Consider the following 82,441-nt stretch of genomic DNA (forward strand, 5'->3'; position numbering starts at 1 on the left):
GTTCTTCGCCAGCTTGCGTTCTGGAAGCGTGATGCCGGAGTTGCCCAGGAAGGCGCGCTTGCCGATGCGGGAGTCGCCCACCAGCAGCCAACCACCGCCGAGCTCGTAGCTGCCGACCATGGTGTCGTCAGCCAAGAAGGACTCGTCCTTGACGTGCAAGAACTTCGGAATACCGATCGCGGTGGAGACTTCGCTGTCGTGACCAATTTGGGCGCCCAGTGCACGCAGCCAAAGAGGAGTCAGCATGGAGGCGTAGATGAAGAACAGGTCATGACGAGCAGCGTCCATCAGACGAATTGTCGCCCAGGACTGCCAACCCACGCGCGAACGCACCGGGAACACTCCCGGCTTCAGGCCGATGCTGAACAGGCGCACGAGAATCAGCGTCAGCAGGGCATACACCGCTACACCGACGAAGGTGGCGGGAATAGCCCACAGCACGGCGCTTCCCAGCGTTGGCCAGAGATTCGAGGTGGCTAGCTCGGTGGTGCCGTCGATAAGCCCCGTGCCCCAACCGATGACAGCAGCCATCGCGACCGCAGCGGACAGCGGCACCAGTGTCAGCAAGACAGCGGTGAGACCGTAGATAGCCACCCAGTGGCGGCGAGCCGGCGGAACTTCCTCCGGGAAGCGGTGCTTGGACCGACCGACCTTGCGAGCCGGGGAACCCGACCAGCGCGCGCCAGCCTTGACCTTCTTCTCACCGGTGACGGTGGAACCCGCCTCGATGTGAGCGTCATTGCCAATACGCGCGCCGGGCAGCAGCGTTGAACGGGCACCGATGCGGGCGTGCTTGCCAATAGTGACCTCGCCGACGTGGACGACATCGCCATCGACCCAGTATCCGGACAGGTCTACCTCCGGCTCGATCGAGCAGTAATCATCCAGTTTGACCAGGCCCGTCACCGGCGGCAGCGCGTGCAGATTCACGCCCTTACCAATGCGGGCGCCCAGCATGCGGGCGTACCACAGCACGAACGGAGCACCCGCTACTGAGTGGGCACCGGAGCTCTCTGCCAGACGTTCGGCCGCCCATAGTCGCAGATGTACCGAACCGCCACGCGGGTAATCACCCGGGGTGATGTTGCGCGTGAGCAGGCGTGTCGTCGCCGCGTTGATGGGCATGACCCCCAGCGGGGTCAGGAACAACACGGCCAGTACGGCCACCAACCAGCCTGGTAGTGTCAGCGGCCCGCCGATAACCCAGTTGATAATCGCAAGCCACGTTACCCAGCGCATGCCACGTGCCCACTGCAATGGCACCATGAGGCCCACCTGGGCCCAACGGGTCTTACGGGAGACAGGCGTCGGCTCGGGCACCTTTTCCAGATGAGCGGTGGGGTCGCTGGTGTCGTCGGCAAGCATGTCGTCGCTGATGAAACCGCGCGCGACCAGCTCTTCAGCGAGATTGCCCAGGCGCGGGTGGTCGTAGAGATCGCGCACGGCGACCTGCGGGGCGCGCTGGCGAATGCGCGCAATGACGCTCGCCGCCGCCAAGGACGTGCCGCCCAGGGCGAAGAAGTCCGAGTCCGCGCCGGGCGCAGGTACGGACAGCACGTCCGCCCAGATGTCGGACAGCCACTTCTCTACAGGGCTCAGCTTGTCGACGTCGCCCTCACCCGCACGTGCAGGCAGTGGCCACGGCAACGCCGCCTTGTCGACCTTGCCGGAGGTGCGAACCGTCAGCTCATCCATGATGTGCAGGCGTGGCACCATCGCGGCTGGCATGGCATCGCGGAGAGTATCCATGCACTTGTCGTAGTCCATGGCTGCGGCGTCGCCACCGGCGCCGACGTAGCCGACCAGGATGGAGTCGCCAGCACCGGTCTTCTGCACCACGACAGTCGCCTGAGTAGCGCCAGGGAGGGCAGCCAGGTGCGCCTCGACCTCGCCGAGCTCAATTCGCCGACCGCCGATTTTCACCTGATCGTCGACGCGGCCGGTGAAGTACAGTCCGTCTTCGTCCATGATGACGTGGTCGCCGGTGCGGTACGCACGCTCCCAACCGAGGGCTGGCAGCGGTGCGTACTTCTCGGCGTCCTTCTCCGGGTCCAGGTAGCGTGCGAGTCCCACGCCGCCGATGACCAGCTCGCCCTTGGTGCCCGGTGGGACGGGGTTGCCCTCTTCGTCGATGACGGTGAGGTCCCAGCCGTCCAGAGGAAAACCGATGGTCACGGGCTTGCCGGGCCTCAGCTCGATGCCGGAGGCCACGACGGTGGCCTCGGTGGGGCCGTAGGTGTTCCACATTTCGCGCTCTGGGGTGGACAGGCGCTCGACCAGCTCTTGCGGGCAGGCCTCGCCGCCAACGATGAGCAGGCGCACGCTGTCGAGCGCCTCGGCGGGCCACAGGCCGGCCAGCGTCGGAACTGTGGAAACAGCGGTGATGTGGCGGGAAATCAGCCATGGGCCCAGGTCCACGCCGGAGCGCACCAGCGAACGCGGAGCCGGCACCAGGCAGGCACCATTTCGCCAGGCCAGCCACATTTCCTCACAGGAGGCGTCGAAGGCGACGGATAAGCCGGCGAGAACGCGGTCATCCGGGCCGAGCGGTCCTTCCGGGTGGTTGGCCAAGAACCAGCGGGCCTCCGCATCGACAAAAGCGGCGGCGCTGCGGTGGGTGACCGCCACGCCCTTGGGCTTGCCGGTGGAGCCAGAGGTGAAAATAATCCAGCAGTCATCGTCAGGAGTGGGCTCCTGCGAGATGATCTCGCGTGCGCTCGGCGGCGTCGGTTCCGTCTCTTCCTCGTCGGAGTCGGCGTCGGAGTCCAGCGGGCGGGGGCGATTACGTGCCGTGGAGCCAGCCAAATGCAGGCCTTCAGCATCGAAGTAACCGGCGATACCGGCCTCGCCGAAGACCATTTCTGCACGCTCGTCGGGGTCATCCGCGTCCACCGGAACGTAGGCGGCACCGGCGGCCATGATGGACAAAATTGCCAGGTAGAGCTCGCGGCTTCCCGACGGCATCCGCACACCAATGCGGTCGCCGCGACGGATGCCCTGTTCGTACAGCCACGTAGCTGTGGAATCAATCTCGTTGATCAACTCCGCATACGTGACGACAACCTCGCCGTCATCGATGGCCTCAGCCTCGGGGAACCTTCGCGCGGTCGCCCGGACAATGTCAATGAGTGTGCGCTCAAGCGGCTGTTCCGTAGCGCGTAGGAACTTCGCTTCAGTGGTTGTCACTTGAGAGCCCCCTTCTTATTCTTCTTCTTGCGCTTTTTCTTCTTCGACTTCTTACGTTTAGGACGCGGGGCATCGCTTGACGACGTCGCCTGCGTCTTATTCTCCGCCATGTCCTTGGTGTCTGTCTCAGTGGCCGTGACCTCTGGGATAGCGGCCTCGGGGTTCTTCGCGCCGGCATCGGTTTCGGGGCTTGCAGCGGAGTCGTCGGCAAGCGATGCAAGCAGCGCGCGTACCTCGGGTGCGCATTCGGCGACGGCGGCGCGCTCGGCTCTGCGGAGTGAGCGTCGCAGAGATGCGCGGGTAGTGTTGCCCGTTTCTGTCAGTGCGATGAGCTGGCGGCGACGATCCTTGGAGTCTCGGGTGCGCTCGACTAGATTTGCCGACTCCAGAGAGTCAATCAGGCGAACCATGTCCGAGCGGTCCATGCCGAGCAGCGCGCTCAGCTCGGTTTGAGCCATGTCGCCGCCATCGGCGATGGCCTCCAGAACCCAATAACCGCGGATGGAAATCGACTCAATCTGAGTGCGGCCAAGAGCCGCGTTGACGCTGGCACGGACAGCCGCATCGAGCTGTGCCAGGCACCAGGACGCGGATTTGCGCAGGGCGGCCGGTGCGACGGCGGGTTCGCTTGCGGAGCCGGGCTTGCACTTGGACTTAGCGCTGGCCTTGTTTTTGGCTTTCGCTCCCTTGCGAGCCTTCTTCGCCTTGGTGCCGCTCTGTGCGTCGACAGCAGACACCTTCGCGTCTACGTCGGCTGCCACACCACCGCTGGTGTCGGCTGAGTCCGCCGAGGAAAGTACGGATGAATCAGACATACTTCCCATACTAGACAATCTGGGGAACCGTCAATAATGGGACATGGCCAACTAATAATGTCCCTGTTTGCCTGCGGATTGTTAGAAGGTCTGTGCTTTGGGGTGGGTAGATAAAAGAAAAACTGCCCTGCGGGTAGGCAGGGCAGTTGTAGTTGGTTTAGTTGGCCTTCTCCATTGGGCGGCCGAAGTGCTCCCAGTCGATCATGCCGCCGGTGATGACGATGGTGTCGATACCGTTCTTCTCCAACCAGGAAGAAACCTGAGCGGCACGTCCACCGGAGCGGCACATCAGGTAAATGTCGGAATCCAAATCCAGCTCGCCGTAGCGGGACGGAATCTCTTCCATGGGGATGTGAACGGCGCCGGTGGCGTGGCCGTCATCCCACTCCATCTGTGAGCGGACGTCAATGATCTGTGCGTCTTCGGGTACTTCGGATACGTTTACGGTTTCCATAGTGCGCACTATACGCAATCTGGCCTTATCGCCGGAAGCACAAAGGCCGCCGGAGGAAAACTCCGACGGCCGTAGCGCTGAATCACGGGAACTGCGTCAAAGGTGCGAGCCCCAGAAAGGGAGATTGGCTAGCGCAATTCTTACTTGTGGCTCTTACTTGTGGCGCTCGATAGCCTCAGCCAGGATGCGCTCAGCCTCAGCCTTGTCGCCCCAGCCCGAACCGGAAACTTCCTTGCCCGGCTCCAGGTCCTTGTAGTGGACGAAGAAGTGCTCAATCTCGTCCTTGGTGAACTGGGAAACATCGTCGATGTCCTGGTAGTGGTCGAAGCGGACATCATCCAGGACGCACAGCAGCTTGTCGTCGCCGCCGGCCTCGTCGGTCATCTTGAAAACGCCGAGCGGACGAGCCTTGACAATAACGCCCGGGAAAACCGGCTCCGGCAGGATCACGAGAGCGTCCAACGGGTCGCCATCCTCGCCGAGGGTTTCATCGATGAAGCCGTAGTCGGCCGGGTAGGCCATTGGGGTGAACAGGTAGCGGTCGAGGTAGACCTTGCCGGTCTCGTGGTCGACTTCGTACTTGTTGCGCTGACCCTTCGGGATCTCAATAGTGACCTCAACGCTCACGGCGATGACTCCTTATAATCGGTGTACACTTCTCTGACGGCTATCTTATGCGAAACCCGCTCAAAACCGTTTATTTGTGCACCTTAAGTGAGGTTTTGTTTTCAGGAAGAAGGTGTTTGTGACCGTGGGTAGTACCGACTCTGACAGCTCCAAAACCGCCGCTAAGGGCACGCAAAAATCGCCCAGTTCCGTAAAATCCGGCAAATCCAAGAAGTCGCGCGGACTGAAAATCGGCGGTGCCATCGCCGGTGTTCTCGTTATCGCAGCGGGCAGCGGCGTAGCGGTTGTCGTCAATAACAATCGTCAGATTGTTGTCGATGCACCGCCCGCGGTCAGTCATGTCTCTGCTCCTGTGACGGCGGCGCAGTCTTCGCTTGACGACGGCGCTCTGGCCCAAAAAGTCAGCGCCATCATGGACGCTGCTGCGGCCGATCCAGCCTTCGGTGAGCTGCATGGAATTGTTAGCGATGCTACTACCGGCCAGAAACTGTGGGGGATCAATGACACCGCGGTGGCCATGCCGGCGTCCAGCATGAAGATTCTCACTGCGGCTGCCGCACTGTTGGACTTAGGTGAAGATCATCGGGTTTCCACCCGCGTCTCCCGGGTTACGGGGACTAACGACATCGTTTTGCACGGCGGGGGTGACCCCACCTTAAGCAAGGACGGGGAAGGGTTCTTCCAGGACTCGGCTTCAATCGCTGAGTTGGCGAAAAAGATTTCCGTGGTCATTCCGGAGGGGGTCGGCAAGGTTTATCTCGACAACTCTCTATTCACCGAGAGTTTCCACGAGACCTGGGAGCGTGCGGGGCTGGAGGACGGCTACATCGCACCGGTGGAGTCGGTGATGATGGACGCCGGTCGTATCGATCCGACGAATGAAGAATCGCAGCGCAGCGCCACGCCCGCCGCGGATGCCGCTGATGCACTGGCCAAGGCGCTTGGTGCGGAAAACGGAGGCAGCCTGAGGGATGCGGCCAAGGATGGTCAGTCACTGCCTCTGGATCCAGACCCCGTCGCGCTCGTGCAGTCGGCACCGCTGGTTACCCGTGTGCACGAGATGATGAACTATAGCGACAACGTGCTTGCCGAGTCCATTGCCCGTGAGGTGGCTATCTCTCGCGGTCTGCCGCCGACCTTTGAGGGGGCCGCACGTGCCGTGCGTGACACTCTCTCGGAGCACGGTTTTCCTCTCGATCGCGCGGTGCTGTCGGACTCCAGCGGCCTGAGCACGGATAACCGTATTTCTCCGCAGCATCTCTCCGAGGTGCTTAATTCGGCCGCGGGTCCGGTGGAATCGGCCGAGCAGGGGGGACTGGCGGAGTCGCAGGAGTCGTCGGAAAGCACTGCGTTGCGGTTGCGCCCACTGTTGGACAGCCTGCCGGTGGCGGCAGTGTCCGGCACTCTGGCGACGCGCTTTGCTGGTCAGTCCGGGGCGGGCATCGTCCGTGCGAAGACAGGCACGCTGAATAAAGCCTCGGCGTTGGCGGGATATGTGGTGACGAAGTCGGGGCAGGTGCTGACGTTCGCACTGATTTCCAACGAGGCGAGCCTGTTGCCGGCAAGAGCTGCGTCCGATAAGGCAGCGAGCGCCCTTGCGGATATCTAAACTGAGATTCATTTGCCACTGAAAATAATTTGAGGAGATGAATCCGCAATGGCCTCTCACACTTCCGCGATTAGGAATTTGCCAACCGTTCGCGAGATTGCCGCACAGGTCCGCGAGGGAAAGCTAAGCCCCGTGGACAGCGTGCAGCGCAGTCTCGACGCTATCGCCAGACTGGATGGAGGGATTCATGCCTTCCGCGAAGTGTGGGCGGATAGGGCTCTGCAGGCTGCGCGGGAACTCGAGCAAAGCGAGAAACTCTCGGAGTTGCCGCTTGCAGGTGTGCCATTTGCGCTGAAGGAAAACACCGCTCTAGAGAACCCGTTTGTCCAGCAGTTGACTAGCGCCGGTGCAATCGCGGTGGGAACTACGGTGAATCCGCAGTTCTGTACGTGGGGGACGACGACGCTGCCGGGGCTGGCAGTCGATAATCCGATTCTGCCGGGGCACACTCCGGGTGGGTCCTCCGGTGGATCCGCAGCGGCTGTCGCCGCTGGGATGGTTCCGTTTGCGCAGGGCAACGACGGCATGGGGTCACTTCGTATCCCTGCAGCGTGCTGCGGGCTTTCGACTCTGAAGGCGACCCCGGGAACAATGCCGGGGCGCGTGGGCGGCAATGACTGGTACGGAATGTCTGTCCAAGGGGTGCTCACAGTCAATAACGATGACTTGCGCCTGATCACCAAGATCCTCACAAATGGCATGGTGGATGCGGAGGACCCGGCGAAGACCCTGCCTGAAAACTTCGCAGTCAGCGTGGACACCACTGCGCCCGTATTCGGTTTGAAGGCTGCACCGGAGTACGTCGATGCGGCACAACAGGCGGCGAGAGTATTCGCGGACAAGGGCTTTGCCGTCTCGGAAAAGAACATGCCGTACCCGCTGAACCCACTGCCGATGCTCGCGCGCTGGACTGCGGGGGTGGCGGATCAGCTTCGCGACGAGCCGCGCCCTGATCACCTGGAGTGGCGCAATCGAGTCCACGCCGGCATTGGTCGCTTGCTGCGTTTCACAATCAATGGCCGCCAAGTGGCACGCGATGGCGCTCGCATCGAGCGTGAGCTACCGGGTGACACCATCTTGATTACCCCGGCTCTGGCCAAGAACCCACCGCGAATCCGCGCGTGGCATCGCATGCCCTGGATTGTGAACCTGCTGTCCAATCTGCGTTTCACTCCCTACGTCTCGACGTGGAATTACCTGGGATTCCCGGCTGGCATCGTTGTGGAACCGACCTCTGGGTTGCCGGTGCAACTGATTGCGCGCCCGACCCAGGAGCGAATTCTGCTTACCGCGATGGAAACCATCGCAAGTGGTGGGCGCGTTGGCTAGACCTTTTTGGCCGGACCGCAGCCCTCATTTCCTCATCATTCGGCACGCTGTCCGCGCGATAGTGCAGCAGGTGGGGCAGGAATTGGGCAGCGGTGTCGTCATTGGGCTTTCCGGTGGTGCGGATTCGCTGGCCCTGACCGCCGGGGCCTGTGCGGAAGCTCTCGGGCCCAAGGGTGCGCTGGCCGGCCGCAAAGTCCACGCCGTCGTAGTTGATCATCAGCTTCAGCAGGGCTCTGCAGAAGTTGCCGAGCGCGCCGCCCACATTGCTCGGGGGATGGGGGCTACGGCCGAGGTTATCGCGGTCGATATCAACAACAATTCCGACCGTGGTCCCGAATATGAGGCGCGTTTGGCACGACACGCAGTGCTACGGGAGGTCGCCCAATCTCGAGGTGCGGCGCTGATGCTCGCTCACACCTTGGACGACCAGGCGGAAACAGTTTTGCTGCGGCTGGCCAGGGGAGGCGGTCCGCAGGCGCTGTCCGCCATCCGCGACAACCTCACGTGGTCTGACGGGACTCGGATTCTGCGCCCGCTGCTCGGTGTGCGACGCTCAGATACTCAGCTCTGCTGCGAAGAGCTGGGCTTGAAGGTGTGGCACGACCCGCACAACCATGACGACCATTACGCCCGCGTCCGGGTTCGAAAGACGATTTTGCCGCTGCTGGAGCAGGAGCTGGGTCCGGGAGTTGCGGAAAATCTCGCTAAGACTGCGGCGATTGCAGCAGTCGACAATGACTTTTTGGACGCTCACGCCGAGTCGGCTCTGCATGCGCTGCTGGGGGAGGAAGTGGCGTCGGCAAGCGGGAGCCTGTCTGTGCGAGGGGTGGCTGAGCTTGACGACGCCATCGCGGTGCGCGTCCTCGCGCGTTGGTTGAGGCAGGCGGGTGCGGAGCCCAGTAGTAAACAAATCGACATGGTGATGGCGCTCGTGCACCGCTATCACGGACAGGGCGAAGTGCCGGTGACCCGAGGTCGCGATGGTGCCGACAGAAATGCCAGGTTGGTCGTTGAGCGAAAAGATGGCACTCTACAATTGGTAATGAATCGTCCCGCGGTGCCTTAAGAAGGGTGCCGCAATCCAACTTCCGGCGGCTGAGAACAATCGGTTGCCATAACCCTGAACTTGCACTGGGGCAGTTACGCTCCATCGACACGCCGCCATAGAAGTGCGGAAAGGAAATGCGATGCATGATGTGAAGGATTTCAACGTCCCCGCAAACCCCTACGGCGATGAGGTAGAGGCAGTTCTCATTGGCGAAGAGGAGCTGCATGCTCGCATTGACGAGATGGCGCATCGTGTGAATGAGAAGTACAAGGATGCCGACAGCGATCTGATTCTGGTCGCAGTGCTGAAGGGCGCGGTGTTCTTCCTGACTGACTTCGCCCGTCAGCTCAGCATTCCCAGCCAGATGGAGTTCATGGCGGTTTCCAGTTACGGAAACTCCACCTCGTCGTCAGGCGTGGTGCGTATTTTGAAGGACCTGGATCGCGATATTGAGGGACGCGATGTCGTGATTGTCGAGGACATCATTGACTCCGGCCTGACCCTGTCCTGGTTGATGAAGAACCTGCGCAACCGTAATCCGCGCTCCCTGGAGGTCATTACGCTGCTGCGTAAGCCGGAGGCTGTGCGCACCAGCCTGGATGTTGCGGATGTTGGCTTCGACATTCCGAACGAGTTCGTCATCGGTTACGGCCTGGATTACGCCGAGCGCTACCGCGATTTGCCGTACGTCGGCACGCTTCACCCGCGCGTTTACCAGGGCTAGGTCTGTCTTCGGCGCTTATTGCACAGTGCCGATGCTTGACGACGGGCATTGCGCGCTTACCCTCCCGCAGTTCTAGCTGTCTTCTAGCTGTGAAAAGTAGGAGTTGGAAACTTTTTTCGGTTGCGATGCGTTATGCCTACTGTGGGGTCAGGTGCCATGAGCCCTGGCCCCACGTTGTGTCATTGATGTGTCTTCGAGAAGAACTCGTTGATGCGTACAATTAATAAAAGCAACTAATAGATGTAGAGAGCGAAAAGCGAACCCACTGTATGGACAAGAAAAAGGTGTTCCGGTTTGCCACCGTTGCCGGCATCATCCTGATTATCCTCTTTGCTATTACTCAGCTGGCGGATGATTCCCGGGAATACCGCGAGGTGGATACGTCCGTTGCCCTGACCCAGTTGGATAAGGGCAATGTCACGGAAGCTCAGATCGACGATCGCGAACAGCGAATTCGCCTCACCCTGAAGAAGGGCGTGGAGGTCGAGGGCACTGAGGACGTCACGAAGGTGATGACCAAGTACCCAGCGCGTGCGACCGACCAAGTCTTTGACAAGGTCACCGCCGCCGAGGGCATGGAGAAGTTCGATACCAAGGTCACGCAGGATTCCTTCCTGATGTCCACCTTGGGCTTCCTGCTGCCGATGGTGATCTTCTTCTTCGTCATCATGTACTTCTTCAGCCGCATGCAAGGCGGCAAGAACGGCATGTTCGGCTTTGGTGGCAACCGCGCCAAGCTGCTGAACAAGGAGACCCCGACCAACACGTTCGAGGATGTTGCTGGTGCCGATGAGGCCGTCCAGGAGCTCGACGAGATTAGGGATTTCCTGCAGCACCCAGCTCGCTACGAGGAGCTCGGCGCGAAGATTCCGCGTGGTGTTTTGCTCTACGGTCCTCCCGGTACCGGTAAGACCTTGCTGGCCCGCGCCGTCGCTGGTGAGGCAGGAGTGCCTTTCTACACCATCTCGGGTTCGGACTTCGTTGAAATGTTCGTCGGTGTCGGTGCCTCTCGTGTCCGTGACCTGTTTAATCAGGCCAAGGAAAACAGCCCGTGCATTATCTTCATCGACGAGATCGACGCCGTCGGCCGCCAGCGTGGTGCCGGCATGGGCGGTGGTCATGATGAGCGTGAGCAAACCCTGAACCAGCTGCTGGTGGAGATGGATGGTTTTGGTGATCGTCAGGGTGTGATCATCATGGCTGCGACCAACCGTCCGGATATTCTCGACCCGGCGCTGCTGCGTCCGGGCCGTTTTGACCGACAGATTCCGGTGGGCGCACCAGACCTGAAGGGCCGCGAGGCAATTCTGAAGGTCCACGCCCGGAACAAGCCGCTTGGACCGGATGCGGATCTGACGTCGCTGGCGAAGCGCACCGCCGGTATGAGCGGTGCTGATCTGCAGAACGTGCTGAATGAAGCTGCGCTGCTGACCGCTCGCGTCAACGGCAACATCATTACTGCGGATGCGCTGGAAGAGGCAGTCGACCGAGTTATCGGCGGTCCGCGCCGTACCTCCAAGGTGATTTCCGAGCAGGAGAAGAAGGTCACCGCCTACCACGAGGGTGGCCACACCCTGGCTGCGTGGGCGCTGAAGGACATTGAGCGTGTTTACAAGGTCACCATCTTGGCTCGCGGTCGCACTGGTGGACATGCGCTGACCGTCCCCGAGGACGACAAGGGCATGTATAACCTGCCAGAGCTCTTTGCCCGTCTGGTCTTCGCCATGGGTGGTCGCGCTGCCGAGGAGCTGGTTTTCGGACTGCCGACTACCGGTGCTTCTGCCGATATTGAGCAGGCCACCAAGATTGCTCGCGCCATGGTGACCGAGTACGGCATGTCGCCGGAGCTCGGCCCGGTGAAGTACGGGGAGGAGCAGGGCGACCCGTTCGTTGGCCGCGGTGGCAGCGGCTCTCTGGACTACTCTCCGGAGGTGGCAGCAACCATTGATCAGCAGGTTCGTTTGCTGATCAATAAGGCTCATGACGAGGCCTACGCCATCTTGAAGGAAAACCGCGACACTCTCGATGTTCTGGCTGAGAAACTGCTGGAGAAGGAGACTCTGCGTCGTCCGGATCTGGAAGTTATCTTCACCGATGTCGTTCCCCGTGAGCGCCTGAACTTCTTCGATAGCGACACTAAGCACCCGGCCGATGGCCTCGAGCCGGTGAAGACACCGGTGGAGTTGGCAATCGAGCGCGGCGAGGAACCGCCGAAGCGTGTCAACATCTTCGCGCCGGTGCGCCGCCGCGAACCAGAGAACCAGGACGCGGGCAACAACGGCAATGGTCAGGGGCCGGCAGGCTCCGCTGGTGCCGGTAATGCTAGTGTCCCGGGTCTGCCGGGCGCCCAGCAGGACCGACCGAATGTTCCGGTTTACGGTGGCACCCCACCGCCGGCTGGTTGGACCGCTCCAGGTTGGCCGCCGAAGGATACCGGCAGCACGCACGGTTCGGCTCCCGCACCGGCACCGGCGCCTGCGCCGACTCCTCGCCCGGAGGGGCAGAACCAGCCGGGTTCGCAGGAAGGCCAGGGCAACGCGCGTGGCCAGCACCCGGGCACTGCTAACTACCCGGCAGGTGCGCCGGACTTCGGCTCGAAGGCAACCGGTACTGGTAGCAGCGGTGGCAACGGCCCCGCGAATATCCCTGCCCCTCCGAAGATGCCGTGGGACAGGCAGGGCGGACGTCACCGCCAGGACAACTCTGGCAGCGATGCCACCCCGACTACGGTGATGCCGTCGGCAGGACAACAGCAGGAGCTGCGCGGATTCCGCCTGCCGGATAACGAGCAGCCGGAACACACAGAACGTCCGGAAAACCCGAAGAACGCCGACAACTCCGATGACAAGGGGGCACAGATGCACGATTCGGATAAGGACGGCGTCGTCAAGCGAAACGAAGACAACAGCGCCTGGCAGGACAAGCCGGACACCAACGAGGAGCGATAAGTACACATCATGGAGCGCGAATTCGATCAGGGGCGGGCCGAGGCTGCGGTTCGTGAACTGTTGATTGCCGTCGGTGAGGATCCCGACAGGGAAGGCCTGAAGGAGACACCGGCGCGAGTGGCGCGAGCCTACCGTGAGGTTTTCGCGGGCCTGTTTGAAGATCCGTCTGAGGTGCTGGCAAAGACCTTCAACGAGGATCATCAAGAACTCGTTTTGGTGAAGGACATCCCGATTTACTCCACCTGTGAGCACCATTTGGTGCCGTTCTTCGGCGTTGCCCACATTGGTTACATCCCGGGCAAGGACGGTCGTGTGACGGGCCTGTCCAAGCTCGCTCGTCTGGTCGATGGCTATGCGAAGCGCCCGCAGGTGCAGGAGCGTCTGACCAGTCAGGTTGCGGATGCCTTGGTGGAGCGGCTGGATCCGGCCTCGGCGATCGTCGTCATTGAAGCGGAGCATCTCTGCATGGCCATGCGCGGTATCCGCAAACCGGGTGCGCGCACGGTGACCTCAGCCGTCCGCGGTGGCTTCAAGACGGATGCCCGTTCGCGCGCAGAGGCAATGGCGCTCATCCGCAAGAGCTAACGCAACAGTTAAATGGTCGATTGGAAAGGCTGGACAACAAGGTGACTGAATCCCCCTTGCAAGCGCAGGCAGGACAGCCGGCGGAGATGGGTATCGAGAATCAGCTCTGCAAAGTGATGGGCATTGTCAACGTCACCGAGGACAGCTTTTCCGATGGCGGCCTGTACAAGACCTTCGACGCGGCGATTGCCCATGCGCACGAGCTGCTCGCTGAAGGCGCACATATTCTCGACATCGGTGGCGAGTCCACTCGTCCCGGCGCACACCGCGTTTCCGAGGATGAGGAAATTGCCCGGGTCGTGCCGGTGGTCCGTGAGCTCGCGGCAGACGGGCACCTGATCAGCGTCGATACTATGCGCGCAAGTGTCGCAGAGGCAGCAATCGCCAGGGGCGCGGTGTTCATCAACGATGTCTCCGGCGGTCTCGCAGACCCCAACATGTACGCAGTCTGCGCCGATGCCGATGTGCCCATCTGCCTGATGCACTGGAAGACCGATCGCTTCGGCTCCGCTTCTGGACGCGCCGAAACTCACCCGGACGGCATTGTCGCCGATGTCCGTGAGCACCTGCTTCAGCTTGTCGACGGTGCCATGGGCGCCGGCATCGCCGAGGAAAATATTGTCCTCGACCCAGGCCTGGGCTTTGCCAAGAACGCCGATGACAATTGGGCGCTCCTCCACGGCCTGCCGGAGCTTATTGACCTCGGTTTCCCCGTGTTGGTCGGTGCTTCCCGCAAGCGTTTCGCCGCCGCCGTCGGCAGTGAGGCACGCGCACCAAAGCAGGCTGATGCTGCGACTACCGCAATTTCCGCGCTGTCCGCAGCGGCGGGCGCATGGGCGGTTCGAGTTCACAATGTGGCCGACAACCTCGACGCAGTGCGGGTGGCGCAGGCATGGAACCTTGGCCGCTCACTGACCGGTTACACCGCGGCCGGCGACTATCCGGAAGGTGGCTCTAACCGCGCTGCACAGCACGATGAGTCTCCTGCTGAATCGCCAGCCGAAGCGGCTCTGGAAGGAGACGAGTAGAAACAGTGGCTGATCGAATTGAACTCAAAGGTCTGAAAGCCCGCGGCTACCACGGCTGTCTCGACTTCGAGCGCCGCGATGGCCAGGACTTCATCTGTGATGTCACCCTGTGGTTGGATTTCTCCGGTGCCGCTGCCAGCGACGAGCTGGACGACACCGTCAACTACGCCGACATCGCAGCCACAGCGCACGGAATTTTGACCGGCACTCCGCGCAACCTCATCGAAACCGTCGCGACCGAGATTGCCGAAGCAGTGCTTGCCGACGACGATGGCCGCGCCGAACGCGGATTGTCCCCACTGTTACATGCGGTGGAAGTAACCATTCACAAACCGCATGCGCCCATTCCGCTCGACTTTGATGACGCTGCGGTAACAGCCCGCCGTTCGCGGAAGAACCGGTTAGCATGATTCGCGCCGTTCTTTCTATCGGCGCGAACATGGACCGCGCGCGAGAAAACCTAACTGGTGTGCAGGCCTTCTTCGCCGATGAATTGGTCGCAGCCTCAAAAATTTATGCCACCCCACCTTGGGGTGGGGTAGAGCAGGGTGACTTCCTCAATGCCGTGCTCATTGTCGATACGTCCCGGACACCAATGGAGCTGCTGGAAGCTGGTTGGAAACTGGAAAATGACGCTGGTCGAGTGCGCGAAATTCACTGGGGACCACGGGCGCTCGACGTGGACATTGTGCAGGTCACTGACAAGGACACCGGCGAGGAGATCATCTCTGACGATTCGACTCTGACCCTGCCGCATCCGTGGGCAACCGAGCGTGCCTTTGTACTGGTGCCGTGGCTCGATGCCGACCCGGATGCCGAATTGGGGGGAGTTCGGGTCGCAGCACTCGTCGATAAGCTGGCACCTGAAGACGTAAACGCAGTGCGTCTAGCAGACAGCGCGGATGGAGAAGAGGCCTAGAGATGAAACCGACCTCACCGATTACGTTGGCTGCATCTGCGCTGGTTCTCGCGCTGGCGTCATGGATGATCGTGGCACAGTTTTTCGGTGCGCTCGGGCCACGAAGTTGGTGGGACCTGGGGTTTCCCTGGTTGCTCACAGCTGTCTGTGTGGCGGCAGCGCGGTGGATTAAGTCGGTGCTGAAAGAGGGGAAGGTCGGGCAGGATCGCAGCCAGGTGCAGCCGTTAACGTTGTCGCGATGGCTGGTGGTCGGTACGGCATCCGCATGGTTGGGGGCGATTCTCGGAGGTTTGTACGCCGGTGGCGTGCTGTGGGCTTTGCCGAAGTGGACGGAGCTTGCGGCTGCACAGGCCGACGGACCGATCATGATTGTCGGCACAGTATCCGGCATTTTGCTCGCTGCGGCGGGGCTGTGGCTGGAAAAAGTTTGCCAATTGCCAACTGATGGCGAAAATTCTTCGCCTCCTAGCGGGGAAATGGGAACTAACTCGGTAGGGTGGGAGTTATGACTGACCTCTCCAACGCCGGTAATGACCCGAAGCGCTCGGGTGATGCCGCATATTTTCAGGGCGACGCGGCAGCTACTTCGTCGGATATGGCCGAGTCTCCGTCTCCGTCGCCTTCTTCAGCCTTCGAAAGCTACTCCGCTGGGGCTAACTCCGGGGCTGATGCGGCATATGCAGATGAGCAGAGCAATGATGTGACGAAATTCAGTTCTACCGATGGTATGACGGAGAAAACCGCCGTCATTCTCATGGTTGTGCTGCTGGTGCTCGCGGTGATTGCCAGTATCGTCATGCTCTTTGCCACCTCTGCCGGGTGGATGAAGGTTGCCGTGCTGCTGGCGTTGTGGTCGGCAGTTATCGGGGCTGTGCTGGTGACTCGATACCGCAAGACCATTGCGCTGGAGCGCAAGCGGTTGGAGACAATCGAGGAGCTGCACAAGGTGGAGCTTGACCGCGAGCTGGCTACTCACCGTGAGCAGGAACTGATTCTCGAGCAGAACTACCTGGACTCGCTTGAGGGCAACAACGATGACAACATTGCGGCGCTGCGCGCTGAGGTCTTTGCACTGCGCGCCCAGCTTGCTGAGTTCATGGGGGAGGATTTCGACGACGAGCAGGTTGCTCTTCGCGCCCAGGCCGAGCGTCTGCGTGAGCTCGACTCGCCACAGCAAGCCTCGCCGATGAAGGATCCGACCGGTCACGACCGGCCGACACCACGCGCGACTTCCCACCGTGCTGAGATGACCGCTAACGGCACTGTCGGCGCTCATACCCAGCACGGCGGCACGGGCTCCGCATCCTCCGCTTCGCCGGTTGAAGATGCCGAGGCCACCGACATGCGCCGTACATTCTCGCCGTCTGGTCAGCCGGTTGACGTCCACGAAGTCGCCGATTCCAAGGATGACGAAACCGTTTCCAAGGAGAAGTTCTCCACTAACTCTTTCCGCGCCATCAACTGGCAGGAAACCCCGGCCGAGGACGCTGCAGAGGATGATTCTCAGGGCGGTGCTCACGAGGCACACGGTGCACGGCACCCATTCGCTGCGCCGGAATCGGACGACGCCTCGGACTCTCCGACTCGCCAGCTGCAGGCCATTCGCGATGAGGACCTCGCAGAAGAGCCAGCTCAGAAACCGGCTCAGGCTCCTGAGCAGGAGCCTGCAAGCCACGGTCGGCGCCGTGCTGAGGACAATAAGGGCAGCCTGACGGTTGCCGAGCTGATGGCGCAGATGCGCAAGAAGAGGGAGCAGCGCGCGGACGAAGAGGCCTAGTCGCTTACCGAGTGTGCGCGGCCTACTCACCGCACATAGCTGGTTTGGTCTAACCTAGTCAGTCATGACGCAAAGCCAGCATGATTCCCATCCCCATCGGACAACCGCTCCGCGGTTGGCGGTGGGGATTATTTCTGCCGGAAAAGTCGGGGTCGCGCTCGGCCAGGCGTTAGAGCGCTGTGGGCATCGTGTCACTCACGTGGTCGCGCGCTCACCAGAATCTGTCACACGAGCGCATCTACGTCTCCCGAACGCACAGGTTAGTAGCATTGCCGACACAGCTTCCACCTGCGAGCTCATCGTCATCGCCGTGCCGGATCGCGCCATCGCAGAGGTCGCCGAGGACGTCGCCCGCCATGTCGGCCCCGGACGCATCGTCATGCATACTTCTGGTTCCCTCGGGCGTGCCGTGCTCGATCCGGTCGCACTCACCGGCGCGCTGACCATCGCCGCCCATCCCGCAATGACATTCGCAGGGCTTGACGACGACTCCGAGCTCCTGACCGGCTGCCCATGGGGCATCACGGTTGGGGATGAGCTCGCGAAAACAGTCAGTGAACTGCTCATTGGTGAACTCGGCGGTCGTCCGGTGTTCATCAACGAACGTCACCGCGGTCTCTATCACGCGGCTATGGCCCATGGCTCAAACGGTCTGGGCGCAGTTGTGGTCGATGCAGTAGAAATGCTGGCAACCACTATCGGCGGAGACACCGCAGCCGAAGACACCGACCTAGCTGAGCTGCGTCGAGGCCAGGCCGCCGAGCTGCTCCGCCCACTGCTGGAAGCTTCATTGGACAATGCCTTGAGGTGGGGTTCCCGGGGGCTGACTGGCCCGGTGACGCGGGACGACCTTGGGACCGTCGTCAAGCACGAACGTGAAATTGAAGCGGTGGCACCGGAAATGGGAACCGCCTACCTGGCCCTTGCCGAGCGCATCGCCGAGCTGCGCGGCGCCAACGAGGTTTTGCGGTACCTACGCCGATGAGCTGAGCGGACTGGCTGTTCTGGTCATCCGGGATGTGGCGTAAGGTATTGCCGTCGGGCGAAAAGTTTGGTCCGGTAGATCTGAACGCGGAGGAAACATGACGGGTTATACCGCCGGAGAGACAACTGTTCACAAGACTATTGCGGGAATCGCGCAGGTCACCCGTGCGTTGCGGAAGACCGGGCGGCCGGTGGTGCTCGTACCTACGATGGGTGCGCTACACCAGGGGCACCTTGAACTAGTACAGGCCGCGAAGACGCTGCCGCGCGCTGTTGTGGTGGTGTCGATTTTCGTCAATCCTCTGCAGTTCGGTGAGGGGGAGGACTTTGACGCCTACCCGCGGACTCTGGAGGAAGACGTTGAGAAGCTCCGCGCTGTCGGTGCTGAGCTGGTCTTTGCGCCGAACGCGAAGGAGATGTACCCCAACGGTTTCCGCACGACGGTGCAGCCGGGGCCGCTGGCTTCGGAGCTCGAAGGTGCTACTCGCCCGGGGCACTTTGCCGGTGCGTTGACGGTGGTCAACAAGCTTTTCAACATCACCAACTGCACTGATGCCGTTTTTGGTGAGAAGGACTACCAGCAGCTGTGCCTGATGCAGCAGATGGTCACTGACCTGAATATGCCGGTGCAGTTGCACGGTGTACCGGTGATTCGCGAGGCCGACGGGTTGGCTATGAGCTCCCGCAACCGCTATCTGTCCGAGGAGCAGCGCAATCTCGCAGTAACCCTGTCCGCTGCGCTGACTGCCGGTGCTTTTGTCGCGGACCGTGGTGCGGATGCTGTGCTGGAAACCGCGCGTGGTGTGCTCGCCAGCCAGCCTGAAGTCGAGTTGGATTACTTGGAGCTGCGTGACGCTGCGCTCGCCCCGCTTTCCGACGAGGCGTTGCGCGGCGACGGCCAGGAGACTGAAGCTCGCCTGCTGGTTGCTGCGAAGGTCGGCACTACTCGTCTCATTGATAATGTTGGCTTGATTCTTGGTGCGCCGCGCCCGGATTCGGCAAACGGTTTCGGTCAGCTCGGGCAGAAGGACGCCGAAATTGCGTCAGCGGCCCTGTCGGCTGCGGGTCTGGACGGCGAGCTGACTGAGCAAGAGGCCGCTGAGTTGGCTGAGCTGCAGGAAAAGGTCCGCGCTGCTCGAGATGCCCGCCTGAAAGATGAGTCCAGCAAAGAAAACCTGAAGAACGCCGGCTTTGGCGTTGAGCAGGACAGCGAGTAGGACGGCTTTTCGAAGTAGTTTTTCGTGGCTGGGAAGTTGTCGTATTATAGTGTGCCGACTAACAACCTGCCACGCTAAGGGGTGCCGCGGTAGGCAAGCATCCAGGGGACGAATCCAGGAAGGGACCTACCTTTTTCATGTTTCGCACTATGTTGAAGTCCAAGATTCACCGTGCCACGGTGACTCAGGCTGATCTTCACTACGTTGGATCGTGCACGATTGACGCTGATTTGATGGAAGCGGCCGACCTGCTTGAAGGCGAGGCCGTCGACATTGTCGATATCAATAATGGCAACCGGCTTACCACTTACTGCATTACCGGAGAGCGCGGCTCGGGCATCATTTCCATCAATGGTGCCGCCGCTCGTCTGATTTCGCCGGGTGACCTGGTTATTATCATCGGCTACGGCATGATGGATGACGCTGAGGCGCGTACTTACAAGCCGAATGTCATCTTCGTCGATGAAGACAACAAGATTCTGGAAAGTGGCAATGATCCGGCGGATGTTCCGGAGGGGTCTGATTTGAAGAATCCGCGCAGTCCTGAGAACCAGGGCTAGTCCACGCAGCCCGCAGAGCTGGGTTTCGACTGCGTGGGTGGAGAGAAAGGTCGAGCCGGAAAACCACGACACCAGGGTGTTTACTTTGCGTTAAATTGTAAGCCATTAGACCGTCAGCTAAAGCTCATTGGCGAGTTGATCTTTAGAAACCGAAAGGTAACGCAACGTCCTTAGCTTCTTAGAGGATCTAAAAGTTTTAGTTTTCCATTTCCTCACCTAGTCGAAGCTATACAAAGGCGGTCTCCCCGTGGTTCGTATTGGCAAGAATCTGCTGACAAATCCTTTTGCTACCTCTCGCAGCTCTCTGACCTGCACTTACAAGTGTGGTAATGCCTGTGCTGACGATGCTCCGAACGAGTTCTCGGACAACCAGTACTTCGGTGATGTTGCGAAGGAGGCGTTCTCCCAGCGCGCGTTCTCCCGTCGCGCGGCACTGAAGGTCACTGGTGCTAGTGCTCTTGCGGTCGGCGGTGGCGCCGTGCTGGCCGCTTGCTCCTCTGATGATTCGGGCAGCGCCGCAGGTGGCTCCGACGCCTCCGGTACCGCTGCTGCCGGTGACGGTAGCAAGGGCGAATCGCCGGAGGGTATGCGTTTCGACGCCGTCAAGCCGAACACGGAAGACGCAGTCGTTATCCCGGACGGCTACGAGCAGAATGTTCTGATTCGCTGGGGCGACCCAATCCACGAGGGTGGCCCGGAGTTCGACTTTGACAAGCAGACTCCGGAAAACCAGCTGAAGCAGTTCGGCTTCAACAATGACTTCGCTGGCCTGATTAAGGCTGAAGACGGCACACTGCTGTACGTCTGCTCGCACGAGTACACCACCGAGCCGATGATGTTCCGTGCCTACAAGAAAGAAGATGCCACTAAGGAGCAGGTCGACATCGGACTGGCTGCCCACGGCCAGACCATCCTTGCTGTGGAAGAGGATGACAAGGGATTCCTGAAGCCGATTCTGAGCGACAAGCATAACCGTCGTATCACCGGCTTCACCGAATTCACAGTCGACGGCCCGGCTGCTGGTCACGATCTGCTGAAGACCAAGGCTGACCCGACCGGTATGAAGGTCGAGGGAACTTTGAACAACTGCTCCGGTGGTGTTACTCCGTGGGGTACCTACCTGTCCGGTGAGGAGAACGTTGACCAGTACTTCGGCAACGTTGGCAAGCTCAAGGACGAGGACGCAGTTAAGAAGCTCAAGCGCTACTCGGTCAAGAATGAAGAGCTGTCCGACCGCGCGTGGGAGAAGTACTACGACCGCTTCGATGTCTCCAAGGAGCCGAATGAGCCGAACCGCTTCTTCTGGCTGGTAGAGATTGACCCATCTGACCCGAACTCCACCCCGGTCAAGCACACCGCAGTGGGCCGTTTCAAGCATGAAGCCGGTCAGATTTACGTCACCGACGACGGCACGGTCGTGTGCTACTCCGGCGACGACGAGCGTTTCGAGTACATCTACAAGTTCGTCTCCTCCCGCAAGATTAAGGAGGGGGACCTCAAGCACAACATGGGCATTCTGTCCGAGGGCACTCTCTACGTCGGTAAGTTCAACGGTAATTCCGAGTCCGAGATTGACGGCTCCGGTGAGCTGCCGAAGGACGGCCGTTTCGACGGTGACATTGAGTGGCTTCCGCTGATGACCGCCAAGGCAGACGGCAAGCACGAGTCCCACGTTGATGGCATGACCGCCGAAGAGGTCTGCATCTACACCCGCATCGCCGGTGACAAGGTCGGTGCGACCCGTATGGACCGCCCGGAGGATATCGAGCCGTCTCCGAAGACCGGTAAGGTCTACGCGGCGCTGACCAACAACAAGTACCGCGGTAAGGCGGGCGCGAAGGACGACAAGGGCAAGGAACGCAAGGATGGTGCAGGGCGCCCGCTTGCCGACGCCGTCGAGGTCGCACCAATCACCGAGAACAAGAATGGCCTTGTTCTGGAGATGGAAGATGACCACGCCGGTACCAAGGGCAAGTGGAATCTCCTGCTGGTCTGTGGTGACCCGAACGAGGCTTACACCTACTTCGGTGGCTTCGACAAGGAATCGGTCTCGCCAATTTCCTGCCCGGACAACGTCGCCTTTGACGAGTACGGCAACCTGTGGGTTTCCACCGACGGCAACGCGCTGGACTCCAACGACGGCCTTTTCGCCGTTGCCGTCGAAGGCGAGCGTCGTGGTGAGACCAAGTGCTTCCTGACTGTTCCGGTTGCTGCAGAGACCTGTGGTCCGCAGATCTTCTCCAACCGCGTGATGGTCAACGTCCAGCACCCGGGCGAAATCGAGACGGATCAGGGCCACCCGGTCGGCGACAACCCGGATCCGACCACCAACCCGACCTCGCACTGGCCGGATGGTGGCAAGGAGCAGCCACGCCCGGCAGTCGTTCAGGTTGTACGTACTGATGGCAAGAAGATTGGCGTCTAAAGGGCACTCAACTAGCAGGTCGGCGGTGTAGTCGGCTAACCTTTATAGCCGTGACTGACGCGAAGAAGACCCCTGAAAACACCGCCACCGTTCCTGAGCAGCTGCGCATTCGCCGCGAGAAGCGTGACCGCCTGCTCGAGGCTGGAATTCAGCCGTACCCGGTTGAGGTTCCCCGTACTCACTCTCTCAAGGATGTCCGTGAAGAGTGGGGCCACCTCGAGGCTGGCGAGGAGACTCAGGATGTCGTGACCGTCATTGGTCGTGTCATGTTTATTCGTAACACCGGCAAGCTCTGCTTTGCCGCTCTGCAGGAGGGTGACGGCACGACCCTGCAGGCCATGCTTTCCAAGGCTGAGGTCGGCGAGGACGCCCTGGCTGCTTGGAAGTCGGACGTAGATATGGGCGACTTCGTCCTCATTACTGGCCGCGTAATTTCTTCGCGCCGCGGCGAGTTGTCTGTGATGGCTACCGAGTGGCAGATGGCCTCGAAGGCTCTGCGTCCGCTGCCGGTGTCGTTCGCTGATCTGTCCGAGGACAGCCGCGTGCGTCACCGCTACACGGACCTGATTATGCGTGAGCAGGCTCGTACTAACGCACTGACTCGCATCAAGGTCATCCGCGAGCTGCGCCACGCACTTGAGCGTCGCGGTTTCCTCGAGGTCGAAACCCCGATGCTGCAGACTCTGCACGGCGGTGCAGCTGCACGTCCGTTCGTGACTCATTCCAACGCTTTGGACATCGATCTCTACCTGCGTATCGCGCCGGAGCTTTTCCTCAAGCGCTGCGTCGTCGGCGGTATGGAGCGCGTTTTCGAGATCAATCGCAACTTCCGCAACGAGGGCATCGACTCCTCGCACAGCCCGGAGTTCGCGATGCTGGAGTACTACGAGGCATTCGGCACCTACGATGACTCCGCCCGCACCGTCCGCGAGGTCATTCAGGAAATCTGCGTCGCGGTCTTCGGTTCGACGACTGTTACGCTTGCCGACGGTACGGAGTTCGACTTTGGCGGCGAGTGGAAGCAGATTGAGATGTACCCGTCGCTGAACGAGGCACTTGCTCGCAAGTTCCCTGGTCAGCCGGAAGTCACTATTGACTCGACCGTCGAGGAGCTAAAGGCAATCGCCGATGTGATTGGCCTTGAGGTTCCGGAGAAGGGCGGCTGGGGCCACGGCAAGCTGGTTGAGGAAATCTGGGAGCTGCTCTGTGAAGACCAGCTCGACGGTCCTATCTTTGTCCGCGACTTCCCGGTCGAGACCTCTCCGCTGACTCGTCAGCACCGCTCCAAGCCTGGCGTGACCGAGAAGTGGGATCTTTACGTCCGTGGCTTCGAGCTGGCTACCGGCTACTCCGAGCTGGTTGACCCGGTTGTCCAGCGTGAGCGCTTTGAGGATCAGGCGCGACTGGCCGCTGGCGGCGACGACGAGGCCATGGTTCTGGATGAGGACTTCCTGCACGCAATGGAGCAGGGCATGCCGCCGACGACCGGTGTGGGCATGGGCATTGACCGCCTGCTGATGGCCCTGACCGGCCTTGGCATTCGCGAAACCGTGCTGTTCCCGATCGTGAAGCCGGAAGCGTAAGCGACTGAATTCATGTGTAGTTATCCCGGTGTTATCACCGGGATTATTTTTATCCCGTAATTTCTTCACCCGTGAATTCGGTAAATGGGAATAAGAAAATTGATCGGCGATCCGTATTGCGCTTGGGAGCAGCAGCGGGAGCAGTAGCGGGTGCGGGGGCTGTAGCGGTGGCCGTGAATAGCGTCGGGACGCGAGCAGTTGCATCGGCGGCCCCGAACCAGGCGCCGTTTCCATTCACCGGGTTGACCAGCGGCCTTGTTGTGACGGACCTGGAAGTCGTGACCGTGACCGATACGTCGGTGACATTTTCGTGGGCGACGTATGCAGGCCCACACCCAGCGTGGGGAAAGCTGGCTCCACTGGCGCCGGCCGACACTGAAGTTGCGCTAGTGCCAGTCGATGCCGATGAGGGCGGCGAGCTACCCGTGGTACATAAGGACGAGACGCAGGTTGGCTACCACTTTGTGACCGTCGATAAGCTGCGGCCTGGGACCACGTACCGTTTCGAATGTCGATCGAATGGGCTGGTCGCAGAGCCGGGATTAATTACCCGAAATCTCCCCAATACACCCGAGCAAACTGGACAGTTCACGACGCTGGTCGCTCCGGAAGGGGAGTATCTGACCACGATTGCCATCCTCAACGACACGCATATCGGCGAAGACGGGCACGGTATTGTTGTCGGCAATTTGCCTGCACCTATTTTCCCTGAAGCCGGTGCCGCACCGTACCCCGAGGTCATGTTGACGGCTGCCCTCGCTGAGCTTCGGGGGATGGGTATTGAAAAGGTTTTCGTCAACGGTGATGCCACGTCGGAAGCACGTCCGGCGGAGGTACGTCGATTTGCCGAGATTATGAATACTTTTGGTGCTCCGGAGCGGCAGTGGTTTGTCACCCGCGGCAATCATGATCGTCCGCATAAGCCGGATGCCGATTCGTCTGCTGGCTACGACGAATTTCCGGTTTTGGAGGGCACCGAAGATCATCGCGATCCCTTCGGTGTTCTCCTGGGGCGTCCGCGACAGGAACTGTGGATCACTCAGCAGGGGCCGGTCCGCGTCATCGGTCTGGATTCATCGAAGTTGGATGAGTCCGGCGGCGAAATTAGCTCGGAACAATTCGATGCACTAGAGCAGGAATTGCAGCGTGACCCCAACAAGCCGACGGTTGTGCTGGCTCATCACCCGATTACTTCCGAGGCTGGCTGGACAAATGCTGCCGGCCCCATATTCATTCTCAATAGCGCTGATGCACGACGTTTGCAGCAGCTGCTTAACGACGCTCCGGGTGTATTCTTCGCAGGGGCAGGTCACACCCACCGTGCAAAGCGTACTCGCGGTGATTTTGGTGCCGGCGTTGATTATTTGGAGACCGGCGCGTGCAAAGCATACCCCGGTGGCTACACACTGCTGCATGTCTACTCCGGTGGCTACCAGGTTAACTTTCACCGTTTGAGCAGCGAAGATGCGCTTGCGTGGACTGCGCGTGCCCGTTGGGCGATGTACGGTTTCGAGCCCGAGGCTCTGCTTGGTGAGCTCTCTGATCGCAACTACGTTGTTAACCGCGTTATCGCCTGACAAGTTAGAAGCCTGAAAGTTTTCTGTTACTTGGCAATGTTTTTTCAATTCTTGTGACAACGGTCACGTGATTGTTTTATTGTTATGCCAGTAATAGTTCTGACTCGAAAGGCCATGATCACATGAGCGAGAAGAAGAACCGCGAAGATTCGACTGTCGGCCGCAATAACCCTGGTCGCGACGCTATCGGAGCGGCAATGCGGTTCATCACGTCGATTACTGGTTCGGACTTCGCCCAGAAGTACGACCTTCAGCCAAAGATCGACCGCGTGGTGTACCAGTCCACCAAGTCCGGTTTTAAGACCCTTGGTGCCGCGAACCGTCAGTTTAAGAAGATTTCCGGTTCCGGTAAGCCGGAGCGTCCGGCTGAGGAAGCCCAGGCTGCACAGGAGGCCGCAGCAGAGGAGAAGGCAAAGAAGCTCTTCGACCTTACCCCGACCGAGGATCAGCAGATGATCGTCGAGACGGTTAAGGAGTTCGCTGAGTCTCGCCTGCGCGAGGCTGCTTACAAGTCCGACCACGAGGCAACTCCGCCGGAGGACCTCGTCTCTGAGGCTTCTGAGCTGGGCGTCACCATGATCAACGTCCCGGAGGCTTTCGAGGGCATCGCTACCGGCGAGGACGTCACCACCAACGCACTGGTCGCAGAGGCTCTGTCCTACGGTGACATGGGTCTGGCTCTGGCAGTGCTGGCTCCGGCCGGTGTCGCTGCCACCCTGACCGCTCACGGCTCCGACTCGCAGCAGAAGACCTACCTGCCGGCATTCGCTGGCGAGAACGTCCCGGCTGCCGCTGTTGTGCTCGCAGAGCCGCGCCCGCTTTTCGACGCACGCAAGCCTGAAACCACCGCAAAGCGCGAGGGCGATTCGCTGGTCCTCAACGGTGTTAAGTCCTTCGTTCCGAACGCCGGCGCAGCTGAGCTGTTCATCATCGGTGTTGAGCTCGAGGGTAAGCCGGCTCTGGTTATCGTTGAGTCCGACACTGAGGGGCTCCACGTTGAGGCTGACCCGTCCATGGGTCTGCGCGGTGCCGCAATGGGGCGCGTCATCCTGAAGGACGTCAAGGTTCCGGCTGAGAACATTCTCGGCGGCGCTAGCACCTCGGCTGCAGATCGTGAAGAGGCATACCTCGACATTCTGCGTCGTTCCCGCCTCGGCTGGGCAGCTCTTGCAATGGGTACTTCTCAGGCAGTTCTCGACTACGTCATTCCTTACGTCAACGAGCGTCAGGCATTCGGCGAGCCGATTTCCCACCGCCAGGCAGTGGCCTTCATGGTCGCCGACATCAAGATTGAGCTCGATGGTCTCCGCATGATCACCCTCCGCGGTGCTTCCCGCGCTGACCAGGGTCGCGGCTTCGCTCGCGAGGCAGCTCTGGCTAAGACCTTCGCCACTGAAAAGGGTATGAAGATTGGTTCCGACGGTGTGCAGCTGCTCGGCGGACACGGCTTCACCAAGGAGCACCCGGTTGAGCGTTGGTACCGTGACCTCCGCGCAATTGGTGTCGCCGAAGGCATCGTCGTTCTGTAAACCGCTAGATACTTCAGCCGAAAAGAATTAAGAGGAAAGAAAATGATTAACCTCGAACTGCCGAAGTTCCTCAAGGCGGGCGCGTCCCAGTCGCATCAGGCCGCCGCTGAGATCTTCCGACCGATTTCCCGTAAGTACGATCTCGCTGAGCACGAGTACCCGAAGGAACTCGACACCCTTGCCTCCATGATGGACGGCATGGCAGATGGTGGCCGTGGCTTCTCCGGTGCTTCTGGTGGACGTGGCGACGATAAGAAGCCGAAGCGCACCGGTGTAAAGAACGGTGGCAACATGGCTTCGCTGCTCAACGTTATTGAGACCTGCTGGGGTGACGTGGGCCTGACCCTGTCCCTGCCGTACCAGGGTCTGGGTAACGCAGCCATCGCAGCTGTTGCTACTGATGAGCAGCTGGAGGCTTTTGGTAAGACCTGGGCTTCCATGGCAATTACCGAGCCGTCCTTCGGTTCTGATTCCTCCGCAGTTTCCACCACCGCCAAGCTCGATGGTGATGAGTACGTCATCAACGGTGAGAAGATCTTCGTCACTGCTGGTGAGCGTTCCGACTCCGTCGTTGTGTGGGCGACCCTGGACAAGTCCAAGGGCCGTGCTGCGATTAAGTCCTTCCTGGTGAAGAAGGGCACTCCGGGCTTCACCGTGGAGCGTCTGGAAGAGAAGCTGGGTATTCGTTCCTCGGATACTGCAGTGCTCCGCCTGGACAACGTCCGCGTTCCGAAGGAGAACCTGCTTGGTTCCCCGGACATTGATGTTAAGAAGTCCTTCGCCGGCGCAATGGCGACCTTCGACAACACTCGTCCGCTGGTTGCGGGTATGGCCATCGGTGTCTCCCGTGCTTCGCTGGAAGAGCTGCGTCGCATCCTGGAAGAAGCTGGCATCGAGATTGACTACGATGCCCCGGCACACACCCAGAGCGCTGCTGCAGCTGAGTACCTGAAGCTGGAGTCTGACTGGGAGGCTGCATACCTCCTGGCTCTGCGCGCTGCGTGGATGGCTGACAACAAGCAGCCGAACACTCTGGAGGCTTCCGAGTGTAAGGCCAAGGCCGGCCGTGCAGGCACCGAGATTTGCCTCCGTGCCGTTCAGCTGGCAGGTACCTTCGGTTACTCTGAGCGTAACCTGCTGGAGAAGTGGTCCCGCGACGTCAAGATCCTGGACATCTTCGAAGGTACCCAGCAGATTCAGCAGCTGGTCGTTGCTCGCCGCACCCTGGGTCTGTCCTCCAAGGAACTGAAGTAGTTACAGTTTCAGAGCAATCTACTTACTGGTGAGCCGGTAAAAGCTCACCTAGATGCTCAAGCCACATTTCTTAAAACACCGTCTTGCCATGACTTGGTAGGCGGTGTTTTATTTTGCGCTGTTTTAGCCGTGTGTCTTTTGTCGTTGCGTTCCTATTTTTCTGAGATTAGAGGGAGAGTTCATCTAATTTTCATCTTTAGGTTCTAGGCTTATTGGACATGAGCATTTCCCGCCGGGCCTACCTCTCTGTTGCAACTCTTGCTGCAAGTTCAATGGCCGTCGCGAAAACCTCGGGAGCGTACGGCCTGGAGTACGTCACGTCGGGTCTGGGGCTTACCCAGTCGGATTCCAAGTCGTGGCAGGTACTGGCTAGCGACTTGGAGGTCATCACTGTCACAGACACGTCAGTGGCATTTACATGGGCAACATATGCTCCGGGAGTGCAGACAGCGTATGGCTTCATTAAGCCGACCGTTCCTTCGGATGAGCGGGTGCTGCTTGGTACTGCGGATTCAACGCAGTTAGAGCTCGTGCACGAGGGGTACTCAGAGTCGGGCTACCACCATGTGGTCATTGACGGGTTGGAGCCGGGACGGGAGTACCGCTTTGAGTGCTGGTCACACAACTGTCGCGCGGTTCCGTCGCTGAATATCACCATGAGCAAAACGGCACCGGAGAAGACAGGCGTCGTAAGCACTCTGCCAGCGCTGGAGGGTGCACATTTGGCGACGTTCGCGCTGACGAATGACACACACATTGGTAAGCCCAATCATGATGGCATTCGCATTGGCAACCTCGGTCTTTCCTCCGGTCCGGGAGAGCAGCCTTTTGCCTCTATGCAATTGCAGGGTCTGGTGGACACGGTAAAGGCTGCCGGGTTAGACACTCTCGTCATCAATGGCGATTGCACGGATAGCAACCGCCCTGAGGAGTATGACGAACTCATCAGGGTTTTGGATACTTTCGGTGAGTTTGGGAAAAACTGGTTTGTCACCCGTGGTAATCACGATGTGCACCCGCCCGGGCTACCCAATATCAATGGTTTCCGGGGACGCGGAATCCGCAAGGGCAAGACCGCGGTTCCGGATTACTTCAGCCAGCGTCTTGTGCCGACGCAGCAGCACTGGTCGACTCGCGTCGGCGAAGTGCGCCTCATCGGTGTTGATACCGCCGAGTTTGGTTATGCAGGTGGACGTATTAATGAGCGTCAGATGCGTGCATTGCGTGCCGAACTCGCAGACGATCCAGAGCGTCCGACAATTTTGTTTGCGCATCACCCGTTTACTCAGGATGCGGTGCGTTCGCATTTCGGTGGTGAGGCATTCATGGTCGAGGCGCAGCAGGCCAAGATTTTCCAGGAGATTCTGGCCGCCACGCCGGGTGCCAAAGGCGTGTTCGCTGGTCATACGCACCGCAGCCGCCGTGGTATCGCTGACTACGGGGATACGGACTTCTGTGAGCGGGGCGCGGCACTCGGCTATCCGGGTGGATACACGCAGATCCGAGTTCACACTGACGGTTACCAAATTAGCTACCACCGCACTACGACACCTCAGTCTCTGTCCTGGTCCACGAAGACTCGTTGGTCGATGTTCGGGTTGGAGCCAGAGTTTATGCTGGGAAAGATCTCCGATCGGAACTACGTCAATTTCTTCAAGAACAAAGTGCCGCTCTGAGCTAGTGCTAGCTTCAAGCAGGGTACGCTGGGCAACGCATAGTGTTAATGGAAAATACGTAGTGGCAAGTTCCGCTGTGGGCGTAGTCGCAAGCCGCCACGTTATTGGCCGAGCACAAGTGTGGCTCTGAAGTAATAAGGAATTTAGCGATGACCGACCAGTACAACCCGCGTTCGTCCTCCCCGCAGGATTGGGAGCAGGACGGTTATGCAACATCTGCCTGGGAGCAGCCGCAGGGCGGGGCCCAGGGCCAGTACCAGCCTCAGTACCAGTACCAAACGCAGGGGCCGAACCAGGGCGGTTACCCCCAGCAGTATCCGGCTTATCAGCAGGCTCCGGCACCTGAGCAGAAGAGCAACAACGGTCTGTACGTGGTCTTGGGCATCGTCGGTGTCGCACTTGCAGCGGTCGCCGGTATCGGTGGCGCGTACTACCTGAATAATTCCTCCGATAATTCCCCGCAGTCCCCCGATACGGTTGCGGCAGGGGACTCGTCGTCAAGCACTGCGTCCCCGGCGCCGGTGGAGACGCACACGGAAACCTATACCCAGACCGTCGAGCCAGAAACGACGAAGCAGCCGGAGAGCAGCGCTCCTACCACTACGCAGAGGGGAAATTTTGGTCTCCGCGCGTTCGGTATGGATCGCGATGATATCGACGCCAAAGGTTGGGTTGGCAGTACCGCTCGCTGCTCGGGTGGGGATTACGCGCGTGTGCTGGCGGAGACGTCGTCGGGCAAGGCTGTGATTTGCGAGAATTCCAATAACCGCCAGCAGCGCCATTACATCGGTGACTTCGGTGAGATTTCGGATAGTCCGGATGCATACACAGTAGATAGTTTCTCCGGGAACCGTGCTGTCGCAAAGAATGGTGGCTACACGTATACCGTCACTCCAAATGCGGTAACCGTGACCCAGGACGGCGAAGAAATTTTCCGTGAACCCGTCACGGACTACGGTGTTTTGAACGCAGGCTAATCAGCACTGGTTCTTTCTAGGACACGCAAAAAGGACGCGGTAACTTCCACAATGGAAGTTTCTACCGCGTCCTTTTCGTGTCTGCCGCTCGCTTTACGACGGTCCCTGCGCCCTAAGCAGCCTTCTCCTCGGCGGCATTCTCCCACGGCTTCGGCAGGTGGCGAGGAACCACCTTGCCGACTGCGTTGCGTGGCAGTTCATCGAGGAACACGGTCTCGCGCGGAACAGCGAAGCGGCTGAGGCGCTGCTTGACGTATGTGCGAATCTGCTCATTGGTCAGGGCGCGGCCCTCAGGGGAATCGTCGCGGACAACCCAGGCGACCAGGGCCTGGCCGAAGCGCTCATCCGGAACGCCTGCGACTGCGCACTCGCGGATACCCTCGAGCTGGCTGAGTGCATCTTCGGTCTGACGTGGGAAGACGTTCTCACCGCCGGAGACAATCATGTCGTCCTCGCGACCGGAGATGTAGAGCAGGCCGTTTTCCATTCGACCCAGGTCACCGGTGCAGACCATGCCGTCGATGACCTGCTTGTCCGCACCCGGGCGGGTGTAGCCCTCGTATAGCATGTTGTTGCCCACGAAGATCCGACCGGTCTCGCCGTCGGCGACGCGGTTGCCGTCTTCGTCGAGAATCTGGACACGAGTGCCCAGCGGTGCGCGACCTGCCGTGGTCGGATTTGCCTTGAGCTCATCCGGGGTAGCAATGGTTGCCCAGCTGACCTCGGTGGAGCCGTACTGGTTGTAGAGAACCGGTCCGAAGCGCTCGAGGGTCTTGGTGACGATTCCCTCCGGAATGGCCGAACCACAGGATGCGATGACCTTCAGCGATGTCGCACCGATGTCGTAGTTGTCTGGGAGAATCTCAATCATGCGCTGCAGCATGGTCGGCACCAGGAAGATGGTGTGCGGAGAGTGCTGTTCGATAATGCGGAGGCTGTCGGCCGGATCGAACTTGCGGCGCATAATCATGGTGGAACGCAGTGCGATGCACAGCTGTGCGGTTGCGAAGCCCCAAGTGTGGAACAGCGGAGCCGCAAGGTAAGCCGGGCGGCGCTGACGCAGTGGAATGCGACTCATGATGGAAGATGCCGGCATCCAGCTGCGCGGCTCCGGACGCTTGGCACCCTTTGGAGTGCCGGTGGTTCCGGAGGTCAGAATAATAACGCGGCCACGGCGCGGACGGCTTGGCAGCTCGGCGGTCGGCCACTTTGCCGGCGGTGCAGTCTTCAGCATCTCCTGCATGGAGGTCCAGCCCTCGCGAACACAGGAGGTATCACCGTAGTTTTCAAACCACGACACTGCGACCGGGCACTCATCGAAGTCCTCCGGCAGCATGTGAGTGAATTCCTCATCAATGAACAGGAAGTCAATCTTCTGCTCGCGAATTACAGCTAGAGTCTGCTCGGCAGCGGCGCCAGTATTGAGCAGCACCAGGTCGGTGCCGAGGCGACCGTGGGCGCACAGAGCCATAATGAAACCGCGGTGATTGCGAGCCAGCACACCGATGCGGTTGCGCTGCTGAATATCGCCGTGGCGGAGTGCCCGCGCCAGGGCAGTGGAGCGCTCGTGCAGTTCCTCGTAGGTCAGCGAGCCGCCGTCATCAATAATCGCGGTGTGGTGCGGATCACGGCCGGCTGCAATGCCGAGGAGACCAGCTGGCAGGAAGTCCCAGCGGTAGATGGAATTTAATGCCTTACCAGCCGCGCCGGGTCCCATCGAGCCGAGGACACCAGCTTGCGTCACCGGTGCGAGACCGAGAACGAGGTCCGAGGTAGCTCGCGAAGCTTTGCGCACCTTATTGAGAATCGAGGTCTGTGGATCAGATGTCATAGTCACTCATCTTCCGTGGTTCATGTCCTGTGGTCTTCGGAGAGGCCTAATCAGGCGAAACCGCATCGGTAGGACCGCCGATTTAGTTTCTTTTACAGTAAGAATAAGTGTCCTAGGTCACTTTTGTGTAGCTTTTTGCAAAATTTTTTTATCAGAAACGAATGATTGTGAAGATATGCGAGGTAAACAGGGAATACGTTCAAAGGGGCGGGGCTTCTTCTATCTCGAGAGATGTTTGTCGCCGCACTTAGAGCCTCCGTTTTGAGGTAATTTCTCTAGGAAAAGTTGTTGAAAGATGTTCCAATCCAACTGCGCCCTCGTCGCCGTAGTGGAGGGTGAGGCCATTCGATATGACTTAGGGGAACCCATGAAGTCCACTCTCAAAAATCAAACTTTCCTACGCATTTCGGCAGCTCGAGTTGCCGTGGTCGGAGCAGTCGCAATCGGTGCGGCTTTTGGTCTTGCAGCATGTGGCGATAGTGATGACGTCGATCCGGCACCTGTCGAGACCACTACGGTGACTTCGACCGAGAGCGTGGACGACAATCGCAATGATCGCGATGATGACGATCATGACGATGATGACGACGACGATGACGACGACCAAGATGACGGCCACGACGACCGCGTGAACAACTAGGTGTCCGTTCCAGGATGAAACCGCCGTTGTACCTCTTTTGACCAGGCTGTTCGCTACTGGCGTACGGCTATAGGGATTAATCTGCGACGCGTCGCGTTTAAGCTAGGTGAAACAACCTTTATTGAATTACGGCAAAAATAGACACTTGAAAGGGCAGTGATGTTCGAAAGGTTTACGGACCGAGCACGTCGCGTTGTCGTCCTGGCACAGGATGAGGCACGCGAGCTCAATCACAATTACATCGGCACGGAGCACATCCTGCTCGGCCTGATTAGTGAAGGCGACGGTGTGGCTGCCAAGGCGCTCGAGTCCATGGGTATTTCCCTGGATGCTGTGCGCTCTGAGGTAGTCGACATTATTGGTCGTGGCTCCCAGCCGCCGAGCGGGCACGTGCCATTTACCCCGCGTGCAAAGAAGGTGCTGGAGTACTCTCTGCGCGAGGCACTACAGCTGGGGCACAAGTACATCGGTACTGAGCACCTGCTGCTCGGCCTGATTCGCGAGGGCGAGGGTGTTGCCGCTCAGGTCCTGGTTAAGCTCGGCGCTGACCTGCCGCGCGTACGCCAGCAGGTTATTCAGCTGCTCAGCGGTTTCCAGGGCGATGAGTCCGATGGTTCTCCGGAGCAGCGTCCGGTCGGCGCTACTTCCGGCGCTCGTGTGCAGGAGGGAAACCACCAGTCCGGTTCGCTGGTGCTCGATCAGTTCGGTCGTAACCTGACCGTGGCTGCACGTGAGGGCAAGCTGGATCCGGTTATTGGCCGTGAGAAGGAAATCGAGCGCATTATGCAGGTTCTTTCTCGCCGTACCAAGAACAACCCTGTTCTGATTGGTGAGCCGGGCGTTGGTAAGACCGCCGTTGTGGAAGGGCTCGCGCTGGACATCGTCAACGGTCGTGTGCCGGAGACGCTGAAGGATAAGCAGCTTTACTCCCTCGACCTGGGTTCCCTGGTTGCGGGCTCCCGTTACCGCGGTGACTTCGAGGAGCGTCTGAAGAAGGTGCTCAAGGAGATTAACCAGCGCGGTGACATCATCCTGTTTATTGACGAGATTCACACGCTGGTCGGTGCCGGTGCCGCAGAGGGCGCAATTGATGCGGCCTCGATTCTGAAGCCGAAGCTGGCTCGCGGTGAGCTGCAGACCATCGGTGCTACCACTTTGGATGAGTATCGTAAGCACATCGAGAAGGACGCCGCTCTTGAGCGTCGTTTCCAGCCGGTGAACGTGCCGGAGCCGAGCGTGGATCTCACTATTGAGATTCTGCGTGGTGTCCGCGATAAGTACGAGGCTCACCACCGCGTATCCATCTCGGACAAGGCACTGGTTGCCGCCGCTACTCTCTCGGATCGCTACATCAACGACCGCTTCCTGCCGGATAAGGCTGTTGACCTTATTGATGAGGCCGGTGCTCGTATGCGTATCAAGCGTATGACTGCCCCGGCTGACCTGCAGGAGATTGACTCCAAGATTGCCGATGTGCGCCGCCAGAAGGAAGCCGCCATCGACGAGCAGGACTTCGAGAAGGCAGCTGGTCTGCGCGACAAGGAGCGCAAGCTGGGCGAAGAGCGCCGCGAGCGCGAGAAGAAGTGGCGTGCGGGCGAGTCCGACACCATCGCTGAGATTGGCGAGGAGCAGATTGCGGAGGTCCTGGCTTCCTGGACTGGAATTCCGGTGTTCAAGCTCACTGAGGAAGAGTCCTCGCGTCTGCTGCGCATGGAGGATGAGCTGCACAAGCGCATCATCGGTCAGGAAGAGGCCGTCAGTGCTGTCTCCCGCGCTATTCGTCGTACCCGCGCTGGTCTGAAGGACCCGAAGCGTCCGTCCGGTTCGTTCATCTTCGCCGGTCCGTCCGGTGTTGGTAAGACCGAGCTGTCGAAGGCCCTGGCCGAGTTCCTCTTTGGTGAGGAAGACGCACTCATTCAGATTGATATGGGTGAGTTCCACGACCGATTCACCGCTTCGCGTCTCTTCGGTGCTCCTCCCGGATACGTCGGCTACGAAGAGGGCGGCCAGCTCACCGAGAAGGTGCGCCGCAAGCCGTTCTCCGTCGTGCTTTTCGACGAGATTGAGAAGGCCCACAAGGAGATTTACAACACCTTGCTGCAGGTCCTGGAAGACGGTCGTCTGACTGACTCGCAGGGTCGAGTGGTGGACTTCAAGAACACGGTTCTGATCTTCACCTCGAACCTGGGTACCAGCGACATTTCCAAGGCTGTTGGTATGGGCTTCTCGGGTGTCGGCGAGGCCGATGAAGATGGCAAGTACGAGCGGATGAAGGACAAGGTCCACGACGAGCTGAAGAAGCACTTCCGTCCGGAGTTCCTGAACCGTATCGACGAGATTGTGGTCTTCAAGCAGCTGAGCCAGGCTGAGATTGTCCAGATGGTCGATCTCATGCTGGCCCGCGTCAGCGACCAGCTCGACGAGAAGCGCATCACCATGGAGATTTCCGACCGCGCCAAGAACCTGCTGGCCAAGCGTGGCTTTGATCCAGTGCTCGGTGCCCGTCCGCTGCGTCGCACGATCCAGCGCGAGATTGAGGATCAGCTCTCCGAGAAGATTCTCTACGGTGAGGTTGGTCTCGGCGAGACCGTCTTCATCGATGTCGAAGGCTGGGATGGCGAGTCCAAGGACGTCGACAAGGCGAAGTTTACCTTCACCAACAAGGGCAAGGCCGGTAACGTCGATGCCGACGGCGGTGCTCTGGATGACTCCGAGGAAGGCAAGGACGTTCTCGGCAGCGCTGGTACCAGCGAGCCCGATATCATCACCCCGGATGTACTGGGTGACGGCGGCTCCACCGCCGCTGAAACCGACCTAGAGTCCGGTTCGGACTCCGATGACGACGGCCACAACCCGCCACCGGCTGGTGCGGGTGCTGGCCAGCCACTCTAAGAGGTTTAGCCGCTAGCAGTACCAACGAACACTGCCGCCCCAGTTCCGATTCCATTATGGGAGGAACTGGGGCGGCAGTGTGTCTATATGCGGTCTTTCCTAAAAGCGCGGAGAGTTGTAGTTCTACTTGGCCACGCCGAGGTCGACCAATGCTTTCTTTGCCACTTCGGGGTCATCATTTTTGATCATGTACTCAACGATTCCCTGATCATCTGGGAGGATTTCCGCAACTGTGATGAGGGACTCCACTCGCTGCGCCTTGAATGTGGAACCGCGCGTTGATTCTGCCGGAATCTCAACGGCATCCAAGACAGGCTTGCCGTCACGAACGGCGGCGGTGGCGGCAGGGTCATCGGTGAAGACTACGTAACCAACGTCGGGTGCCTTCGTAGTATCCACGGAACAGTTGGTACCCATTGCCTGTGGGGCAGGGGCGTTATCCGCACCGTAGTAGCTAAACACCACTTCATAGTCTGTGCAGGCCCGCACGAAACTAGCAATCGGTTCGGGTGCGTGGTCGGCAGGGGTGAGGCCGCCAGCGGTATCCCCACCAGTGGCACCGGTAGCGCCACCGTTGGAAGCGCCGGAATCGGCAGGTGCTTCAGCGGCGGACTGTGCGGGAGCAGCGGACTCGTCTGACTTGTCACTAAAGAGCGCGTCTTTAGCCGCAACGTAGGCAATCGCTAGCACTACGATGCCCGCTATCACTAAGGGGAGGAGTAATAGCTGCTTCTTTACACTGAGACCTTTCGATGCGCCGCTGGCCTGAACACCTGTCGTGCCCGCACTGGAGTTTGACCTGGAGGTAGCAGTCGTATTTGCCGGAGATGCTCCAGTTTCTAGTAACGAGCCATGCTTGATGTAATGGCGATAGCCATTTTCCGCAATAGCCAGGTTTTGCTCGATGTGTGATGTGTCTTCTGCCCCATTAAATCGGTCGGGCGAACCCGGGTATGCAAGTCGAATCATTATTCAGTCCACCACCGTGAATCAATGTCGGAATACAGGGAGCGCATCGACTCTGCAAGCTCTTCCAAACTATTGCGATTGAGACGGTGCTTGTTTTCTTTCCATCGCTCAAAAAGCTCCGTCGACGACACTGCACGCGAGGCCTCCGTTCGTGCCTCTCGGCCTGCGGTCAGGGCCCACTGGGCGGCAAATTGCACACGTTTCGCAGCTTTTTCTGTGAAACCGCTCCACACCTTATATGTGTTGTAGAGCTGGGCCACGACGGCCCAGCCACCCTTGTAAGGCAGAACTGTGACGTTGCCCAGGTTGTCAAGTTCAAGGAACTCAAAATGAGATGGATCCTTCTTATCGGCGGTCACGAGGATCCTGCGGTTGGTGACAAACGCGGCACCGTCCACCCCGCTAGCTTTCGTGGCGGCGGCTTCCAGCACAATCTCGTCGACACCAAGGCCTTCTGCAACGGCTGCGGCGGCAGCGTGCACAATCTCGGAATCGCCAGCACGCTTAAGCGCAGCACCGAGATCTGGCCGGTCTGTCAATGCAATTTGGGATCCTGTCATGCACACGAGACTAACAACACATCAAAAACTGTGACTGGGTGTGCTGAATTATGGCGTAGATCATTCCCCAGCATAGGGGTGATGGATGGGGCACCGCGGAACCGCGCCAGAAACCTCGGTACGTTGTGTGGATATGAGCTCAACGTTCACGCCAGCAAAGTTTGATGATACTTGGATTTACCGCCTTACAAAGTTCCCATGGCCGGAACCGGCGCCGAGCAAAGATGAGGTGCGCCGCCACTCTTGGGCAATGGTGTACAAGAGCAATAAGGCGTTTGCGACCCCGCTAGGGGTTGAGGCCATCAACGCAAGGGCGGCCAAGTACTACAAAACTTCTCTCGAGCAAAACTGGGGGGTCACTGGTGCACAGGAAGCGTATCAGGTTATTGATGCTCTGCTCGAAGGTGGCCAGCACGTGGAAGATGACCTGGTTTTACCCCTCGCATACGCCGTGAAGGACGTCCCCGAGCGCGAGCTAGATGTGGAAGTGGAGGAAAAGGTCGAGTTCCTCAAAGACTTCTTTATTGCCCAAGGCGCGGATCCGCGTCGTGGAGAACGTAAGTTCCGCTACCTCGTAAGGATGTTGCGCTCGGAGGGCTTTGCCAAAGCAGCGGCCCCGGCACTGCCCGCCACTACTCGCGCATGGGACATAATCCGTGTTCACAACGTTGGTGGCCCGGCAACGGAGCTGGGGTGGATCTCTCCAGAAGAGTTCCTTCAGATTTCAGACAAGGCCGTGGCGGTGCTGCAGCGCTACTTCGTGTCGTGGGCTGACGTAGCCGCAAGTTTCTGGTGGGGTCGAATGATTTGGGCGAGTGATGGTGAGCCCGACGTCACCGCTGCGATGAAGGATCAATCGCAACGGCTCACCGAGCTGCTCGCACACAGTGATTCGCCTTGGGTGCGCGTGCCCTTGCACGACATCCAGGCCGAGGAGCCATTCGCATCCTTGGGTGGTTTGCACTAACTAGCTGTCGTCATTGTTCGGCACGCTGTGGCGGTGGCCGGTTTCATGAGCTCACTAGGGGCGGTCACAAATAACGGATTGAGGCATCTATGGCGCAGGGACGGCGAGTTCAATGACATCTGCAAGGCGAAGTTATCTTCACCAATATGAGGCAAGGTCGGTAACGTTGATGCCGATGAGCGGTGCCTTGGCCGATTCTGAGGAAGATGACGGGCGTTCTCGGCAGTGCTGACGGTATCCTGAGCGTTTGTATCTGGCGACATCAAAGGTACTGCCAATCAAGATACTGCCGAGGCAGAGACCGAATCTGATAACTCCGAGGGAGAGAACTAAATGGGGATTCAATTTCGCAAGAAGCAGAACCTGGACAAGGACACGTGGCTGAACTACTCGGGTTCGGGAGTCTCTGGTTCTAAGCGTATCGGTCCAGTGACCATTAACAGCCGTGGCGGTTACACCGTCCGACTGGGCAAAGGCTTGACCTTCCGTGGTCGCTGGAAGAAAAAGTAGCTGTATTTGCTAGATGGAGGAAAGTGGCGAATGTCGCCGCTAGTACCCCATTTTCTGATTCACCCACGCAAGCATCTCTTCGTGAGTGAGCACGTAGGCAAGGCCGTGCGTCCCATCACCGAGGTCAGTGTCGACCTCCACGTAGGTGATGTCGGCGCCGGCCTTTTGCCATTTCTGCACAAGTTCGCGTGCCGACGTCACGGGTAACACATCATCCAATGCGTTATGGGTAACGAACACGGGCATACTGGGAGTCTTTGTGCCCAGAGCCTGTTCGTCCACGTGGCGTCGAACGACGGGGGAGAGCTCGGGCGAGCGCAGATTCTCCGCTATCCCCAAGTCATTGGCAGTAAATGCCTTGGTGTCATTGCGAGGCCAACGTTCGACAGTGGCGCCAATGCATTCATCGGCGGTGAGCTTCAGGAAGTCCTGCCCCAGTGGGCTGAGCATGCGCTCGATTGGTTCTTTGGACTCTGGGTACTCTGCAATCAAGCCGTTCATGAAGTAACCGACGAGTCCCGCCAGCGCCGAGCCGCGAATATGCAGCGCAGTGTCGGTGAGATCGGCCGGAATAGCCCCGGCGTAGACAGCGCGGATGTTCAGCTCCGAGGCGTACTCATCGGCTAGCTCGGCGGCTGCAGCGGTGGCACCTCCGCCTTGTGAGTAGCCGAAGAGCGCAATGGGAGTATCTGCAGGTAGTTGTAAAGCTTCAATAGTCGCTCGTGCCATATCGAGCGTGTTATTCCCGGCAATCTCACGGTTGAGATACGGATGTACCCCGGGCGTGCCGAGCCCCTGGTAATCCACGATGGCAACATTCCATCCCTGTGCCAGCAGCTGAGGTGCCGGAGGCGTCGGAGGTGCTTCGTAGCGCAGCGCAACCGAACTCGCGCAGTTATCGGCCATCCCGAGAGTCCCCGGCGCAATCACCGCCAGAGGCCGTGGGGACTTCTCCGACCAGCGGGCATAGGGCTGCAATACGGTACCAGATACTGCTGTTTGGCGGTGGTCGCGTGCACCTGTGGAGGAAAACACGACCCGCTGTGCGCGTGCGGGCGCATTGACCGGAAATGGTGTCTGCGTAATTACCTGCCCCGGAGGCAATCGCTTCACCGCAGAAGAGTCAGAATCCGAGGAGTCGAAGTCAATCGCACCTAGACCATCCAACGCTGAGCAACCACTAATCACACCCGCGCTAGCGCCAATCAGAGAAATTCCGAGCACCATGCTCAGCGCAATTCTGCGCTTACTAGCCCCAAAGAGACAGCGTTGGCGCTGAGATCGATGGAGCGAGGCATTCATGCTCCTAATTCTAGGCAACGCACTTGTCCGAATCTGGTCTTTACCGGAGCATTGCCTCGGCTTTAACGGGGCAACTGGAAGCGGCCATCGGGAGTTTGCTCCGCAAGCCCGTCGTCAAGCAGGGAAAACAGTGCGCGGGAACGCTGATGTGCATCATCCCAGACCGCATCGAGAGCGGCCTGTTCGATGGGGGAGTCGGCGGCGCGGAGCACGTCGAGAAGCAAGCCCCGGACTTGGCGGTCGGTGCCTTCGAACTTCTGCACGCGTCGTTTAGCAGCGGCGATCTCATGGTCTTCGGGTTCGGGGCGACCGGCGGCAATCCAGGCGCAACTGGTGGCGATGGGGCAGGCCTCGCACTCGGGTGTCGTTCGGCAGACGGTAGCGCCGAGTTCCATGAGCGCGACGGAAGTCTCGGCCGCAGTCGTGGGGTCGAGTGGTAGCAACTCTTCGACGAGCGCCATGTCGGCGCGTTTGGCGATGCCGGGAAGGTACGTGCCCTGGCGGTGTCGCCGGAGTACGCGGCGCACGTTGATGTCCACCACCGGCGTGCGCGCGCCAAAAGCAAACGCCGCTACCGCCCGAGCGGTGTAGTCTCCTACCCCCGGAAGGGCTAACAGCGTGTCCACGTCACTCGGCACTTCGCCGTCGTGCCTTTCGACGATCTTTTCTGCGCATTCACGCAGCCGGAGTGCACGTCGGGGATAGCCGAGTTTTCCCCACATACGCAGGACTTCATCTTTGGGGGCGACTGCCAGATCGGCTGGGGTGGGCCATTTTTCCAGCCAGGCGCGCCACGAGGGGATGACGCGGGCGACGGGAGTCTGTTGACTCATCACTTCGCTGACGAGCACAGCCCATGGTGAAGTGCCTTCTTCACGCCAGGGAAGTGGCCGCATATTGGCGCGATACCAATCACGTAAGGCGGCATCGACGTGTTCGTCGAAGTCGTCGGATTGGTTAATTGCAGAGGTCAATCTACATTCTCGCTTTCCCATAAACAGCGGAGTCGTTGCACAATATAGCTATGAGCAATTCTGAGAGGACTCCTGAGAGTGTATGGCAATCGATGGTGCGCGGAAACCTCCGCTTCTGTGAGAGCAAGACTGCGCATCCCCGTCAGGACTTGGTTCGTCGTAAGCAGCTGACGCAGGGGCAGAAGCCGAAGGCCGTTGTGCTGGCTTGCTCGGATTCCCGTGCTCCGGTGGAGATTATCTTCGATCAGGGTCTGGGCGATGTATTTGTGATTCGTACTGCCGGTGAGATTACTGACCTGTCGGTGCTGGCTTCGCTGGAGTTCGCAGTTGATGGTCTGGGAGTTCCGCTGGTGATTGTTCTCGGCCACGAGTCCTGCGGCGCTGTGGCTGCGGCGAAGAATGCACTGGACGGTGGCGAACTGCCGGGTGGTTTCCAGCGTGTGCTGATTGAGAAAGTTACCCCGTCGCTGTTGGCGGCTCGCAAAGATGGCGAGACGGAAATCGACGAATTTGAGCGGCGCCACGTGCGCGAGATTGTTAATCACATTATTGATCGCTCGCCAGAGATTTCATCGCGCTTGGTGACCGGCGAGGTGGGCGTTGTCGGTATGCGGTACCGCTTGGAGGACGGACGCGCTGAGACCGTCGTTACCCATGGAGTCAGCGAGAACCCGCTAACCTAAATGTGTGACCAATAAGCTGCCTCCAGAAATCTACCGGCGTCGGCGTATCGCCGCGGCGGTGTTGCTCGTTATCATCCTCGTTCTCCTGGGCTGGGGTATTTCCGCACTGGTAAACCGGGACAGCGAGGATTCTGAACCGGTGAATGTCACCAGGGATGACGGGAAAGAGGTGACCCCTCCGGAACAGCCCAAGGAACCTTACGCGCCTAAGTCTGACAAGGACTCGACGAAGGACAAGTCTGACAAGGATGCCAAGACTGACGCTAAGGAAGGCGAGGATTCCGCGAAGGATGACGCTCAAGCGGCGCTTGCGAACAAAAAGGACTGTAGCCTTGCAGACCTGCAGGTGACAGCCACCTCGGATCAGCCGAACTACGGCGATGAGCAGCCGACTCTGGCAATTACCGTCCACAATCCCACCGGCGGTGAATGCCGCGTGAACCTCGATGAGCAGCAGTTGCGCTTCGAGGTGTACGACCTGGCAACGTACGAGCGCGTCTGGTCGGATGTGGACTGCAATGACTCCGAAGGCCACGGTGAACTGGTATTGGCACCGGGCGAGGAAGTCAACTATGCCGCCACCTGGTCGCGCCTGACCTCGGCGCCGAACAAGTGCTCCGAAGAAGACCGCGTCCCAGCGCCCTCCGGGTCGTACATCTTCTACGGCGTGATTGGTGACAACAACTCTGACGCCTACACGTTCAACATGCGCTAGCGCTTAGTCCCTAACCCAAGCTCAATGGCCTCGGCAACGGTGCCTGCTTCCAGCAGCCGCATCCCCGCCGGGCCTTTTGCGCCTCTGGGCACAATTGCCGTGTCGAAGCCCATTCGATGAGCTTCCTTAAGCCGCCACTCCAAATCGGTCACTCGGCGCACTTCGCCGGCCAACCCCAGTTCGCCGAGTGCAATGGTTTTATCCTGGAAGGTCCGCTTAGTCATGGATGAGGCCAGTGCCAGCGCGATTGCCAGGTCCGCGGCAGGCTCCGACAGCGTCATACCGCCGACGGTGGACACGTACATCTCCATGCGGGCCAACTGCTTGAAGTTTCCATGTTCAGTCAGCACGGCCGCGACCATCGGCACGCGGCGAGGGTCGAGGCCAGAGACATTGCGTCGCGGGTTGTGCGCCTCGGTATTGATTACCAGGCCCTGCACCTCCGCCAGCAGCGGTCTGCGGCCATCCATGGCCACGGTAATTGCAGTTCCCGAGGTCGGCGTTCGATGATGCAAAAACAGCCCCGAGGGATCCTCAACTTCCGCAATGCCGCCCGCGGTCTGCTCGAAGCAGCCCACTTCATCAGTGCTTCCGAAACGGTTTTTCAGGCCGCGTAAGAAGCGTAGCCCCGAATGCCTATCGCCCTCGAAATTGAGCACCACATCAACCAGGTGTTCCATTGTGCGCGGGCCGGCCACATTGCCGTCCTTGGTCACGTGCCCTACCAGGAAAATCGCAGTTCCGGTCTCCTTTGCCAGCGCCGCCAGCGCAGAGGTTACGGCGCGAGCCTGGGCAACGCCACCGCGAGCACCTTCGACGTCGGCACGCATCGTCTGCACAGAGTCCACAATGAGCAGACCGGGGGAGAGCTCCAGCGTCAGGTCGATGACGTCCTCGATATTCGACACCGCCGACAGGTACAGAGAGTCCGACAGTGCACCAGTGCGCTCGGCACGCAGCCGCACCTGGCCGACCGATTCCTCACCGGTGACGTAAAGCGTCGGCCCCAAATCGCCGTCCGCGCAGCGGTAGGCCACTTCAAGTAGCAGCGTCGACTTACCAACTCCCGGCTCGCCCGCCAAGAGCACCAACGAACCCGGCACAATACCGGAACCGAGCACTCGATCCAGCTCACCGATGCCCGTGCGCACCGCGTGCGCAGCCTTGGCGGAAATCCCCGTAATCGCGGTCAACTCGGAAGATGAAGTGGGGATTCGATCTGTTGCGGATGTCTCGGCGAGGAAACGTTCCTCCGCCTCGTCGTCAAGCGCGCGCTGTGCTAGACGCTGGCTTTCAGCTGCGACGGAAGTGGAAGATGCTTTACGACGACCACCCCGCGCGCCGGGCTCCGTTGCGGCAGTGCTACGGCGACGTTGCTTGGCTGCCCGCGCGGCAATTTTGTCCTCCAGCGTGGAGGCGGACTTCCCACCGCTGGAGCGGATAGTGACCTTCTCTAGCGTGCCCCACTCTTTGCAGTTGGGACATTGGCCGACCCATTTCGACACCTGCCAGCCGCATGCTGAGCATTCGTAGGCTTCGTCTTTGGTCTTGGCCACGGTGCAACCACCTTTGCTTCAAGAGAGGGGACACGACAGACTCCACAACGTGTGTTGTGCGGTATGCGGTGAATGTCGCGAGAAAATTCACCCCAGATACGCGAGAGCGGGCCAGGGCAGTGTCAATGACTTGTGTCAAGGATGACTGTACTGCCGTGACCCGTATCAAGCGACCAATCGCCCATGCCCGCTCGATGAAGCGCCTCGCGTTATTTGCGGGACAGGACTGCGCTGTACCAGCGCCTAAAAGTGCGCTGCGCGCGAACAGCGCAGGAACACCACTGTGCTGCGATTACTTGGATTCAATCATGCCGTCAGCACCGCGGTTCGGTGCACCAGCTTCCAGAATGTCAGCGGAGATGGTGATGTCCAGGTCGTAGGTGTTGGTCTGGCCCTGCGGGTCAGTGAACTCGAAGGTGGCCTCGCGGTTCTGGCCAGCAGCGCTGCTCTTGTCGCCAACCAGGGTGCTCGGGTCCAGCTCATTGGTGTAGTACGCGATGCAGCCGGTGTTGTCCTTGGCGGTCTTAGCCAGCGGATCGATGACGGACTTCGGGCCGGCAACAATCTGGCACTCACGCGGCAGGGAGTCCTCGCCCTTTGCAGCCTTAGCGAAGGAAGGTGTCTCAGCGACCTTCTTCAGCTCAACCTCGCCGATACCCTCAACGGTGACGGACTTCAGCGTGTAGACCGACTCGGTAGCGCGCTGCTGGTTGCTGGCGGAGAACTTCAGGCCAGCGGTACCAGCCTCCGGGTCAACCAAGATGTGAGCGTCGCGGATGTTGACGAAGCCAAGAGCCGAGTTGGTGTTCTCAGCACCCTTGCCGGCAGCATCTTCGCCGCCGTTCATCGCACCGTCTACAGCCGGGTGCTGATTTGCGGTCTGCGAAATCTGACCGGCGCCACAAGCAGCAAGTGCAACTGCGGATGCTGCGGAGACGGTGATGAGGGCGCTGCGGCGAAGTACGGACTTGAAGGCCATGACTAGATTTCCTCCAGTAGATTGAGGATGGGCGATAGGATTTTCAGTATTTAAAGAACACCTTAGTGTCTTCCTAAGATGTTCTCATACTACCCGTAAAATCATGGGGGGACATGATAGGGTGGAAGGCCGTTGGAAAGGGCGTGTGCATTACATGGAATTCAGCATTGGCGATACCGTAGTTTATCCGCACCACGGAGCTGCGAAAATCGAAAACATCATTGAACGAGAGCTTAACGGTGAGACCGTTCAGTACCTCGTACTGCAGATTCTGCAGAGTGATCTGAATATCCAGGTGCCCGCCAAGAATGCCGAGCTGGTCGGTGTCCGCGACGTTGTCGGTGAAGAGGGTCTGCTGAAGGTCTTCTCCGTTCTGCGTGAGACCGACGTGGAAGAGGCCGGCAACTGGTCCCGTCGCTACAAGGCCAACCAGGAGCGCCTGGGTTCGGGCGACATTAACAAGGTCGCTGAGGTAGTTCGTGACCTGTGGCGCCGTGATCAGGATCGCGGTCTGTCCGCCGGCGAAAAGCGTATGTTGAGCAAGGCTCGCCAGGTTCTCGTCGGTGAGCTCGCGCTTGCCGACGGCGTTGATGAGGCCAAGGTCGAGGAAGTTTTTGCCCGCGTCGATGCCACTATCGAGCGTCACCGCGCGCTGGCACAGGAAGGTGCCGCTGGTGAGAAGAAGGATGAAGCCGACGATAAGCCGGTGGACCTGGACGCAGACGCATAAGTCGTCTCCCTTCCCCGGTTCCTTCCAGTAGGGATTTTCTGCACTTTTCCGGGTAACGGCTAGCGCACACACATTGCCCGTGTGCGCTAGCCGTTTTCTCTTTTTCACCCGTATCTATTTCCCCGCTATGCTCGGGGCTGTGACTTTTCAAATCTTCGATACCGCAACCCGCCAACTGAAGGATTTTGAGCCTCTCCGCGAGGGGCATGCCTCCATTTACCTGTGCGGTGCGACTCCGCAGGCTCAGCCGCACATTGGCCATGTTCGCTCTGGCGTGGCCTTTGATATCTTGCGCCGTTGGCTGATTGCCAAGGGGTATGACGTCGCGTTTGTGCGTAACGTCACCGATATCGATGACAAGATCTTGAATAAGGCCGCCGAGCACGGCCGCCCTTGGTGGGAGTGGGTCTCCCGCTTTGAGCGCGAGTTTACCTGGGCCTACAACCAGCTCGGTGTTCTTCCGCCGAGCGTTGAGCCGCGTGCCACCGGACATGTCACTCAGATGGTGGAGTATATGCAGCGTCTGATGGATAACGGCTTCGCCTACGCTGTCGATGGCAGTGTCTATTTCGACGTGGACGCCTGGTCCAAGGCTGAAGGTAGTGACTACGGTAGCCTGTCCGGCAACCGCGTCGACGAGATGGAGCAGGGCGAGACCAATACTCCGGGCAAGCGCGGTGCGCACGATTTCGCACTGTGGAAGGCTGCCAAGCCGGGCGAGCCCTCGTGGCCGACGCCGTGGGGCAATGGCCGTCCGGGCTGGCACCTGGAGTGCTCCGCCATGGCCACCTACTACTTGGGCTCGGAGTTCGACATCCACTGTGGCGGCCTCGACCTGCAGTTCCCGCATCATGAAAACGAGATTGCGCAGTCGCACGCAGCCGGCGACGGCTTTGCCCGCTACTGGATGCACAACCACTGGGTCACAATGGCCGGCGAAAAAATGTCGAAGTCGCTCGGCAACGTGTTGTCCGTGCCGCATATCTTGACCATGGTTCGTCCGGTTGAGCTGCGTTACTACCTCGGTAGTGCGCACTACCGCTCCGTGCTGGAGTACTCCGAGGAGGCTCTGCAGGAAGCGGCAGCGGGCTACCGTCGTATCGAGGCGTTTATGCACCGTGCCGTCGATAAGCTCGGCGATATCGAAATCGGTGAGTGGACGCCGGCGTTCGAAGCAGCGCTCGACGATGACCTCGCCGTCCCACGCGCGCTCGCGGAAATCCACAACGCTGTTCGCGGAGGTAATCAGGCGCTTGCCGACGGCGACGAGACCAAGGCCAAGGAGATTGCCGGTGCTGTCCGCGCTATGGCCGCAGTCCTTGGGTTCGATCCGCTGAATGAGCAGTGGGCAACCTCCGATTCCGGTTCCGATGCGGCAATGCATGCGCTCGGTGTGCTGGTTGAGCACCAGTTGGAGGAGCGCACCCGGGCTCGTGCAGAGAAGGACTGGGCTACGGCTGATGCTGTGCGCGACCGTCTGAAGGAAGCGGGTATCGAGGTAACTGATACCGCTGATGGTCCGGCATGGTCTGTCGCTGACTAAAGCTGAAAAGCTGGCTTTAGGCTATAGAAAACTATTAACTACAGAAAGCAGGTAGCTATGGCAGGCAACGGTCGTCGTGGCGCAGTGCGCAAGGCAAGCAAGAAGAACGTCGGCGGCTCCGGCGGCCAGAAGCGCGGCTTGCGTGGCAAGGGGCCGACCCCGAAGGCAGAGGACCGCGTTTATCACGCAGCTCATAAGCGGGCGAATGAGAAGCGACGCCGTGACTCTGGGCGTCATGAGCGCAAGGGAGATGGCTCCGAGCTGGTAGTTGGCCGTAACCCGGTCGTGGAATGCCTGCATGCGAAGGTGCCAGCGGCAGCGCTGATTGTGGCGTTGGGCACCGACAATGACGAGCGCCTGCAGGAGTCAGTGCGTATTGCTAACTCCCGTGGTATCCCGATTCGCGAGGTGCCCCGCCACGAGCTGGACACCATGACCGGCAACACCATGCACCAGGGCATCGGTCTGCAAATTCCGCCATACAAGTACTCGTCTGTCGAAGATCTGATTGATTCGGTGGCCAAGACCGGGGAGCCGGGTCTTATCGTCTGCCTGGATAACATCACCGACCCTCGTAACCTGGGTGCGGTCATTCGCTCGGTGGCGGCCTTTGGCGGCCACGGTGTGGTGATTCCGGAGCGTCGCTCGGCCGCTATTACGGGCGTGGCCTGGCGTACCTCGGCTGGTACTGCTGCACGTCTGCCAGTTGCACGGGCGACAAACATGGTGCGCTCGCTCAAGCAGTTCCAGAAGGCTGGCTATCAGGTCGTTGGACTGGATGCCGGTGGCGACCACACTCTGGACACTTACGACGGCACCACCCCGGTGGTCGTGGTCGTCGGCTCCGAGGGGAAGGGCCTTTCGCGCCTGGTGCGCGATACCTGTGACACCATCATGTCCATTCCGATGACCGGTTGGGTGGAGTCGCTCAATGCTTCCGTTGCTGCCGGTGTGACTCTGAGTGAGTTTGCCCGCCAGCGCCGGGCAAAGAGTAGTCAGTAGCGCATTTGATACCCCCGGAGGCGCCATTATCAATTCGTTATAGTAATAGCGTTTACGTGGGGTATTTTGGGTTCTAAATTGCGGCCGGTACTTATGGCTACCCCCAGTAGTTCAGCGCTTTAAAGATAATTCTATTTCCGGCGTGCGCTGCAGAAATAACAGCGTTATTATCACTTCCAACAGAAAATTATCCGTAGTTTCCCGAAGGGGAGGGCGGGCAAATCATGCTCCTAGAAATAGGGGCGTAATTGGCCGTAGTTTAGGGAAGCGCACGGACCTAGCGGTGGCTTGTACAGCTAGCTTTGGGTCACTGAGATGTCAGACCACGACATCCTCAGCGTTAGTTTTTCTGTCTGCCGGGGCAACCCATTTCGGCAGTCTCGCAGTCTTAAAAAGAGCTGGGGGTATTGGAGTCTGCTTTTAGAGAATCCAGCAAAAATACGGGCAGCCCCTCGGTGGCGAGAGGGAAGGTGCGCACCTTCTCCGCAATCGTCACTCGAGGGGCTGCCCGATGTTTTTGTTGTTTTAAAAGCCACTCCGAAAAGCGTATGTGTCTATTTGCTCCATTTGGCAGCCTGGACGTCGTCACGCGTTGCCTTGCGCGATTGCACCGTTCCGATGGCGTAGCAGATCAGGTAGATGACAAACGCGATTGTCGTCACTAGAACGCTGACCGGGATGCCCGGTGCGAGTGAGAGAACAATGCCGCCGACGGCCGCGACCTCGGCGAAGATGGTCGACAGGATGATGGCCTTTACAGGAGAGGCGGTGACGAATGCGGCCGCAGCACCAGGGGTGATGATGAGGGCGATGACGAGCAGAGAGCCGACAATCTGTACGCCCTGGGCGGCGACGAGACCGGTGAGAATCGCGAAGTAAATCGATAGCGCCTTCACGTTGACACCACAGGCGGCGGCCATGATGGGGTCGGCGGAGGCGAATAGAAGCGGCCGCCATTTCCAGGCAACGCCGCCGACGACGATGACCGCGACGATGGCCATCGTCCATAGAGAAGTGTCAGTCAGACCAATGATTTGGCCGGTGAGAAGTGAAAACGCGGTACTTGTCCGGCCGGGGTAGAGGTGGATAAACAGCACCGATAAGCCCATGCCGAAGCTCAAGACCACGCCCACGACCGCATCTTGGCGCCCTCGAAGCGACAGTGCCGCCAGGACTATTGCGATGAGCACCGAACCGATAATGGCACCGCTGCTGACACTGACACCAAGTAGTAGGGCCGCGGATGCACCCATAAGTGCCAGCTCGCTGGTGCCGTGGACCGTGAAACTCATCTGTCGCATGACAATCAGTGGCGAAATGATGCCGGAGATTAGCCCGAGTAGAGCTGCCGCGATGAGAGCATTGTGGACGAACCCGACTTGGAGCAGAGCAGCGGTGTCGGAGAAATACTGAGTCAGTAGGGTCATTAGACGATAACCAGCTTTCCCTCGACACGGGCAACCGCAATGTTGGTTTGGTAGAGCTCCGAGAGCGTCTCTGAAGTGATGATTTCCTCGACCGATCCGACCGCATGTCCATGCGGCGTCAGGTAGAGCACCCGGTCACAGACGCCCAGGATGGGGTTGATGTCGTGGGTGACGAAGACGACTGCCGTGTCGTTTTCCCTGCGATGCCGGTCCAGGCGCTCGACCGTGGTCCGTTGCGCCGCAGGGTCGAGGGAGAGCAGAGGCTCGTCGCAAAGCAAAAAATCCGGCGCCGAAACGAGCGCCTGCGCCTGACGGACAAGCTGTTGCTGACCGCCAGAGAGCGTGCCGACGCGACGGTCCGCAATACCGCCCGCGCCGACAAAGCCCAGCATTTCGTCGGTGGCGGAGCGGTTCTTGCCGGCCGCCAGCTCGACGAGGTCGCGAACCCGAATGGGCAGTGAGGGCTCGAACATCCGCTGCTGTGGAATGTAGCCCAGGTTTCCGTCGACTTTTACTGAACCGTGAGTCAGCCGGCGCATGCCAAGGGCAGTGGTCAGCAGCGTGGATTTGCCGACGCCATTGGGGCCCAGGATGGCCAAGAACTCGCCAGGTTCGATATTCAAACTGAGACCGGACCACAGCGGCTCGACGGCTGCGTCAGTAAAAGTCAGTGAGGGCAAAGCTATGCGGACTCCATATCGGAAAGGGTTTGCTTGTAGAGGTCAAAGAACGACTGGTCAGCGCTCGGCGACTCAAAAACATCGACGATTTTAACGCCCTTTGCCTTGGCTGCCTCGACGAGTCGCTGCGAGACCTGGTCGTGGGTCTGCGGTGCGTCGATGAGATAGTCCAGCTCGCCGGACTCAATCAGCTTCAGCATTTCATTGACATCGCTTGCCGACGGCTCGGACTCATTCAGCGTGGACTGACGGTAGCCCTTCGGGGTGATGTCCTCGACCTTCGTGTCCTTCAGGATGTCATCGGCCAGCGGGTGAACCTGAGCAACCTTAGCGGCCTTGAGCTTGCTCTTGGCCTCTTCGATGTCCTTGATTTCCTTATCGACGGCCTTGGTGTCGGCCTTGGCGCCCAGCTTGGTCAGAGCTTCGGCGAGCTGCTCTGCAGTTTCTTCAACCGCATCGGTGTCGTACCAGACGTGCTCGTTGGCTTCGCCGTCATGGTGGTGATGCTCGTGGCCTTCGTGGTCGTCGTGACCTTCGCCATCATGCTCGTGGCCTTCATGGTCGTGATCGTGGCCCTCGTGATCATGGTCGTGACCCTCATGGTCGTGGTCGTGACCTTCGTGATCATGGTCGTCGTGGCCCTCGTGATCATGGTCATGTTCGTGGTCATGGCCTTCTTCCTGCGGCAGCGCAGAGATGATGACCTTGTCCTTTGCGTCACGCAGAGAGGAGGTCAGCCATGCGTCGTAATGCCCGCCACCTGCGACGAGAATATCGGCGTCCTCTACCTTTGCCATGTCGCCTGCGGCCGGTTCGTAGGAGTGAGGGTCGATGTCGTTGGACGCGATAATCGGGTCGATGGAGACCTTCTCGTCGTCGGTGACTGCGTCGGCGACGTCTGCCCAGACCTTGGTGGAGGTGACCACCTTAATGGTGTCTTCGGACTTGCCCGCGGACGTAGCGCTGTCATCATTGCTGGAGCATGCGCCGAGACCTGCGACGAGGCCGGCGCTGGCGACTAGCGCCGCGATGCGCGTGGAAAAGCGTGCCTTCATATATGTATCCAATCCTGTTGCGGGCTGAATTATTCCTTTTATTCAGCTCCTGAGCATTAACCGCTATTGAAAACAGTTGTCTTTTAGTTCAAAGAACATAGTAGGGGCTGCGGAGACCCAGTCACAAGGCGGGCCTCTGCCGGAGTGGCCGAAATGACAGTCGCGCACATTCGTTGGGTAAAGTTGTCCGCGATTAGATGCGTGTGATGCTCGTTGTAGTTCTTTTCCATAGAATCGAGTTTTTCTACCTGAGGTAGCTGGACGAAGATATCTGAGCGGGCAGTCGCTGTTGGTTTTTCAAGAAGGGTCGGTATTCCGTGCAAAGTCGGCGTCGTCGTGGCACCTTGGCTTCCATCGCTGCAGAACTTGGGGTCTCGCGCACGACTGTGTCTAACGCTTACAACCGTCCTGACCAGCTCTCGGAGAAGTTGCGGGAACACATCCTGGAAACTGCGGAGCGCCTTGGCTATCCGGGGCCGGACCCAATGGCTCGCGGTTTGCGCATGCGCCGGGTCGGTGCCATCGGCGTGCTGTTCACCGAGCATCTCCCGTTCGCTTTCGAAGATCCCGCCTCAGTCGATTTCCTTGCTGGCCTGGCAGAGGAGCTCGGCGAAATGGGCGACTCCATGTTGGTCATCCCAGCTTCCTCCGAGGAGGGCGGGGACGTAGATCTCAATCTGATTCGGCAAGCGGTGGTCGACGGTTTCGTGGTCTACTCCGTCGCGGACAACGACCCGTTCCTCGCTGCCGTGCGCGCCCGTGGCTTGCCGACGGTCGTGTGTGACCAGCCTGCAGATGCGGTGGCTCTACCGTTTGTGGGCATCGATGACCGTGAGGCCATCAAGCCCGCGGTGCGACACCTGACTGAACTGGGACATCGCAAGGTGGGAATCTTGTCAGTGCGATTGTCGCGTACCCCGAACTCGGGATATGTCACGGAGAAGCGGCTGGCAGAAGCTCATCACCAGGTGCAGAAGAACCGCGTCGAAGGTGCGCTGGAAGCGCTTGCCGAGGCCGGTATTCAGCAGGCAGATGTGCCTATCATCGAGCGTCACCTCAATGACCGCGAGAATAACCGCGATGCGGCTCGCCAGCTGCTGACCGACAACCCGGATCTCACGGCGGTGGTCTGTACCACGGATACTCAGGCAATTGCGGTCTTGGAATATGCCAAGGAGAACGGAATTCGTGTTCCTGAGGACCTATCCATCACCGGCTTTGACGGAATTGAGCGCGCCCTCTTCCACAAGCTGACCACCGTGATTCAGCCGAATAGGCAGAAGGGCATCGCCGTCGGTCGCGCGCTCGCCGAGGAACTTGAGGCTGCACACGAGGACAGTGGTCGCGCTCCTCGAGTCTTGCTGGAAACTGAGTTCGTCGTTGGATCGACAACGGCAGCGCCGCCGGCACCGTCAGCCAGGTAGTGGGCTGCTGCGGTTATAACATCGTGGCATTATCGGAGGTTCTTGGGGTAGTAAACCCCACCTCGTCTTTACTGTGTTCGGATTCAGATTAAGGTCTATTACATGACAGACTCAACAAATTCGAGCACCGACCGATTAGCTGCGGCTCCCAATAGTCCGGAAGCCACCCGCGACGACCATGTCGAACTTGGCGGCCCCGTCGAATTGGATGAAATGTCTATCCGTGGCGCGATGAGTGAGTTCACCACAGGCGTGACCATTATCGCCACCGAGGATGAAGGCGAAGCGTACGGTTTCGCCTGCCAGTCTTTTTCCTCGCTGAGTCTCACTCCACCGATGGTTCTGTTTACTGTCATGAAGACCTCGCGGTCCTGGCCGCATATACGGAACGCTGGACGCTTCTCCGTCAATGTGTTGGCCGAGGATCAGGAGGATATCTCGGCAGCCTTCGGCCGCAGTAATGGCGAAAAGTTCAAGACGGGGAAGTGGACCCGTTCTGAGCTGGGCAATCCACTACTGCACGGCTGCTCCGTGTGGATTGATTGCACCGTCGTTGATGTTTACGAAGGCGGCGATCACTGGATTGTGACGGCGGATATCGTGGCTATCGGCAAGCGTGAAGAAATCAATCCGCTCATTTACCACCGCGGTTCTTACGCACGGGTTTCTCACCCCGGCACCGATGCGCCTGTTGATCAGAAGTGGCGTCAGCGCCCCTCGGTGTAACCCGAGGTTGTCGCAGTCCAGCCACGGCGATCCTCGCCTGGCTTGGTGTCTTTCATCTCTCGCATGCGCAGACCATTGTTGTCCTGCGTGTAGACGAATTCGCCCGCAACAATCTTGTGGAAACGCTCCGAATAGGTCTGCGCCTGGTCTGAGCAGTCCAAACTGCGAGTCTGCTCCGGGGTACCGAATTCGACCGCCTCGCCCTTCCACTGCAGCGAACCAGAGCCGTTGCCACAGGAATCAGCGAAGGTATATGTTGTCTGCCCCAACGTAATAGTCGGCGCCTGAGTTCCGTCCGGCACACCGTGGGGCAGGTTTGGGTCATCAAAGATCGCGGTTACCTGCCATTGCTTGCCGACGATCTCCGCTGCCGGCTTTGCCTGGCATGCGGTAGCCGTCATGGACACTGCCGCAACGACAGCTACTGCGGCAACCGCCTTTTTCCCGCTCAGACCCATGCTGCGTGACCCCGTTAGTTAGCTGCCTTCTTGGTTGTCTTCTTAGTAGCCTTCTTCGTCGTCTTCTTAGCGGCCTTCTTGGCAGCCTTCTTCGCCGTCTTACGAGTGGTCTTCTTTGCAGCCTTCTTGGTCGACTTCTTCGCAGTCTTCTTAGTGGACTTGCGTGTGCGCTTTGCGGTCTTCGGAGCGTTTTCCTTCTCGTACTCCTCGTGAACCTTCTTGAAGCTCAGGCCTTCCTTCTCCACTCCGAGCATGCACATCAGAGTGACGGCATCGTAGAAGTCCTCGGCGAAGGTAGCCACAATTCGCCGTGCGCCAGCAGCGGTCTTTTCTTCGACCTTGTGAAGAGCCTCGTTCTGAGCAGTGCGAGTGTCTGTGACCTTCGGTGGCACGAATCCTCCTGGCAAGCATGGCCTTAATTGCGCCCGATACACCTACTTCTGCCAGCCATCTCGCCACATGCTCCCGGCACTGAGCTCAACCGAGTTCAGCGGAGAAGGAATGGGATTGTGATGACGCAGTTTCAGCTTTAAGCGCTACTTACAATTCAAAAACCTTATTCTACCACGTTGTTGATAGGTCGCGCGGTGTGGACAACCTGGTTCCGGAAGCGAGCAGTTCACGCAGCGACTAGTCCACGCGCGGGTTCATACCGCCCTTGAAGCGGTAGTTGCGTGGACGGCGAGGCTTGTTCCGCGGATTCACAGGTCGGATGCGACGCATACCGGCCCGGATTGGACGGGTCAGGCCACTGTCTTCGCGCAGTGCGCGAGGGCGACGGAGCCTGCGCGCCATCCATTCACCGAGGACAATGCCCGCAGCTAGTGCCGTCGCAATGCCTAGCGCTGAGGCCAGCGCCGTAAACCCCTTGGTCGGGTGGTCGTGCAGCAGCGCGTGCATACCACGGTAAATCGTCATTCCCGGAAGCAGCGGGGTTACGCCTGCCACTGCCGTAATCAGCGGCGGGATGGACCAACGTCGTGCCAGTAGGCCACCGATGAGACCAATCAGTGTTGCTGCCGCGCCTGCGCTGGTCACCGGATGAACTCCCAGTGGAGTCAACACGTAGTAGTAGGTCATCGACCCCAGCAGAGCGACCGTTCCGGACACTGACAACGCGGTGAACCCAGCATTCGAGGCCAACGCAAATGCGATTGAGGCGGTAGTTCCCGCTATCACCCTCACTGTCGCCTGTGCCAGGTTGAGGTCGGAGCCCGCGATGACGTCGGGAAGCGGAATGCCCAGCATTCCGGAAAACTCGATGCCCATTGCGATGCCAGCGACGATTCCGCCGGTCAACAACATGGTGTCGAAGAAGCGCGCGGAGCCAGTCACAGGTGCGCCGGTGATGCCGTCTTGCAGTGCTTGCACGAGGGTTAGGCCGGCGAGCATCACGATAATTCCCGAGGCGATCAGCCTGGATGGCTGCATCTCAAAGGGGAGATACGCCTGCGCCGCATTGAGTACAGCAGCGGAGAGTGTGGCAATGAGACCGCCGACTGCATTCTGGAAGAATGTGGGTAACTCGCGGGCAGCGAGTTCACCAATCACGATGACGATGGCCAGTGTGACCGCAGCCGCGATAAGGGCGACCTCGAAACTCGAGCCGAGCAGCACTGTCACAGATGAAGCCAGCAATGCCCAGCCAGTGTAGATGACGCGGAGGCGGTATTTTGCGGGCTCACGCTCGACCTTGTCGATAGCCTCAATAGCCTCCTCCAAGCTCAGATGGCCCGCGCGGATTCGGCGGATGACACGGTCAGTGTGACGCAAACGCTCGAAGTCGGGCACTGGTGCGGTGACAACGCGCATGGCGGTAATAGGGGTACGGCGTGCGCCGATGAGGTGGTAGACCGTCACGGAGGTCAACGTGATGTCGACCTGGATCTGGGTGAGGCCATAGGCTGAGGTCACGGCCTTAATTTGCAGCTCGGTATCGCGGTTGCCCGAGCCACATGCCAGCAATAGCCCGCCGATGCGAGCAGCGAGATCGAGTACGGCCGTGACCTGACTCGGGTCGGAATAATCGATCGGTGCCAGCGGCAGCGGGGTAGTAGTCGAGTGCACTAGGTCGACAGTTGCCGTTGGGCCGGAAACGAAATCAATCACGCGCTGCTTGAAGGTGGACTGATCTTCGATTGCAGGAAACTGGGTCTGCGGAGTGTCGTCGTAAGAGACAGTGGCTTCAGCGTCGTAGAGATCATTCTTCGTAGCGGAGTTTTCTCCGGCGTTGGAATTGCTGTCACTAGCGAATGACATGTCGACACTTCCTTTCCCCGATACTGCCTGGGGTGCATTGCAGTGATGCTGCAAAGACGCGATGCGGAGACGTTGCAGAAACATAGCCCCAGTGATTTAGCGATAGTCACACTACCCCGTCAGTGACCGAGAATCTCAATTCGTTTTTGAGGCGGTGAATTTGCCTATCTGAGCGGGGCTTTTAGCGTGTGGAAAAGTGTTCAAGAAGTGCGGTTGCAGTTTTCCTGTGGTGTCGTTTTTAACTTCTGCTTGCCAACCTGTACAATCGCCTGTCAGCGGCACAGCTGAGTTCGATTCTCAGGTTGACTCTGATTCTTTCGAGCCAGCGACGGCTAACGCCAAAAGGGTCGCTTTAAAGTTGCCGGGATGGCGCAATTGGTAGCGCAACTGATTTGTAATCAGTAGGTTACGGGTTCGAGTCCCGTTTCCGGCTCCAAAACCCCAGGTCAGGAAGTTTTCTGGCCTGGGGTTCTTTGGTTTTAGGGGGTGGGCTTTTGGAGGGGGGGGGCTTTTTTTGGGGGGCGGGGAGCAAAGGATGCGTATTCAAGGGCAAATGCCTGTCGGGGCTGGGGGTCGGGCAGTTCTCTGTCACTTATGGCCACGCTGTCGGAAGTCCCGGTCAACATATGGATGAGCTATTCACTTATGGCCACGCTGCTGCGTATCGATAGGTGAATATCGCATCGATAAGACAACGCAACACCGACAGCGGGACAACGCAACGCCGACAGTGGGACAACGCAACACCGACAGCCGAAAAATCACAGGTCGCGGAGTATTCACATCTGTAACTCCAGCCCCATGCTTCACAGGAGTTACACGCGTATGTAAAGTGGGCTTTGTTTTTAAGTCATAAGCGTCGATAGGGCTGGTCTCGGGGAAGGGCCTGCGCTATGGGCGCTTTTGGCATTTTTCTGTAAAATCCTCCAGAAAACCCCACGGGCTGGGGTGATTTCTCTGAGAAAAATATTCTACGATAGAGCCATGTCAGAGGTGCTCTTTGTCAGTAGTTCAAACATGGGACTCTCACGCGTACTAGAAGGGCTGCTGCGGCAAGCTGCCCCGGGCCTGACAGTTTTGTCAGCAGGTATCAGCATCGATGATGATGACCGCGGTCTGGATGAAGACGCGCGGCGTGCACTCTGTGAGGTGGGGGCACGGTGCGATGGAGATCCTCATCAGCTCACGCCATCTCTCGCGGACAGTGCGGATGTGGTCATTGTTGTGGGGAAAATCGACGTTTCGGACTACATCGCACCAGATGTAGAGACGGAGCGCTGGGAATATGATGACCCGGCTGACCGCGGCATTTATGGTTATCCCCGCTACGCGCAATTGCGGGATTTCTTCACTCGGCGCGTCAATACGCTGGCGGAACGGTTTGCTGCCTAAATAGTCGCTGACTTCATAAAAGGTGGGGCGCGGGAACCGTCGTAAAGCATGTGCTGAAGCTGACACACTTTTGTTTTCTGACAATAATGCCCGCGTTCGCCCGGTCAACACCTAATGTAAGTAGTTATGTCTATTGGTCCATCGCTGCGACGCACCCTGTACAAACTTGCTGAGAAAGAGATGTCCCCGGCTAAGGCAAAGTTCTTGCTGAACATTTGGCCGCCGCTGTTTGGCACCGGCATCCGTATCACTGAGATTGCGGATGACTGGTCTGAGGGGCGATTGGAGCTGCGCCTAAACGCTCTGACTGCGAATATGCATGGCGCGGCATTTGGCGGTGCACTGTTTTCGATGACGGATGTGCTGTTTGGCACGCTGGTTATGCAGCGTCTGGATGTCAAGAAGTACGAGGCGTGGACGCGAACTGGGTCGTTTGAATTTATCCGGCCGGGTAAGAATGGTGCGTACCTTGAGGTAGAGGTGCCGGATGAGATGGTCGAAAAGCTTAAGGCCGAAACTGAAGGTGGCTATTCGACGGTCGTTCCATACACCTCTGTAATCCGAAACCGCGATGGCTCCCTGGTCGGTATTGGTCAGCAGGAGCTCTACGTGCGCCGTCGTGGTCGTAAGAAGCCGCCGGCCAATCCGAACCAGCAGGATTGTGTTGCCGGTGAGAACCTCATCTCTGCTGCTCGCACTCTTGCACGGCTGGGGATGCGCGGGGTGGAAAACCGTGATGTGCTCGTCCAGCAGGAACGCACCGCACGACGCTGCATTTCACCAGAGTCGCGTGCAGTCGCATGGCTCCACGGGGTCCTCGAGTACGGCGATGTCACTGTCGACGACTACCGCGCCGCAGGGCTTCCCGACGTCGTCATCGAGGCCCTCACCTCCGATAACCCCTCGCCAGCCGCGCAGCAGCTGCTTGCGGATGTCGTCACCGCGCGCGAGTCGCTGACCAAGTTCTAGGTCGAAGCTCTACGCCAATAGCCGAGTGATCAGTTCGATCACTTCGGGGTCTGTTTGCTGCTTCCAATGCGCAACAGACCTGCCCTCCAGCTCGGTTTCGAGCAAAACAGCTCGACTGTCCGGCAGGAAGCTCTGCGCGGTATCGGACCACGGAATGACCAGGTTGTCATGGTGGCTGATGACATTAATCCAGTCAGGTGTGGCTGCCTTGCGCCTTCGGAGGTGTGGGGCAGTGTTGGCTGCAGGAAGTTCATATTGTCCTGCCGCTACCGCAATTTGATCGGCTAAAGCCTGTCCCATTAGCCAGCGGGCAGGAGCCCCATTCCACCAGCCCAAAATGCGGGAGATCTCAGTCAGATTTACACCGCCGACAGAGCCCGACACACTGATGACACGTCGAAACGAAAAACGCTCGCATTCATGGTTTGCAAGACGCGTAAACAGCAGGAAAGCCAGTAGCCCACCCTGCGAGTGAGCCACAATATCGACCGTGTCCGAGTTCGTTTCAGTGCAGACTCCGTTGATATAGGCCTCGACTTCGGCGACAGAATCTACGAGGGCAGCAGTGCCACGGTCTCCGTAGGCCGGTACATAGACTCGGCGGCCGCGGGCACGGAGTCCGTCGGCAAGCGGTGCCCACGCGCCGGGACTATCGAGCGTGCCATGAAGTGCGATAACCGGAACGGGGTCTCTGAGGTCCCCCGACGCTGGACTTGGATTTGGCAGGGACGGATGTGCGGCTGTCGGTGGGAAAATCCGCGTTAGGAGCGGTCTATTCCGCATGCTCGATTGGGTCAAAATCCTCGCCTACCAGCTTGAATAGTGCCTCGCGAGTAAGCGCGCGGGGGCGCCAATCGTGCGCCATCTGCTCATGCAAAACGATGGCTTGAGGGAACGTGTCCTGCACATAGAGATTGGTGACCATGCCTGTGTCACCATCATCCAAGAAACAGGACTGTGGAGGGGAAATGAGCTGGTCATACTTGGTGGCAATGCAGGTGTAAGTAACACCGGGACCGAGGATATCGTGGGAATTGGAGTTCAAAACCATCTTTGAACCCGTGAGCTGTTCCAAACCGGAAACGCCCCAATAGCTCTGCACAAAGTTGCTCATCAGCGACTTTGTGCCGGGGATCTTAGTGATACTGGAAGCGATGCCGCCCAGATTGGTGCCGTGATTGGGCGCGGCAAGGCAGACAACATGCTTGATGTACTTGGAAATGCGCAGAGAAAGCAGGGTGGCAATTAAGCCGCCTTGCGAGTGCCCCACGATAACGGCGTGCTTTGCGTCAGTGGCGTGCAGGACAGCCTTGATGTAAGGCACGAGCATGTCGATGGACTGATTGATGGGGTCTGTTGCACGGTGCCCAAAATCTGGCGCGAAGACAGCCCAGCCATCCTCCCGTAACTGACCGCCGAGGGTCTCCCAAATGCCCTTGACCTGGCCTGTTCCATGCAGGAGGATGACCGGCCACGGCCGGGATTTGGACACTTTGGCTCCCCAGTTATCTTCGAAAACACCGCGCAGCGGACGGAAGATGGCATAGGGGAGCGATGCTGATCCTTCAGCTGCAGCCGGTTGTTGCGCCTCCGGTTCCTGCGCTTCAGGGGCAGGGACTACCGGAAGTTGTTCTTCCCGAAAATCCTCGTTTGAAGCGGCGATTAGCGCACCAACTTTCCGTCTTCGTCAGTCCCGAGGGCCTTCCGTAGCTTGGCGGCGGCCTCATCCATGGACTCTGCGGAAGGATTGCGATCTACCGACTGTAGGTTGTACCCGGACATATCGTGGGCAGGGAAGATATGAATGTGCGTGTGCGGAACCTCGAAGCCGGCGATGAGGTAGCCAGCACGCGGAGCGTCAAAAGCGGAGACAACAGCCTGACCAACCTTCTGGGCAACCTCATTGAGGTGGGCCCATAGCTCAGGCGAGGCGTCCGTCCACTTGTCCACCTCTTCAACAGGGACGACCAGCGTATGACCAGGCGCAATTGGCTCGATGGTCAAAAATGCGACGACCTTGTCATCGCGGTAGACAAAACGACCGGGGAGTTCACCGTTGATGATTTTGGTAAATACTGTGCTCATGTGCCAAGGGTAACCCGAATAGCGGATTGAGGGGTTGGGTGCGATGAGAGTTATCCGGGCTGATTAGTAAGATGATTGCTATGCGCATCCTCGTAATTGGCTCCGGTGCCCGTGAGCACGCCCTGTTGTACGCAATGAGTAAGGACCCGCAGGCTACTGATCTTCACGTAGCCCCTGGTAATGCGGGTATGAGTGAAATTGCAACCATGCATCCACTGGTCGTGGATGACCCCGCTGGCGCTGTTGCGCTGGCCAAGGAAATTGGGGCCGATTTGGTTGTTATTGGCCCTGAGGTTCCGCTGGTCGCGGGTGTGGCAGACGCGCTGCGCGACGCTGGTTTCGCAGTCTTCGGACCGAACGCTGACGCAGCTCGGATTGAGGGGTCCAAGGCTTTCGCTAAGGACGTCATGAAGGCAGCTGGGGTAAAGACCGCCTCGGCAGAGGCCATCCAGCCGGAGGCCTCCGACGAAGACATCGAGGCCGCCATTGACCGCTTTGGCCCGAACTGGGTCGTGAAGGATGACGGTCTGGCTGCTGGCAAGGGAGTCGTGGTCACTAAGGACCGCGCTGAAGCTCTCGAACACGCAAAGGCTGTTCTGGCCGCCGGTAACCCGGTGCTGCTGGAGTCCTTCCTGGACGGCCCGGAAGTTTCCCTGTTCTGCCTGGTCGACGGCGAAATCGTCGTCCCGCTGTTGCCGGCTCAGGACCACAAGCGCGTCGGTAATAACGACGAGGGGCCGAACACCGGTGGCATGGGTGCTTACAGCCCGCTGTCCTGGCTGCCGGAAGGCGCAACTGAGCGCATTGTCACCGAGGTCTGCGAGCCGGTCGCTCGTGAGATGGCCGCTCGCGGTTGCCCGTTCCAGGGTCTGCTGTACGCAGGTCTGGCCTGGGGCGAGGACGGCCCGGCTGTCATTGAGTTCAACTGCCGTTTCGGTGACCCGGAGACCCAGGCCGTGCTGGCGCTGCTGGAGTCCCCGGTGGCGCAGCTGCTCAACGCCGCTGCTACCGGAACATTGGCGGACTTCGGTCCGCTGTCTTGGCGTGATGGTTACGCTCTGACTGTTGTGCTGGCCGCTGAAGGCTACCCGGTGTCGACGCGCACGGGTGATGTCATTGAAGGTGCAGAGCCTGGCCGTGAGGCAGATGGCATTCTCCACGCAGGTACTGCCCGCAATGCTGCGGGTGAGCTGGTCTCCGCTGGTGGCCGTGTGCTCAACGTCATCGGCGTTGGTGACACGCTGGAAGAGGCCCGCGACAAGGCGTACGAGACCATCAAGACCATTAAGCTCGAGGGCTCGCACTACCGCACCGACATTGCACTACCTGCAGTTGAGGGCCGTATTTCCATCTAAATAATGCTTGAGGTGGTCCGGCTGCACTCGGATGCCTCACTGGTGCACCCACCCGGGATGAACTGGATTTCCCGGGTGGCCTCGGCGGCTGCAAAGATGAAGGTATGCACGCCGAATCTCCGCAGTCGCCAAAGTCGTCGCAGTCACCGCAGCCGTTAAACTCCTCGCAGTCACCGCAGGCATCCCAGCCCCAGCGCGACCTAGCATCCCGCCGTTGTGAGGTCGCACCCTTCCATGTGATGGATGTTCTCGCGCTCGCACAGGAGCGTCAGCGCACTCACGGTGACGCTCTATTCCTCTGCGTGGGACAGCCCGCGACCGCGGCCCCGGCTGCCGCGATTGCCCGTGCGCGTGCTGATTTAGAAAATCAGGTTCTGGGCTACACAGCGGCCGTCGGCACGCCTGAGCTGCGCGAAACCATCGCCGCCTGGCATCGTGAAAACTACGGCACGGACACGGAGGCTGCTGATGTTGTCATCACTACCGGTTCTTCCGGCGGTTTCGTGGCACTCTTCCTCGCAGCGCTCGACGTCGGCGACGATATTGTGCTCGCGCGCCCGGGCTATCCCGCATACCGCAATACGCTGCAGGCGCTCGGCGCCAACATTGTTGAGATTGACTGCGGTCCCGAGACTCGTTTCCAACTCACTGCCCAGCACCTGGAGGCACTTCCGCGCGTGCCCAAGGCCGTGATTGTCACCAGTCCGGATAATCCCACTGGCACCATTATCGATGCCGACGAGCTGCGTGCCATTGCGAAGTGGTGTGAGCAGCACGATTGCCTGCTCATTTCCGACGAGATTTATCACGGCATTACTTATGGCCGACAGTGTGCGTCTGCACGCGAGTTCTCCGACGCGGCGGTCGTGGTCGGCAGTGTCAGTAAGTACTTCTCGATGACCGGCTGGCGCGTCGGCTGGCTAATCGTTCCCAAGTGGCTGCGTGCGCCGCTTGATCGCCTCGAAGCCAACCTCACTGTCTGTCCACCGGCAATTTCGCAGGCAGCGGCGGTGGAAGCGTTCAACCCCGAGTCCATTGCCGAGCTCAATTCGCACGTGACGCGTTACGCACGCAACCGCGACGTTTTGCTCGAGGGGCTGCCCCGCGTCGGTCTCGGTAATATCGCTCCGCCCGACGGCGGTTTCTATATCTATGCCAATATCGCAGGGCTTTACGACGACCCGAACTCCGTCGACTCCATGACATGGGCACGGGAACTGTTGGCTGCAACGGGCGTGGCCGTTGCCCCTGGAATCGACTTCGACACAGAGAACGGCCATGAGTGGGTTCGCCTCTGCTTCGCCGGTGAGACTTCCGAGATGGAAGAGGCTGTTCGGCGTATTGGGGTATTTACTGGTCGTCGTTAAAGCGGCTTTAGTGGCGCTCACGGTGTGATTTACCTCACCCTTTCAGGGGTGTTTTTCAGCCGGTCGAGATAGGGAGCTCGACGGGCGAATCGCTGCTTTAAATCCTCTACCGGCGGCCACTGGTAGAGCCGATGTTGGGGCATTCCTGGAAGGAGCCGTTGGGCCTCTGTTTTCTTGATCGCCCGTTCGCTCTAAAGGCGGAAAAACTGCCTCAGATTGAGGGCTCTGTGGCTGCAGTCACATCAAGTGAGGCTGGGGTTGGGGCGATAGTGGAGTGGGGTGGGCTTCGTGGCAGCATCTTTGACAGCCGGCAGCTCTGTCGGTGGTCTATTTCCGCTGGCAGGGGGACCCTTTTTCTTTAATTGCCGATGGGGTTGACCTCTGAGGAACTGGCGGCTATCCCTGCGTGGGGTGACGATTGAGCGCGGTGTGTAACCCACATTCAATGTTGGCTGCAAGCGCTTTTAGTGGGGATAGTTTATGTCTGACCAAAAGAGACTTCCGCGCCCTGTTTTTGGTTGTGTAAAAGCGTGATTTTTGAAGCCGTTATCAACGGCAGTAAAGCGAGGTATGGGGCGGCGTCGAGGGGCGCTGTTTGTGGCTCAGTGCCTGAGCTAAAAAGCGTCCAAAAGTTAACAAAAGGTTAACTAAAAATAAAGTTTAGTGCTTGCCAGGTTGCGTGTTGTGGTCTACGGTTGCAAGTCATAAGTTCCAAACGGTTCGATGAAACATTGTTTCAACTGCGGAATCGCAAAGAATCGGTTGGAGAAGTCCAACAATAAAGATCAAAGAGATCTTAAGAGAGGTGACCTCTGATGAACGCATTCAACGAGATTATGGATACTGTGTCCCCGATTTTCCAGGACGGCAAGGAATCCAAGCAGGATGCGCTGGCATCGCTGCTTGCCGAAGCCATCGTGGAGGCGAACCCGAAGCAGGGCATCGCCGCCGACGACCGCCGCGCTGCCTAACAAGAATTAGCTTTGGTCCGATTCCTGCTAGGCAGCTAGTGGGGAAACAATCCCTACTGGTTATTCCTACTGGTTCAGGAACTCCCGGACCTGCTCCATATCCTTATCACCGCGACCCGACAGGTTCACGAGCAACAGCAAAGGCTCATCGCCTTCGTGAACCGGCAGCCCGAGCTCGCTACCAGCGGCAGGGTCGGTTTCACGGAGTCGCGCAATCTTAATGGCCTGCGCCAGCGCATGCGAGGATTCCATCGCCGGAATAATGCCCTCCATGCGGCTGAGCAGCTGGAACGCTTCCAGCGCCTCCTCGTCGGTAATTCCGACATAGCTGGCGCGGCCATTCTCCTTCAGCATGCCGTGCTCCGGGCCAACAGACGGGTAATCCAAGCCCGCCGAGATGGAGTGCGATGGCAACACCTCGCCGTCGTCGGAAAGCATGACAAATGAGCGCATGCCGTGAAGGACACCAGTCTTGCCCGCATTGATGGGCGCGCCGTGACGGTCGGTGTCGAGACCCTCACCTGCGGGTTCGACGCCAATGAGGGCGACATCGGAGTCGTCGATGTAGTTAGCAAATGCGCCGATGGCGTTGGAGCCGCCACCGACGGCTGCGATGACAGCGTCGGGAAGCTTGCCGTAACGCTCGGCCATCTGACTGCGTGACTCCTCCGAGATGACCTGCTGGAATTCACGCACGATAGTGGGGAATGGGTGCGGTCCGGCGGCTGTGCCCAGCAGGTAGAAAGTGGAGTCGAGAGTCTTGCTCCACTCGACCAGTGCCTCGTCAATAGCATCCTTCAAACCGGCCTCGCCGGTGGTGACGGGAACGACCTTCGCGCCCATGAGCTCCATGCGCTCGACATTGGGGTGCTGGCGGGCGACATCGTGCGCGCCCATGTAAATCTCGCACTCAAGTCCCAGCAGCGCTGCGGCCATCGCGGTGGCCGTGCCGTGCTGGCCTGCGCCCGTCTCAGCAATGAGACGGGTTTTTCCCATGCGCTTTGCCAGCAGCGCCTGGCCGACCACGTTGTTGCCCTTGTGCGCGCCGCCGTGGTTCAAGTCCTCGCGCTTGAGCACAATCGTCGTGTTCGGCGTGGATAGACGTCGGCATTCGAACAGCGGGGTTGCGCGGCCGAGGAAATCGCGACGCAGTTCTTCCAGCTCGTGCTGGAACTCCGGATCGCTCATCGCCTCGATGTAAGCCGCTTCCAGCTCATCGAGTGCTGGCAGCAGGAACTCCGGCACTTCCTGTCCACCGAAGCGACCGAAAAATGCAGGCAAGAGGGTTTCGCGCACCTCGCCCGCGCCGTTAACGCTTGCCGACGGCACCCTGGTTGCAGTCGGTGCTGAAGCCTTGGCGATGGCATCCGCGCTGGGGTTGTAATCAGTCATTGAAGAGAGCCTTTCGTTGCTGTTGTTTATTTCAGCGGGCCCTGGTTCTCTTCGTCGAACCGATAAAAGAAAAGAGCCCGCCAGATTTATCTTCTTGCGAGCTCGTACTTGACGGGTTTGCCGTCGACATTAATGAGATGACGTGACGTTGCTCGCGGACTTAAGCGAGCCACCACCACTGTGCGCCGCACGGCGCGGGTGTGTTCATCAGGGGTGTCATCATGAACCCGACCATAACTCAAGGTTTCCGCAGTAGCCAAAGCGGGGTGGGGTGTGGGGGCGGGGATTGGGCGCGAAATGTGTACGGGATATCGCAACTGTGCCTGGGGTGTAGGGTAGTTCCCCTATTAGTCGGGTACGCGTAAGGGGCAGAATTCTCGGATCCCCTCGACACCGCTGGCCACGAGGACTAACGTTCCGATGGTGATTACGCTGTCGCGGCAGACCACTAAATCACGTCGGGGAGTTCGTCCCACGACGTTGGTGGTGTGGTGCTATGTCGCCCTCATAACCGTTGGCACGGTTTTGTTAATGCTGCCGATCTCGGCAGCCAATAGCCACCCCACGGGGCACTGTGCCCCGAGCCCTGGGAATCTGTGCCTGCCCACGGCGCTGTCTGATGCTCTGTTCACAGCCACCTCGGCAACAAGCCTGACCGGCCTGATCACCGTAGATACGGCTACCCATTGGTCAACCTTCGGCAAGGTTGTCATCATGCTGTTGATTCAGCTGGGTGGCCTTGGGTTCATGACCTTGGCTTCACTTTTTGGCCTCTTCGTTGCGGGAAGACTCGGCCTTAACCGCCGTGCCGGTGCGCGCGTTGAGGGCCGCGGTATGGACATGGGCGAGATCTCATGGGTTGTCCGTGCTGCCGTTAGCTTCACGCTGTTGGTGGAGTTTGTTGTGGCAGTGGCACTTATGCTGCGGTTCCACCTAGGTTATGGGTACGGCTGGGGGAGAGCTGCGTGGGAGGGCTTGTTCCATGCCATCTCAAGCTTCAACAATGCCGGTTTTGCTCTGTATACGGACAACGTCATTGGGTTCCACAGTGATGCCTGGATACTTTTGCCGCTGGCCTTCTCTCTTATCGTTGGTGGTCTGGGTTTTTCTGTTCTGCTCGAGGCTTGGCGGCACCTGAAAGCGTGGCTTAGTGTCTGCACGCGAGGGCAGTTACCTAAACGCTGGTCTCTGACTACTCGCTTCACTATCAAAGGCACCATCCTGCTGATTGCTTTGGGCACAATAATGGTGGCATTTGGTGAGTGGTCCAATGCCATGTCTGGTTTCACTACAGGGGAGAAGATACTCAACTCATTCTTCGCTAGTGTGAGCCCGCGTACCGCGGGGTTCAACGCGCTCGATTACGCGGACTTCCACCCATCGACACTGCTGGGCACTGACTTCCTCATGTTCATTGGCGGCGGCACCGGTGGTACTGCAGGTGGCGTGAAAATCACGACGTCGGCAGTCATTCTCGCCGCCGTTCTCGCGGAGATTCGCGGTGACACCTCCGTGTCCGTGGCTCGGCGGCGCCTCAATCCAAAGGTGCTGCGTCAGGCCCTCGTCGTTCTTGCATTCGGTATTGGCCAGGTTTTTCTGGCAGTAATCGCCGTCAGTTTCCTAGCGCCACAGTTTTCTACTGACCAAATCCTTTTTGAAGTAGTCAGTGCCTTCGCCACGGTAGGCCTTTCCACAGGTATCACCGCTGACCTGCCGGTGGCAGCACAGGCAATCTTCATCGTGCTGATGTTCGCCGGACGTGTTGGCCCAATCGCCTTGGCGACGGCCTTGGCCGCCCGCCCACGCCAGCGCATCTACGAATATCCAGAAGAAAGGCCCTTCATTGGCTAACTCGAAATTCAATCCGTTTGCTGGTTTTGCAGAGCATTTCGCCGACCAAGTCAGCTCTTCTCCTGTTGTAATCCTTGGCATGGGGCGTTTCGGACAGGCGCTCGGCGAGGAGCTGGTCGCTGGCGGTATCGAGGTTCTCTGCGTAGACCATCGCGAAAAGGTGGTTCAGGAGCTGTCCTCGACCTTCGACCACGTGGTCACCGCCGACACCACCATGCCGGAAGTACTGAAGCAGCTCGGCGTCGATGAAGCCGAACGTGTGGTCATTGCAATCGGCAGTGATATCGAGGCGTCGTTGCTGACCGCGTCCGCACTGGTGGACATGGATGTGCCGCTGATTTGGGCAAAGGCCGATAACCAGGCCCACGCCAAGATTCTGGGCCAGATCGGTGTTCACCACGTCATTCGCCCGGAGGCCGACACTGGCCGTCGTATTGCGCACCTAATCGGCGGCAAGGTCCAGGACTTCCTGGAGTTCGATCGCGACTACGCAGTCGGTAAGGTCGCGCCGCCGATCCATTGCCTGGATAAGACCGTGGCGGAGATTAACCAGAGCGCACCGATTACGGTCGTCGCCGTACAAAAGCGCGGTCAGCGCTTCCGCCCCGCGCTTGCCGACGACCGCATTACCGCAGGTGATCTCCTGATTGTCTCCGGCGCTATTCGGCAGTTGGAGACATTCGCCGGGGAGTAGGCGCTGATTGCTACTTGTCGCCGTGGCTGTCGATTCCGTCGACGCCTGTGACCGTGGTCAGCAAAAACACGGAATCTGTTAGAGCTTTCACGCCATGCTTGACGTGGGTGAGTACTTTGAGATTGCCCTCTGAAATCGTGGTTTCATCGGCACCGGTGATTTCAACTTCGCCAACAAGCACAAGCATCGAGGCTGCGGGCGGCGAGTTATGGGCGGAAAGCTCAGTTCCTTCAGTCAGTGCGATGAGAGTCTGGCGTAGCGAGCCGTCGTGGACAACAATTTCCGCAGCGCGGCCGTTGCTATTCGCTTTAGCTTGAGTCAGAAGGTCGTCTTGTTGTGAATTAATATTCACAGCGTCCTAGCTCCTTGGTGAAACCACAGCGCGCAGAGCACGCGCTGCCTCTTCCGGATTTGCTGCCTCGGTTAGTGCGCGAACCACCACAATGCGTTCCGCACCAGCGGCGATAACTTCACCGGCGGTCTCGGCGTTGATACCGCCGATTGCCCACCATGGCTTGACGGGGTCACTTGCGCCGCGGTCGTGTGGGCGCACAATATCGGCCACGGAATCCTGGTGGGACTCCGCTGATCCCTGTGCCCGCACTCTCCGTACCAGTGCCGCAGCCTCACTGACCATCTCGACTCCGACGGGCCGACGGTCGGGCTTCGTCGGGGTGGCATAAACCGGACCGATTACCGCGTAATCGATGCCATCGTCGGCAAGTGAGGCGGCGAACATGTCCAGATTTCGGTTGGACCGGCCGATGAGAATCTCGGGGCCAACGATCTGGCGGGCCTGCTCGGTCGTGAGGTCTTCCTGGCCCACATGCAGAATGTCTGCGCCGGTCAGCGCGGCAATGTCGGCGCGGTCATTGACGGCGAAGAGCTTGCCGTGTTCAGAGGCGACCTCGGCGAGGATCTCCACGGCGGCAATCTCGTCGCGAGTGTCGACTTTCTTGTCGCGCAGCTGGATGATGTCGGTGCCGCCTTCGTAACAGGCGTGCAGAAATTCGCGCAGATCACCGCGGGATGCGCGCGAGTCGGTGCAGAGGTACAGGCGGGCGTCGGCAAGCAGGGCGCGTCGTGTTGTGCGAGTGGCAGCTGATGAGGCGTTCATGTCCCCATGCTAGGCGAGGTTGGGGATGTGGTGTCGTGGCGGAGAGCCCGAAGTCATATGATGGGGGAGTACCACGTTCCGCGGGAGCCGTGCCCGGTATCGACGAGACACCGCTGGCTGAGAGGGCGAGTAACGCCGACCGCTTTTACCTGATGCGGGTTATGCCGCCGGAGGGAGGAATGGCAGTGAATGCTGCCGCTATGGGTGCTGCCTCGACAAGTGAGGGCGGCACAGGGGACACGTCGTCAAGCGTTGTTATCGCAGGCGCGGGCATTATTGGCTTGGCGACGGCATGGAGACTACTTCGCCAGGGATTCGATGTGACCGTCCTCGATGCCGAGCCCGTTTCCGGCGCAACTTTCGCCGCGGCTGGCATGCTGGCGCCGGTGGCCGAAGTTGTGTGGGATCAGCCGACGCTGTATCCGCTGATGGTGGAGTCGGGCAAGCTCTACCGCGACTTTGCCCAGGCCATCGCCGAGGAATCGGGCCACGATGTCGGCTACATCGAGAATTCCACGTTTGTTTGTGCGGGTGATGCCGCCGACCGGCAGACCCTTAGCGAACTCGTTGAGCTGCAGCATGACATGGGTATGGAGATCAACCGCATCACCGCCACCGAGGCGCGCCGGGCAGAACCGGCACTGGGGCCGGGCTGTGTTGGTGCGGTGGATATTCCGGGAGATCACCAGGTCAATCCGCGTCTGCTCGCAGAGGCGTTGCTGACCATTCTAGGAGACCGCGTCATCCGCACTCGCGTGGAAGAGGTTATCTACGCTTCCGATGCCGACCCCCGCCAAGCCATTGGGCTGCGCGGTACGGACGGAAATGACTACCTCGCCGATGAGGTCGTTTTGGCTGCGGGGCTGAACACCGCCGATATGGCCGGTCTGCCGGAGAATCTGAATCTGCCGCTGCGCCCGGTCTATGGGGATGTGCTGCGTCTGCGGGTGCCGGAGCGCTTGCAGCCGCTGGTCACCCGCACTATTCGCGGTGTGGTTCAGGGGCGTCCGGTTTATATCGTCCCGCGTGCCGACGGCACCGTCGTGCTCGGCGCAACCTCGCGTGAAGATGACCTGACCGGTGTCTCCGCCGAAGGAGTCCACCAGCTACTCCGCGACGCATACCGCCTGGTGCCCGGCATTCTCGACTGCGAAATCTACGAGATGACCGCCCGCGCCCGGCCTGGCTCCCCGGACGATGTCCCCATGATTGGCCGCGTGGTTCCTGGATTGACCGTGTCCACCGGCTACTTCCGTCACGGCATTCTGCTTACGGCCATCGGTTCCAAACTCACGGCCGATGTCGTCGCAGGTCGGGAAAATGACAACGACCCGGCGCTTCTTTCCGCCGTCAATCCATTCCGCTTCAGCGATTAGAGGAGGCTCGCTTATGTCCACCACAACACTCAATGGCGAAGGCTACACACCGGCTGCGGGGGAGATGGTCGCAGATCTCGTCGCAAAGCACACGGGGCACGCGCTTAACGACGACGGCACCGCCGCGGACGGCACCCGCCTGGGAATCGCGGTAGCCGTGGATGGTGCGGTAATCCCGCGAGCCAAGTGGGCGAGCACGCCCGTGGCAGGCGCCATCGACATCGTGACAGCGGTTCAGGGAGGCTAGAGATGACCGAGAATTCCGCACAAGCAAACATGTCCGCGCAGGAAAATGAAACCGGGACGGCGAGCGAAGTTACACGTGAACCGCTGCGCATTGGCGGACTGGAGTTGAACTCCCGTCTGATTATGGGAACTGGCGGTGCGACCAGCATGGATACGCTGGAGCGGGCGCTGGTGGCTTCGGGCACTGAGCTGACTACGGTGGCGATGCGCCGCTTTACACCCGGTACGAAGCAGAACGTTTTTGAGATTTTGCAGCGCAACAATATTGCGGCGCTGCCGAATACTGCGGGGTGCTATACCGCTCGTGACGCGGTGCTGACTGCGCAGTTGGCCCGCGAGGCGCTGGAAACCAACCTGCTGAAGCTCGAGGTCATCGCCGACGAGGACACGCTGCTGCCGGACCCGGTCGAGCTGGTTGCGGCAGCGGAGCAGCTGGTGGCTGACGACTTCGTCGTCTTCGCTTACACCAACGACGATCCGGCGCTGGCTAAGCGGCTGGAGGATTTGGGCTGTGCAGCTGTCATGCCGGCGGGCTCGCCGATCGGTACTGGCCTGGGCATTCTTAACCCACACAACATCGAGCTGATCGTGGACCGCGCGAATGTGCCCATCATCCTGGATGCGGGCATCGGTACCGCGTCTGAGGCCGCGCAGGCGATGGAACTTGGCTGCGATGCAGTGCTGCTGGCATCCGCAGTGACCCGTGCGCATGATCCGGTGGGCATGGCCACGGCGATGCGCTTCGGCGTTGAGGCAGGCCTGACTGCTCGCGAGTCGGGTCGCATCCCACGGCGTCGACTGGCCCAGGCGAGCTCGTCGTTTGAGGGAATCATCACTGAGCGCGTCAGCGGCGCACGCGAGCGGGATTCTCTGTAATGGCGGAGCAGGGTGTCAATCTTTCGGACCGCGACCTGCGCCGGTACGCGCGGCACCTAACACTGCCGGGCTTTGGTGCCGAGGGGCAGCGAACTTTGCGATCCTCCCGCGTCCTCGTTATCGGAGCTGGTGGCTTGGGATCGCCTGCGCTGTTGTACCTGGCCGGGGCAGGGGTCGGGCACATCACCATCATTGACGATGACGTGGTCGACGAGTCCAATCTTCAGCGCCAGGTCATTCACCGTGAGTCCGACATTGGTCGCCCGAAGGCCGAATCTGCCGCGGATGCCGTGCGGCGCCTTGACTCCGAGGCATCGGTGACCGCAATCGTCGGCAGGTTAAGCGTCGACAATGCTGAGGAGCTCTTCGCCACTCACGATGTAGTGCTCGACGGCGCGGACAACTTCGCCACGCGCTACCTGTCCTCCGATGCCGCGGAGCTGACCGGAACGCCGCTGGTCTGGGCCACGATTCTGCAGTTCGCAGGGCAACTGTCCGTCTTCTGGCCTGGCCACGGCCCCATGCTTCGCGATCTTTACCCCGACATCCCCGATCCCGGCTCCGTGCCGTCGTGCGCCGCAGGCGGTGTCCTCGGCGCAATGGTCGGACAGATCGGCTCCATGATGGTCGTCGAAGCTATCAAGGTGCTCACTGGTGTCGGCAAGGTCGCCGTCGGCAAACTCGTGCTTATCGACGCCCTGGAGGCAACCACCCGCACACTGTCCTTTGCAGCCGACCCGGAGCGCGAACCCGTTTCCGACTTGACCGAAATTGCGCAGGTGTGCGCAGCTTCGTGGACCGAGGATGAGGAGGCCCCGGCGCAGAGCATGCGCAGCATTGGCCCCAACACGGCGCACGAGCTTCTTGCCGAGGGTGTGCCTCTCATCGATGTACGCGAGCCTGAAGAACACGCGGAGGCTGCCATTGCCGGATCTGTGCTTGTGCCACTCGGCAACATTCGCAGCCGTGGGTGGGCTGCGATTCGCGAAGCGTGGGCTGAGCGGAACCTCCAGTCGAACTACCCACGAGTTCTGATTCACTGCCACTCGGGTGCCCGCTCGCAACAGGCAATTGAGCTGTTGGCCAGCGAGATTGAGGCTGATGGCGCCATACCGGAGCTCATCAATCTGGACGGGGGCATTGTGGCCTGGCAGGCTGCGGGGCAGGAGACCGTCGTAAAGCGTGGCGGAACGCACTAATTAGTGGCTACCGCCACGCGCTGTTGAACAGTGTGCCTACGCCTGCGGCTTCAGCGTTGTCGACCACAACTCGGTGCCACGAGTGGTGAGCAGGCGGACGGTCATCTCGCGTGAGTCGCCGTCGATATCGACTTCGCCGAAGTGCTGGAAATCCTGTGTGGGGTCGGCGTTGGCATTGTCTTTACCCGGTGCGTGGACGTACTCCACCTTCGGCCCGAAGGTCGAATCCATTTCGTTGGGGCCGAAAGCGCCCGCGTGGAGAGGACCGGAGACGAATTCCCAGAAGGGTGCGAAGTCGGTGAACTGTGCGCGCTCTGGGCTGTAGTGGTGAGCCGCGGTGTAGTGCACATCGGCGGTGAGCCAGACGACATTTGAAACATCTTTAATGGCGCTGAGCAGGCGGGCGATTTCACGTTCACGTCCTGCAGGTGCACCGGCGGCACCATTGGATACGCTTTCTTGGTCACCATCGTCGCCGTCGGGGACGATGATGCCAAGCGGTAGGTCATTAGCAACAATCTTCCACGTCGCGCGGGAGTCCTTGAGGGAGTCGATTAACCAGTTGGTCTGCTTTTCGCCAAGGATTGGTTCTTCGGTTGTCGAGCGCGGATTATTGGAAGTGTTTTCTCCCTTGTAACTGCGCATATCCAGAATGAATATGTCTAGCAACGGGCCGTAGGAAACCTTGCGGTAGACGCGCCCATCTACAGCCATTTGTTGATCAATTGGCTGCCACTCATGGAAGGCCTGGTAGGCACGCTTGGCCAGGGTGTTGACATCGCGCTCGGTATAGCGATCATCGTCTAGGACTTCGTTGGGGTACCAGTTGTTGACTGTTTCGTGGTCATCCCACTGGACTAGCTGCGGAACCTGCGCATTGAAGGCCAAGTAGTTCTTGTCCATGAGGTTGTAGGAGTACTGGCCACGATACTCTTCGAGGGTTTCAGCAACCTTGGATTTGGCCGGAGTGACATGGTTGCGCCACACAGTGCCGTCGGAAAGCGTGACGGATTCATCCAGCGGACCGTCGGCATAGCAGGTATCGCCTGAGTGAATGAATAGGTCTGGATTGCGCTCCATCATGGTGGAAAAGCCGGTGTATCCACCGATTTCGTCGTTAATTCCCCAACCCTGACCTGCGACATCGCCGGACCAGTGCAGGCGGATGTTGGATGCGCGGTTTGGGGCAGTACGGAAGGTGCCGATAACGGGATCAGAGCAGATTCCAGTATCTGCCTCTTCGAGCGTGACACGATAGAAGATTTCCTGCCCCGGTTCGAGACCGACGACACGTAGACGTCCGGTGCCGTCAGTGTCTGGAGTTAACAGAGAGTTACTGCGGAATACCTTGGCATTCTGGAAGCTCTCAGTTGCAGCAGTTTCAACCACCATATGGGCGGGGCGGTCTGAGCGAGCCCAAATCAATGCGCCGTCGCCGCGGATATCGCCACTTGCAACGCCGTGGGTGAGCTGTGGCCGAGAACGCAGTAACCCTGGGGAGGCCAGTGACGGCGAACCCGGTGTAGCTGAAGCCGCAGCTCTAGAGGCATGAGCGAGCGTGACTGAAGTGGCAAGTGCGGTGGATGCGCCTAAACGTAGAGCGCTGCGACGGGAAAGCTGCATGGAGTCGAACGATAGGTTTTCCACTTTGACGTTCAGTTAAACCAGCGTGAACTCGAAGGAAAAAGTCGCAATTACAGAACAAAGGCTTAGTTATTGAGAATGACTGGGCTTCCTTTTGTAACGTAGATAACCGACTTGGGAGGAATGTGTCTTCCGAGCTGTCTTTTCTGAGACAGACAATCTAGAAGTGAAAGGCGCTGACCCCGATAATGGGATCTACACAAACGCCACAAGTAAAAACGCAAGAAAAGAAGTCGGGCGGTTTTCTTAAGAACCTGCCGACCGACCCGTTGATCTTCACGACGGCGATGGGTTTCATTGTCCTCTTTGTGGCAGTGACCATAGCGCTGGGGGATACCGCTCGGGATGCCTACTCGGCCGCTTCCGATTGGGTTACGTCTAACATGGGCTGGCTGTTCATCGGTGGTGTCTCGGCAAGCTTTATCTTCCTCATCGGCTTGTTTGTGTCCCGCTACGGACGCATCCAGCTTGGCGATGATGACGAAGAGCCCGAATACACCATCGCCGAGTGGTTCGGCATGCTCTTCGCCGGTGGTACTGGCTCCATGCTGATGTTCTGGGGCGTGGCTGAACCGCTCAACCACGCTTACAACCCGCCGTTCGGTCAAGAGCCGATGAGCCGCGAAGCTCAGAACACTGCGATGGCATTTACCATCTACCACCTGGGTATTCACATGTGGGTCATCATGGCGCTGCCGGGGCTCGCGCTGGGGTACTTCATTTACAAGCGTCACCTGCCGCCGCGCGTCTCCTCCATCTTCGCGCCGCTGCTCGGTACCCGCATCTACTCATGGCCGGGCAAGCTTATCGACGCCGTCGCCATCATCGGTACCGTCGTCGGTATCGCGGTATCGGTGGGCATGGGTGCGCTGCAGATTAACTCCGGTGCTGCACGTGTAATCGGTACCCCGGAAAGCTCGATGGTGCAGCTCATTCTGATTGCCATCATTATTGTGATTGCCTCGATTTCCGTGGCCCGCGGTCTGGACAAAGGTATTAAGGTGTTGTCCAATGCGAACATTTGGGCCGCCATGGCATTGATGGTCTTCGTGCTGCTCATGGGCCCGACATTGACGCTGCTGCGCCAGACCGTCGATACGACAGGTGTCTACTTGGATGCGCTGCCTCGCATCATGTTCTGGACTGACTCCTACGACGTCAACCCGAATTGGAAACAGGGCGCCTGGACGGTCTTCTACTGGGCCTGGACAATCTGCTGGTCGCCATTTGTGGGCATGTTCGTCGCCCGTATTTCCCGCGGCCGTACTGTGCGTCAGTTCATTGCCGGTGTGATTGCACTGCCGACAATCGTGTCAATCATGTGGTTCTCTATCTTCGGCCGCGCTGGCTTCGAACTGGAAAATGAGCAGCCGGGCATTCTGACGGAACCAGTCGTCGAAGGAGGGGATCCCTCGCCGGCTCTATTTATCCTGCTGGAGCAGTACCCACTGGCAACCCTTGTCAGTGTGTTTGCGCTCTTTGTGATTATGATCTTCTTCGTCACCTCCATTGACTCCGCTTCGATGGTGATGGACATGATGTCTACCGGTGAGGAAAACAAGGCTCCGACCTTCTACCGCGTGCTGTGGGGCGTCATGATTGGTGCTGTGGCAGCTTCTCTGCTGCTGATTTCTGGTGAAACCGCACTGGAAGCGCTGCAGTCTGCCGTGATTGTTATCGGTGTACCGTTCTTCTTCCTCCACTTTGTGATGATGTACTCCTTGGTCAAAGGCATGAGTGATGACCACATGGCAGTGCGCAAGCCGGTTACCCGCCAGTGGGAGAAGACCGATACTCCAGAGAAGTTGGAGAAGCACGAAGCCGCACCCGCGCCGGGCTACGACGAAGAGGGCAATGAGCTGCCGCGCTTTGAGTACACCCACGATGAAGAGGGACGTCTGGTTATTCAGTCCGATGTGGTCGTTGAAGGCGAGTTTGAGTCTGGCGAAAAGTCGGAATCCGAGAGGCCAGAGGAGTCGGAGACCAAGTCTGAGTCGTAGGAGAGCACGGTCGCAGTAGTGCCCGGCACTTGTGGCCACGCTATTCACCTATCGTTGCGCTGTAGCGTGGCCATCAGTGAGTAGCTCATCGATAGGAGCGAAGGCAAAGGCCGTAGCCAAACAAAAACGCCGCCCACGGAAACCAAAAGTAGTTTCGGTGGGCGGTGTTTTTGTATTCGTTGTGTCAGTTTGTCAAGCCTTGCTTTCGCCGAAATTTCAGGGGTGTTTGGGGGTATTACCAGGGTATATGGTGTTAATTTTGCATGCTAAACTGTGGTGAACGCCCTTTTTACGGTTCATGTTGAAGTGTTATGGAGCTTTCTGGGTGGTGAACATCCAGGTGTTGAACATCAAAGTCTCGCTAACAGAATCGGCGAGGTGCCAGCGGGCCCGTACCAGGTGGGTAAGGATAGGGAAATTGGATAAGGACGCAAAATGCGTATGAAATTACCGGAAGTGCTCAAGAAGCGCTCCGTACGCGCTCCTTTGGCTGTGCTAACAGTCACAGCCGTAGTTGGTAGTGCAATCGGAGTTGCTCCGAATTTTGTCTCTTCACAGCCGGAGGCGGTAGCTGCAGAACTCTCCGGTGGCATCCGCGAGAAGTCCGGCGCGGTGGAGAAGGATGCCCAGAAGGCCTCCGACCTGCCGGCCGGTTCGTGTGTTGTCTCGGAGAACGCTCCGCAGGGCAGCCAGGCTGGTTTCAGCTGGACCACCCTGGAACCAAGCGGGAGCAGCCCCAACAAAACCCGGTGGGGTTTGAGCGTCGCCTTTGATAACTCGAAAGACCGCACGTTCGCTGATTGGAGCTTTTCCAATTCAGGCCTTATGGGTGCGTACCTCGATGCGGGACAGGTTTCCTCTATGGGTGCCGGTGAGACCTTTGTTGACAAGTCAGTCACGCACAAGGCCGACGAAATCCTCGGAATTACTGCTTCTAGGCAACAGCGAAACCTGAACCTCTACGCGGAACTGACCGATGCTAAAGTCAAGCAGTTCGCTGAGGCCGCTGCCGCTAACCCGGTACGTTACGCCTGGCAGGGAAACTATAAGGTCGACCGTACCTCCGGCCCGTTTGCCACCCAGGGAGACAGTGCATCCTTTACGGCCATCGTGAACCCGTGGCCGAGCGAGAACATCGAGTGTAACCCGATCACGGTGTCGTGGGAGAACTTCGAGAAGCACGTCATCGTCCCCGGTGAGCAAACCAAGGTCGGTAAAATCAACGTTCCTGCTGTTGAGAACGGCGGCACGGACGATTCGATGTCCCGCATGGTCGTAGAGGCATACGACGGCAACGGCAGGTTCATCGGCACCACCGACCCGGCAGCATCCGGCGGCGAGCAGCTGCTACGTATCGCGGACAACGGAGACATCTTCTTCACCTGGCCTGAGTACCGCGGTACTGACCTGGCAACTGACAAGAACGTGAACTTCTCAGTTCTGGCGAAGCCACGTACCGTCGACCAGCTCCAGGCGGCTGCTGAGAACAACAACTTCGGTGAAGGCGCTACCTTCGACAGCTCCAACTCGCTGACGCGCTACAACAAGGCAAACGTCATCGACTCCAAGGCGTTCTCCCTGGACGACACCGAGTTCCACTCCCCGAAGTACGACAAGGAGGACGCGTCGATCATCTCGGGCGTGGATAGCGCTACCGGCCCGTTGGCAACCGAGCCGCAGAAAGTCGTCTTCAAGCAGGTACCAGATAAGATCAAGGATCTGGTGAAGAAGAAGGGTGACGGCGGCTTCGAGGCCAAGGTCGAGCTGGACGAGAAGTACGTCTACGAGGGTTGGACCGTCGAGATGGACGAGGACTATAACGTCACCGTCACCGCTCCGGAGAACCCGAAGCCGGGCACCTTCGCACGCCCGAAGGTCACCGTCGAGTACTCGAATGGCTCCACCGATGAACTTGAGCTGCTCGTCGTGGTCGACCCGAACAATACCCAGGTCACTGACCTGGTGCGCCCGGGCCTTGCCAAGGGCAAGGTGAATGAAGACATCACCTCTCAGATCACCACCAAGTCCATCATGAAGGGCCATAAGCCGGTTCCCCCGGCCAAGTTTGAGATTGACCCGTCCACTGTCCCGGAAGGGTGGACCGTCAAGGTCGACGAAACAGGTAAGGTCACCGCGAAGGCGGACGACTCTGTCGCGCCGGGAACCGTCATCACTCCGAAGGTGAAGGCGACCTATCCGGACCAGACCACCGATGAGATCGAGGTCCAGTTCCAGGCGATCGTGGACATCAAGATCCCGACTTACGACACTGTAACTGGTCAGCCAAATGCGAACGTCAGCCTCACTCCGGAACTCCCCGAGCGCGGGCTGAGCGGCAACACGACCGATGAGGCCCCGTCGCGCTACACCTTTGAGGACGGCACTAACCAGACCACCCTCACCAGCAAGGATGGCAAGACGTGGACTGTCTACGTTGATGAGAAGACTGGTGAGATTAAGACCACCATTCCGAGGGACGCGCACGAAGGAGACATTCTTAATGTCCCAGTCCTCGCGCACTACAGTGATGAGGGCAAGCAGAAGCCGCAGACGGTTGTAGGCACCATTGTCGTTATTAAGGGTGACCTGCAGGCAAACTACGATGTCCAGACCACTGGACCGGGTCAGTCCGTCGAACATCATGTCGACGGTCCGCCGGAGGGCTCTACTTTCTCCTTCGGACAGAAAGACGGCAAGCCGGTCCTCACTCAGAATGTTGACGGCTGGGAGTACAAGGTTGACCCGAACACCGGTGTCGTTACCTCGACTCCGCCGGCCGATGCGAAGCCGGGCGACAAGAATACCGTCACCGTGACGGTTAATGCCCCAGGCGGTCGTGCTACTCAGACGCCGGTTACTACCGTCGTGAAGCTGACTAATGCCTGGGAAGCAGATCCGTCTTACCCAACAGAGACGGTGTACCCGGGGGATACCGCAAAGCTGCCGTTAAACCTCGACAAGCCGGATAACGTAAACGTCGCCAAGGACAACCCATACGAGCTGGGCGAAGTTCCGGCTGGTTGGACTGTCAGTATTGACGACAATGGCGAGATCGCCGCAACCGCCCCTGCGGATGCGAAGCCGGGTGACCAGGTCAAGATTCCGGTCACCGTGACCTACGAGGACGGCTCTACGGATACCGCTTACGCTGTGGTTAACGTTGTCGACGTTCCGACGCGTGAGGTCCCGTTCAAGGTCGAGTACAAGTACGACGACACCATTCCTGCCGGCGAGTACAAGGTTGAAACCAAGGGCGTTCCTGGCAAGGAAAAGATGACCAAGGACGGCCAGTGGGAGCAGACCGAGGCACCGGTTAATGAGGTCGTCGTCATCGGCACCAAGGTTACTGAAAGCGAAAGCGCAGAGACCGTAACTTGGACGGTTCCGATCCCGTACCCGACGGAGGTTCGCGAGAACCCGGACCTGGCACCTGGTGAAATCAGGGTTGTCCAGGAAGGCGAGAACGGTGAGAAGACCTTTACTGCTAACTTCACCGCGAAGGGCGACAAGGCTGAGGTAACCGAGGAGAAGACCACCAAGGAACCTGTTACTCGCATTGTTGAGTACGGTCCTGGCGTGGAGCCATCGGAACTGGTGACCAAGACCGAGAAGCCGATTCCGTTTGAGACTGAAATTGTCTTCGACGACACCCTGGAAAAGGGTACTCAGGTCGTCGATCAGGAGGGGCAGCTCGGAACTGAGGTCGAAACTTCGACTCAGAAGATTGTGGACGGCAAGCCGTCCGGCGACCCTAAGGTGACCACTGAGCGCACCAAGGAGCCGGTCAAGCAGGTTATCCGTGTTGGCACGAAGACCGTGGGCACTCACACTACTGAGTACGAGGTAGACGTCCCGTTTGAGACTGAGATCATCTTCGACGAGAATCTGGAAGCTGGCACGCAGGAGACTGTCCAGGAAGGCAAGCTAGGCAAGGACAAGGTCACCACGACCCAGACCATCGAGAACTCGACGGTTGTGGATTCCAAGACCGAAACCGTGCGAGTGGCTGATCCGGTCAAGAAGATCATCAAGGTCGGTACCAAGGGCAAGCCTGCATCCACGACCATCGAGTGGACTGAAAAGACTCCGTTCGAGGTCGAGGTTCGGGTCAACCCTGAGCTGAAGCCTGGTGAGACCAAGGTCGTCCAGGAAGGTAAGCAGGGCGAAATCAAGCACACCGTTAAGGTGAATGCTGAAAACGGGGAGATCGCCACGGATGAGTCCTCTGAGAAAATCAGCGACCCGGTAAACCAGATCATCGAGGTTGGCCCGGCCAAGGGCCGCGAGACCGCATTGACGGATAAGCACACGGAGAAGATTCCGTACGACACCCTCATTGAGTACGACCCGAACCTGGAAGTCGGCAGGGTTGTCGAGGAACAGGCCGGTGAGTTCGGTGAGAAGGAAATCACCAAGACCTGGAAGCTCGAGAACGGTGAGCCGGTAGGCGATCCGGAGATTTCGGAGACTGTTACTAAGGACAAGCAGGATCGTAAGATTCGCGTGGGCACTAAGTGCAAGTGCGAGCCGACGCCTCCTGTTGACCCGAGCGAGCCGACTGAGCCGACTGAGCCGACGGACCCGAGTGAGCCGACTGAAAAGTGTGAGCCGGTGACCACGTCTGACTCGTGGATTGAAAAGACTCCGTTCGACACCTTGGTTCGCGTTAACCCGGATCTGGAGCCTGGCGAAACCAAGGTTGTTCAGGAGGGAACTCCAGGCGAGGTCAAGCACACTGTCACGATTACGGTTGACAGCGACGGCAATGTGGTCAAGGAGGATTCGTCTGAGACAATCAGCGATCCTGTCGACCGCATTGTCGAGGTCGGTCCTGCTGAGGGTGAGGCCCAGCTGACGGATAAGCACACTGCACCGATTCCGTTCGATACCATCATCGAGTACGACGAGACCCTCGAAGCCGGCAAGGTTATTGAGGATCAGCCTGGTGTCACTGGTGAGAAGGAGATCACCAACACCTGGAATCTCGAGGACGGTGAGTTTGTGGGCGAGCCGGAAACTTCTGAAGAGGTTCTCAAGGAGAAGCAGGATCGTGTGATTCGCGTGGGCACCAAGCTCGACTGCGAGCCGACTGAGCCGACGGACCCGAGCGAGCCGACTGACCCGAGCGAGCCGACTGACCCGACCAAGCCGACTGACCCGACCAAGCCGGGCAAGCCAGGTGACAAGCCAAGCA

68 protein-coding genes, 1 tRNA gene, 1 pseudogene and 1 riboswitch (1 of these 71 only partly in view) are annotated in these 82,441 nt (G+C 59.2%); of the genes and pseudogenes, 46 read left to right on the forward strand and 24 right to left on the reverse strand.

All coding sequences use genetic code 11. The features are described from left to right. The 4 genes from HMPREF2787_RS08160 to HMPREF2787_RS08175 form a co-directional block, all read right to left on the reverse strand. On the reverse strand, window positions 1-3,186 hold the 5' portion of the coding sequence (locus tag HMPREF2787_RS08160) for a Pls/PosA family non-ribosomal peptide synthetase (protein WP_070858968.1). Its footprint begins 861 nt before the window's first position; 3,186 of the gene's 4,047 nt are visible here — the first part of the coding sequence; the start codon lies at window positions 3,184-3,186; its stop codon lies off the left edge, out of view. Beyond that, window positions 3,183-4,001 carry a MarR family winged helix-turn-helix transcriptional regulator gene (locus tag HMPREF2787_RS08165; protein ID WP_070858969.1) on the reverse strand — a complete coding sequence of 273 codons (819 nt, stop codon included), beginning with the start codon at window positions 3,999-4,001 and terminating at the stop codon, window positions 3,183-3,185. Before HMPREF2787_RS08165 ends, HMPREF2787_RS08160 begins: the two co-directional genes overlap by 4 nt. A 157-nt stretch (window positions 4,002-4,158) precedes the next feature. Then, on the reverse strand, window positions 4,159-4,455 hold the full coding sequence (locus tag HMPREF2787_RS08170) for a rhodanese-like domain-containing protein (protein ID WP_016421494.1): 297 nt from the start codon (window positions 4,453-4,455) through the stop codon (window positions 4,159-4,161). A 153-nt stretch (window positions 4,456-4,608) separates the two neighbouring features. Beyond that, entirely contained in the window at window positions 4,609-5,082 is a 474-nt protein-coding gene (locus HMPREF2787_RS08175; protein WP_005510088.1) for an inorganic diphosphatase, read from the reverse strand. A gap of 124 nt (window positions 5,083-5,206) precedes the next feature. On the opposite strand from HMPREF2787_RS08175, the gene dacB reads away from it, so the two are divergent. From dacB to HMPREF2787_RS11175, 21 genes and pseudogenes are all read left to right on the forward strand, one after another. Next, on the forward strand, window positions 5,207-6,691 hold the full coding sequence (dacB, locus tag HMPREF2787_RS08180) for a D-alanyl-D-alanine carboxypeptidase/D-alanyl-D-alanine endopeptidase (RefSeq protein ID WP_246824253.1): 1,485 nt from the start codon (window positions 5,207-5,209) through the stop codon (window positions 6,689-6,691). Window positions 6,692-6,739: 48 nt separating this feature from the next. Beyond that, window positions 6,740-8,020 carry an amidase family protein gene (locus tag HMPREF2787_RS08185; RefSeq protein ID WP_070603920.1) on the forward strand — a complete coding sequence of 427 codons (1,281 nt, stop codon included), beginning with the start codon at window positions 6,740-6,742 and terminating at the stop codon, window positions 8,018-8,020. After that, on the forward strand, window positions 8,013-9,086 hold the full coding sequence (tilS, locus tag HMPREF2787_RS08190) for a tRNA lysidine(34) synthetase TilS (RefSeq protein ID WP_246824255.1): 1,074 nt from the start codon (window positions 8,013-8,015) through the stop codon (window positions 9,084-9,086). Before HMPREF2787_RS08185 ends, tilS begins: the two co-directional genes overlap by 8 nt. 121 nt (window positions 9,087-9,207) lie before the next feature. Next, on the forward strand, window positions 9,208-9,792 hold the full coding sequence (gene hpt, locus HMPREF2787_RS08195) for a hypoxanthine phosphoribosyltransferase (protein ID WP_016421490.1): 585 nt from the start codon (window positions 9,208-9,210) through the stop codon (window positions 9,790-9,792). A gap of 269 nt (window positions 9,793-10,061) precedes the next feature. Continuing rightward, complete coding sequence (gene ftsH, locus HMPREF2787_RS08200) at window positions 10,062-12,740, forward strand: ATP-dependent zinc metalloprotease FtsH (RefSeq protein WP_070858971.1); 2,679 nt, start codon at window positions 10,062-10,064, stop codon at window positions 12,738-12,740. A 9-nt stretch (window positions 12,741-12,749) separates the two neighbouring features. Continuing rightward, complete coding sequence (gene folE / locus HMPREF2787_RS08205) at window positions 12,750-13,325, forward strand: GTP cyclohydrolase I FolE (protein WP_016421488.1); 576 nt, start codon at window positions 12,750-12,752, stop codon at window positions 13,323-13,325. 86 nt (window positions 13,326-13,411) lie between these two features. After that, window positions 13,412-14,353, forward strand: a complete 942-nt coding sequence (gene folP, locus HMPREF2787_RS08210) for a dihydropteroate synthase (RefSeq protein ID WP_070653314.1) — start codon at window positions 13,412-13,414, stop codon at window positions 14,351-14,353. Between the two features lie 5 nt (window positions 14,354-14,358). Beyond that, entirely contained in the window at window positions 14,359-14,763 is a 405-nt protein-coding gene (folB, locus tag HMPREF2787_RS08215; RefSeq protein WP_070858972.1) for a dihydroneopterin aldolase, read from the forward strand. Further along, window positions 14,760-15,272, forward strand: a complete 513-nt coding sequence (folK, locus tag HMPREF2787_RS08220) for a 2-amino-4-hydroxy-6-hydroxymethyldihydropteridine diphosphokinase (protein WP_016421485.1) — start codon at window positions 14,760-14,762, stop codon at window positions 15,270-15,272. Before folB ends, folK begins: the two co-directional genes overlap by 4 nt. Window positions 15,273-15,274: 2 nt before the next feature. Beyond that, a complete protein-coding gene (locus HMPREF2787_RS08225; protein ID WP_049190665.1) occupies window positions 15,275-15,781 on the forward strand; it encodes a DUF3180 domain-containing protein in 507 nt (168 codons plus the stop codon). After that, the gene (locus tag HMPREF2787_RS08230) at window positions 15,778-17,049 is read left to right on the forward strand and encodes a DUF6779 domain-containing protein (RefSeq protein ID WP_070858973.1); all 1,272 of its coding nucleotides are present in this window, start codon (window positions 15,778-15,780) and stop codon (window positions 17,047-17,049) included. The genes HMPREF2787_RS08225 and HMPREF2787_RS08230 overlap by 4 nt, the downstream gene beginning before the upstream one ends. A 64-nt stretch (window positions 17,050-17,113) precedes the next feature. Next, window positions 17,114-18,034 carry a Rossmann-like and DUF2520 domain-containing protein gene (locus HMPREF2787_RS08235; RefSeq protein WP_049194053.1) on the forward strand — a complete coding sequence of 307 codons (921 nt, stop codon included), beginning with the start codon at window positions 17,114-17,116 and terminating at the stop codon, window positions 18,032-18,034. Between the two features lie 97 nt (window positions 18,035-18,131). Beyond that, window positions 18,132-19,073, forward strand: a pseudogene (panC, locus tag HMPREF2787_RS08240) (pantoate--beta-alanine ligase); the annotation flags it as partial. 314 nt (window positions 19,074-19,387) lie between these two features. Next, window positions 19,388-19,810, forward strand: a complete 423-nt coding sequence (gene panD, locus HMPREF2787_RS08245; RefSeq protein WP_016421480.1) for an aspartate 1-decarboxylase — start codon at window positions 19,388-19,390, stop codon at window positions 19,808-19,810. A 247-nt stretch (window positions 19,811-20,057) separates the two neighbouring features. After that, window positions 20,058-22,235: a PhoX family protein gene (locus HMPREF2787_RS08250; protein ID WP_070858974.1), complete on the forward strand. Its 2,178-nt coding sequence runs from the start codon at window positions 20,058-20,060 to the stop codon at window positions 22,233-22,235. A gap of 50 nt (window positions 22,236-22,285) precedes the next feature. After that, entirely contained in the window at window positions 22,286-23,818 is a 1,533-nt protein-coding gene (gene lysS, locus HMPREF2787_RS08255) for a lysine--tRNA ligase (RefSeq protein ID WP_016421478.1), read from the forward strand. Window positions 23,819-23,991: 173 nt separating this feature from the next. Continuing rightward, a complete protein-coding gene (locus HMPREF2787_RS08260; protein ID WP_246824257.1) occupies window positions 23,992-25,395 on the forward strand; it encodes a metallophosphoesterase family protein in 1,404 nt (467 codons plus the stop codon). Between the two features lie 122 nt (window positions 25,396-25,517). After that, window positions 25,518-26,924, forward strand: a complete 1,407-nt coding sequence (locus HMPREF2787_RS08265; protein ID WP_070858976.1) for an acyl-CoA dehydrogenase family protein — start codon at window positions 25,518-25,520, stop codon at window positions 26,922-26,924. 42 nt (window positions 26,925-26,966) lie between these two features. Continuing rightward, window positions 26,967-28,178, forward strand: coding sequence for an acyl-CoA dehydrogenase family protein (locus tag HMPREF2787_RS08270; protein ID WP_016421475.1), 1,212 nt, complete (start codon window positions 26,967-26,969; stop codon window positions 28,176-28,178). Window positions 28,179-28,396: 218 nt separating this feature from the next. Continuing rightward, on the forward strand, window positions 28,397-29,854 hold the full coding sequence (locus tag HMPREF2787_RS08275; RefSeq protein ID WP_070858977.1) for a purple acid phosphatase family protein: 1,458 nt from the start codon (window positions 28,397-28,399) through the stop codon (window positions 29,852-29,854). A 149-nt stretch (window positions 29,855-30,003) separates the two neighbouring features. Next, window positions 30,004-30,831 (forward strand): hypothetical protein, encoded by an 828-nt coding sequence (locus HMPREF2787_RS11175; protein WP_070607477.1) that lies wholly within the window; start codon window positions 30,004-30,006, stop codon window positions 30,829-30,831. Window positions 30,832-30,943: 112 nt separating this feature from the next. On the opposite strand, the gene HMPREF2787_RS08285 is transcribed toward HMPREF2787_RS11175, so the two are convergent. Then, a complete protein-coding gene (locus tag HMPREF2787_RS08285; protein ID WP_016421472.1) occupies window positions 30,944-32,662 on the reverse strand; it encodes an AMP-binding protein in 1,719 nt (572 codons plus the stop codon). A gap of 367 nt (window positions 32,663-33,029) precedes the next feature. Here HMPREF2787_RS08285 and HMPREF2787_RS08290 point away from each other — a divergent pair, with 367 nt between their 5' ends. Together HMPREF2787_RS08290 and HMPREF2787_RS08295 are read left to right on the forward strand one after the other, a co-directional pair. Next, window positions 33,030-33,302 (forward strand): hypothetical protein, encoded by a 273-nt coding sequence (locus tag HMPREF2787_RS08290; protein WP_141763279.1) that lies wholly within the window; start codon window positions 33,030-33,032, stop codon window positions 33,300-33,302. Window positions 33,303-33,461: 159 nt separating this feature from the next. Then, on the forward strand, window positions 33,462-36,194 hold the full coding sequence (locus HMPREF2787_RS08295; RefSeq protein WP_070603934.1) for an ATP-dependent Clp protease ATP-binding subunit: 2,733 nt from the start codon (window positions 33,462-33,464) through the stop codon (window positions 36,192-36,194). A gap of 123 nt (window positions 36,195-36,317) precedes the next feature. On the opposite strand, the gene HMPREF2787_RS08300 is transcribed toward HMPREF2787_RS08295, so the two are convergent. Together HMPREF2787_RS08300 and HMPREF2787_RS08305 are read right to left on the reverse strand one after the other, a co-directional pair. Further along, window positions 36,318-36,902 carry a hypothetical protein gene (locus HMPREF2787_RS08300; RefSeq protein ID WP_246822269.1) on the reverse strand — a complete coding sequence of 195 codons (585 nt, stop codon included), beginning with the start codon at window positions 36,900-36,902 and terminating at the stop codon, window positions 36,318-36,320. Between the two features lie 260 nt (window positions 36,903-37,162). After that, window positions 37,163-37,723 carry a hypothetical protein gene (locus HMPREF2787_RS08305; protein ID WP_070603936.1) on the reverse strand — a complete coding sequence of 187 codons (561 nt, stop codon included), beginning with the start codon at window positions 37,721-37,723 and terminating at the stop codon, window positions 37,163-37,165. A 133-nt stretch (window positions 37,724-37,856) separates the two neighbouring features. On the opposite strand from HMPREF2787_RS08305, the gene HMPREF2787_RS08310 reads away from it, so the two are divergent. Both HMPREF2787_RS08310 and HMPREF2787_RS11095 read left to right on the forward strand, forming a co-directional pair. After that, window positions 37,857-38,690, forward strand: coding sequence for a DUF1266 domain-containing protein (locus HMPREF2787_RS08310; RefSeq protein ID WP_070603937.1), 834 nt, complete (start codon window positions 37,857-37,859; stop codon window positions 38,688-38,690). A 333-nt stretch (window positions 38,691-39,023) separates the two neighbouring features. Next, entirely contained in the window at window positions 39,024-39,200 is a 177-nt protein-coding gene (locus HMPREF2787_RS11095) for a hypothetical protein (protein WP_005510144.1), read from the forward strand. 39 nt (window positions 39,201-39,239) lie between these two features. On the opposite strand, the gene HMPREF2787_RS08315 is transcribed toward HMPREF2787_RS11095, so the two are convergent. Both HMPREF2787_RS08315 and HMPREF2787_RS08320 read right to left on the reverse strand, forming a co-directional pair. Next, complete coding sequence (locus tag HMPREF2787_RS08315) at window positions 39,240-40,502, reverse strand: lipase family protein (protein ID WP_246824258.1); 1,263 nt, start codon at window positions 40,500-40,502, stop codon at window positions 39,240-39,242. Between the two features lie 62 nt (window positions 40,503-40,564). After that, on the reverse strand, window positions 40,565-41,497 hold the full coding sequence (locus HMPREF2787_RS08320) for an HhH-GPD family protein (RefSeq protein ID WP_070858979.1): 933 nt from the start codon (window positions 41,495-41,497) through the stop codon (window positions 40,565-40,567). A 29-nt stretch (window positions 41,498-41,526) separates the two neighbouring features. Here HMPREF2787_RS08320 and HMPREF2787_RS08325 point away from each other — a divergent pair, with 29 nt between their 5' ends. Beyond that, complete coding sequence (locus HMPREF2787_RS08325) at window positions 41,527-42,159, forward strand: carbonic anhydrase (protein ID WP_042388218.1); 633 nt, start codon at window positions 41,527-41,529, stop codon at window positions 42,157-42,159. A gap of 4 nt (window positions 42,160-42,163) precedes the next feature. Further along, window positions 42,164-42,874 carry a hypothetical protein gene (locus HMPREF2787_RS08330; protein ID WP_016421452.1) on the forward strand — a complete coding sequence of 237 codons (711 nt, stop codon included), beginning with the start codon at window positions 42,164-42,166 and terminating at the stop codon, window positions 42,872-42,874. On the opposite strand, the gene radA is transcribed toward HMPREF2787_RS08330, so the two are convergent. Then, complete coding sequence (gene radA, locus HMPREF2787_RS08335; RefSeq protein WP_070858980.1) at window positions 42,871-44,430, reverse strand: DNA repair protein RadA; 1,560 nt, start codon at window positions 44,428-44,430, stop codon at window positions 42,871-42,873. The genes HMPREF2787_RS08330 and radA overlap by 4 nt on opposite strands. Window positions 44,431-44,722: 292 nt before the next feature. After that, the gene (locus HMPREF2787_RS08340; RefSeq protein ID WP_070603942.1) at window positions 44,723-45,409 is read right to left on the reverse strand and encodes a hypothetical protein; all 687 of its coding nucleotides are present in this window, start codon (window positions 45,407-45,409) and stop codon (window positions 44,723-44,725) included. A 154-nt stretch (window positions 45,410-45,563) separates the two neighbouring features. Here HMPREF2787_RS08340 and HMPREF2787_RS08345 point away from each other — a divergent pair, with 154 nt between their 5' ends. The 3 genes from HMPREF2787_RS08345 (at window position 45,564) to rlmB (ending at window position 48,684) form a co-directional block, all read left to right on the forward strand. Then, the gene (locus HMPREF2787_RS08345) at window positions 45,564-46,139 is read left to right on the forward strand and encodes a CarD family transcriptional regulator (protein WP_005510159.1); all 576 of its coding nucleotides are present in this window, start codon (window positions 45,564-45,566) and stop codon (window positions 46,137-46,139) included. Between the two features lie 139 nt (window positions 46,140-46,278). Beyond that, window positions 46,279-47,682, forward strand: coding sequence for a cysteine--tRNA ligase (gene cysS / locus HMPREF2787_RS08350; protein ID WP_042388940.1), 1,404 nt, complete (start codon window positions 46,279-46,281; stop codon window positions 47,680-47,682). A 57-nt stretch (window positions 47,683-47,739) separates the two neighbouring features. Then, window positions 47,740-48,684 carry a 23S rRNA (guanosine(2251)-2'-O)-methyltransferase RlmB gene (gene rlmB, locus HMPREF2787_RS08355; RefSeq protein ID WP_069358976.1) on the forward strand — a complete coding sequence of 315 codons (945 nt, stop codon included), beginning with the start codon at window positions 47,740-47,742 and terminating at the stop codon, window positions 48,682-48,684. A gap of 554 nt (window positions 48,685-49,238) precedes the next feature. Here the strand turns inward: rlmB and HMPREF2787_RS08360 are convergent. From HMPREF2787_RS08360 to HMPREF2787_RS08370, 3 genes are read right to left on the reverse strand one after another with little or no spacing between them, the layout of a single operon-like run. After that, entirely contained in the window at window positions 49,239-50,111 is an 873-nt protein-coding gene (locus HMPREF2787_RS08360; protein ID WP_069358975.1) for a metal ABC transporter permease, read from the reverse strand. Continuing rightward, complete coding sequence (locus HMPREF2787_RS08365; protein ID WP_070858981.1) at window positions 50,111-50,791, reverse strand: metal ABC transporter ATP-binding protein; 681 nt, start codon at window positions 50,789-50,791, stop codon at window positions 50,111-50,113. Before HMPREF2787_RS08365 ends, HMPREF2787_RS08360 begins: the two co-directional genes overlap by 1 nt. A gap of 2 nt (window positions 50,792-50,793) precedes the next feature. Continuing rightward, window positions 50,794-51,846 carry a metal ABC transporter solute-binding protein, Zn/Mn family gene (locus tag HMPREF2787_RS08370; RefSeq protein ID WP_070858982.1) on the reverse strand — a complete coding sequence of 351 codons (1,053 nt, stop codon included), beginning with the start codon at window positions 51,844-51,846 and terminating at the stop codon, window positions 50,794-50,796. 317 nt (window positions 51,847-52,163) lie between these two features. Here HMPREF2787_RS08370 and HMPREF2787_RS08375 point away from each other — a divergent pair, with 317 nt between their 5' ends. Both HMPREF2787_RS08375 and HMPREF2787_RS08380 read left to right on the forward strand, forming a co-directional pair. After that, window positions 52,164-53,270, forward strand: coding sequence for a LacI family DNA-binding transcriptional regulator (locus HMPREF2787_RS08375; protein WP_070858983.1), 1,107 nt, complete (start codon window positions 52,164-52,166; stop codon window positions 53,268-53,270). Window positions 53,271-53,372: 102 nt separating this feature from the next. Next, complete coding sequence (locus tag HMPREF2787_RS08380; RefSeq protein ID WP_070858984.1) at window positions 53,373-53,996, forward strand: flavin reductase family protein; 624 nt, start codon at window positions 53,373-53,375, stop codon at window positions 53,994-53,996. On the opposite strand, the gene HMPREF2787_RS08385 is transcribed toward HMPREF2787_RS08380, so the two are convergent. From HMPREF2787_RS08385 to HMPREF2787_RS08395, 3 genes are all read right to left on the reverse strand, one after another. Beyond that, entirely contained in the window at window positions 53,978-54,454 is a 477-nt protein-coding gene (locus tag HMPREF2787_RS08385) for an META domain-containing protein (RefSeq protein ID WP_070858985.1), read from the reverse strand. The genes HMPREF2787_RS08380 and HMPREF2787_RS08385 overlap by 19 nt on opposite strands. Window positions 54,455-54,468: 14 nt before the next feature. Continuing rightward, the gene (locus HMPREF2787_RS11100) at window positions 54,469-54,846 is read right to left on the reverse strand and encodes a hypothetical protein (RefSeq protein ID WP_070858986.1); all 378 of its coding nucleotides are present in this window, start codon (window positions 54,844-54,846) and stop codon (window positions 54,469-54,471) included. 238 nt (window positions 54,847-55,084) lie between these two features. Beyond that, complete coding sequence (locus HMPREF2787_RS08395) at window positions 55,085-56,713, reverse strand: threonine/serine exporter ThrE (protein ID WP_070858987.1); 1,629 nt, start codon at window positions 56,711-56,713, stop codon at window positions 55,085-55,087. A gap of 360 nt (window positions 56,714-57,073) precedes the next feature. Between HMPREF2787_RS08395 and HMPREF2787_RS08400 the strand changes: the two genes are divergently transcribed. From HMPREF2787_RS08400 to HMPREF2787_RS08410, 3 genes are all read left to right on the forward strand, one after another. After that, a tRNA-Thr gene (locus tag HMPREF2787_RS08400) sits at window positions 57,074-57,149 on the forward strand. A gap of 581 nt (window positions 57,150-57,730) precedes the next feature. After that, window positions 57,731-58,105, forward strand: a complete 375-nt coding sequence (locus HMPREF2787_RS08405; RefSeq protein ID WP_141698013.1) for a hypothetical protein — start codon at window positions 57,731-57,733, stop codon at window positions 58,103-58,105. Window positions 58,106-58,231: 126 nt separating this feature from the next. Further along, entirely contained in the window at window positions 58,232-59,074 is an 843-nt protein-coding gene (locus HMPREF2787_RS08410) for a PaaI family thioesterase (RefSeq protein ID WP_016421433.1), read from the forward strand. 9 nt (window positions 59,075-59,083) lie between these two features. Here HMPREF2787_RS08410 and HMPREF2787_RS08415 read toward each other — a convergent pair whose 3' ends face one another. The 3 genes from HMPREF2787_RS08415 to HMPREF2787_RS08425 form a co-directional block, all read right to left on the reverse strand. Next, a complete protein-coding gene (locus HMPREF2787_RS08415) occupies window positions 59,084-59,857 on the reverse strand; it encodes an alpha/beta fold hydrolase (RefSeq protein ID WP_016421432.1) in 774 nt (257 codons plus the stop codon). Continuing rightward, complete coding sequence (locus HMPREF2787_RS08420; RefSeq protein ID WP_049172143.1) at window positions 59,847-60,566, reverse strand: esterase/lipase family protein; 720 nt, start codon at window positions 60,564-60,566, stop codon at window positions 59,847-59,849. Before HMPREF2787_RS08420 ends, HMPREF2787_RS08415 begins: the two co-directional genes overlap by 11 nt. 170 nt (window positions 60,567-60,736) lie before the next feature. Further along, complete coding sequence (locus HMPREF2787_RS08425; RefSeq protein WP_049172147.1) at window positions 60,737-61,159, reverse strand: HIT family protein; 423 nt, start codon at window positions 61,157-61,159, stop codon at window positions 60,737-60,739. An 80-nt stretch (window positions 61,160-61,239) separates the two neighbouring features. Between HMPREF2787_RS08425 and purD the strand changes: the two genes are divergently transcribed. From purD to HMPREF2787_RS11105, 3 genes are all read left to right on the forward strand, one after another. Beyond that, on the forward strand, window positions 61,240-62,514 hold the full coding sequence (gene purD / locus HMPREF2787_RS08430; RefSeq protein ID WP_049172166.1) for a phosphoribosylamine--glycine ligase: 1,275 nt from the start codon (window positions 61,240-61,242) through the stop codon (window positions 62,512-62,514). A gap of 239 nt (window positions 62,515-62,753) precedes the next feature. Further along, entirely contained in the window at window positions 62,754-63,881 is a 1,128-nt protein-coding gene (locus HMPREF2787_RS08435; protein WP_070858996.1) for an aminotransferase class I/II-fold pyridoxal phosphate-dependent enzyme, read from the forward strand. Window positions 63,882-64,696: 815 nt separating this feature from the next. Further along, the gene (locus HMPREF2787_RS11105) at window positions 64,697-64,852 is read left to right on the forward strand and encodes a hypothetical protein (RefSeq protein WP_162837147.1); all 156 of its coding nucleotides are present in this window, start codon (window positions 64,697-64,699) and stop codon (window positions 64,850-64,852) included. Between the two features lie 66 nt (window positions 64,853-64,918). Here the strand turns inward: HMPREF2787_RS11105 and trpB are convergent, their stop codons facing one another. Beyond that, window positions 64,919-66,244, reverse strand: a complete 1,326-nt coding sequence (gene trpB, locus HMPREF2787_RS08445; protein ID WP_070858988.1) for a tryptophan synthase subunit beta — start codon at window positions 66,242-66,244, stop codon at window positions 64,919-64,921. 420 nt (window positions 66,245-66,664) lie between these two features. Between trpB and HMPREF2787_RS08450 the strand changes: the two genes are divergently transcribed. Both HMPREF2787_RS08450 and HMPREF2787_RS08455 read left to right on the forward strand, forming a co-directional pair. Then, complete coding sequence (locus tag HMPREF2787_RS08450; RefSeq protein WP_070560513.1) at window positions 66,665-68,095, forward strand: TrkH family potassium uptake protein; 1,431 nt, start codon at window positions 66,665-66,667, stop codon at window positions 68,093-68,095. After that, window positions 68,088-68,789: a potassium channel family protein gene (locus HMPREF2787_RS08455; protein WP_016421425.1), complete on the forward strand. Its 702-nt coding sequence runs from the start codon at window positions 68,088-68,090 to the stop codon at window positions 68,787-68,789. Before HMPREF2787_RS08450 ends, HMPREF2787_RS08455 begins: the two co-directional genes overlap by 8 nt. Window positions 68,790-68,799: 10 nt before the next feature. On the opposite strand, the gene HMPREF2787_RS08460 is transcribed toward HMPREF2787_RS08455, so the two are convergent. Together HMPREF2787_RS08460 and HMPREF2787_RS08465 are read right to left on the reverse strand one after the other, a co-directional pair. Continuing rightward, window positions 68,800-69,141: a cupin domain-containing protein gene (locus tag HMPREF2787_RS08460; RefSeq protein ID WP_069359121.1), complete on the reverse strand. Its 342-nt coding sequence runs from the start codon at window positions 69,139-69,141 to the stop codon at window positions 68,800-68,802. Between the two features lie 6 nt (window positions 69,142-69,147). Next, window positions 69,148-69,906 carry a thiamine phosphate synthase gene (locus tag HMPREF2787_RS08465; protein WP_070858989.1) on the reverse strand — a complete coding sequence of 253 codons (759 nt, stop codon included), beginning with the start codon at window positions 69,904-69,906 and terminating at the stop codon, window positions 69,148-69,150. 70 nt (window positions 69,907-69,976) lie between these two features. Continuing rightward, window positions 69,977-70,099, forward strand: a riboswitch (TPP riboswitch). 7 nt (window positions 70,100-70,106) lie between these two features. On the opposite strand from HMPREF2787_RS08465, the gene thiO reads away from it, so the two are divergent. The 4 genes from thiO to HMPREF2787_RS08485 are packed head-to-tail and all read left to right on the forward strand — an operon-like array spanning window position 70,107 to window position 73,603. Continuing rightward, window positions 70,107-71,282, forward strand: a complete 1,176-nt coding sequence (gene thiO / locus HMPREF2787_RS08470) for a glycine oxidase ThiO (protein ID WP_070858997.1) — start codon at window positions 70,107-70,109, stop codon at window positions 71,280-71,282. Window positions 71,283-71,295: 13 nt separating this feature from the next. Then, window positions 71,296-71,529, forward strand: a complete 234-nt coding sequence (locus HMPREF2787_RS08475; RefSeq protein WP_070601122.1) for a sulfur carrier protein ThiS — start codon at window positions 71,296-71,298, stop codon at window positions 71,527-71,529. Between the two features lie 29 nt (window positions 71,530-71,558). Continuing rightward, a complete protein-coding gene (locus tag HMPREF2787_RS08480) occupies window positions 71,559-72,404 on the forward strand; it encodes a thiazole synthase (protein ID WP_070858998.1) in 846 nt (281 codons plus the stop codon). Next, window positions 72,404-73,603 (forward strand): ThiF family adenylyltransferase, encoded by a 1,200-nt coding sequence (locus HMPREF2787_RS08485; protein WP_070858990.1) that lies wholly within the window; start codon window positions 72,404-72,406, stop codon window positions 73,601-73,603. The genes HMPREF2787_RS08480 and HMPREF2787_RS08485 overlap by 1 nt, the downstream gene beginning before the upstream one ends. A 36-nt stretch (window positions 73,604-73,639) precedes the next feature. Here the strand turns inward: HMPREF2787_RS08485 and HMPREF2787_RS08490 are convergent, their stop codons facing one another. Further along, entirely contained in the window at window positions 73,640-75,226 is a 1,587-nt protein-coding gene (locus HMPREF2787_RS08490) for an alkaline phosphatase D family protein (protein ID WP_016421418.1), read from the reverse strand. A 209-nt stretch (window positions 75,227-75,435) separates the two neighbouring features. On the opposite strand from HMPREF2787_RS08490, the gene HMPREF2787_RS08495 reads away from it, so the two are divergent. Both HMPREF2787_RS08495 and HMPREF2787_RS08500 read left to right on the forward strand, forming a co-directional pair. After that, complete coding sequence (locus HMPREF2787_RS08495) at window positions 75,436-77,247, forward strand: BCCT family transporter (RefSeq protein WP_070858991.1); 1,812 nt, start codon at window positions 75,436-75,438, stop codon at window positions 77,245-77,247. Between the two features lie 441 nt (window positions 77,248-77,688). Next, on the forward strand, window positions 77,689-82,441 hold a 4,753-nt coding region (locus HMPREF2787_RS08500), incomplete at its 3' end, for a G5 domain-containing protein (RefSeq protein WP_083326683.1).

This window comes from Corynebacterium sp. HMSC061H03 (assembly GCF_001838215.1).
Taxonomy (GTDB): Bacteria; Actinomycetota; Actinomycetes; order Mycobacteriales; family Mycobacteriaceae; genus Corynebacterium; species Corynebacterium jeikeium_D.

Bases quoted from the DNA above. Each gene is read 5' to 3' on its own strand.
- HMPREF2787_RS08490 (WP_016421418.1), bottom strand. From the start codon at position 75,226: ATGCAGCTTTCCCGTCGCAGCGCTCTACGTTTAGGCGCATCCACCGCA.
- thiO (WP_070858997.1), top strand. From the start codon at position 70,107: ATGGGTGCTGCCTCGACAAGTGAGGGCGGCACAGGGGACACGTCGTCA.
- HMPREF2787_RS08230 (WP_070858973.1), top strand. From the start codon at position 15,778: ATGACTGACCTCTCCAACGCCGGTAATGACCCGAAGCGCTCGGGTGAT.
- HMPREF2787_RS08165 (WP_070858969.1), bottom strand. From the start codon at position 4,001: ATGTCTGATTCATCCGTACTTTCCTCGGCGGACTCAGCCGACACCAGC.
- HMPREF2787_RS08185 (WP_070603920.1), top strand. From the start codon at position 6,740: ATGGCCTCTCACACTTCCGCGATTAGGAATTTGCCAACCGTTCGCGAG.
- panD (WP_016421480.1), top strand. From the start codon at position 19,388: ATGTTTCGCACTATGTTGAAGTCCAAGATTCACCGTGCCACGGTGACT.
- HMPREF2787_RS08405 (WP_141698013.1), top strand. From the start codon at position 57,731: ATGGGACTCTCACGCGTACTAGAAGGGCTGCTGCGGCAAGCTGCCCCG.
- rlmB (WP_069358976.1), top strand. From the start codon at position 47,740: ATGGCAGGCAACGGTCGTCGTGGCGCAGTGCGCAAGGCAAGCAAGAAG.
- HMPREF2787_RS08225 (WP_049190665.1), top strand. From the start codon at position 15,275: ATGAAACCGACCTCACCGATTACGTTGGCTGCATCTGCGCTGGTTCTC.
- HMPREF2787_RS08425 (WP_049172147.1), bottom strand. From the start codon at position 61,159: ATGAGCACAGTATTTACCAAAATCATCAACGGTGAACTCCCCGGTCGT.
- folP (WP_070653314.1), top strand. From the start codon at position 13,412: ATGGGTATCGAGAATCAGCTCTGCAAAGTGATGGGCATTGTCAACGTC.
- HMPREF2787_RS11095 (WP_005510144.1), top strand. From the start codon at position 39,024: ATGGGGATTCAATTTCGCAAGAAGCAGAACCTGGACAAGGACACGTGG.
- ftsH (WP_070858971.1), top strand. From the start codon at position 10,062: ATGGACAAGAAAAAGGTGTTCCGGTTTGCCACCGTTGCCGGCATCATC.
- HMPREF2787_RS08275 (WP_070858977.1), top strand. From the start codon at position 28,397: ATGAGCATTTCCCGCCGGGCCTACCTCTCTGTTGCAACTCTTGCTGCA.
- folE (WP_016421488.1), top strand. From the start codon at position 12,750: ATGGAGCGCGAATTCGATCAGGGGCGGGCCGAGGCTGCGGTTCGTGAA.
- HMPREF2787_RS08435 (WP_070858996.1), top strand. From the start codon at position 62,754: ATGGATGTTCTCGCGCTCGCACAGGAGCGTCAGCGCACTCACGGTGAC.
- HMPREF2787_RS08480 (WP_070858998.1), top strand. From the start codon at position 71,559: ATGTCCGCGCAGGAAAATGAAACCGGGACGGCGAGCGAAGTTACACGT.
- HMPREF2787_RS08325 (WP_042388218.1), top strand. From the start codon at position 41,527: ATGAGCAATTCTGAGAGGACTCCTGAGAGTGTATGGCAATCGATGGTG.
- HMPREF2787_RS08495 (WP_070858991.1), top strand. From the start codon at position 75,436: ATGGGATCTACACAAACGCCACAAGTAAAAACGCAAGAAAAGAAGTCG.
- hpt (WP_016421490.1), top strand. From the start codon at position 9,208: ATGCATGATGTGAAGGATTTCAACGTCCCCGCAAACCCCTACGGCGAT.
- HMPREF2787_RS08235 (WP_049194053.1), top strand. From the start codon at position 17,114: ATGACGCAAAGCCAGCATGATTCCCATCCCCATCGGACAACCGCTCCG.
- purD (WP_049172166.1), top strand. From the start codon at position 61,240: ATGCGCATCCTCGTAATTGGCTCCGGTGCCCGTGAGCACGCCCTGTTG.
- HMPREF2787_RS08475 (WP_070601122.1), top strand. From the start codon at position 71,296: ATGTCCACCACAACACTCAATGGCGAAGGCTACACACCGGCTGCGGGG.
- trpB (WP_070858988.1), bottom strand. From the start codon at position 66,244: ATGACTGATTACAACCCCAGCGCGGATGCCATCGCCAAGGCTTCAGCA.
- HMPREF2787_RS08395 (WP_070858987.1), bottom strand. From the start codon at position 56,713: ATGTCATTCGCTAGTGACAGCAATTCCAACGCCGGAGAAAACTCCGCT.
- HMPREF2787_RS08380 (WP_070858984.1), top strand. From the start codon at position 53,373: ATGACAGACTCAACAAATTCGAGCACCGACCGATTAGCTGCGGCTCCC.
- HMPREF2787_RS08170 (WP_016421494.1), bottom strand. From the start codon at position 4,455: ATGGAAACCGTAAACGTATCCGAAGTACCCGAAGACGCACAGATCATT.
- HMPREF2787_RS08265 (WP_070858976.1), top strand. From the start codon at position 25,518: ATGAGCGAGAAGAAGAACCGCGAAGATTCGACTGTCGGCCGCAATAAC.
- HMPREF2787_RS08270 (WP_016421475.1), top strand. From the start codon at position 26,967: ATGATTAACCTCGAACTGCCGAAGTTCCTCAAGGCGGGCGCGTCCCAG.
- HMPREF2787_RS08285 (WP_016421472.1), bottom strand. From the start codon at position 32,662: ATGACATCTGATCCACAGACCTCGATTCTCAATAAGGTGCGCAAAGCT.
- HMPREF2787_RS08290 (WP_141763279.1), top strand. From the start codon at position 33,030: ATGAAGTCCACTCTCAAAAATCAAACTTTCCTACGCATTTCGGCAGCT.
- HMPREF2787_RS08385 (WP_070858985.1), bottom strand. From the start codon at position 54,454: ATGGGTCTGAGCGGGAAAAAGGCGGTTGCCGCAGTAGCTGTCGTTGCG.
- HMPREF2787_RS08410 (WP_016421433.1), top strand. From the start codon at position 58,232: ATGTCTATTGGTCCATCGCTGCGACGCACCCTGTACAAACTTGCTGAG.
- HMPREF2787_RS08415 (WP_016421432.1), bottom strand. From the start codon at position 59,857: ATGCGGAATAGACCGCTCCTAACGCGGATTTTCCCACCGACAGCCGCA.
- HMPREF2787_RS08465 (WP_070858989.1), bottom strand. From the start codon at position 69,906: ATGAACGCCTCATCAGCTGCCACTCGCACAACACGACGCGCCCTGCTT.
- HMPREF2787_RS08315 (WP_246824258.1), bottom strand. From the start codon at position 40,502: ATGAATGCCTCGCTCCATCGATCTCAGCGCCAACGCTGTCTCTTTGGG.
- HMPREF2787_RS11175 (WP_070607477.1), top strand. From the start codon at position 30,004: ATGACCGACCAGTACAACCCGCGTTCGTCCTCCCCGCAGGATTGGGAG.
- HMPREF2787_RS08310 (WP_070603937.1), top strand. From the start codon at position 37,857: ATGAGCTCAACGTTCACGCCAGCAAAGTTTGATGATACTTGGATTTAC.
- HMPREF2787_RS08485 (WP_070858990.1), top strand. From the start codon at position 72,404: ATGGCGGAGCAGGGTGTCAATCTTTCGGACCGCGACCTGCGCCGGTAC.
- HMPREF2787_RS08360 (WP_069358975.1), bottom strand. From the start codon at position 50,111: ATGACCCTACTGACTCAGTATTTCTCCGACACCGCTGCTCTGCTCCAA.
- HMPREF2787_RS08450 (WP_070560513.1), top strand. From the start codon at position 66,665: ATGGTGATTACGCTGTCGCGGCAGACCACTAAATCACGTCGGGGAGTT.
- HMPREF2787_RS11105 (WP_162837147.1), top strand. From the start codon at position 64,697: ATGAACGCATTCAACGAGATTATGGATACTGTGTCCCCGATTTTCCAG.
- HMPREF2787_RS08320 (WP_070858979.1), bottom strand. From the start codon at position 41,497: ATGGGAAAGCGAGAATGTAGATTGACCTCTGCAATTAACCAATCCGAC.
- HMPREF2787_RS08345 (WP_005510159.1), top strand. From the start codon at position 45,564: ATGGAATTCAGCATTGGCGATACCGTAGTTTATCCGCACCACGGAGCT.
- HMPREF2787_RS08340 (WP_070603942.1), bottom strand. From the start codon at position 45,409: ATGGCCTTCAAGTCCGTACTTCGCCGCAGCGCCCTCATCACCGTCTCC.
- HMPREF2787_RS08370 (WP_070858982.1), bottom strand. From the start codon at position 51,846: ATGAAGGCACGCTTTTCCACGCGCATCGCGGCGCTAGTCGCCAGCGCC.
- HMPREF2787_RS08305 (WP_070603936.1), bottom strand. From the start codon at position 37,723: ATGACAGGATCCCAAATTGCATTGACAGACCGGCCAGATCTCGGTGCT.
- folK (WP_016421485.1), top strand. From the start codon at position 14,760: ATGATTCGCGCCGTTCTTTCTATCGGCGCGAACATGGACCGCGCGCGA.
- HMPREF2787_RS08295 (WP_070603934.1), top strand. From the start codon at position 33,462: ATGTTCGAAAGGTTTACGGACCGAGCACGTCGCGTTGTCGTCCTGGCA.